The organism is Amycolatopsis sp. NPDC048633 (assembly GCF_040650695.1).
Lineage (GTDB): Bacteria > Actinomycetota > Actinomycetes > Mycobacteriales > Pseudonocardiaceae > Amycolatopsis.
The window spans coordinates 1-115,343 of sequence record NZ_JBEZHS010000005.1 but is presented as its reverse complement, the minus strand read 5'-3'; the positions used below and the strand labels follow the sequence as shown (position 1 = coordinate 115,343).

The following is a 115,343-nucleotide window of genomic DNA, read 5'->3' as shown; positions in this document are numbered from 1 at the left end:
CTCGCGGTCGCCGCCGTCCCGGTCGTCGTGCCGGAGAAAGGCACCACGCCGGCCTCCATCGCGCTGTCGGTGGTCGCCGCGGACCCGGACAAGGGCGTCAAGGCCTGGCAGGCCGACATCAAGGTGTCGGAGGACCAGTACGCCGACGCCGGCAACGCCGTCACCCAGGTCGTCGCCGTCACGGACAAGGCCGTCATCGCCCGCTACAGCCGCCAGGACGAGGAGCACGTGACGGTCGCGCTCGACCCCGCGAGCGGCAAGACCCTCTGGGAGCGCAAGGACTACGACGCCGGCAGCGTCCACGGCGACATCCTCGTCGGCACCGACCACAACGTGGCCGAGAACTCTTCGATGACCCAGGCCACCGCCGTGGACCTGGCCACCGGGCAGCAGAAGTGGGTGGGCGCCGCGAAGTCCTCGGAGCTCACCGCGATCCCGGCCGACCCGGCGCTGGTCGTGCTCACCCGGACCGACTACGGCAGCGGCGACTCGTCCCTGCTGTTCCTCGATCCCGCCACCGGCGCCGAGAAGCTGAAGCTCGACGGCGAGAAGTCCTTCGGCAGCTTGCCTTACGGCGACTGCTTTTACGACCAGCAGTCCGTGCTCGTGTGCCAGTCGGACGGCGTGCTCACCGGCTACGACGCCAAGACCGCGGGGAAGCTCTGGTCGCTGCCGGACCAGGCGGCCAACCGGGTGGCGCCCGGCCTCACCGTCGTGTGGCACGGCGCCCTCTACGGCGTCACGCAGGGAGGCCAGCCGATCGTGCTGGACGCCAAGACGGGCAAGGACCTGTCCGTCGACAATGTCGGCGCCGCCCCGGTCCTGGTCAGCAAGTACGCCGGGATCACCTTCGACAAGCAGCGCAACGCACCCGTGGCGTACCCGGTGGAGAAGTGATCGGGAGATGAACGACACCTGGCACGTGCCCGGGTACGCCGAAGTGGACGTGCTCGGCACCGGCGGTTTCGGGCGGGTCGTGCTGGCCAAGCACGAGGCCTCGGGGAAGATGGCGGCGATCAAGTACCTGCGCGCGGAGTTCCTCGCCGACGCGCGGATCGCGGACGGGTTCCGGCAGGAGGCGTGGCTGCTGTCCGGCGTGCGGAGCCCGCACGTGGTCCGGCTCTTCGACTTCGTCGAGACACCGCAGGGCGCCGCGCTGGTCATGGAGGCGGTGCCCGGCGTGTCGCTGCGCGCGCTGCTGGTGGCGGAGGACGTCCTGGCGCCCGAGGCGGCGCTGGCGATCCTGAAGGGCTCGCTGCTCGGCCTTGCCGCCGCGCACGCGGCCGGCGTGGTCCACCGGGACTACAAGCCGGGGAACGTGCTGGTGTCACGGGAGGGCGAGTCGAAGCTGGTCGACTTCGGACTGGCCACTTTGGACGGCCACAACGGACTGACCGCCGGTTCCCCGGCCTACATGGCGCCGGAGCAGTGGGCCGGTCACCCCGGCCGGCCCGCCACCGACGTGTACGCGGCCACGTGCGTGTTCTACCAGTGCATCACCGGGCGCCGGCCGTTCGAAGCGGAGACGAGCGAACAGCTGCGCACCCTGCACGGGGGAGCGCCGGTGCCGCTGGAATCGGTGCCCGAGGCGTTGCGCCCGCTGATCGCGCGGGGCATGGCGAAGGACCCGGCGTGGCGGCCGGCGACGGCGGAAGCCTTCGTGACCGAACTGGAAACCGTCGCCCGCAAGGCTTACGGGAAGAACTGGGAGAAGCGCGGCTGGAAGCGGCTGGCCACCTCGGCCGCGGCGCTGACGGCGCTGACGCCGTTGGCGCTCCTGACGGCCGCCGGCACCGCCGCCGCACCGGTCGCGGCGGCCGGAGCCGGGGCCGGCGTGACGGCCGCGGGCACCGGGACGGGCATGACCGCGGTGCTGGCGGGCAAGATCGCCATCGCGGTCGCGATCCTCGGCGGGCTCGTCGCCGGCGGGCTGGTGCTCTTCCCGCCCGGGGACGACGACCCGCCCGCCCCGCCGGCGGCGGCGCTGTCGGTCAACGTGCAGACCCTGTCCGGGCGGGACCCGGCGCTGCCGATCAGCCACGAGCTCCAGTACCCGCAGGTGTCCGGCGGCCCGGACGCCGCGGTCCGGCAACGGATCAACGACGCGTTGCGGGCGCCGGTCGACAAGCGGCTGAAAACCGTGCGGGACACCGTCGCGGACCCGAGCACGCTCGAGCGGATCCGGGAGGAGGGCGAAACGCCCGCGTTGCGCACGTCCGCGCGGGTCCTGCGGCAGACGCCGGACCTGCTTTCCGTGCGGTACGAGCACGATCTCGAATCGACGGTGCTGGGGCACACCACCTGGCGGTTCCCCGAAGCGTTGTCCGTCGACCTCGCCACGGGGCGGGTGCTGGGGCCGCAGGACGTGTTCCGGCCCGAGATCCTGACGGCCGCCGGCATGCGGACCCTGACCCAGCGGCTGACGCCGCACACGAAGAACGGTTTCTGCACCGTGCCCACGGTCGCCGGGGATCAGGAGAAGCAGGTCAGCATGGACGCGGCGGAGCGGCCCGGCGGCGGTGACCACGTGCCGGCGGCGACGTTCGGATTCACCGAGACCGGGGCCGAGTTCGAGATCCTGTGGTACGAGCTCGGCTGCGCGTCGGCGGACGGGAACGAGACCGTGGCGCTGCCGTACGAGGAGCTCGGCGACCTGCTGCAGCCGAAGTTCCTGACGATGCTGGGCAAGACGGCGCCGGCTGCTTCCTCGACACCACCGCCGACCTCGGGGCAGCCGGGTGCCGGGACCACGTACACGAACGCCCGTTTCGGGTTCACCACGCAGGTGCCGCCGGGCTACACCGCGTCGTCGTCGGTCCCGGAGAACGGCGACGGGATGATGTTCAGGAATGCCGCTCTCGGCGCGACGCTGACGGTGTGGGGAACCAACTCGGCAGGCCTCGGGCCGGCGGAGAAGCTGGCCCAGCTGGTCGCCGCGGTGGAAGGCAACGACGGCCGGGTGACCTTCCGCTCCGTCGACGCCGACGGCTACACGGCTTCCGGCTACCAGGGCGACGGCCGGATCTTCTACGAGCACGAGGCCAGCGGAGCCGGTTCGGCGGCCGGGCTGCGCTGGCTCTACCCGGCCGCCCACAAGGCGGAGCTCGACAAGCCGGTCACGGACACGGTGAAGGCCTTCAAGCCCGGCGACCTCTCCCAGCCGCACTGACCGCGCGGGCGCGTCGGCGAACGGCGGCGCGAATCGAGTAACGAGGCAATTGATCGAAACGACCACCTTCCTGTCGTTGCCTCTGTGAACGAAGGTGGTTGCCCGTGCACGACCAAGCGTCACTGGTGGTACCGGCGTGGCTGGGTCCGGACAAGATCTTCTTCTGGGACAAGGCGAACGCTTTCGACTTCGGGGTGTTCGCGCTGGATCGGACGTCTTTTGCCTTCGCGGACTCGGGTGGCCTTCGCCTCAGTGGGGCGATTGCCGGGGCCGCGTTCGACTGGCCCAAGATCTTCACCGGGGCCGCGATCCGGATCAAGCTCGATGGCGTGAAAAAGGTCGTCGCGTTCTCGCGCCCTTTTCCGGAGTCTCCCGGACCGGATCCGACGAGTGCCGAGCAGGCCGTGGAGGTGCTGGAAAAGATCGGAGAACTGCCGATGGGGGAGGTGGCTCAAGGTGTCACGGGAATCCTGTCGGGAGTCGTCAACGCGATCAACTCGGTCAACGAGCTGAAAGCCGGAAGGGTGGTGGGAACGAGGGTGCGAGGAATTCTCGAAGGCCAGATGCCGCCGCGGCGGTGAGGGGCTCGTACCCGACGTGACCGACGCCGTACCGACCGGATGGTATGTTGACGCCGTGATCGAAGCGGCGCGCCGGACCTGGCGATTCCTCGAGCCCTACCACGGAATGATCTACTTCGCCCCGGAAGCCGCGGCCGCCTACAAGGCGCTCGGGCTCACCGGCCGCGCCGGCTACTTCGCGTCGCGGTCGGCGGCGCTCGGTGCCGTCCCGGCGCCGGTCGTGGTCGCGACCTTCTACAACTTCAACCCCGTTCTCGTGGGGGAGTCGATCACCACCGCCTGGGCCACCACCGACCCGGCCGCTGTCCTCACCGCCCGCTACACCGCGGCCGACCAGGCCCTGCGCGGCGTCCTGGGCGACGCGATCAGCTCGCCCGGGATGCACCGGGCCGCCGCTCTCCTCCGTGCGGCCGCCGAGACGGTCACCGGCGACGTCACCGGCCGCCCGCTCTTCGCCGCCCACGCCGCCCTGCCGTGGCCCGCCGAGCCCCATCTGGTGCTGTGGCACGCGCAGACCCTGCTCCGGGAGTACCGCGGCGACGCGCACGTCGCCGCGCTGCTGACGGCCGGCCTGAGCGGCATCGAAGCCCTCGTCACCCACGCGGCCGCCGGGGCCGTGCCCGCCGAGACCCTGCGCACGTCCCGGGCCTGGTCCGAGGACGACTGGACCGGGGCCATCACCGGCCTCCGCGAGCGCGACTGGCTCACCGACGACTCCGCCCCGACGTTCACGCCCTCCGGCGCGGCCCGCCGAGCGGAGATCGAGAAGGCGACCGACGAGAACAGCGTCACCCCCTACGCCCACATCGGCGAGGCCGCCTGCGACGAACTGCAGACACTCGTGCGGCCGTTCAGCCGGGCGCTCGCGGAGAAGCTCATGCCGTGGGCGGTCGCGCGGCAGTAGCGGGGCTCTTGCTCAGGCTTTCGGCTCGTCCTCGATCACGCCGACCTGCTCCGGGTCCTCCGGAGCGGGCATGTGCCGGATGCTGTCGCTGCCCTTGTGGTCGTGGGCGCGGGTGTACCGGGAATCCAGTACCCGTCCCAGTTTGTGCGCCGCCCCGGCGTACGCGTCGTCCACAGTGGTCGCGTGGTGGGTGACCGCGACCGGTTGCTTGCCGCCGGGCCGCGCCTCGATCACGCACTTCTTGTCGTCCGGCTTGCCGCCGCCGTCCTCGCTGAGGTGCACCTCCACCCGGGTCAACCAGCCGCCGAACCGGGAGAGGCTGGTCTCCAGGTCGGTGGTCACAAAGGTGGCCAGTCGTTCGCCACCGTGGATGTTGTGGTCGGTGTTGACCTGGATCTGCACGAGCACCCTCCAAAGCGGGACAGCGATGAACTCGGTCAGTACCACGGGGGCGGCCGGCTCAAACCGGGGCGAGTCCGGCCAGCAGCAGGTCGATCAGCCGGCTCGCCAGGTCGCGCTGGTGCTCGTGGCCGCTGATGAGGGTGATGCCGCCGAGTGCCATCAGCGCGTCGGACGGGGAGACGTCCGCGCGGAAACGCCCGGCGGAGATGCCGGCGGTCAGCAGTTCGGTGACCGCGCCCGCGAGTGCTTCGCGGCTGTGCAGGCGAAGTCCCTCGCGGGTCGCGAGGATCGCCGGCAGCGCGTCGGCCATGCCCTGCTTGGTGAGCATGTAGTCGACGAACCGTTCCATCCACGTGCGCAGGGCCTCCACCGGCGGGAGCTCCTGGAGGAGGCTTGACGCCGAGTCGCACAGGAGATCGGTCCGGCTTCGGTAGGTGGCCTCGATCAGGTCCTCCCGGGTGGGGAACCGGCGGTAGAGCGTGCCGATGCCGACCCCCGCCTCGCGGGCGATCGCCTTCATCGAGGTGTCGGCGCCCTCGCGGGCGAACACCTGCGCGGACACCTCCAGCAGTCGCTCGTAGTTGGCCTGGGCATCGGCGCGAAGTGAGCGCGACATCAGTCCTCCTCCTTGCAAGCGGACGCGCATCCGCTTATGCTGAGGAGGTAAGCGGACGCGACTCCACTTACATCCTAGGGGAAGATTTCCGAGTGAAGGACAGGGTCATGACAGAACGCATCACCACGCCGTTCGGCGCCCAGTCGACCGCCGATGAGGTGATCGCGGGCGTCGACCTCACCGGACGTCGGGCGATCGTCACGGGCGGAGCGAGCGGCCTGGGTCGTGAGACCGCGCGCGTGCTGGCGTCGGCGGGGGCGGACGTCACCATCGCGGCGCGCAACCTCGACGCGGCCACGCAGGCCGTGCAAGAGATCGGCAACCCGAACGTCCACGCGGCCCGGCTGGACCTCGCCGACCTCGCGTCGGTCGCCGGGTTCGTCGAGAGCTGGACCGGTCCGCTGCACATCCTGGTCGACAACGCGGGCGTCATGGCGAGTCCCGAGCAGCGCACGCCCGAGGGCCGCGAACTCCAGTTCGCCACGAACCACCTCGGGCACTTCGCGCTCACCGTGGGCCTCCACGACGCGCTCGCGGCTGCCGGAGACGCCCGGGTCGTGGTGCTGAGCTCGGTCGGGCACGTCAACGGACCCGTCCGCTTCGACGACCTCGACTTCGTCAAGGAGCCCTACGACCCGTGGTTGGCCTACGCGCAGTCGAAGACGGCCAACATCCTCTTCGCGGTCGAGGCGGCCAAGCGGTGGGCCGGTGACGGCATCACGGTGAACGCGCTCAACCCCGGCCGGATCTGGGAGACCAACCTGGGCCGTCACATCGACGCCCCGCCGCCGACCTTCGATCCCTCGGGCCAGACCGGCGTGTCGGAGAAGAACATCGCGCAGGGGGCCGCGACCTCGGTACTGCTGGCCGCGTCCCCGCTCGTCAAAGGCGTCACGGGCACCTACTTCGAGGATTGTCAGGAGGCTGAGCCGTTCACGCCCGGCGTCCGCCGGGGCGTCGCGGACTACGCTCTCGACCCCGGCAACGCGCGCCGGCTGTGGGACCTCTCGGTCAAGCTGACCGGCGTCGGCGGGTGAGCGGAGACCTTGCGGGCGCGTCCGTATGCTCCACGGCGATGAACGCGCCACGCCGGGGGAAGCCGATGTTCGTGCGCACGGCCACGATCGAAACCGTGCCGCAGGCGGAGGTGACCGTCTCCACCTACCGGGACGCCGCACTCGGGCCGATCACCATCGGCGAGGTCGCGTTCCAGGACGAGCTGCGGCTCGAGACCGACGACGTCGGCACCGGGTTCTACGTCCACCTGCCGATCACCGGCCGGTTCGAGTCCCGGCACCGCGGCGTCGACCTGATCGTCACCAACCAGTCCTCGGCCGTGTACGTGCCCGGCGGCGGGGAGTTCGCCGCGCGGTGGCCGGCCGGCTACCGCGCCCTGTGCGTGCGGATCGACCTGCCGGCCGTGGAGTCCGCGCTGGCTCGGCTGGTCGGCGACCGCACCTCGGGCCGCGTCACCTTCGACCCGGTGATGAACACCCGGGACGGCTACGGCCGCGGCTGGGCCGACCTGCTGTTCTCCGTCAACCGGCAGCTGTCGGTCGCGGGCGGGCTGCTTTCCCAGCCCCTCGTCGCGGCGCCGCTCGCCGAGAGCATGCTCAACGGCTTCGTGCTCGCCGCGTCCCATTCCCACGCCGAGGCGCTCGCGGGCCCGGTCGTCGCCGCGCGGCCGGCGTCGGTCCGCGCCGCCATCGATCTCATCGAATCGGATCCGCGGGCGCCGCTCACGCTGACCGTGCTGGCGACGCGGTGCGGGGTCGGCCCGCGCACCCTGCAGAAAGGGTTCCAGCAGCACCTCGGGATGTCGCCGATGGAGTACGTCCGCGACGTCCGGCTGCGCCGGGCGCACGAGGAGCTGCGCGCCGCGGACCCGTCCGCCGAGTCGGTCGCCGGCGTGGCCCGCCGCTGGGGCTTCACCCACCTCGGCCGGTTCGCCGCCGCGCACGAGGCCAAGTACGGCCAGAAACCGCTGCGTACGCTTCGCGGATAGCCGGCTGCGCATCCTGGACAGTTTCCTTGTGTGCGAGCGTTTCCCTGCTAGCTTCCGCGGCACGGAAGTGATCCGGAACCATTCGGGAAAGCGAGCCATGAGCAACGAACCCCTTGCCGACGTGCGCGACATGTATATGGCGCACACCATGTTCCGCCGGGAGATCGGCCTCGCCTCGGCGTTGATCCGCGGCGTGGCCGACGGAGACGTCGAGCGCGCCGCGATCGTCGCCGACCACATGCAGCTCGTGGACACCGTCCTGCACCACCACCACGAAGGTGAGGACGAGCACCTGTGGCACCGCCTGCTCGACCGGGCCGGTGCCGACGCCGAGCCCGTCGTGCAGGTGATGGCGGAGCAGCACGGAGCCATCGACAAGCTGCTGGACGAGGTGCGCACCGAACTCGCGCTGTGGCGCGACAGCGCCGACCCGGTGCAGGGCGAAGCGCTCGCCGAATCGGTGACCCGGCTGCACGAGCGGCTCGTCGAACACCTCGCCGTCGAGGAAGAGAAAGCGCTTCCTCTCATCGGGAAGCACATCACGGCCGCCGAGTGGGGGCAGATGATCGCCGCCAGTGCGGCCGACGTCGCGCCGGAGCGGATGCCGCTGATATTCGGGCTGATGGCCTACGAGGCCGACCCCGGCACCGTCCGGGACATCGTCGCGTCGATGCCGCCCGAGGTCGGTTCGGTCATCGGGGACCTGGCCGCCGAAGCCTTCGTGGCGCACGCGCAGCGGGTGCACGGCACCGCCACGCCCGAGCGCGTCGGGGGAGCACAGTGACCGCGCACGAGGTGAAGTTCGGTGCCCTGCTCGAGCCGCCCGCGGAGCGCCCGCAGGACGTCGTCGGACTGGCCGAGCTGATGGAGGAACTGGGGTACGACGTCGTCACCCTGTCCGACCACCCGTACTGGCCCGAGCGGCTGGACACCATCGCGCTGCTGGCGGCGATCGTGGCCCGGACGACGCGGATCACGGTGCTGCCCAACCTCCTCAACCTCCCGCTGCGCCCGCCCGCCGTGCTGGCCCGCACCGCGGCGACACTCGACATCCTCAGCGGCGGCCGCTTCGAACTCGGCCTCGGCACCGGCGCCCAGCAGATGTGGGACGGCATCGTCGCGGAAGGCGGCCCGCGCCGCACCGCCGGCGAGTCGATCGAGGCCCTCGAAGAAGCCGTCCACGTCATCCGTGCACTGTGGACCTCGAAGGCGGACGTCGAGTTCGCGGGCAAGCACTACCAGCTTTCCGGCGCCAAGCCCGGCCCGGCGCCCCGGCACGAGATGAGCATCTGGTTCGGCGCCTACCAGCCGCGGTTGCTGCGCCTGACCGGCGCCATCGGCGACGGCTGGATCCCGAGCTCGCCGTACTTCCCGCCGGAAGCACTGCCCGCGGCCAACAAGGTCATCGACGAGGCCGCGCTGGCCGCCGGCCGCGCACCCGCGAGCATCCGCCGCGGGTACAACATCGAAGGCCGGTTCGACGCCGGCCCCGGGTTCCTGCAGGGGACGCCGTCGGTGTGGGCCGAACAGCTGGCCGAGGTGGCGCTGAACCACCGGATCGACACGTTCTTCCTCTACCGCGCCGATTCGGCGGACGTCCTCCGCCGGTTCGCCGCCGAGGTCGTGCCGGCCGTCCGCGAGCTGGTGGCCCAGGCCTGATTCGAAGCAGAGGCCCGGTCCGGTGCTGTCGGCACCGGACCGGGCCCTGCGGATTCCGGCCGAAGGGGTCAGCCGAAGTTCACGTCACTGCACCACATGTAGGTCTGGTCCTGGTGGGACGCCTGCCAGATGGTGAACACGACGTGGTGTCCCGTGTAGGCGCCCGACGTCTGGACGGTGAACGTGATGTCCTTGGCCGGGGCGTACTTGCCGGTCTGGGTGATGAAGTCGAGGTTGCCCCAGCCGAGTTGCTGGGTGGTGGGGTCGAACCCGTTCTTGCTGATGTAGACCCGGAGATAGTCGGCCCCGTGGCTGGCCTGGTCGTAGAGGTGCATCGAGAAGCTGCTGCCCAGGCTGGTGGTCCGCCACGGGCCGGTGGTGTTCAGGGAGTTGTTGCGCGACAGGGCGTTGCTGCAGAGCTGGCCATCGGGCGTCGCGCCCTGGAAGTTGCCGCCGAGCCCGTCCCGCAGCGCGCTCATCCAGTTCCACATCGTGTCGGCGTTGGCCTGGAAAGCCTGCCAGCACATGGGGTCCTGCTGCTGCATGGCCGGGTTGGTGTGCTGGCTGCCCCAGTCCTGCCAGCACTGGTAGGCGCGGGTGGCGGGGCCGACGATGGTGCCGTGTGCCGAGGCCGCCGGCACCCAGAGGAACAACCCGGCTAGAGCGGCGACGAGCACGGCGATGACGCTCCGCCGGCGGGTGGTGGTCCGTGTACGCATGAATGGGCCTCCAGTCGTGGGGTGAGTGGTGGTGACCATTGGGAGCGCTCCCAGCGTGCGTCACAGGGTATCCGTGATCCGGAAAAACTTCAACGAACCGGACATCGGTGATGGTTGGTCTGTTCCCCACGGGAAGATGGCACTTGACCGGACATTTGCTCAATTGTACGGTCAAATCATGCCTGACGCCTTGCACCTGCGGATCAAGCGGGTGATCGAAGAGCAGATCCACTCCGGGGCGCTGCCCGCCGGAGCGCGGCTGCCGACCGAGAAGGACCTGTGCGAGCAGTACGGCGTCAGCCGCGCCACCGCCCAGCGCGTGCTCAACGACCTCGCGAAAGCGGGCTTGGCCGTGCGCCGGCGGCGGCACGGCACCTTCGTCGCCGACGGCGTGCGCCAGGTCAACCTGCTCAACTTCGTCGTGCCCGGGACCGCCGAGAAGGGGGCTCCGGGCCGCCACGAGATCGTGTCCGCGCGGATCACCACGGCCGGCGACGCCGTGCTCGCCCTGCCCGGCGCGGAGCCGGACACCGCGGTGGTGGAACTGGTCCGCCGCAAGCTGGACCTGCGCGAACGGCCGCAGTCGATCGAGCGGCACGTCGTGCTCTTCTCGGTGGCTCCCGACCTGCTGGACGAGGACCTCGAGCACCTCGTGAGCCTGGCGTACCTGCGGCGCCGGGGCGTGCCGGTCGACACGATCCGGCTCTACCTCGACCCGGTGAGCCTCGACGAGCACGACGCGGAGCTGCTGGACAGCGAGCCGGGCACGGCCACCATGCGGCGACGCCGGGAGCTGCGCGTCACCGACGGGACCGTCGTCGAGGTGGTCACGGCGACCGTCCGCCCGGGCACCGCGGAGTTCTTCGTCGAGCTGCCCGCCTCGGCCGTGTGAGCACCCTCGGAAAGGAAGGTTCGAAGATGAAGGTCGTCGTGGTCGGAGCCGGCGTGCTGGGCACCGGTGTCGCCCGGGCGCTCGCGGTCGCCGGCGCGGAAGTGCTGCTGCTGGACCGGCGGGGAGCGGGCGCCGGGACGACGTCGACGACGTTCGCGTGGACCAACGCGAACCGGAAGCTCGACCCGGCCTACCACCGGCTGAACGTCGCGGGGATGACCGAGCACGCGGAGCTCGCCCGGCAGCTCCCCGGCCCGCCCTCGTACTTCCCCAGCGGCGCCTTGCACTGGGCGAACTCCGCGAGCGCGCCCTGGCTCGCGGACAACGTCGACCGGTTGTCGGCCCTCGGATATCCGGTGCGCTGGGTCGAGCGCGACGAAGCGACGCGGATCGCCGGCGCCCTCCGGATCCCGGCGGACGCGGTGTCGTTCGCGCACTTCCCCACCGAGGGGTACGTCCTGCCGGACCGGCTGCCGGCGAACCTGCTCACGGACGCCGAGCGGCACGGCGCGACCTTCGCGATCGGCGAGGTCGTCGCCGTCGGCGACGGTCCGGCCGGAGTGTCCGTCACGCTGGCCGGCGGCGAAGTGCACGAGGCCGACCGGGTCGTCCTGGCGACCGGCCGCTGGAGCGAGCGGCTCGCCGCGGGCGCCGGGATCGACCTGCCCATGCTGACGGACGTCGAGCCGGGATCGCCGAGCATCGGGCTGCTCGGCTACGTGCGGGCGCCCGGGATCGACCTGCGCTGCGTGGTCCACTCGCCGATGCTCAACCTGCGCCCCGCCGCCGACGGGCACACCGTCGTGCAGGCGCTCGACCTGAACGCCGCCGTGGACCCCGCCGACCCGCCGGCCCCGGACGGGCCGATCGCGCGCACGATCGCCCGGCGGCTGTCGGCGCTGCTGCCCGACCATGCGCCGGCCCCGGAAATCGACCTGCGGGTCGGGTTTCGTTCTTTGCCCGCGGACGGCCACACGATCGCCGGCTACGCCTCGCCGAGGGTCTACTGCCTCGTCTCGCACAGCGGCGTCACCCTGGGGCCGCTCCTGGGCCGCCTGGTCGCGACCGAGCTCGTGACCGGCCGCGGCGAAGACCTCCTCGACGCGTTCCGCCCCACCCGGTTCGCCGGCCGGCGGCGCGCGGACTTCGAGGCCGACCAGCACGCCACCCGGCTGGGTGAGCAATAAGTCCCCACCACGGAAGGCCGATCGGGATGACGGAAACGCAGCGAAGCACCACCGGTCCCAAAACCGGGATGACCCTCCTCTTCCGCGTCATCGGCGCGATCGAACGCGCGGGGAACAAGCTCCCGCACCCGTTCTGGCTGTTCTGGATCCTGGCCGCGGTGCTGGCGGTCACCAGCCTCGTGCTGGCCCTGGCCGGCGTCCACGTCACCCTGCCGAAGACCGGCGAGGTCGTCGAGGTCAAGAACCTCCTTTCGCTGGACGGGATCGGCTTCGCCGCGAAGTCCGCATTGGACAACCTCGCGAAGTTCCCGCCGCTGGCGGTCATCCTCGTCATGCTGCTCGGGGTGAGCGTCGCCGAGAAGAGCGGCCTGCTCGAGGCCCTCCTGCGGATCACGGTGGTCCGCCTCCCGGCGCGCTGGGTGACGTTCGCGATCGCGTTCAGCGGGATGATCGCGCACATCATGAGCGACTCCGCGTACCTCGTGATGATCCCGTTGGGGGCGCTCGCTTTCCGCGCGGCCGGCCGCAGCCCCGTGCTCGGCGTGATGGTCGCCTACGTCGCGGTGTCGGCGGGGTTCAACGCGAGCCCGCTGGTCACCCCGTCCGACGCCATCCGGTCGTCGCTGACCGCCGCGGCGGCGAAGACCGTCGACCCGGGCTACGTGGTGACGCCCGTCGCCACGTACTTCTTCTCCGCGGTGTCGTCGGTGGTCCTGGCGGGGCTCATCACCCTGGTGGTCGAGCTCGTCCTGGCCAAGCGGCCCGAGTTCGCGCCGTCGGAAGAGGACGGCGACCCGGCCGCGGACGCCCCGGCCATCAAGCTCACCGCCGTGGAACGCCGGGCGATGAAGGTGACCGCCGGCGTGTTCGTGCTGTTCGTGGCGGTGGTCTCGGTGCTGCTGGTGCTGCCGGGCTCGCCGCTGATGGGCGGCGGCGGCATCGTGCAGTCGGTGGTGGTGGTGAACATCAGCGTGTTCATCGCCCTGCTGTTCGCGGTCCTGGGCTTCGGCTACGGCCGGATCACCGGGACCATCCCGTCACTGTCGGACATCCCGGTGATCATGGCCGGGGGAGTGGCCAAGATCGCTCCGGTGATCGTGCTGTTCTTCGCCGTCTCGCAGTTCCTGGCCTACTTCACGTGGACCGGCATCGGGTCGGTCGTGGCGGTCGGGGGCGCGGACCTCCTGCGCTCGCTGAACGCGCCGCACCTGGTGGTGCTGCTCGCCATCGTGCTGGCCGTCGCCCTGCTCAACATGCTCGTGACCAGCGGGTCGGCGATGTGGGCGATCCTCGCGCCGATCCTGGTGCCGATGATGATGTACCTGCAGGTGCGCCCGGAAGCGGCGATGGGCGCGTTCATGATCGGCGACTCGGTCACCAACGCGGTGACGCCGATGAGCCCGTACTTCGTGCTGGCCCTGGGATTCGTGCAGCAGTACCGGAAGAACGCGGGGATCGGGACCCTGATGTCCTTCACCGTGCCGATCGCGTTCGTCTTCCTGATCGCCTGGTCGGCGTTGTTCGCGCTCTGGTACGGCCTGGGGATTCCGCTGGGTCCCGGGGTTTCCCTCCGGTAGGACACGCCGCTCACCGACCGCCCGCCGAGGCGCCTTCACGGGGCCGGGCACTTCCACTACGCTGGGTGCGATCTTCGTCACCGGAGCAAGGAGATGGTCGTGTCAGCCGAGGCGGGGGCCGGTGCGAACACGCCGGTCGGAGTGGATCCGGGCCGGGCCAGCATCGCGCGGATGTACGACTACGTGCTGGGCGGCAAGGACCACTACCAGGTCGACCGGGACGAGCTGGACCGGCTGCGGCAGGTGATGCCCGAGGTCGCGGACCTGGCGCTGGAGAACCGCCGGTACCTGGTCCGGGTCTGCCGCTTCCTCGCCGAGCGGGCGGGCGTCGACCAGTACCTCGACTGCGGGTCCGGCCTGCCGACGACGGAGAACGTGCACCAGGTCGTGCAGCGCGTCGAGAAGCTGTCCAAGGTCGTCTACGTCGACAACGACCCGGTCGTCGTCGCGCACGGCCGGGCGCTGCTCGAGGAGAACGACCGGACCCGGTTCATCGCCGGTGACATCTTCGAGCCCAAGACGATCCTCGGCCACGACGTCGTGCGGGACCACCTCGACTGGTCGCGGCCGATCGCGTTGATGTTCGTGGCGACGCTGCACCACTTCAAGGGCGACCGGGGCCGTCCGGCCGAGATCATGCGCGAGTACGTCGAGGCGCTCCCGCCGGGTTCGTACGTCGCCCTTTCGCACTTGTTCGACCCGGGTGACGGCGCCGACCACGAGACGATGGCGACGTTCCAGGAGGCCGTCGCCCGCGGGTCGCTCGGCGGGGCGACCGCGCGGACCGAGGCCGAGATCAAGGAGCTGCTGCCCGGCCTGGAGCTGGTGCCGCCCGGCATCGTGCTGCTGGCGAACTGGTGGTCGGACGGGCCGAACCTGCAGCCGCTGAACTCCGCCCAGCGGTTGATCGCCGGGGTCGTCGCCCGCAAGCCCTGACCGGCCGCGCGCTGGTCACGGGCGGGCTGACAGACTCGGGTCGTGATCCTGGGATACATCCTCGCCGTGCTGGCTGCCGTCGCCTCGGGCAGTGGCTCGATCCTGGAGTCGGCCGGGGTCCGGCGGGCCGGTGCCTACGGTGGCTCGCCCCAGGACCTGGTCGCGCTGCGCCGTCAGCCGCTCTACTTCCTCGGGGTGGGCGTCGACCTGCTCGGGTTCGTCTTCGCCGCCGCCGCGCTGCACCGCCTGCCGCTGTTCCTGGTCCAGTCGGTGCTCGCGTTCAGCGTCGGCGTGACCGCGACGATCTCCGCGATCCTCGGCGTCCGGCTGGTGGGCGCCGGGTGGGCCGCGCTCGGGGTCGGTGCGACGGGCCTGGTCCTGCTCGGCCTGTCGGCGGATCCGACCGCCGCGCAGCCGCTCTCGACCGGGTGGAAGCTGGTGCTGGTGGGCGTGGCGGTGGTGATCGCGGCGATCGCGTTCATCGCCCAGCGCAGTGTCGGGCGGCGCTGGGCGCCGATCGTGCTCGGGTTCTGCGGTGGGCTGGGGTTCAGCTGCGTCGGGATCGCGGCGCGGACGCTCGACGCGTCCGGGCCGATCTGGCGCCTCGCCCTGGAGCCGGCGCTCTGGGCGATGATCGCCAACGGGCTCGTCGCGGCGGTGGCGTTCGCGATGGCCCTGCAACGCGGCCGGGCGACGGCGGTCACCGCCATCGTGTTCACCACCAACACGGCGGTGTCCTCGCTCATCGGCGTGGTGGTGCTGGACGACCGGGTCCGGGAGGGCTTCACGGCCGCGGCGGCGGTGGGCTTCGTCCTGGCCGTCGCCGGGGCGATCGGCACCGCGCACTACGCGGCCGCCCACCGGACGACCACCGCCTGAGGTCGCGCTTCACGGCTCTCGCGTTTCGCCGGCTCCGGCGCCCCCGGAGGTCATGCGGCGGAGCCCACCGGCGGTCGGCGTGTCGGGTGCACCGTGCTCCGGCCGGGGTGCCCGCGCGTGTCAGACTCCGCTTCGATGGACACCCCAGCCGATCTCGCCGACCTGCTCGAATGCGAGCACCGCAGCGTGCTCAACCAGGCGCTCGCCGCGGGCCTGCCCGGGGCGCCGCGGCCTGGTCCCGGGCCCGATCAGCCCGAGGTGCGGCGGGGCCGCGCGGCCGTGGCGGCGCTGCTCGCCCGGTTCCGGGGCGAGGGGCGCACCGTCGTCGAGATCGACGTCCGGGACCCGGTGGCGGCCGCGAAAGCGACCGAAGAGGCCGTGCGGGCGGGGGTGCCGGTGATCCACCGGGCCGTCGTCGGGGACGGCGAGTTCTCGGGGCGCGCGGACTTCCTGGTCCGGGACGGCGAAGGCCGCTACGAGGTCTACGGCGCGAAGCCGGCTCGGCAGGCGAAGCCCGCCGCGGTGGTGGAGCTGACCGCGTGCGCCGACGCCGTGCGGCGGGCCGGCTGGCCGGCCGGGCCCCACCTGCACCTGGGCCTCGGCGACGGCAGCACCCGGACGTTGCGGGTCGAGGACTTCCTGCCGCTGGTGAACCGCCTGCGGACCCGGCTGCGCGGCCGGGCGCCGGAGCTGCCGGCCCGGCTCTGGGCCGACGAACGCCCGGCCTGTGCCGGCTGCGTCTTCGACCGCCACTGCGCGTCGGGCCGTGAAGCCGACCGCGACCTGTCGCTCGTGGCCGGGATGCGCGGCGACCAGCGCCGCAAGCTGGTGGCCGCCGGGCTGGGCTCGGTCGACGCGCTGGCCGCGGCCGCGCCGGGCGACCGGCCGCGCGACCTGTCCGTCACGGCGTTCGAGACGCTGCGCGCCCAGGCCGCGCTCCAGGTCCGGCAGGACGCCACCGGCGAGGTCGCCTACGAGATCGTCGACCCCGGCGCGCTGGCCGTCCTGCCCGCCCCCGCGCCGGGGGACGTGTTCCTCGACTTGGCGGGGGATCCGCACGCGTTGTCGGGCGAAGGGCTCGAGTACCTCTTCGGCGCGCTCACCGCGGAGGGCGACCGGCGGTTCACCCCGTTCTGGGCGCACAGCCGGGCCGAGGAGAAACGGGCGTTCGAGGAGTTCGTGGACTTCGCCGCGGCGCGGGTCGCCGAGCACCCCGGTTCGCACGTCTACCACTACGCGCCCTACGAGGTCACCGCGATCAAGCGGCTCGCGGCGGTGCACGGCACCCGTGAGGAGACCGTCGACCACCTGCTGCGCAGCGGGGCGGTCGTGGACCTGCACGCGGTGGTGCGCAAGGCGATGCGCGTGTCGCAGCGGTCGTACTCGATCCGGCACCTCGAGCCGCTCTTCCTGCCCGGCGCCCGCGACGGCAGCACGAAGGCCGCGATGTCGGACGTCGAGGCGTACGAGGAGTACCTGGCGTTCGCGCGCTCGGGCGAGCCGGAGCGGGCGGGCGAGGTCCTGCGCGGCATCGGCGAAAACACCGAGTACGACTGCGTTTCGGCCCTGCGGCTGTTCGAGTTCCTGCACCAGGTCCGCGCCGAAGCCGGGATCGACGTGCCGGTGCCGGAAGAAGAATCCGCCGAGGACGCGCTGCTGCGCGCGGCCGAGGAGGACGTCGCCGCCGAACGCCGCGCCGAACGCGCCGCGCAGCTGGCCGCGCTGGTCGACCCGCTGCTCGACGGGCTGCCGGACGACCCGGGCGACTTCACCGCCGACGAGCGGGCCCGCGCGCTGCTCGCCGCGTCGGTCGGCTACCACCGCCGTGAGACGAACCCCGCGTGGTGGGAGTACTTCCGGCGGCTGGCCGCCCCGCTCGGTGACCTCGAGATCGACACCGCGTGCGCCGTGCCGGTGTCGCTCGAAGCGGGGGAGTGGGTGCCCCCCGCCGGGCGCGTCCGCCTGGCGAAGAGGACCCTGCTCGTCGCGTGCGACCCGGACCGGCCGCACCCGTTCACCCCGGGCGACGAGGTGCGGCTGCGCTACGGCGCCACCGCGCGGGACGCCAAGGTCGTCGCCGCGTCGGCCGTGGAGCTGACGCTCGAGGAGAGCAGCCCGCCGGACGCCACCACCGCGGACCGGCCGGTCGCGGTGCTGCCCGGCAGCCCGGTGCGGCCCTCGCCGAAGGACGAGGCGGTCGCCGACCTCGCCCGCCTGGTCGTCGACGCGCTCCCGGAGCTGCCGCGGCACCCCGGCGTGGACCTGCTCCGCCGGACCCCGCCGCGGCTGCGCATGGGTGCCGCGCTGCCGGAACCGGGGGACGACCTGGTCGCCGCGGTGCTCGACGCCGTCGAGGAGCTCGACGGTTCGGCGCTCGCGGTGCAGGGACCGCCGGGGGCGGGCAAGACGTACCTCGCGGGCAAGCTGATCGCGCGGCTCGTGCGCGCCGGGCGGACCGTCGCGGTCACCTCCACGAGCCACAAAGCCGTCGAAAACGTGTTGAGCGCGGCGAAGAAGAGCGCACCGGACCTGCCGTGCGCCAAGCGGGCGAAGAAGACCCCGGACCCGGCCGCGCCGTGGGAGCAGCCGAAGAGCAACCCGGCGCTGGTGAAGTGGCGCGAAGAGCACGACGACGGGCACCTGGTCGGCGGGACGGCGTGGACGTTCGCCAACGCCGCGATCCGGGAGGAGCCCTTCGACCTGCTGATCATCGACGAGGCGGGCCAGTTCGCCCTCGCCGACGCGCTCGCGGTGTCGATGTGCGCGAAGAACGTCCTGCTGCTGGGCGATCCGCAGCAGCTGCCCCAGGTCGTGCAGGGCACGCACCCGGCGGGCGCGGAGGCGTCGGCGCTGGGCCACGTGATCGGCGAGGCCGACATCATGCCGGCGTCGCTCGGCTACTTCCTCGACGAGACCCGGCGCATGCACCCGGCCGTGTGCGAGCCGGTGTCGAACCTGTCCTACGCCGGCCGGCTGCACGCCCACCCCACGGCCGCCGGCCGCGGGCTGGACGGCATCGCCGCGGGGCTGTACCTGGCCGAGGTCGACCACCACGGCAACACGACCCGCTCGGTGGAGGAAGCCGCCGCCGTCACCGGGATCGTGGCCGGCCTGCACGGTCGCCCGTGGACGGACCACGGCACGACCCGGCCGCTCGGTGACGCCGACATCGTCGTCGTGGCGCCCTACAACCTGCAGGCGCGGACGGTGACGCGGGCACTGGAGGAGGCCGGGTTCCCGGGGGTCCGGGTGGGCACGGTCGACCGGTTCCAGGGCCAGGAAGCGCCGGTGGTGATCACGACGATGACGTCGTCGTCGGCGATCGACCTGCCCCGCGGGCTCGACTTCCTGTTGTCCCGCAACCGGCTCAACGTGGCCCTTTCGCGGGCGCAGGCGCTGGCGGTCCTGGTGTGCTCGCCCCGGCTCGTCGAGGCCGACATCCGGACGGTGGAGGAGATGCGGCTCGTGGCGGGCATGATCGGCCTGATGACCGGCGCACAGCCGTTCCCCGGTCGCGGGTGACCTGAGGCAGCGTCAGCCGCCGCCGGGAGAAGGGGCGCCGAGCATCCGGGCCGCGAGCTCCGCGTAGGACTCGCCGAGGGCCTCGGGCGAGTCCGCGCCGTCGAGGCGGTACCAGCGCACGAGGTCGACACCCAGCGACAGGATCGCGCGCACCGCCCGGTCGATGTCGGGCACGTCGAAGACGCCTTCCCGGGCTCCGCGCTCCACGGCGATCTGCACCATCGCGGAAAACTGTTGCCGGAGCTGGAGAACCTCGTCGAAGTGCGCGGGTTCGAGCGCCGCCAGTTCGTACTGGCAGACCCTGGCCACGGTGTGGTGGCGGGCGTGCCACGACACGTGCGCGGCCACCAGCCGCCGGACGTGGCGGCGGGTGTCGCCGTCGTCGTGCTGGGCCGTCAGGGCCGCGAGGGCGCGCTCGTGACCCGTCCGGGTGATGTGGAACAGCACGGCCTCCTTCGAGGCGAAGTGCACGTACAGCGAACCGGGACTGAGGCCGACGACGGCGGTGATGTCGCGGGTGGTGGTGGCGTGGAAACCCTTGCGGGCGAAGCATTGCACGGCTGAGGACAGGAGAGCGCGAGCCACCGGGGAGGTGTGCTCCCCCCAGAACTCGCCCGGGACGGTCTCCGGCCCGAGGTTGGTCGTCAGTTCCATCGCGGCCGCCGCCGGGTGTCTCCCGCCGCCGCGACGGCGCTCGTTCGCCGGCATCGCCGCCCTCCCCTCCTCGGGTGCCGCACTTGACACGTCCGCGCGTCGCAGTCATGGTAACTGTGCGCTCAGTTAGTGGGCGCGAAGACCTCACGGAACTGTCGACGATGACACGAAGGAGCGGTCGCGATGGGACAAGCCGCGTCCAGGCAGCCGGCCGTCGTGGCCGACGGCTTCTCCTACCTCGAGTGCCCGCGGTGGCACGACGGCAGGCTGTGGGTGTCGGACTTCTACACCGAAAAAGTCGTGGCGATCGACAGCCGCGGCGGCACCGAAGTCATCGCCGAGGTTCCCCAGCAGCCGTCCGGACTCGGGTTCCTGCCCGACGGGCGCCTGCTCATCGTGTCGATGCGCGACCACCGCCTCCTCGTGCGCGACGAGTCCGGAAAGCTGGCGGAGCACGCCGACCTGTCCGGCGTGGTGTCCGGGGTGCTCAACGACATGGTCGTCGACGACCGCGGACGTGCGTGGGTGGGCAACTTCGGCTTCGACCTCATGGGCGGCGCTTCGTTGCGCTACACCACGCTCACCCGCGTCGACGCGGACGGGAGTGTTTCCGTCGCCGCCGAGGATCTCGGCTTCCCCAACGGCATGGTGATCCTGCCCAGCAACGTGCTGGTCGTCGCCGAGACCTTCGCCGGGCGGCTGACCGCCTTCGACATCGGCGAGGACGGCGAGCTGAGCGGGCGGCGCGTGTGGGCGCAGTTCGGGCAGACGCCGCAGACCGACGACGTCGGAGAGGCCGTGCAGCGTCTCGAAGTGGCCCCCGACGGCATCTGCGCCGACGCCGAAGGCGCGATCTGGGTGGCCGACGCCGTCCACAACCGCGTCCTACGGGTGCAAGAAGGCGGCCGGATCCTCGACGAGATCGACGCCGGCACCGGCGTCTTCGCCTGCATGCTCGGCGGCGACGACGGGCGGACGCTGTTCCTCTGCGCGGCGCCGTCCTTCCCCGAGCACGAACGCCGCCCGGTCCGGGAGGCCCAGCTGCTCGCGGTCGGCGTCGACGTCCCGCACGCCGGCCTGCCCTGATCCGACGAACCACCCTGGAGGGCCGTCATGGACGTCTCCTGCGCTTTCCCGACCGCACTGGACACTCCGGACCACATCGCCCTGGCCGAAGAGCTGGGCTACCGGCGGGCGTGGGTCTACGACACCCCTCAGCAGAGCCCCGACGTGTGGATGACCCTCGCGCTGGCCGCCGAACGGACCGAGCGGATCGGCATCGCCCCCGGCGTGCTGGTGCCCAGCCTGCGGCACCCGATGGTCAACGCCGCGGCGACCGCCACCCTCGCCGCGCTGGCACCCGGCCGCGTCGCGGTCTCCTTCGGCACCGGGTTCACCGGCCGCCGGGCCATGGGGTACCGCGCGATCACCTGGTCGTACATGGAGTCCTACATCCGCGCCTTCCGCGGTCTCCTGCGCGGTGAGGTCGTCGAGTGGGAAGGGGCGCAGATGCAGATGCTGCACCCCGACGGGCACGCTCCCGCGCGGCCCGTCGACGTCCCCGTCCTGATCGGGGCGCTGGGGCCGAAGGGACACCAGGTGGCCAAGGAGCTCGGCGACGGGCTGTACGTCACGCTGCAGCTGCCCGAGTTCATGAGCGAGTACTCGTGGGTGCCCTACCTCGTGTGGGGCACGGTGCTCGACGACGAAGAGCGCACCGACACCGAGCACGCGCGCCAGGCCGCCGGGCCCGGCTGGGCGTTGGCGTACCACGGCGCGTACGAGTTCGGGGGCCCGGCCGCCGTGCGCGAGCTCCCGGGTGGCCCGGAGTGGCTGGAGGTGGTGGAGCGGACTTCGCCCGAGCGGCGGCACCTCGCGGTCCACGCCGGTCACTGTGTGGAGCTGGGGGAGGCCGACCAGGCGGCGTGGAAGGCCGGCGGTCACTCGATGGTGCGGGACGTGACGATGAGCGGTACGCGCGAAGAGATCCGGCAGCGGCTGGCCGAGGCCGCGGCCCGGGGAGTCACCGAGATCGTGTTCCAGCCCTGTGGGCCCGACGTCCGGGTCGAGCTCGAAAGGTTCCTCGACGCCGCGATCGGCTGACCGCCGCCCACTAGGCCATTCGGATGGATGTCCGCCGGCGGTGGGCATTGGTGCTCCTTCGATGACCGCGGTGGGGAATTGCTCCGAACCTGCGAGAATCCGGCGACCCGGCCGTTTCCCCGGGAAGTCGCCAATGCGCATTGGCCGCCTCGAGTCTTGCGGACCCGGCCGAATTCGAGTAAGAGCGGGCGGTTACCCGAAAACGGGACCCGCGCTGTCCGGGCTCCGGCGGCGGCGTTACTGTCGCCGCCGTTGCCGGCGCACCGAAACCGACCCGTGATCTCGGTCGGCGAACGGAGTACTGTTCGGACACCAATCGGACTCGAGGAAGTGGAGCGATGTCGGAACGACCGCCCGCACAGCATCGGGAAGAACGCGAGTCAGTCGGCCGGGCCGTAATCGGGGTACTCGTCACCGCGGTCGTCGTCGCGGGGATCTGGACCGGGATATCCCTGTCGGTTTCCGGTGGTCAGGGGATTGTCGTCGCCATCGCGGGCGCGTTCACCGGGATCATCGCGTGTGTCGCCGTGTTCTTCGCGCTGCGCCGCACCGATCAGGTCGCGCACGCGACCGGGCAGACCCAGGCCGCGCTCGACGAGGCCAGGCAGGCCCTCGAATTCGTCCGGTTCAGCGGCGGTGAACTGGCTCAGCTGCTCGACCGGACGGTGCCGGACGCGGTCCGCCGGCTGCGCGGCGGCGCGCCCGCGGACAGCGTGCTCGCCGAAGTTCCGCGCCCCGCCGACGAACTCCACCAGCGCGTCCTGCGGCTGCTGGTCGACGAGATCGCCATCGGGGAACGGCGGCGCGCGGCCGCGACCGCCGCCTGCGCGAACGCCGCGGGCCGGCTGCAGGCGCTGGCGACCAGCACCCTCGGCGACCTGCGGGAAATGGAAAACCGATCGTCCGACGCGATGCTCGGGGATCTGCTGAAAGTGGATCACAGCACCGCACAGGCGGGCCGGCTGGCCGACAGCATCGCGGTGCTCACCGGCGCGCGCTCGGGCCGCCGCTGGACGAAACCGATCCGGATGGAGAGCATCCTGCGTGGCGCGCTCGGCCGCATCGGTGCTTATCAGCGGGTCCGGGTGCATTCCGCGAGCGGGGTGGCGGTCGTCGGCTACGCGGCGGAAGACGTCATGCACGCGCTCGCCGAACTCATGGACAACGCGACGAAGTTCTCGGCGCCGTCCGAAGAAGTGCACGTTTATGTCGAAGATCTGCACAATGGGGCAGTCATCACCATCGAGGACGGCGGCCTCGGGATGAAGGCGCAGGCCCTCGTCCGCGCCGAGCGTGCGGTGTCGCTCGACCACCCGCTCGACCTGACGTCGATGTCGGGGACGCGGCTCGGCCTCGCGGTGGTGGGCAGCTTGGCCCGCAAGCACCAGCTGCACGTCTTCTTCCGGCCGTCTTCCCGTGGGGGGATCGGGGTCGTCATGCGCATTCCGACCCAGCTGATCACGCAGCCCCGGCCCGAGGCGCTGCCGGAATCCGACGAGCAGCCCGCGGCCGTCGCGTGGCCCGGCCCCGCCGACGACACGAGCCACGAGATCGCCGGCGACCTGGCCGAGCCGTCGGAACTGCCGAAGCGCTCGCGCGGGCAGACGCTGACCGCCGCGTCGCGCCGGCCGCCGTCGCCCACGCCGAGCACCGCCCGGGCCGAGCGGGACACCGGGTCCCGGTTCGGGGCCTTCCAGCAGCGGCGCAGCGGCAGTGCCGCGCCGTCGCGCCACGCCGCCTCCCCGGCGGACCCCGGCGAAGACGCGTGACCCGTCGCTTTCCCCCCACACCCGCACCCCGCCAGATTGGAGCGAGGGGACCCGCCAGACCGGTCCCCGGATTCGATGACTGATTCGGACAAGAGCCTCGAATGGCTCCTCGAGAACCTCGTCGGCAACACGGCCGGTGCCTGCCACGCCCTCGTGTTGTCCCGTGACGGCTTGAAGCTCTGTCACACGCAGGGCCTCACCGTCGACCGCGCCGACCAGCTGGCCGCGATCGCGGCCGGCGTCCAGGCGCTGGCGCACGGCGCGTCGGTCGAGTTCGGCGACGGCACCGGCGGCGTGCGGAACTCGATGACCGAGTTCCACGGCGGGATCCTCTTCATCGTGGAGGCGGGGGTCGGCTCGCACCTGGCCGTGATCGCCACGGAAGACGCCGACGTGGGCCTGATCGGGCACAACATGGACGAGCTGGTGGAGCAGATCGGCTCGGTCTTCACCGCCCCGCCGCGCTTCGCGGCGGCCGACAACCCGGCTTCGTGACCCGTTCGGCGCTCGACGGGGAAGACCCGGACCGGCTCTACACGGTCACGGGCGGGCGCAGCAGTGCGGACGACATCGACCTCGACCTCGTGACGCTGATCGTCCGGGAGTCGGATCCGTCGGCGGGCATGCAGTCCGAGCACGTCCGGATTCTCGAGATCGCCGCGAAACCGACGTCCGTCGTCGAGCTGTCGTCCTATCTGTCGCTCCCGGTGAGTGTGATCAAGATTCTGCTCGCGGACCTGCTGGCCACGGGCAAGGTTTCCGCCCGACACCCGTCGTCGGCCCAGGCCGGGGGACGGACCTCCGACTCGGAATTCCTCAAGAAGGTGCTCGTTGGACTCCGCAATCTCTGAAACAGACGAACGGCTGCCCCTGGCCGACACCGCGACCGACGGCCTGAAGATCGTCATCGTCGGCGGCTTCGGCGTCGGGAAGACGACCATGGTCCGGTCGGTCAGCGAGATCCGGCCGCTGAGCACCGAAGAAACCATGACCCAGGCCGGGGTCGGCGTCGACAGCACCCGGGGCGTGCAGGGCAAGACGACGACCACCGTGGCGTTCGACTTCGGCCGGATCAGCCTCGACGAACAGCTGGTGCTCTACCTGTTCGGCGCTCCCGGGCAGGAACGGTTCTGGTTCCTCTGGGACAGCCTCTTCGCCGGCACCCTCGGCGCCGTCGTCCTGGTGGACGCCCGGCGGCTGGCCGACTCCTGGTACGCGATCGACCGGCTCGAACACCACGGGACGCCGTTCATCGTGGCGCGCAACAACTTCGGCCCGCCGAAGCACAGCCTCGACGACGTCCGCGCCGCGCTCGACCTGGCCGACGAGGTGCCGCTCGTCGACTGCGACGCCCGCGACCGCGACTCGTCCAAGCAGGTGCTGATCTCGCTCGTCGACCACCTCTACACCCTGTCCAAAGTCCGGGAGGGCGCATCGTGACCGGTTTCCAGACCAGCACTCCGGCGACGGAGACGAGTGCCGCCGCGGACCGGGTCCGGTTGTACGGGCCCGAGTTCCAGAAGGACCCCGCCGCGTTGTACGCCCGGATCCGGCAGCAGTACGGCGGGGTCGTCCCGGCGCTGCTCGACGGCGACATCCCGGCCTGGCTGCTGACCGGCTACCGCGAGATCCACCAGGTGTGCCAGGACTCGCAGCTGTTCGCCCGCGACAGCCGCCGGTGGAACCAGTGGGACAACGTCCCCGACGACTGGCCGCTGCTGCCGTACGTGATGCACAACCCGTCGGTGATGTTCACCGAGGCCGCCGAACACCGGCGCCGGGCGGGCGCGATCGGCGACGCGCTCGCCGCCGTCGACCAGTTCGACCTCAGCGCGCACTGCGAACGCATCGCGGACCGGCTGGTCGACCAGTTCGCCGGCACCGGCGAAGCCGACCTGATCGCCCAGTTCGCCCAGCAGGCGCCGCTGCTGGCGATCGCGAAGATGTACGGCATGCCCGACTCGGAGGCACCCGCGCTGGTGCGCGACGTCGCGCTGTCGCTGGACGTCGGCCCCGAGGCGCTGCCCGCCTACGTCCGGGTGCAGGAGGCGATGGCGCGGCTGGTGGCGGTCAAGCACGAGCGCCCGGGCGCGGACGTGCCCACGGCCATGATGCAGGACCCGGCGAACCTGACCGACGACGAGGTCGTCCAGGACCTGCTGGTGGTGACCGCCGCGGCGCAGCAGCCGACGGCGAACTGGATCGGCAACACCATCCGGCTGATGCTGACCGACAGCCGGTTCGCGATGACGCTCTCGGGCGGCCGCGGCAGTGTCGGCCAGGCCCTCAACGAGGTGCTGTGGCACGACACGCCCACGCAGAACTTCATCGGCCGCTTCGCGAGCCGCGACACCGTGCTCAGCGGCGTCCGCGTGCGGCAGGGTGACCTGGTGGTGCTCGGGCTGGCGGCCGGGAACGCCGACCCGCACGCCCGCCCCGACGCGGCGTCGGGCGCGCTGGGCAACCACGCGCACATGTCGTTCGGCCACGGCGAGCACGGTTGTCCTTACCCGGCACCGGAAGTGGCCGAGGTCATCGCCCGCACCACCGTCGAAGTCCTGCTGGACCGCCTCCCGGACCTCGAGCTCGCGGTCCCGGTCGAGGAACTGGTGTGGCGGCCGTCGGTGTGGATGCGGGGGCTGGAGAGCCTGCCGGTGGTCTTCACCCCGGTCCACGTGGCGGGACCGGGGGTGTGGTGACCGCTCGGTGACTACGCCGGGGTGAACGTCACCGGCAGCGACGCCGGTCCGCGCGTGAACACGCCTCGCTCGGCCGGTTCCGTGCCCTCGGCGAGCCGCAGGTCCGGCATCGCGTCCAGCAGCTGGTTGACGCCGACCTCGATCTCGGTCTTCGCCAGCAGCGCGCCGACGCAGAAGTGGCGGCCCAGTGCGAAGGACAGGTGGCTGGCCGCCGCCGAAAACGCGGTCTCGGTCGGGAGATCGGTGCGGAAGATGTCGAACGCGCCGGGGTTCGCGAACCGGCGCGGGTCGCGGTTCGCCGCGCCGATCAGGCAGGTCACCGTACTGCCGGCGGGAATCTTCTCCCCGCCGATTTCGATGGCCTCCGCCGGCTGCCGCATGATCATGTGCACCGGCGGGGTGTGGCGCAGGGTTTCGGCGAACGCCTTCGGCACCAGGGTGCGGTCGGCGCGCACGGCGTCGAGCTGGTCGGGGTGTTCGAGGAGGTTCCGGAACAGGCTCGCGATCGCCTTGTCGGTGGTCTCGCCACCGGCGGCCAGCAGCAGGCTGCAGAAGGCTTTGATGTCCTCGTCGCTCATGCTGGTGCCGTCCACCTCGGCGGCGCAGAGCGCCGAAAGGAGGTCGTCGCCGGGGTTTTCGCGGCGGTCCCGGATGATCGGGATCATGTACGCGGCGAGCTCGTCGTGCGTCCGGAGCCCGGCCGCGGTGACGTCCTCGTCCTGGCTGAGGTTGCCGAGGAAGGCGATGATCGCGCTGTACCAGCGCTGGAACCGGGCGTGGTCGTTCTGGTCCAGCCCCAGCATGTCGACGATGACGTTGATCGGGAAGTGGCGGGCGTAGTCGGTGACGATGTCGGCCGAGCCGCGGCCGCGGAAGACGTCGATGAGCTGCGCGGAGTTCCGTTCGATCACCGGGCGGAACTTCTGCTCCAGCTCGTTGCCCCGGAACGCCGGCGCCACCAGGGCCCGGCGGACCGAGTGCTCCCGGCCGCTCATCTGCAGGATCGTCCGGCCGTGCACGGGTTCCAGCTGCCAGCCGTAGTTTTCGGTGGTGAACACGCCTTCCTTGAAGGCGCGCGATACGTCCTCGTAGCGCGAAATGACGTAGCTCTGCATTCCTTCGTGCCAGATCACCGGCGAATGCTCGAGCATGAGGTCGTAGGCGGCGTACGGATCGGCGGCGAACTCCGGAGACAGAAGGTCCGGCGCGTGCCCTGCTGAAGTCACGAGGCTCCTTTTCTCGACGGTCGTTCAGCAGGTTATCGGGGATAGTTGCGAGTGCGAAAGAGTTTCGCCCGGCCATTCCGCCAAGGCGACGGGGCGGATCTTCTCGTTGCCGTTGCCGGGAATTGTTCTCTTCTCGCAGCTCAGCGACTTGTGTGGCGCGTGTACTCGGTGAGGAGCGTTTCGAGCTGTTCGGTCATGAACACGTAGTAGTCACGCATCTGCCGTAGCCGCCGGCGCTGCTCGGCGGGGAGGTGCTCGCCGCGGACCTGCGCGTTTTCGGCCAGCTCCAGCAGTTCGCGGTTCACCGTCACCTGGTGCTGCAGGCAGCCGACCCAGGCGTCGTCGCGCCAGCGGTAGACGAACTGGCGGCTGCCGGGCTCCTTGAACCGCTCGACGACGCCGTTGTCGATGAGCAGCCGGGTCATCTCCGACGCCGACCCCTTGCTCGCGTCGAGCGCCTCCTGCAACTCCGCGAGGGTGCGGGGTTTCTCGCTGAGCATCAGCACTCCGCTGGTGCGCCCGGCCATCGGCGGCCACCCCATGGCGCGGCCGATGTGCAGGCCGAAGTCCTCGATGAGCGCGCCCTCGTCAGCTGCCCAGGTCATCGATACCCTCACTCTAGCTCAGAAAAAACTGAACATTCACTCTTGACTGAACACTACTCCCGGGCACATCCTAGCCGCGACGACGTCCGGCGAAGGAGAAGACACGTGGCGAACACTGGCTGGGACCTCATCGTGGTCGGCGCGGGGTCTTCGGGAGCGGCGCTCGCGGTGCGGTCGGCGGAGCAGGGCAAGCGGGTCCTGCTGCTCGAGGCCGGGCGCGACTACCGGTCGGCCGAGATGCACGAAGCGTGGCGCTCGCCAAACCCGATCGTCGCGTTGCTGCACCCGACGGCGGCCGAGGGCATGATGTGGCCGGGCCTGGACTCCACCCGGACGGAGAAGCAGCAGCCGGCGCCGTACTGGCGCGGCCGCGGCGTGGGTGGCAGTTCGGCGATCAACGGCCAGATCGCGATCCGCCCGCCGATGGCCGACTTCACGGACTGGGCGGTGCCCGGCTGGGCACCGGAAGACGTGCTCCCGTACTTCGCGAAGCTGGAGGACGACGAGGACTTCGGCGACCAGCCCCACCACGGCCGCGGCGGTCCGACCCCGATCCACCGCACGCCGCGGGCGGACTGGGGTGCGGTGGACGCCGCCCTGCACCGCGCGGCGATCGCCGCGGGCCACGGCTGGGCTCCCGACGTGAACGCCCCGGGCGCCACCGGCGTCTCGCCCTACCCGATCAACTCCCGCGGCGGACGGCGGGTGTCGGTCAACGACGCCTACCTCGAACCGGGCCGGGGCTTGGCGAACCTGACGATCCGCGGGGACGCGCTGGTGGACCGGGTGCTCTTCGAAGGCGACCGGGCCGTCGGCGTCCGCGTCGTCACCGCCGGAACGGTGACCACGGAACTCGCCGACACCGTCGTGCTCAGCGCGGGTGCGATCCACTCCCCGGCGATCCTGCTGCGCTCCGGCGTCGGCCCGGCCGGTCACCTGCGTTCGCTCGGCATCGACGTGCGCGCCGACCTTCCCGTCGGACGCGGCCTGCAGGACCACCCGATCGCCATGATCCAGCTGCCGCTGACCGAGGCGTCGGCGATCAAGAAGCACGACGACCGGCACACGAACGTCTGCGTCCGCTTCACCAGCGGCCCCGGCGCGCCGGACGGCGACCTGATGTTCGTCTCGATGAACCAGAGCGTGCTCGCCATGGCCTTCGCGAACACCGGAGCCGGTGCCGGCGCGTACGGAGTTTGGCTCAACCACGACCATTCCCGCGGCGAGCTCACCCTGACCTCGGCCGACCCGGCCGAACAACCGTTGGTGCACCAGCGAATGCTCTCGGACGAGCGCGACCTCCCGCGGCTGCGTCACGGGGTGCGGGCGTTGGTCGAGCTGGCGCGCGGCGAGGAGACCGCGCCGATCATCGGCGGCTCGATCGAACGCGAGAACGCGGCGCTGTTCGCCGTACTGGACAACGACAGTGAGCTCGACGACCACCTCCTGGCGACGGTCGGCGACTCGCAGCACGCGACGAGCACGTGCCGGATGGGCGAGCCCGGGCACGCCGGCACGGTGGTCGACCCGGACTGCCGCGTACTCGGCTTCGCCGGCCTCCGCGTGGTCGACGCGTCGATCTTCCCGTCCGTTCCCCGGGCCAACACCAACCTGGCCGCCATCATGGCCGGCGAGCTCATGGCCGACCGGCTCGACTGAATCCGAGGAAACCCTGTGCAGACCTTGCAGAACCTGATCGACGGCGGATGGGCGGACTCGCGCGGCGACGTCGTCCTGGACCTGGTGAACCCGGCGACCGAGGAGGTCATCGCCCGCCATCCCGCGGGCTCGCCCGAGGATGTCGAGCGCGCGGTGACCGCGGCGGTCGCGGCGCAGCCGGCGTGGGCGACGGTGCCGGTGGCCGAGCGTGCCGCCCGGATCTCCGCCTGGGCCGACGCCGTCGCCGCGCACGCCGGCCAGTTGGTTGAACGGGAATGCCGGGAGATGGGCAAGCCGCTGGGGATCGGGCGGACGTTCCTCGACGGCGCGGTCGCGGGGTTGCGCGCGGTCGCCGAGGAAGCGCTTTCCTACGACTTCGAGAAGGTCGTCGTCCGTCCCGACGGCGGCCGGACGCGGATCCTGCGTCACCCGCTGGGTGCCACGGCGGTCATCACGCCCTGGAACTTCCCCGTCACGGCGGTGCTCGGGGCGATCGGACCGCTGCTCGCGGCGGGGAACACGGTGGTGGTCAAGCCGTCGGAGCGGGCGCCGCTGTCCATCGTGCGGTTGCTGGAGCTGGCCGAGCTGCCGCCCGGCGTGGTGAACCTGGTGCTCGGTGATGCCCGGGCCGGGGTGCCGCTGGCCGGGCACGAGGATATCCAGCTGGTGCACTTCACCGGCTCGGTCGCCTCGGGCAGGCGCGTGGGCGCGGCGGCGGGGGAGCGGCTGCACCGCACGGTGCTCGAACTGGGCGGCAAGGACCCGGTCGTGGTCGACGCCGGGGTCGACCCGGTCGCCACCGCCGGCGCCGTCGCGTTCGGCGCGTTCATCAACACCGGGCAGATCTGCACGTCGATGGAGCGGATCTACGTGCACCGCGACGTCGCCGGGAGGTTCGTCGACGCGCTGGTCGCCGCGGCCGAGGCCCTCCCGGTCGGCAACGGCCTGGACGCGGGCGTGGTGCTCGGCCCGCTGGTCGACGAGCGGCAGCGGGACACCGTCGCCCGGCACGTCGAGGACGCCGTGGCGAAGGGCGCGAAGATCCGCACGGGCGGCACAGTCCCTGAGGGGAAGGGCTTCTTCTACCCGCCCACGGTGCTCACCGACGTCGACGACTCGATGCTGGTCATGACCGAGGAGACGTTCGGGCCGGTCGCCCCGGTCGTGGTCGTGGACTCGTTCGAGGAGGGGCTGGAGCGGGCTTCCCGGTCGCGGTACGGCCTCGCGGCCACCGTCTACACCGCCGATCCCGGCCACATCGAGGCCGCCGCACGCATCCCGGCCGGCGTGACCTGGGTCAACCAGTGGCAGGGCGGCGGCCCCGAGCGGCTGTACGAGCCGGCCGGCGACAGCGGCATGGGCGCCACCGGGGCGCGCGCCGCCTTCGACGCCGCCACCCGGCCGGCGTCGGTGCACATCCCGGCGGCTTCGTGACCGCCAAGGAGACGATCGAGCGGCGGGTCCGGGCGACGGGTGACGACCTCGTCGCGCTGTCGCACCGGATCCACGCCCACCCGGAACTCGCCTTCGAGGAGGTGCAGGCCAGCGCTTGGGTGGCCGGCGCGCTGAGCGACGCCGGGTTCGCCGTGCAGCACGGCTGTTACGACCTGGCCACCGCCGTCCGGGCCACGGTGGGCACGGGTCCGGTGCACGTCGTGCTCTGCGCTGAATACGACGCGCTGCCCGGCATCGGGCACGCGTGCGGGCACAACGTCATCGCCGCCGCGGCGGTGGGTGCCGGGCTCGGTTTGGCCGGCCTGGCCGACGATCTCGGCCTCACCGTCACCGTGCTCGGCACCCCGGCCGAGGAGGGCGGGGGCGGCAAGGTGCTGATGCTCGACCGCGGCGCGTTCGACGGTGTGGACGCGGCCATGATGGTGCACCCGGCGGCCGTCGAGATGGCGGCGATGCCGGGTTCGGCCGTCGCCCAGTTCGAGGTGGCCTACCGCGGGAAGCCGGCGCACGCGGGCGCCTACCCGCAGCTCGGGGTCAACGCCGCCGACGCGATGACCGTCGCCCAGGTGGCCATCGGCCTGCTGCGCCAGCAGACCGGCGACGGCGACCGGATCCAGGGCATCGTCACCGAGGCCGGTTCCGCGGCCAACGTCATCCCCGACGCCGGCCGGGGAAACTGGATCGTCCGGACCGACCGGCTGGCGGAGCTGGCCGCGCTGAAGGGCCGGGTCGCGCGGTGCTTCGAGGCCGGGGCGCTGGCCACCGGCTGCAACCTGACGCTGACCCCGGCGTCGCCGGACTACGCGGACCTGCGCCCCGATCCCGCGCTGCTGGCCCTTTACCGCGCGAACGCCGAGGCCCTCGGCCGCGTCTTCCCCGACCTGCCGCGGGGCGTAGCCGGTGCCGCCACGGACATGGGCAACGTCTCCCACGCGGTGCGGGCCATCCACCCCATGCTCGGCCTCGACTGCGCGCCGGCGGTCAACCACCAGCCGGAGTTCACCGCGGCCTGCGTCACCGCGACCGCCGACCGGGCCGTGCTCGACGGCGCGATCGCGATGGCCTGGACCGCCGCCGATCTCGCGACGCCGTGAGCGGGATCAGGGCTCGGCGGGGCCGGCGACCGCCGTGCCGAGTTCGTCCCGCTCGTGGACGTGCCGGGAGGGGCGCCGGTCGATGGTCAGGCTGAGGAGCTCCGGGCGGGCGTAGTGGCCGCGCAGGTCCATCTGGAGCTTGCGCTTGTCGATCAACGCGAAGTCGAGGTCGGCGATCACCTCGCCCTCGCCTTCGCGCAGCGGCTCTCCGAGGATCTCGCCCGACGGCGAGACGATCGCGGTGAAGCACCCGCCGGAGATCGGCCCGATCGGGGAGCCGGTGTCCCGCATGATCCGGTCCTGCTGGTCGGCGTCGAGCCAAGCCGTGGCGTTGACGACGAAACACGCCGATTCGAGCGCGTGCTGGCGGATGCTCACCTCCATCTGCTCGGCGAACAGGTCGCCGGAGAACGAGCCGGGGTACATCGCCGAGTGGATCTGCTCGGCGTCGGCGATCAGGGCGTAGCGGGCGAGGGGGTTGTAGTGCTCCCAGCACGCGAGCTGCCCGACGCGCCCGGCAGCACTGTCGACGGCGCGCAGGCCGGACCCGTCGCCCTGGCCCCAGACGATCCGCTCGTGGTAGGTCGGAGAGATCTTGCGGCGGTGCTGGATCAGGGTTCCGTCGGCGTCGAACAGGAGCTGGGCGTTGTAGATGGTGCCGCCGTGGCGCTCGTTGACGCCGATCGAGACGACCACGCCGGCTTGCCGGCACGCCTCGCCGATGGCCTCGGTGGTGGCCGACGGCACGGTGACCGACTGCTCCAGCAGGCGCTGGTGCTCCGCGCCCATCCGGTACGGCGGCTGAACGAACGAGAAGTACGGGTAGTACGGGATCACCGCCTCGGGGAAGGTGGCGAACCGCACCCCCTGGGCGCCGAGGTCGGCGATCTTCCGGACGACCTTGGCCACGGTGCCTTCGCGGCTGTGGAGAACCGGGCTGAGCTGCACGGCGGCCGCGGTGACGATGGTCATGCGTTCTCCTTCCCTCTGACTATCACTGATGGTAGCCAGGCTGGCTATGTAAGATAGTAGCCAGATGGAGTGAGATCTGGAGGTGCGATGCCGGTCACGTTCGAAGGTCCGCTCGCCGATCGCGGCGCGTGGCAGCTGGCGAACGACCACTGCTCGATCGCGCGGGCGGTCGACGTCCTCGGCACGCGCTCGACGATGCTGGTGCTGCGGGAAGCGCTCTACGGCACGACCCGGTTCGACGACTTCGTGCGGCGCACCCACAGCACCGACGCGATCGTCTCGGCCCGGCTCAAGCTGCTCACCGAGCTCGGGGTGCTCGTCAAGGAGCCCTACCGCGAGCCGGGGGTGCGCACGCGGTTCGAGTACCACCTCAGCGACCGCGGCAAGGAGCTGCTCCCGGTCGTCTTCGGGCTGATGCAGTGGGGCAACGCGCACCTGCAGCCGGACGACGGGCCGTTCCGCCTGTCCGACCGCGCCACCGGGGAGCCGGTGACGATCACGGCGTCGACCCCGTCGGGCCGGGTCGTGGAGCTGGACGACCTGGTGGTCACGGCCAACGGCGACCGGGCGGACGACCCCGGGCGCTGACTCCCTATCCCTGATGGCCAGAACTGCTTGCCGCCAGGCACATTGTGGACCATCGAAGTCCCACAGCCCGTCGTTGCACACCGTCGTCGGCGATCATCGCCGGCTCGGATCCGTGCGACTCGGGAGTTCCTTCATGTCCTCAGCGTTGTCCCAGCCCGCAACCACTGCCGCGGCAGACCGGCGACGATGGTGGGGCCTGATCGTCCTGGCCGTGGCCCAGCTGATGTTGCTGCTCGACGCCACGGTGGTCAACGTCGCCCTCGCGCCGATCCAGCAGGACCTGCCGTTTTCCCACGTCGGTCTTTCGTGGGTGGTCAACGGGTACACGCTGCCGTTCGGCGGGCTGCTGTTGCTGGGCGGGCGGATCGCGGACACCGTCGGCCGCCGGCGGGTGTTCCTGATCGGCCTCGCGCTGTTCGCGGTCGCGTCCGCGATCGGCGGGCTGGCCGTCACGCCGGCGATGCTGGTGCTGAGCCGGGTCCTCCAGGGCGTCGGCGGTGCCCTGGTGGCGCCGGCCGCGCTGTCGCTGGTCACCGTGCTGTTCACCGAACCCGGCGAGCGGGCCCGCGCGCTCTCGACGTGGGGTGTGCTGCGCGGCCTGGGTGCCATGGCGGGCGCCGTGCTGGGCGGGATCCTCGTCACCTACCTGTCCTGGCGGTGGGTGTTCTTCGTCAACCTGCCCATCGCGGCCTTGGCGTGCGCGTTCGCGCCCGGCCTCGTGCCCGAGAGCCGGAGCCCCCGGTCCGGCCGGCTCGACGTCACGGGAGCCGTGCTCGTGACCCTGGGGCTGACGCTGGTCGTGTACGGACTGCTGGCCTCGTCCGAGCGGTCGTGGGCTTCCCCGCTGGTGGTGGGCACGCTCGCGGCGGGTGTCTTCCTGCTCGCCGCGTTCGGGTGGTGGCAGCGGCGGGCAGCGAACCCGTTGGTGCCCCTGAGTTTCCTGCGCTCGAGGCGCCGCGCGGTCGGCAACTTCGTGCTGCTGGCGTTCAGCGCGGCGCTGGCGGTGCTGTTCTTCAGCCTGGCCTTGTACCTGCAGCAGGTCGTCCACCTGGACGCGCTGTACGCCGGGCTGTCGTTCCTGCCGATCGGCCCGCTGTTCATGTTCACCGGCTGGTTGACGGCGCGGCTCATCCCGCGGATCGGCCAGCGCGCGGTGATGGTTCTCGGTGCGTCGCTGCTCACCGCCGCGTTCGTGCTGTTCGCCGACGTCCACGTGGGCGGCTCCTACGTGCGGGACGTCCTCATCGGCGTGCTGCTGTTCGCGCTGGGCGCCGGATTCACCGTCGTCTCGGGGATGATCGCCAGCGTCGACGGCGCCACCGGGAGCGACGCGGGACTGGCCAGCGGGATCAACAACACGGCCCAGCAGATCGGCCTGGCACTGGGGCTGGCGACCCTCGTCGCGGTCGGGGACGCCCGGACCCGCACGCTTTCGCTCGCGGGAACGGACGATCTCCACGCCGCCGCGGCCGGCTACTCGCTCAGCTTCGCGATCACCGCCGGTCTGATGGCCGTCACCGCGCTCGTCGCCGCCGTCGGCCTGCCTGCCCGGAGGAACTGAGGTTTCGGCAGGGCGGGCTGAACCGTCCGAAGTGGACGGTTCAGCCCGCCTGTTCGTGCTGCACCGTGAGCTGTCCCATCAGGGGCTCGCCGCAGTCGGGGCACAGCACGCTGGGCGCCACCGGGGTTCCGCAGCTGTGCACGATCACCGGCGTCGCCGGCGGGTCCGGCAGGTGCCGGGAACCCCAGTCGCGCAAGGTCACCAGCACCGGTTCGAGATCGTGGCCGGCGCGCGTCAGGTGGTACTCGAACCGCGGCGGCCGCTCGCTGTACCGGTGCCGCACGAGCAGCCCGGCGTCCTCGAGCTTGCGCAGCCGCCGGGTCATCACGTCGCGCGCGACCCCGGTGTTCGCGACGATCCCCTCGAACCGGTGCACGCCCATGAACAGCTCGCGCAGGGCGAGCAGGGACCACCGGTCTCCCACCGTTTCCAGGGTGCCGGCAATCGGGCAGTCGCGGGTCATGGGGTCACCGTACCTCGTTCCGGCGGGTAAGTTGTCCAGCCAAACTGACTCGGGTTAGCATCGCCGGGTGAGTCTGTCGAAGGGTGCGCGCCGGGTCGTGCTGCTGGCCTACGACGGCGCCCGGCTGCTGGACCTCACCGGTCCGCTCGAGGTGCTGGCCACCGCGAACGGCTTCGGCGCGTGCTACGACGTGACGATCGTGTCGCGCGACGGCGCGCCCGTCGTCACCGACGCCGGGGCCGGGACCGTGGCCGACGGCCGGATCGCCGACCTGACCGGTGACCTCGACGTGGTGATCGTGCCGGGCGGGCCGAACTGGCCGCGGGTGATCCACGACCGGGGAATCCTCGACGCGGTGCGGGATCTTTCCGCGCGGTCCGGGTGCGTCACCGCCATCTGCGCCGGGGCGTTCCTGCTCGGCGCCGCCGGCCTGCTCGACGGCCGGCGGGCCACGACCCACTGGCGGTTCACCGGGGAGCTGGCGTCGCGGTTCCCGAAGACGACCGTCGACTCCGACGCCCTGTTCGTCCGGGACGGGAAGGTGGTCACCTCGGCCGGCGTGAGCGCCGGCATCGACCTGACCCTCGCGCTGGTGGAGGAGCACTTCGGCGCCGACGTCGCGCGCAGCACGGCCAAGGACATGGTCGTGTTCCTCCAGCGCCCCGGCGGGCAGTCGCAGTTCAGCGTCCGGACGCACCACACCCACGCGCGGCACGAGAGCCTGCGCAAGGTCCTCGACACCGTGGTCGAGAACCCGGCAGCGCCGCATTCGCTCACCGCCATGGCGCGGTCCGCGGGGGTGAGCGTCCGCCACCTCAACCGCCTGTTCCGCGAGGAGCTGGACATGACCCCGGCCCGCTACGTCGAGCAGGTGCGGATCGAAGCGGCGAAGTCCCGGCTGGAGGCGTGCGACGAACCCATCACGACCATCGCGCGCCGCGCCGGGTTCGGTTCGCCCGACTCCTTGCGGCGTGCCTTCGCGCGCGAGTTCGGCGTCACGCCGGCCGCGTACCGGGAACGGTTCACGACCGCCGCGGAACGTTGACGCGAGGACTCCTGGTTCCTAAGCTGCAGCAGTGAGAACGTACGTTCTCACGGTCGGTGGGAACGGAGCTGGTGGAAGTGGCGGCGCAGCAGGTTCAGGTCGAGTGGCTCGCGGAGCACGATTTCCTGGTCAGTGTCCCGAGCGGTGAGGACGACGTCCTGATCCGCCTGCGGTCCGACGCCGGGACGATGTCCCGGCTGGAGTTCGGCGATCTCGACGAGCAGCGGCTGGTGGGCGCGATCATGGCGTACTTGCTGGCCCGCCAGGACGTCGACGACCTGCCGCAGGATCTCGACCTGGAAGAAATCGCGGCGGCGTACGAAGACTTCGCGGAATCCGTGCGCGCCGCGCTGGACGCCGGCGGCGCCGGGTAGCGCCGCCGACGACGGGCTACGGCGTGATCACCCAGCGGCCACGCTGACCGCCGGCCCTGAGCTTCGCGTACGCCGCGACCGCGTTGCTCAGCGGAACGGTGCCGGCCGTGCGCGGTTCGAGGGTGCCGTCCGCCGTGAGTCCGAGCAGCCTCGTGAGGGCCGCGCCGTCCGGGCGCACCACGGCGGAGGTGACGGTGATGCCGCGTTCGGCGGGCGGCTCCTTGCCGGGGAAGATCCCGGCGTAGGCACCACCGTCCCGGATCGGCCCGAGGGCGGCTTCGTTCAGCAGGGCCGTGTCGAACACGGCGTCGACGTCGGACACCTCGGCCAGGTCGGTGACGACCTGCTCCGCGCCGGCCCGGGTCAGGAACCCGAGGTCCCGCCGGCGCGCCAGCCCGACCACGGACCAGCCGTCCAGCGCGGCGAGTGCGACCGCGTAACCGCCGACCGCACCGGCCGCGCCGGTGACGAGCAGGCGCCGCCCGGCGGGCGGGCCCAGCAGGGCGAGCAGCTGGAGGGCGGTCAGCGCGTTGGTCGGGACGGTGGCGGCGTCCACGAGATCGACGCCGGCCGGAACGACGGCCGCGTCCTCCGCCGCGACGATCACGTACTCGGCGGCGGCACCGGCCACCGCGTGGGGAGCGTGGGGGAACTGGAGGGCGGCGACCCGGGTGCCCACGACCAGGCCGGGAACTCCGGAGCCCGCTTCGTCGATGACGCCCGCGACGTCCAGCCCGAGCCCGAGGCCGGTCTGCCCGCTGTCGAGAACGTGCAGATCGGCCGGGTTGACCGCCGCGCCGGCTGTCCTGATCCGGATCTGGCCCGCTCCCGGGTGCGGGTCGGGAAGTTCCACGACCTCCGGGGTGCCGGGAGCGGTGAGGATGAGTGCTCGCAAGGGGTTCGTCCTTCCTGTGGGAGGGTGGCCGCGACTGAGAACGACCATTCTCAGAGTGTTGTAGACTTCGGCCGAACTGGCAAGCGGCTCCGCCTGGCGACGAAAGCGACGTGATCGAAGCATGGGTTCCCTGCTCGAAGGCATCAGCGGCCCCCAGGACGTCCGGCGCCTCAGTGCCGCGGACCGGGTGGCGCTGTGCGAAGAGATCCGAGACTTCCTCGTCCGGTCCGTGTCGGCGACCGGTGGGCACCTCGGCCCGAACCTGGGCGTGGTCGAGCTCACCACGGCACTCCACCTCGTGTTCGACTCCCCGGCGGAGCCGATCCTGTTCGACGTAGGGCACCAGGCGTACGTCCACAAGATCCTCACGGGCCGCGCGGCGGAGTTCCCCGGTCTGCGCCAGACGAACGGGCTTTCGGGCTATCCCAGCCGCGCGGAGAGTCCCCACGACTGGGTCGAGCACTCCCACGCGTCGGCGGCGTTGTCCCATGCGGACGGTATGGCGAAGGGTCTGGCGCTGCGCGGTGAACGCCGCTGCGTGGTCGCGGTGGTGGGCGACGGCGCGCTCACCGGCGGAATGAGCTGGGAAGCGTTGAACAACATCGCGTGCGCCCGGCGGCCGGTCGTCATCGTGGTCAACGACAACGGCCGGTCGTACTCGCCGACGACGGGTGCGCTGGCCGGGCGGCTGGCCGAGCTGCGGCTGCGGCCGGGGTACGAACGCGTGCTGCGCAGCGTGAAGGACGCGCTCGGGCGTGTTCCGGTCGTCGGGGCGCCGGTTTACGCCGCGCTGCACGGCTTGAAGCGCGGCATCAAGGATCTGCTCGCGCCGCAAGGGATGTTCGAGGACCTGGGGCTGAAGTACGTCGGTCCGGTCGACGGCCACGACCTCGGCGCGCTGGAGCAGGCGTTGACGCTCGCCAAGGACTTCGGCGGCCCGGTGCTCGTGCACGTGGTCACGCGCAAGGGAAACGGGTACGCGCCCGCGGAAGCCGACGAGGTCGAGCAGATGCACGCTCCCGGCGCCTTCGACCCGGCGACCGGCGCGGCCCGGGCGAAGAAGGGCCGCACGTGGACGTCGGTGTTCTCCGAGGAGCTGACCGCGCTGGGCGCCGAACGGGAGAACCTCGTCGCGATCACCGCGGCGATGCGGGAGCCGACCGGGCTCGGGCGGTTCGCCCGGGCGTTCCCGGATCGCTTCCACGACGTCGGCATCGCCGAACCGCACGCGGTCGCGTCCGCCGCCGGGCTCGCGGCCATGGGCGCGCACCCGGTGGTGGCGCTGTATTCGACGTTCCTCAACCGGGCGTTCGACCAGCTCCTCTTCGACGTGGCCCTGCACCGCCTGCCGGTCACGGTCGTGCTGGACCGGGCGGGCATCACCGGTGCGGACGGGCCGTCGCACCACGGGGTGTGGGACTACGCGCTGCTGGGGATGGTGCCCGGGCTGGTGCAGGCCGCACCGCGCGACGAGGCGACGCTGCGGGCCGCGCTGCGTGCGGCGGTCGAGCACCAGGGTGGGCCGAGTGTGGTCCGCTTCCCCAAGTCGCCGCTCGTCGAGAGCGTGCTGACGCTGCGGCGGGCCGGCAGCGTCGACGTCCTGTACGAGACCGGCACGGGCGACGTCGACGTGCTCATCGCCGCGATCGGGCACACGGCGGCGGACGTCGTGGCGGCGGCGAACGAACTCGTGGCGTCGGGGCTCAGTCTCCGTGTCGTGGATCCGCGGTGGGTGAAGCCGCTGCCCGACGAGCTCGTCGATTTGGCGCGTGGCGCGGGACTCGTGGTCACGGTGGAGGACGGGGTGCTCGCCGGGGGCGTCGGCTCGCGGATCGGTCAGCAGCTGCACGCGGCCGGTGTGGACACTCCGTTGCGCGAGATCGGGGTACCGGACGAGTTCCTGGACCACGGCTCGATCGCGGACCTCCGGGCCAGGGTCGGCCTGGACGCAAGCGGTATCGCCCGGCGGATCACCGGTTGGGCGGGGGAGAGGATCCCCGCGGAGGCCGGGACCGCGGGGAGGGTGAGGTGATTCTCAGCGGGCCGAGCTGCGGCATTGTCGGCCGCGGTGGGAGTACCTCGGGTCGGTGGGAAAGATGCGCGCGGGCGGCCGGGACTGCGCGGCGGGTGAGCCGACCTCAGCGGGCCGAGCCGCTGCGTTTCTTACCCGGCTTCTCCGCCGCGATCAGGATTTCAGCCGCGCGGCGAGCCTCGGTCGCCGGGGCCGCGGTGCGCTGGACCGCCGCCGTCGAGACCGCTCCCTCGGCCAGCAGGTGGATGACGTTCCCGGTCTCTCGCGAGTAGCCGGCGTCCACCGTGATACCCGAGAGCAGCTTGCGGAACTCGCGCTGGTGGTGGTGCACCTCGGCCGCCACGGCCGGGTTGGTCGCGCCGAGCTCGCCGAACACGTTCATCCACGGGCAGCCGCGGAAGTCCGGCTCGCAGAACCACTTGTGCAGCCACGTGAAGATCGCCGACACCTGGGCGGCGCCCTCGTCGGCCTTTCCGGCGAACTCCGTGATGCTCGCCATCATGCGCAGGTGGCGGCGGCGGAGAAACGCGACCACGAGCTCGTCCTTGCTGGGGAACAGCTGGTAGATCCGCCGCAGCGGCAGGTTCGCCGCCGTCCGCAGCCGGTCCATGCCCACGGCCTGGACGCCCCGCGAGTAGAACACCTGCTCGGCGGCGTCCAGCAGGTGCTCGCGGATGGGGTCGGGGGCTTCCTCGACGCTGGTCACGGTACCTCGAAACGTTGACGGTCACAGCAACGCCGCTTAGGCTACCACCACCAGTGAGAATGACCGTTCTCATCATCGGGGTGACGCCATGGAGCTCGAAGCCGGCCGGGAGATCCGCGACGCGCTGACGCGTGCCCGCGACACCGTGCTGGCGCTCAGCGCGAACGGCGAGGTGGTACGCACGGGCGCGGATCTGCTGCGCCGCGCGCAACAGCTCGCGGGCCGGCTCGTCGAACGCGGGCTCGAGCGCGCGACGGTCGGGGTGTGCTTCCGGAACAGCGCGGCCGCGCTCGAAGCGTTCATCGCGACCGAGCTGGTCGGGGCGACGCGCCTGCCCGTCGAGCCGTCGGCGGCCACGGCCGAGGCCCGGGCGATCTTCGCCGCCGGTGGGGCGAAAGCGGTGCTGACCGACGGCCACCACGACGACGTCGCGGAGGACGCCGAAGGGTGGACGAAGACCGCCTTGGGCGCCGCGACCCTCGTGCACCACGACGCCTCGCCGGAATCGGCGCCGCGATGGCGGGACCGGGTGACCGTCCATCCCGGACACCCGCTGGTCGTCTACCCCCGTGCGGTGCGCGGTGGCGAGCTCTTCGGCATCCCGACGAGCTACGCGAACTGGCGCGCGATCATCGACGTCAACGTCGACCTCTACCGGAGCGGGCACTACGGTCCCGCGCCCGCCGGTGACGACTGCTACCTGACCGTCGTGCAGCTGATGCACGCCACCGGGATGGTCGGCAGCTTCCCGTTCCTGCACCTGGGCCTGCCGCAGGTGTTCCTGCCGAGGTTCCGCGCGGACGCGATGGTGGAGGCCGTCGAACGCCACCGCGTCACCACGCTGTTCGCGGTGCCCGGGATGCTCAGCCGGGTGGCCGACGTGCTGGGCGACGGCCGCCGGCTCCGTTCGCTGCGGCGGGTGCTCTACGGCGGCGCTCCGGTGGAACCGGCGGAGATCGCCCGCTTGCACCAGGTCTTCGGTGACACGCTCTGCCAGCTGTACGGACGCTATGAGGCGGGCTGGCCGCTCACGGTGCTCACGGCCGAGGACCACCGGCGGCCGATCGGCGAGCGGGTCACCGGGCGGCCGATCGACGCGATCGAACTGGGCATCCGGGACGGCGAGGTCGTCACCCGCAGTCCGATGGTGTCGGCCACCTTCGCCGACGCCGACGGGTGGTGCGGGCTCGGGGACACCGCGGTGTTCACCGAGGACGGCTACCTGAAACTGACCGGGCGGCTCGACGGGATGATCAACACCGGGTCGTTCCACGTCTATCCGGACGAGGTCGAAGCGGCGGTTCTCGGGCATCCGGACGTGTCGGCCGTGCGGGTCGCCGGAGTCGCCGACGCCCGGTGGGGTGAGACCATCGTGGCCTTCGTGGTTTCGTCGAATCCCCTGCTGGACAAGACATTGCGGGACTGGCTGCGTGCGCGCCTCGCGCCCTACAAGGTTCCGGCTGTGGTGCACGTCGTCGACCGGTTGCCCGGGGCGTAGACTCGTGCCGAGCGGTGAGAACGATCGTTCTCACACCGAGTGGAGAGGAACCAGGCGAGTCGAGATGGCTGGAACAGACGTCGACGAGGAAACTCCGGCGGCCTTCGGGGCCAACGAATGGATGGTCGAGGAGCTCTACGAGCGGTACCTGCGGGACCGGGACTCGGTGGACCGGGCCTGGTGGCCGGTCTTCGAGAACTACCGTCCCGGCCCCGGCGCCGCCCCGAAGCGGACGGTTTCCCGGCCCCAGGGCGACGTCACCGTGCTCCGCGGACCGGCGAAGACGCTCGCCTCGAACATGGACGCCAGCCTGGCGGTGCCGACCGCGACCAGCGTCCGCGCCGTGCCGGCGAAGCTCATGGTCGACAACCGCATCGTCATCAACAACCACCTGCGCCGCACGCGGGGCGGCAAGGTCAGCTACACCCACCTGCTCGGCTGGGCGCTGGTGCAGGCCGTGAAGCGGTTCCCCGGCCAGAACGTCCACTACGACCTGGTGGACGGCAAGCCGGTCGTCGTCGCGCCGAAGCACCTGGGTCTGGGGATCGCGATCGACCTGCCCCGGAAGGACGGGCAGCGATCCCTGCTCGTGCCGGTGGTCAAGGACGCCGACACCCTGACCTTCGCGGAGTTCCTGGCGACCTACGAGGACCTGGTCGGCCGCGCCCGGAAGAACGCGCTGACGGCGGGCGACTTCGCCGGCGCCACGATGACGCTGACCAACCCCGGCGGGATCGGGACGGAGCACTCCGTGCCGCGCCTGACCCGCGGGCAGGGGTGCATCATCGGCGCGGGGGCGCTCGAGTACCCGGCGGCGTTCCAGGGCGCGAGCGACGCGTGGCTGGGAGAGCACGGCGTCGGCCGGACCATGACGCTGACGAGCACGTACGACCACCGGGTGATCCAGGGCGCGGGGAGCGGGGAGTTCCTCCGCCTGGTCCACGGGCTGCTGACCGGCGAGCACGGCTTCTACGAGGACATCTTCACCGCGCTGAGGATCCCGTACGAGCCGATCCGCTGGGCGGTGGACACCCACGTGGACGAGGGCGTCGAGCCGGGCAAGGAGACCCGGGTGCACGAGCTCGTCAACGCCTACCGCGTCCGCGGCCACCTGATGGCCGACACCGATCCGCTGGTGTACCGGCAGCGGTCGCACCCCGATCTCGACGTGGCGAACCACGGGCTCACCCTGTGGGACCTCGACCGCGAGTTCGTCACCGGTGACTTCGGCGGTGCTCGCCGCCGGCTGCCGCTGCGCGAGATCCTCGGCGTGCTGCGCGACGCCTACTGCCGCACCACCGGCATCGAGTACATGCACCTGGAGGACCCGGAGCAGCGCCGCTGGATCCAGGACCGGGTCGAACGGCCGTACGAGAAGCCGACCCACACCGAGCAGATGCGCGTCCTCGGCAAGCTCACCGAAGCCGAAGCGTTCGAGACCTTCCTGCAGACGAAGTACGTCGGGCAGACGCGGTTCAGCCTCGAAGGCGGGGAGTCCGCGATCGCGCTCCTCGACGCGATCCTGCGGCGCGCGGCGGAGGAAGGGCTGGCCGGCGCGACGATCGCGATGGCGCACCGCGGGCGGCTCAACGTCCTGGCCAACATCGCCGGCAAGACCTACCGCCAGATCTTCGCCGAGTTCGAGGACACCCGGGACTGGGAGACGGCGGACGGGTCCGGGGACGTCAAGTACCACCTCGGGACGGAAGGCGTCTTCGCCGGCCTCCACGGGTCCGAGCTGCCGGTCCACCTCGCGGCCAACCCCTCGCACCTTGACGCGGTCGACGGGGTCCTGCTCGGCGTGACCCGCGCGCGGCAGGACCGGGCCGGGGACGGGCGCTTCTCGACGTTGCCGATCATCGTCCACGGGGACGCCGCGCTCGCCGGTGAGGGTGTGGTGAGCGAGACGATGCAGATGTCGCAGCTGCGCGGCTACCGCGTCGGCGGCACCATCCGCATCAACATCAACAACCAGGTCGGGTTCACGACCGCGCCGCGGGACGGCCGTTCGTCGGTGTACTCGACGGACGTCGCGAAGACGATCCAGGCGCCGGTCCTGCACGTCAACGGGGACGACCCCGAGGCGGTCGTGCGGGCCGGGCAGCTCGCGTTCGCCTACCGGCAGGAGTTCGGGCGCGACGTCGTGATCGACCTGATCTGCTACCGGCGCCGCGGGCACAACGAGGCCGACGACCCGTCGATGACGCAGCCGCAGATGTACGCCCTGATCGAGCACAAGCCCTCGGTCCGCGAGCTGTACACCGAAGCCCTCGTGGGGCGCGGTGACATCACGGCCGACGAGTACGAGCAGGCGCACCGTGACTTCCAGCGGACGCTGGAACGGTCTTTCACCGAGACCAGGGGCAGCACCGCGGGCGTCGACCCGGTGGACCGGCGCACTGCCGAACCTGCTGCCCCGGCCCGGCCGACCGCCGTCCCGGACGTCGTCGTGAAGAAGGTCGCCACCGTGTTCGGCGACGCACCGGCCGGCTTCACGGTGCACCCCAAGCTCGCGCCCCTGCTGGCGAAGCGGGCGGAGATGGCCGAGAAGGGCGGCATCGACTGGGCCTTCGCGGAGCTGCTGGCGTTCGGCTCGCTGCTGGTGGACGGGGTGCCGGTGCGGCTCGCCGGCCAGGACAGCCGCCGCGGGACCTTCGTGCAGCGCCACGCCGTCCTCCACGACCAGGTCACCGGGCAGGAGTGGACGCCGCTGGCGCACCTGGGGGAAGGGCAGGCGCCGTTCGGCGTCCACGACTCCCTGCTGAGCGAATACGCGGCGCTGGGCTTCGAGTACGGGTACTCCGTCGAACGTCCGGACGCGCTCGTCCTGTGGGAGGCCCAGTTCGGGGACTTCGTCAACGGCGCCCAGGTGATCGTCGACGAGTTCATCAGCTCGGCGGAGCAGAAGTGGGGCCAGTCCTCCTCGCTCGTCCTCCTGCTGCCGCACGGGTACGAAGGCCGTGGCCCGGACCATTCGTCGGCGCGGATCGAACGGTTCCTCCAGCTGTGCGCCGAAGACAACCTGGTCGTGGCCCGCCCCTCGACGCCCGCCTCGTACTTCCACCTGCTGCGCCGCCAGGCGCTCGCGCCGGAGCGCCGGCCGCTGGTCGTGTTCACCCCGAAGAGCATGCTCCGGCTGAAGGCCGCCACCAGCTCCGTCGCGGACTTCACCGACGGCGCGTTCGCCCCGGTGCTCGACGAGCACCGCCCGCTGGACCGGGATCGGGTCGGCCGCGTGGTGCTCACCGCCGGCAAGCTGTACTACGACCTCCTCGCGCAGCTGGAAAAGACCGGCCGGACGGACGTCGCGCTGGTGCGCCTCGAGCAGTTCTACCCGCTGCCGCGGGCCGAGCTGGCGAAGACCTTCTCGGCCTACCCGGACGCGGAGTTCGTGTGGGCGCAGGAGGAGCCGAAGAACCAGGGCGCATGGACGTTCCTGCACAGCGAGCTCGAGCTCCCGGGCGGCAAGCGGCTGTCGGTGGCGTCCCGGCCCGCGTCGGCGTCGCCCGCCACCGGGTCGCACCACCGGCACCAGAAGGAGCAGAGCGAACTGGTCCGGCGGGTGCTCGGTGCCTGAGCTGCCCGAGGTCGAATTCGCTCGCTCGGTGATCGAGCGCGCGGCGCTGGGCCGGCTGATCACCGGCGTCGACGACTCCGACGGCTACGTGTGCCGGCCGCACCGGCCCGGGCATATCCGCGACGCGCTCGCCGGACGGCGGCTCGTGGCCGCGTACCGGCGGGGCAAGTCGATGTGGTGCGAAACCGGCGGCGGGCCGCTGCTCGGAGTCCACTTGGGAATGTCCGGGAAGATCGTGGTGGCGGATCCGGACGGCACCGAGGTCGACGGCGGCGACTACTGGGAGGGCCGGCGCGCGCCGGGGGACTACCGGTGGGCGCGCTTCACGGTGACGTTCGAAGACGGCGGCCGCCTGATGCTGGTCGACCCGCGGCGGCTGGGCCGGATCGTGCTCGATCCCGCGCTCGACGAGCTCGGCCCGGACGCCGCGACCATCAGCGCCGGTGCCTTTCGCGCCGCGGTCACCAAGGGAACCGCGACCGTCAAAGCCCGGCTGCTGGACCAGCGCGCCATCGCCGGGATCGGCAACCTGCTCGCGGACGAAATCCTGTGGCGAGCCCGCCTCCACCCGGCTCGCCCGGTCGACGAGCTCGACCGCGCGGACGTCGAGCGGCTCCTGCGCGCCACCCGGGGTGCGGTGTCCGCCGCGCTGGAGCACGGGGGAGTGCACACGCTCGACGTCATCCCGTTCCGCAAGCCCGGTGCGCGGTGCCCGCGCGACCACGCGCCGATGGTGCGGGGGAAGGCCGGCGGCCGCACCAGCTGGTGGTGCGGTGCCGAGCAACGGCTTTCCGGGTAGGCGGACCGGATCAGCGTGGCTGGTGCTTCATCGAAGCCGATTGAGCACTACAGTCGCTGAATGGAGCTGAGACAGGTCGAACACTTCCTCGCGGTGGCGCGGTGCGGGAGCTTCACCGCGGCGGCGCAGGAGGTGCACGTGGTGCAGTCGGCGCTGAGCGCGTCGATCCGCAAGCTCGAGGCCGAGCTGGGACTGCCGCTGTTCGAGCGCACGACGCGCCGGGTGGCGCTGACCGAGGCGGGCCGGGCGCTGCTGCCCATGGCGCACCGGATCCTCGCGGACGTCGTCGCCGCCCGGGGCGAGGTCGCGGCGCTGGCCGGGCTGGCGAGCGGACGCGTGTCGATCGGGACGATCCAGGCGCTGAGCGTGGTGGACCTGCCGGCCAAGCTCGGCGAATTCCGGGACCGCTACCCGGGTATCCGCATCCACGTTCGCGACGGCAAGGTCCCCGGGCTGGCGGCCGCCGTCGCGAGCGGTGAGCTCGACCTGGCGTTCCTCGCCGGCGACCAGCCCCTGTCCGCCGAGCTGACGGGGTTCCGGGAGTGGAGCCAGCAGCTCGTGCTGCTGAGCCACCCGGGCCACCGCCTCGCCCGCCGGCGGCGCGTCCGGCTCACCGAACTCGACGGCGAGCCGTTCGTCGAGTTCAGCGGCAGCGGCATCCAGACAATGGTCGCGCACCGCTTCGCCGACGCGGGAGTGCGCCAGAACCGGGTCTGCGAGGCCACGTACATGCCGCTGCTGGTCGAGCTGGTGGCGGCCGGCCTGGGGGTGTCGATCGTGCCGCAGCCCGTGGCGGACCGGTCCGGCCTGCCGTTCGCGCGCTTCGAACGGCCCGCCATCAGCCGCGCGATCCACCTCGCGGGCCGCGGCCCGCGGCCGGCGAACCCCGCGGCCCGGGCGTTGCTGGCGCACCTGCTGGCCTGAGGGGTCACCGGCCGTCGGAGGCGAACAGCAACCCACCTCCGACGAGCCCCAAGGCCACCGCCACGACGAGGAACCCGCCGAGCGCGGCGAACGCCGCCAGCACGAGCGCGCGGATGCCGAACTGGCGCTGCAGCCTGATGCGGTCGAAGGTTTCGGTGTCTGTCATGGATCGAGTCTGGGCGCGGGAAGGCAGCGAGTCCAACGCACAGTTCCGCTCGGATTCAGCTCCGGAACCGCTGAATGGTCAGTCTCCGGCCGGGTCAGGCGCCCGCTTCTTCGAGCCGGGCGACAAGGGCGTCCACCGGTACGGTGGCCAGTGCCACCCGGGTGTCGCTGCTGCCGTAGGGCAGCCAGAGCGTGCCGTCGTGGATCATTCCGCCGCACGAATACACCACGTTCGGGACGTAGCCTTCACGCTCGTCCTCGTCCGGCAGGAGCAGCGGCTCGGGCAACGTGCCCACGATCCGGGCCGGGTCGGCGAGGTCGAGCAGGAGCGCGCCGATCGCGTAGGTCCGCATCGGCCCGACGCCGTGGGTGAGCACCAGCCAGCCCGCCGGCGTTTCGAGCGGGGAGCCGCAGTTGCCGACCTGCAGCAGCTCCCAGGCCGCCGCCGGCCCGTGCAGCGGCACCTCGCCGGACCAGGAACGGCCGTCGGCCGAGGTCGCCAGGCTCATCGTTTCCCCGTCCCCGCGGCACAACGCGAGGTGCTTGCCGCCGACGAGGCGGGGGAACAGGGCCATTCCCTTGTTGCGGGCCGCCGGCCCGGTGAGGGCGAACGCGCTGAACGACGTCAGGTCGGCGCTTTCCAGCAGCCGTGGTGTCACGGTGGCGCCGTTGTACGCGGTGTAGGTGGCCCGATAGCCGCTCACGCCCGTGTCGTCGGTGAAGCGGACGAAGCGGGCGTCTTCCATGCCGTGGCTTTCGGACGCGCCGACCGGCCACAGCAGCCGTTGCGCGAGATCGGTTCCGGCGGGAAAGCGCACCGTGTAGCCGGCGGCGGCGAGCTCGCGGATGTGCTGGGTCGTGCCGGCCGCCCCGGCGCGTTCGAGCAGCCGCGGGTCGAGCGTCGCGAGCGCGTGGTCGAGGTCCTGCTGGCCGAAGGGATCGGGGAGGGTCGCGGTCACCGTGGCCGTGATCTCGTTGTCGCAGCCGTCGTGTTCCAGGGCGGCGCGCAGCCACGCGCGGCTCCAGGAGTCCGGTTCGCGCTCGCCCTTGCCCACCGGTCCGGTCCGCGGGTGCCACTCGGCGCGGGTCCCCGGCCCCAGGACACCGGTGGCGAAACCGATCGAGGAGATGTGCCCTTCGCCGATCCCGCGCAGGCTGAGGACCACCCGCACCTGCCCGGGCGACAGCCCGTCCTGCCGGGGGTGCGCCACCAGGGACGGGTTGCACAGCGCGGCCGCCTCGACCGCGTACTCGTGCGTGAAGTACGCGCCGAGGAGCAGCCGGCGCCGGGGGTCGAGAGAGCGGGGGTCGACGAGCCGGTGGCTCATGATCGACGCGTTGTGCTCGAGGACCGCGTGCAGATCCCGGTGGCGGCCGGAGAAACCGGCCAGTACCCGGTCCAATGTGGAACCGACCGAGCTGTCCGGGAGGCCGAGGACCCGCGTGATCAGCGCGCCCGCCCGCGACCGGGTCTCCGGTGCTTCCTCGCCCGGCACGAACAGCTTCGTCACGACCCGCGTGGGGTCGGGCCGGAACCCGGTCGCGTGCCGGGTCACCAGCCCCGCGCTCTCGCCGGTCACGCCGCACCGGCGCCGGTCAGCGCGCCGGCCCGCAGCCGCGGGAGCTGGAACGTCGCGAGCATCGCCAGCATCGATTCGGCACCCTGGTTGCGGTTGACGCCGTCGGCGCGGAGCCCGTCGCCGCAGCCACCGGTGTCCCGGTCCAGGAGCGGCGCGCCGGCGTCGTTGGCGCCCAGGAACCAGGCGCGGGCCAGCTCCACGGCGGCCGCCCAGCGGGGGTCGCCGGTGACGGCGTGGGCCCGCGCGCAGGCCGTCGCGAGCGCGGCCACCTCGATCGGCTGCTGGTCGAACCCCGGCGCCGACTGGTGGCGGGCCCGGCCGCCGGCGGGTACCACCGACAGCTTGCCGTCCAGGGTCTGCCGGTCCACCAGCCAGTCCAGGACCCGCAGGCCGTCGGCGAGCGCGCCCGGATCGGGCAGCAGCGCGCCGGCCGCGACCAGGACCTCGCCGACCGCGGCGTTGGCGTACTCCAGCCGGGGCTCGGGCCAAGGCCAGTCCTCGCCGGGCGGCACCGGCCCGATCGCCGTGACGGCGCCGCCGAGCAGCGCCCGCGCCGGCTCGTCCGCCGGGAACCGGGTCAGCACCTCGGCGGCGCCCAGCGCGGCGAACACCATCGCGCGCAGGTCCGGGGACCGGCGGCGGGCTCCCGCGTCGAACAGCAGCCGGGCTTCGGCGCGCAGCCACGCGCGGCCGGCGTGCGCGGCCGTGCTGCCGAGGCCCCAGAGCGCGCGGCCCCACCAGTCGCCGAGGCCGGGGGAGTCCTGCCAGCCGCGGTCGTAGCCGAGCCGGTTGCGGAAGCGGCCGTCTTCGTGGGCGTGCGCGGTGAAGGCGAAGAGCGTTTCCTGCACCCGGGACAGCCGGGGGGTCAGGTCCTGTTCGCGGCTCAGCAGCACCAGGCCGCGAGCGGCGTCGTCGAGGCAGTACCCGTGCTCGCGCCGCGGGATGGCCCCGCAGGCGTGCTCGAAGAGCCCGACGTCGTCGGACATGCGCAGCAGGTGACGGTCGTCCAGCATCACGCCACGACCCGCGTCCCGGCGGACACGAGCTCGGCGCCGAGCCGGCTGTACTGCGTGGCCACCGACGCCCAGCCGAGGCTGCGGGCGGCGATCCCGGCGGCCGCGGCCATCCGGCCCGCCGCGGCCCGGTCGGTGAGGATCTCCTGGAGCGCGTCCGCGATGGCCGCCGGGTCCCGGTGGTCCACGAGCAGTCCCGCACCCCCGGAGAGCAGCTCGACGGCGTGCGGGAAGCGGGTCGCCACGACCGGCGTCCGCGAGGTGACGGCTTCGATGAGCACCCCGGAGGTGACCTGGTCGCGGGAGTCGTAGGGCAGGAGGACCACTTCCGCGTGGGTCACCAGGCGCCGCAGCGACGCGGCGGCGAGGTAGCGGGAGTCGAACCGGACCCGGTCCTGCACGCCGAGCCGCTCGGTCCGCAGCTGCAGCGACCGGCGGTAGCTTTCCCCTTGCTGCGCTTGGACTTTCGGGTGGGTGCGGCCGGCGACCAGGTAGCGCGGCTCCGGCCACTGCGCGGGGAGCAGGGCCATCGCGTCGATGCCCCATTCGATGCCCTTGCCGGGGCCGAGCAGGCCCCACGTCAGGATCTGGCGGTGCTGGCTGTGGTGCGGCACCGCCGCCGCGCCGCCGTTGTCGGGGGCGCCGTGCGGGATCACCACGAGCCGGCCGGCGGGGACGTCGTAGCCGGCGACGAGCCGGGCGCGCGCGGCCTCGCTCATCACGACGACCGCGGCCGCGGCGGCGAGCACGCCGTCGAGGACTTCGCGCTGGTGCGGGGTCGGCGTGGTGAGGACGGTGTGCAGCACGACGATCGCGGGCACGCTCAGCAGTTCCAGGACGCGCAGGACGTCTTCGCCGTCGGCGCCGCCGTAGATGCCGTATTCGTGCTGCACGATCGCCACGTCGTCCCGGTCGAGCAGGGCCGCCGCCGCGCGCCAGCTCTCCGGCGAGCCGGCGACCAGGTCCCCGACCACCTCGGGGCGGCCGCCGGGCTCCGTGGACTCGACCGCGCGGACCACCCCGCCCGCGGATCCCGGCGGCAGCGCGGCGCGCAGCGAGGCGGTGAACGACGCGAGGCCGCACAGCGTGGGCGGATAGGTACTCAGGGAACCGAACGTGATCACACGGGCCCTTCGGATCGGCGGTGTTCTCGTCGAGGCCGACTGTGTTCCCCGGCGGCGGCCCGGGCCTAGAGTCGTGCGACCTCACTTCCGAGGGCCTTCGGCGGGTGGGAAGGCGGCGTTGCCTCGCACGCCAACGCCAACGCCGCCGCCGCGCGACGGCAGAGGTCCGGCGCTTCAGTCCGCGGCCGGCGCCTCCGGCCGGACCACGAGCACCGGGCAGCCGGCGTGCTGCACGAGCGCCTGGCCGGTCGAGCCGAGCAGCATCCCGGCGAACCCGCCGCGCCCGCGGCTGCCCACCACGACCAGCTGGGCCTTCTCCGCGGCTTCGAGCAAAGCGAGCCGGGGGCGGTCGCGGCGCAGGACCCGGCGGATTTCGACGTCCGGGTACTTCTCCTGCCAGCCCGCCAGCCGCTGCGCGAGCAGCCGTTCCTCGTCGTCGGCCATCGACTCCCACTGCGGGATGAGCCGGACGGTGCCGTAGAAGTCTTCGTAGGTGACGTCCGTCCAGGCGTGTACCGCGACGAGGGGCACACCGCGCGCCGACGCTTCCTCGAACGCCGCGGCGTTCGCCGCTTCGCTCGCCGGGCTCCCGTCGAGCCCGACCACCACCGGGCCCGACTCCGGGACGTGGGCCGCGCCGTGCCGGCCCCGGATCACCGCCACCGGCGAGTGCGCGTGGCTCACGAGGGTGGCCGGGGTGGTGCCGAGGAGCATCCCGGCGAAGCCGCCCGAGCCGGTCGCGCCGACGACGACCATCCGGGCCCGCCGCGAACGCTCGATGAGCAGCGGCGCCGGAGTTCCGGTCAGCGTCTCCGTCGTGACCACCAGGTCTTCGTCGATCGACGTCGCCACCTTCCGGGAGACGGCGACGACCCGGTCGCCTTCCTGGCGGACCGCGTCGATCAGGACGTCGATGCCCGCCATGCCTTCGCCGTAGCCGAGCGCGGCGATCTGCAGGCCGTGCACGATGTCGAGGCCGAGGCGACGGGAGGAGGCCAGCCGGGCCGCCCACGACACCGCCGTCACCGACGCGGCCGAGCCATCGACGCCCACCACGATCGTCCGGTTCCGGTCGGTCATCGTGTCTCCCCGTTTCCCGTGGTCCGCGACCGGACCACCGCGACCGGGCACGGCGAGTGCACGATCAGCGCCTGGCTGGTCGAGCCGAGCAACATTCCGGTGAAGCCGCCGCGGCCCCGGCAGCCGACCACGATCAGCTGCGCGTGCTCCGCGCGTTCGAGCAACGTCCGGACCGGGCGCCCGCGGGTCACGTCGAGGTCGATCGGCAGGTCCGGGAACTTGTCCCGCCACGGCCTGAGCTGGTCGGTGAGCTTCGCGCGTTCGGCCTGGTCGATTTCGGTGGCGTCGTCCTGCAACGGATGGGGCCGGAGCACTCCGTCGGCGACGAGGTCGCTCCAGGTGTGCACCACGGTCAGCCCGACGCCTCTCAGCCGCGCGCCTTCACAGGCGAACGCCAGTGCGCCGTCGCTGTCGGACGATCCGTCCGTGCCGACGAGCACGGGGCCCGCGACCGGCGGCGGATCCTGGGGGCGCCGGCCGCGCACCACCACGACCGGGCACTGCGCGTGGGCGACCACGGAAACGGCCGTCGAGCCGACGAGCATCCCGGTGAAGCCGCCGAGCCCGCGGGACCCGAGCACCACCAGGTCCGCGTGCCGAGACTCCTGGATGAGGGCGGTGACCGGGCTCCACTCCCGTGCGGCCACGTCGATTTCGAGGCCGGGAGACTCCGCGAGCGCCGCCGTCCGCGCTTCGGCCAGCCAGCCTTCGGCGCACTCGGCCAGCCCGGCGCGCACCTGTTCGCGGGTTCCGACGGCGATCGGGGCGCGCACCTGCGGCAACGCGTAGACCTGCACCAGCCGCAGCGGACGGCCGCGCCGGAGCGCCTCGGTGCCGGCCCAGACCGCCGCGCGCACCGCCGACGACGAGCCGTCGACCCCGGCGACGACGGCACCGTTGCCGTGGGATGCCTCCCGGTCGTCGAGAGGTGCCGGCCAGACCCGGCCCGGATTCCCGGGTGGCGCCGTCACGACGCGCTCCCGGCGACGGCCGCGGCGGCCAGGGTCACGCCGATCTCGTGGCCCCAGGCCCGGATCAGCGGCCGGTCGGTCGTCCCCTCGAACACCCGGTGGTCGCGGGCCGCCAGCTGCCGGACGAGCTCACGGGCCGGCTCGTTCCGCTCGTCCAGCGGACCGTGGGAGAACAGCCAGACCGGAAGCCACCGCAGACCGTCCGAAAAGGACTCGGCGAACGTCCGTGCCGGGTCGAGCCACTGCCCCCGGTGCACGGAGCTGCCGAGGACGACCGCATCGAACCCCTCGAGCGAGTGGATGAGCCCGACGTCGCGCACCTCGACCTCGGGCGCCACTCCGGCGCCGGTCAGCGCGGAGCCGAGCGACGTGGCGAGGTGTTCGGCGATTTCCCGGGTGGCGCCGTGCCGGGTGGCCACCGCGACGAGGATTCTCATGGGGCCAGCCTCGCGCGGCCGCGGCTTCGGGAGCAGAGGCCAACGACCTCGACGCACCGGCGAAAGTCCCCGCCACCCCGCTCAGTGGACGACGGCGACCGGGCAGGTGGCGTGCGCGAGCAGGTCGTTGCCCGTCGACCCCAGCAGCGCGCCGGCGACCGGGCCGCGGCCGCGGCTGCCGACCACGATCAGCTGGGCGCCGGGCGTGACCCCCATGAGCGCGCGAGCCGGCTCGCGGTCTTCGACGACGAGCGTCGTGATCTCCAGCTCCGGGTGCTTCCGTGACCGGCCGGCGACCAGCTCCTCGAGGTCGCGCCGGTCCTCGGCCTGCTGGTCGGCGAAGGAGGGTTCGATGCTGGGTGCCCGCCGGCGGCCGGCGTGCGCCACGACCAGCGGTACGCCGCGCGAGGCCGCCTCGCCGGCCGCGAAGTTCAGCGCTTCCTCGCTCACCGGTGCGGAGTCCACGCCGACCACGACCGGGCCCCTCGGGTCGGCGTGGCCGCGGAACACGACCACCGGGCACTTCGCGGCCGCGGCGACCCGGAGGGCGACCGAACCGGCCAGGGCGCCCCGCAGGCCGCCGAGGCCGTGCGAACCGAGCACGATCAGGGGCGCGGTCACGGAGTCGGCGAGCAGCAGGTCGACGGCGAGCCCGAGCCGCACGTCGGTGGTGACCTCGAGGCCCGGTGCCGCGGTGCGGGCGATCTTCTCCGCGTGGCGCATCCGCCGGGTCACGTGGTCGGGCAGGAACTCGGACCCGTCGCCCGGATCGACCACGCAGGCGTGGAGCAACCGCAGGTCCGTGCCGCGCCGGGCCGCTTCGTGCGCGGCCCACCGGACCGCGCGCAGCGACTCCTCCGAGGTGTCCACCCCGACGATCACCGCGGCCTTCGCCTGTTCGGCCATCGCCGCCTCCTGCCCTCCGCCGCCGCCCGGACGGCGACCCCTTCCAGCATGTCCTCCGGCGCGCCCGCGCGGCAGGGTAGGAAGACCTCTCGGCGCGGGACCAAATCGGGGAGGGCGAATCGAGGTGTGGGAGTCGGGCTGAACGATCACGGGCAGCGGTATGCTCGCGAGGACAGCGCCGAAGTGCCCAGTCCCCGCTCTTGCGACGACCGACAGCCGATGACCGGACGTCCATGAAGCTCAGCGCGCTGACCATCCGCCTTGGCCCCGGCTTCGCACCGGAACCGGTGGTACCGCTCATGTTCGGCCCCCACGGGACACCGCCGCTGCCGTCGGGCCTGAAGTTGTCGGAGGAGCTGATCGGGCGCACCGCGATCCTGGCGCTGGAGGGCGAGTTCGACCTCTACACCGCACCCGAGGTCGACCGGGCCGTCGACCTGACCCTGCGCCGGTTCCCGCGGCGGCTCGTGGTGGACCTTTCGCAGGTCGGCTTCCTGAATTCCGCGGGACTCGAAGTGCTGGCCGCCTGCCACCGGCAGACCGATCTGCGCGTCGTGGCGACGACGCGGTCCACGTGGCGGCCGTTGCGGATCGCCGGGCTGCACGAGGTCCTGGCCATCCACACCTCGCGCGCGGCCGCCATCGCGGCGCCCGAGCCGGGCGAGCCGACCCCTCAGACGGGGTTGTCCGCGGAAGACAAAGCGGTGTAGGCGACGTCCTGCCCCGCGCGCTCCCAGATCAGGTCGGGGCAGTGCAGGCCCTCGGCGGAAAGCCGCCGCTTGAGGACCTTGAACGTCGACGTCCGCGGCAGTTCGCGGACCGTGCGCACGTACTGGGGCACCTGCTTGGGCCCGAGATCGGGCTGGGCAGCGAGGAAGTGGCCGAAGTCGGCGGGGTCCAGGGGGGTGCCGCCGGTGACGATGGCGGCCATCACCCGGTCTCCGGTCACCGGGTCCGGCACCGCGTAGACGGCCGTGTCGGTGATCGCGGGGTGGCGCAGCAGGATCCGCTCGATCGGCGCCGTGCCCAGGTTCTCCCCGTCGACGCGGAGCCAGTCGCCGAGCCGCCCGGCGAAGTAGCAGAATCCGTCGGTGTCGGCGTAGGCGAGGTCACCGGTGTGGAACCGGCCGTCGCGCAGCCGTTCCGCGTCGGCTTCGGGGTCGCGGTAGTACCCGGCGAACCAGCCGGCGCCCGCGGTGTTGACCAGTTCGCCGACGGCTTCCTCGGCGTTGACCAGCCGGCCGTCGGGGTCGAACTCGGCCGGGGGGCACGGACGGCCGGTGAGCGGGTGCAGGATGGCGACGTCTTCGGTCGGCCTGCCGAGTGAGCCGGGCGGCGTGTCCTCGGTGCGGGCGAAACCCACTCCGCCCTCGGTGGAGCCGAACGCGTCGATGACCTTGCAGCCGAAGCGGGTCTCGAACGCGGTCAGGTCGGCGCTCGCTCCTTCGTTCCCGTAGACGAGACGCAGGGAGTTGTCCGCGTCGTCCGGCCGCGGGGGAGAGGCGAGGACGTAGGACAGGGGCTTGCCGACGTAGTTCGCGTAGGTCGCGCCGAACTTCCGCACGTCGGGCAAGAACCCGGAAGCGGAGAACCGGCGGCGCAGGGCGATGCCCGCGCCGGCCGCGAGCCCGACCGCCCAGCCGGCCATGATGGCGTTGGAGTGGAACATCGGCATCGTGACGTAGACCGTGTCCGATGTGGACAGCCCGAAGCGCTGGGCGAGCATCGCGCCCGGGAACGCGATCTTGCCGTGGGTGCAGCGCACGGCCTTCGGGTCGCCGCTGGTGCCGGAGGTGAAGATCAGCATGAGCAGGTCGTCCGCCGACGCGGGGACGGGATCGATCGGCTCGGTCGCCGGCGCCCACGACTCCAGGTCCCGCACGCCGATCCCGCCGAGGTCCAGTCCGTCCAGCAGGGGCCGGTACTTCCGCTCGGTGAGGACGAACTGGCAGTCGGCGAGCCGGATGTCCCGCGCTAGTGCTTCACCACGCCGGGTGGGGTTGAGCCCGACCAGCACCGCCCCGGCGAACGCGCAGGCGCCCAAGAGGACGGAGAACGCCGGCACGTTGTCGGCCAGGATGCCGACGTGCGGGGGATCGCCGCGGCGCAACGTCGCCCGCAGGTCGGCCGCGCCGCGGGCCGACGCCTCGACGTGCTCGGCCCAGGTGTACGTCTCGTCCTCGAACCGCAGGCCCGGACGCTCGTCCCCGGCACGGGCCAGCAGCAGCTCGGTCACCGTCGGGACGCTCATCCGCGCACCTCCCGGCACCGGCGGTCAGAAGTGGAACAGGTTCTACTTCTACCACGGTGCCGGTCGCGGAGTCCACCGCGCGCTGTGCGGTTCGGTCAGCGGCGGCCGGTGGCCAGGATGACGAGGAACTGCCCGGCGCCCGGCTCGACGTCGGCCGTCACCGGCAGCCCCGGTACCAGCCGGGAGAACCGGTCCACGAGCCAGTCCGCCGCGTCCTGGGCATCCTGTTCAGTAGGACAGCGGGCCACCATCTCGCGGCCCCCCTTGCGCTCGAGCCGGCCGGCCACGGTGATGAGCGGTGCGGGTTCCGCCACGTGCAGGCGGTCCGGCCAGGCGATGACCACCTTGACCGCGCCCTTGCGGGTGTTGCACCCGCGGTGCGCGAGCCGCTCGGCGACCTTGGCCTTGCGGTCGGCGGTCCGGCTGTCGACGCTGGGCCCCCGCGAGTCGTTCACCGACATGCCGGGGTCGACCGGTTCGTCGCACACCCAGCACCGCCAGCCGTCGCGCTCGGCCACGTCATCGAGGAGGCTCATCCGAGCAAACTAGCCTGCGCGGCCGCCGCCCCGCGCACCGCACCGGAACACCCGCGCCCCTCCGCGAGTTGAGGGGGGCATGAGTCAACTCGTGGACCGCACGATCACCGCCCTTCGCGCCGAGCACGACGGGCTCGCCGGCCTCGTCCGCACCCTCACCGACGATCAGCTGGCCGCTCCCAGCGGTGCCTCGGAATGGACCGTCGCGCAGGCACTTTCCCACCTCGGCAGCGGCGCCGAGATCGGTCGCGCACCGATCGCCCGGGCCGCCGGAGAGACCGTGGAAGCCGAAGACAACCCGACGATCTGGGCCCGCTGGGACGGGTCCACGCCGCGAGCGCAGGCCGAAGGCTTCCTCGAGCACAACGGCCGGTGGCTCGAACTGGTCGAAGCGCTCACGCCCGAGCAGCGGTCCTCGCTGACCGTCGACCTCGGCTTCCTGCCGGAGCCGGTCCCGCTGCTGACCGCCCTGGGCATGCGGCTCAGCGAGGTGGCCAACCACTCGTGGGACGTGCGGGTGGCCTTCGACCCGGACACCGGGGTGGACGCCGGCTCGGCCGAGGTCCTGCTCGACCTCCTGGCCGGGCCCGTGGGCTTCATGCTGAGCTTCCTGGCGAAGCCGGCCGAGCTCGCGAACCCGGTGTCGGTCGCGGTCCCCGGCGGCGGACTGGTGATCGACGACGCGGTGACCGTGGTGGACCACCTCGAGTCGCCGTCGGCGACGTTCGACGGGCCGGCGGAGGCGTTCGTGCGGCTGGTCAGCGGCCGGCTGAAGGCGCCGTACGACAAGAGCGTCATCGTCGAGGGCAGCGTCACGCTCGACGACCTGCGCCGGGTGTTCCCCGGCTTCTGACGGGTCCGGCGGGAAGGGTTTTCCTCGGCAGCAAGGCGAAAAGTCGCCACCGGCCGCCGGGGCGGGGACGCGCTGCCCCGCCCCGGCGCGCCACCCCTAAGGGGCTCGTGAACCGGCCACGGCGGCCGGTAGACATATCGGACGAACCCGTCCCGAGCCCCGAACGAGGAGAACACCATGGCCCCACGTCGGCCGGCCGCCCGCGGCCTGCTCCTCGCTTTGGTCGTACTCCTCCTGGGGCCGGTTCCGGGCGTCCAAGCGGCGACGGGCCAGCGGTACACCGCAGCCGGTCTGCACCGGCCGGTCGAGATGCTCGTCGACACCTGGGGCGTGCCGCACATCTACGCGGCCGACACCAGTGACCTCTTCTTCGCCCAGGGCTTCAACATCGCCCGGGACCGGCTGTTCCAGGTCGACACCTGGCGCCGCCGCGGCCTCGGGCAGCTCAGCGAGGTGCTCGGCTCGTCCTACGTGGAGCAGGACCGGGCCGCCCGGCTGTTCCTCTACCGCGGCGACATGGACGCCGAGTGGGCGTCCTACGGCCCGGAGGGCAGGCTCGCCGCCACCCGGTTCGCCGAGGGCATCAACTCCTACGTCGACTGGCTGGCCCGCAACCCCGCCGCGGTCCCGCCGGAGTTCGTCAAGCTCGGCTACCAGCCCGCGCACTGGAGCCCGCAGGACGTGGTGCGGATCCGCACGCACGCCATCGGGGAGAACCTGATGTGGGAGGTCGCCCGCGCGAAGCTGGTCTGCCTGGCCGGCCCCGGCGCGAGCCGCTACCTGCGCTCCCTCCACCCGGACCACGAAGCGGCGGTCCCCGCCGGGCTCGACCCCTGCGCGGTGCCGGACGACGTGCTCAAGGTGTACGACCTGGCGACCGCCGCGGTGAACTTCACCGGTAGCGGGTTCCGGACCGAGACCAAGGACATCGCCGACGCCACCGCGGGCAGCAACGCCTGGGCGATCGGGCCGGGCCGGACGGCGTCGGGCCGGCCGATCCTGGCCAACGACCCGCACCGCGGCGCGGACGCCCTGCCCTCGGGCCGGTACGTCGCGCAGCTGTCGGCGCCCGGGCTGAACCTCGCCGGCGCGGGTGAGCCGTGGAACCCGGGGATCGCCATCGGGCACAACGAGAACATCGCGTTCGGCCTGACCAACCTGCCGATCGACCAGACCGACCTCTACGTCTACGACCTCGACCCGAACGACCCCACGCGCTACCGCTACGGCACCGGCTGGGAGCGGATGACCACGGTCACCGAGCCCATCCCGGTCCGCGGGGGCACGTCGGCCGCCGGGAAGCTGTCCTTCACCCGGCACGGCCCGGTCGTCAAGGTCGACGAGGCGGCGCACCGGGCGTACGCGGTCCGCACGGCGTGGACGCAGCCGGGCGCCAGCGCGTACCTGGGCAGCCTGAACTACCAGCGGGCCGCGAACTTCCGCGAGTTCACCGCGGGCATGCGCACCTGGGGCACGCCGGGCTCGAACCTCGCCTACGCCGACGTGCGCGGCAACATCGGCTACGTCCCGGCGGGGCTGACGCCGCGCCGCACCGGCGCCGGCTACGACGGCCTGCTGCCCGTCCCCGGTGACGGGCGCTACGACTGGAACGGCTTCTACGCCAACAGCGAGCTGCCGGGCCAGTACAACCCGCCGTCGGGGTACTTCGCCTCGGCCAACGACTTCAACATCCCGCCGGGCCACCCGGTGGTGTCCAACTACGAATGGCAGCTGCCCTACCGCAAGCAGCGCATCGACGAGCTGATCGAGTCCCACCCGGGCGCAACCGTCGCCGATTCGCTCGCGCTGCAGAAGGACGAGAAGTCGCTGGCGGCCACGCAGCTCGTCGAGTTCGTGCGGGGACTGTCCTCGACGGACCCGGACACGGCGAAGGCACTGGAGCTGCTTCGCGGCTGGGACGGCGTCGCGTCGGCGGATTCGCCGGCGGCCGCGCTGTACGAGACGTGGATCATGAAGTACCTGCACTACGTGTGGGCGCACGCGGTGCTGCCGCAGGCCGCGGCGGACGCGCTGGTGCGCACCATCAACCCCGACTTCAGCCTGATCATCGCGTCCTTCCGGGACCCGGTGGGGTGGCTCGGGCCGGACGGCGCGGCGGTGCGCGACAAGCTGATCCTGGACTCGCTGCCGGTGGCGTTCCGCGACGTCGCGGCCCAGCTCGGCGCCGACCCGTCGACGTGGCACTGGGGCACGTTGCACCACAACGAGTTCAAGCACCCGCTGGGCGGCCCGAACGTCGGCCCGACCCCGATCGGCGGCGACTACCACACGATCCACCCGTCGTTCTTCCACCCGCTGACCTACGCCCAGATCATCGGGGCGACGTTCAAGATGGCCCTGGACGTCGGCAACTGGAACGGTTCGGCCGCGATCAACGCGCCCGGGCAGTCCGGCGACCCGCGCAGCCCGCACTACCGCGACCTCAACGGTCTCTGGGCCTCGGGCGGTTCGTTCCCGCTGCTCTACAGCCGCAGCGAGGTCGAACGGAACCTCGACGTCCGGATCCGGCTGGAGCCGGCCGGGTGGTGAGGCTCAGAAAAGGCGGGCCGCGACGTCGTGGAACCGCCGCCGCACCTCGGTGATGGCTGTCGAGGTGCGGGCCGGGTGGACGCGGTTGGTCAGCAGGACGTAGTACCGGCCGCGGCCCGGCTCCACCCAGAGGCTCGTGCCGGTGAACCCGGTGTGCCCGTACGAGTCCGGCTCGAGCGCGACGCCCACCGGGGAGCCGGGCACGTCGAGCCCCTGCCACGCGAGGCCGCGGTGCAGGCCGGTCGTGTGGTTGGCGATCATCTCGGCGTGCGTGGCCGGTTTCAGCAGCGGTGCCGCGCCGCCGGCCAGGACCCGGCCCAGGCGTTCGACGTCGGCCAGCGGGGCGAACAGCCCGGCGTGGCCGCAGATCCCGCCCAGCACCACCGCGTTCTCGTCGTGCACCTGCCCGGTCACCACGTGGCCGCGCCAGCCGCAGTCTTCGGTCGCCACCGCGTCGGGCACCGGGCCGAACCCGGTGGCGGGCAGGCCCGCCGGGGTCGTCACGTACTCGGCGACCAGGGCGTCCAGCGGCGTTCCGGTGGCCGCCGACGCGATGAGGCCCAGCAGGATGAAGCCCTGGGACGAGTACTCCACCCGGCTGCCGGGCGCGACGGGCAGGGGCGTCGTCCGGATCGCTTCGAGGAGTGACTCGGCTGTGCCGTGCGTGCGCCACAGCGGCGTGCCGCCCGGCAGGCCCGAGGTGTGGGTGAGCAGCTGCCGCACCGTGATCGACGCCTTGTCGGTGCCCGCGTAGGACGGCAGGTGGCGGGGGAGCGGGTCGTCGAGGGACAGCGCGCCGCGCTCGGCCAGGGCCGCCACCACGATGCCCACCACCGGCTTGGTCACCGACGCGAGGTCCCAGCGGCTCGCCTCGACGGCGGGCGGACCGTCCCACCAGCGCGTGCCCAGGACACCCCGGGAGAGGGCACCGTCCGCGGTGCCGACCGACCACGCGGCCGCCGAGAACACCCGCTCTTCGCGGGCCTGCGCGAGGAGTTCAGCGAGCATCGACGGCTCGCAGGGTCGTCCCGGCGAGCACCGCCGAGAGCCGGTTGGCCGCCTCGGCGACGAGCGGGCCCAGGACGTCGAAACTCGACGGCTGCAGCGTGAACGTCAGCCCCGACACGCTCACCGCGCCGACGACCGCGCCCTCGGCGTCCAGCACCGGGGCGCCGAGGCAGCGCACGTGCGCTTCGAACTGCTCGTCGTCGACGACGTAGCCCGCACTGTCCACAGTGGTCAATTCCTGCCGGATCGCGGCCGGGTCGGTCAGGGTCTTGGCCGTGCGCGCGGCGAGCGGCGCGGTCAGCACTTCGTCGACCTCGGCCTCGGGCAGGCGCGAGAGGATCGCGCGGCCCACCGCGGTGCAGTACAGCGGCACCTCGCCGCCCGGCCGGGTGTTGAGCCGGTACGCCTGGTCCGGCTCGAGCTTCTCGACGTACACCGCGCGGTCCGCGTGGCGGATGGCGTAGTGCACCGTGTGCCCGCTGCGCCGCTGCAGGTCCGCCAGCACGGGCCGCAACGGCCGCGTGCTGGTCAGCGCCGCCGCCGAAAGACCCAGCAGCCGCGGTCCGACGGTGTAGCGCCCGCTGCCCGCGCCCACCGCGTACCCGGCCTCCGTGAACGTCTGCAGCATCCGGTGCGCGGTCGGTTTCGGCAGGTCACAGGCCTGTGCGAGGTCCGCGAGCCGGTGCGGTCCACCTGGGCCCGCCAGAGTCGCGAGCACCTCGAGGGCCTTCTCGACCGCACCGCGGGAGCTTGCGGGCGAAGTGTTGACAGCGTTGTTCACGCGGCCTAGCTTAGCGCAACAACGTTCCGTCTGATGGAACGTTGTTTCACAGGACGGAAGAAAGGTGGTGACCGTGGCCCGTCCCCGCCTGTCGCGCCGCGACGCCCTCCGGCTCGGCGGCCTCGCGCTCCCGGCGCTGGCCCTGCCCGGCCTGCTGTCCGCGTGCGGCAGCGCCTCGGGCGCCACCGGCGCCGTGCTGCGCGTCGCCCAGTCGTCGGACCCCAAGACGCTCGACCCGCAGAAGCAGGGCGACCTGACCTCGATGAACGTGCTGACGAACCTGTTCGACACGCTCACCACGCGCGGCCCGGACAACCAGCTCGCGCCCGGTCTCGCGCTGTCGTGGTCCTCGCCCGACCCGCTGACCTGGCGGTTCAAGCTCCGGCCCGGCGTGAAGTTCCACAACGGGGAGCCGTGCGACGCCAACGCCGTCGCGTTCAGCATCAACCGGCTGCTCGACCCCGCCACCAAATCGCCGATCGTCGAGCTGCGCTACGTGAAGCAGGCCGTCGTGGTCGACGCGGCCACCGTGGACCTGCGCTGCAGCGCCCCGGACCCGATCATCCCGGCCAAGGTTTCGCTGTTCGGTGGGGTCGCCGTGCCGCCGAACTACCTCAAGCAGGTCGGTTCGGCCGGCTTCGCGAAGCACCCGGTCGGCACCGGGCCGTTCACCTTCGGGGAGTTCCAGCGCGACCACCAGCTGCGGATGCGCGCGAACCTCGCGTACTGGGGTGGCAAACCGGCCTACGACGAGCTGGTGTTCCTGCCGATGCCCGACCCGTCCTCGGCGCTGGCCTCGCTGCAGAGCGACGAGGTCGACATCGTCGCCGGGCTCACCCCCGACGCCGCGCTGCAGCTCAAGGGCTACACCGGCGTCTCCATCCGGAACTACCCGGGCATCCGCACTTCGTACCTCTCGCTCGACACCACCGCCGGCCCGCTGCGCGACGTCCGGGTCCGGCGGGCGCTCAACCACGCCGTGGACGTGCCGCTGCTGATCAAGGCCGTGCTCGACGGCAAGGCGCGCGAGGTGCCGACCATGTTCCCGCGCGAGTCGTTCGGGTTCGATCCGGCGATCGCGCCCTTCACCCGCGACGTCGGGCTGGCGAAACAGCTGCTCGCCGAGGCCGGTTTCCCGGACGGGTTCGACACCTCGATCACCGCGCGGACCGACGACTCGAACCTCGCCGAAGCCATCTCCGGGCTGCTGGCCCGCGCCGGGGTCCGGGCCCGGGTGGACCTGGTCGACCCGGGCACCTACACGACCCGGCTCACGTCGTCGAACCGCAGCGCGCTCGGCCCGATCTACCTCGCCGCCAGCACCGGCTGGACGCTCGACGCCGAAAGCCTCGTGCAGTCCAACGTCCGCCACGACCGGCGGCAGAGCCGGTGGACCGACCCCGAAGCCGACCGGCTCGTCGACGCCGAAGAGCAGTCGCTCGTGCCCGCCGACCGGCAACGGGCCTTCACCGGGCTCCAGCAACTTCTCAAGCAGGAGGCGCCGTTCGTGTTCCTCTTCCAGATCGACAACGTCTACGCCGTCAACACACGTCCACAGTGGACTCCCGGTGTGGTGGGCGTGCTCGGCATGGCGAAGGCGACGGTGACCCCGTGACCGCGCCCACCGTCGCCGTGGCCCGCCCGGCCGCCCCGGGCAGCGGGGTGGCGCGCGTGGTCGTCACCAAGGTGCTGACCGCGATCGTGGTGCTGTTCTTCGTGGCCACGGCGGCGTTCCTGCTGGTCCGGCTCTCCGGCGACCCCGTGAAGCTCATCCTGCCGCCCGACGCCACCGCGCAGCAGGAGGCCACGCTGCGCGCGAGCCTCGGGCTGGACCGGCCGCTGCTCACGCAGTACCTCGACTACCTCGGCGGCCTGCCCCGCCTGCACCTCGGCACCTCGCTCGTCTACGACCAGCCGGTCTCGGAAGTCCTGTTCTCCCGCGTCCCCGCGACGCTGGAGCTGGCCGGCGCCGCGCTCCTCGTGGCCCTGGTGATCGCCGTCCCGGCCGGCACGTTCGCGGCGATGCGCCGTGGCCGCGCGGGGGACACCGGCGTGATGACGGGGGTCCTCGTCGGGCAGTCGACCCCCGCGTTCTGGGTCGGGATCCTGCTGATCCTCATCTTCGCCGTGCAGCTGCAGGTGCTGCCCGCGTCCGGCTACGGCGGGTTCGCCCACCTCGTGCTGCCGGCCATCACGCTGGCGGTGTACTCGGTGGCGGTGATCGCCCGGCTGCTGCGCAGTTCCCTGGTGGACGTGCTCGGCTCCGACTACATCCGCACCGCGCGCGCCAAGGGGCTCAGCACCGCCGGCGTCGTGCTGGGCCACGGCCTGCGCAACGCCGCGCTGCCCGTCGTCACGGTCGTCGGCCTGGAGGTCGGCAGCCTGCTCGGCGGCGCGATCCTCACCGAGCAGGTGTTCTCCTGGCCCGGTCTCGGCCGGCTCACCGTCGAGGCGATCCAGAACCGCGACTTCCCCGTGGTGCAGGCCGCGGTGCTGTTCTTCGCGGCGACGTTCGTCGTGGTGAACCTGCTCGTCGACCTGTCCTACACGATTCTCGACCCGAGGGTGCGGGTGACCGCGTGACCGCCATCGCTGTTTCCCCGGCCCGCCCCAGCGTGGTGCGCGCCGTGCTGCGCAACAAGCTCGGCGTCGTCGCCGTGACCGTGCTGGGGCTGATGATCCTCGTCGCCCTGCTCGCCCCGCTGATCGCGCCGTATGACCCGGGCGCGCAGGACCTGCTGGTGCGGCTGCACCCGCCCGCGTGGGCGACCGGAGGCGACTCGGCGCACCTGCTCGGCACCGACCAGCTGGGCCGCGACATCCTCTCCCGGCTCTGTTACGGCGCCCGCGTCTCGCTGCTCGTCGGCGCGTGCGCGGCGCTGCTGGCCGGCGTGGTCGGCGCGGTGATCGGCCTGGTCGCCGGGTTCCTCGGCGGCTGGTTCGACCGGATCCTGATGCGGATCGCCGACATCCAGCTCGCGTTCCCGTCGATCCTGCTCGCGCTCGCCATCGTCGGGTTCCTCGGCTCCGGCCTCTGGTACGTCGTGCTCGTGCTCGGCTTCACCGGCTGGGTCTCCTACGCCCGCGTGATCCGCTCCGAAGTGCTTTCGTTGCGCACCAGGGAGTACGTCACCGAGGCACGCGCCATCGGTGTCACGGACTTCACGATCATGCGCCGGCACCTGCTGCCCAACGTGATGGCACCGCTGGCGACCATCGGCACCCTGCACGTCGCCGCGGCGATCGTCGCCGAGGCGTCGCTGAGCTACCTCGGCCTCGGCGTGCCGAAGCGGACCGTGACCTGGGGCGGGATGCTCGCCGACGGCCAGCTCTACCTCGGCACGTCGTGGTGGGTGGCCGTGTTCCCCGGCGTCGCGCTGATGCTCACCGCGCTGGCCGTCAACATCACCGGCGACGTCCTGCGCGACGTCGCGGACCCGAAGGCGTACCGCTCATGAGCCTGCTGGAGATCAAGGACCTGAGCATCGAGTTCCGGGTGGACACCGGCACGGTCGCCGCGGCCGACGGCGTGAGCCTGTCCGTGGCCGAGGGCGAGACCGTCGCCCTGGTGGGGGAGTCGGGCAGCGGCAAGACGGCGACCGCGCTGTCGGTGCTGCGGCTCAACCCCGAGCCGCCGTGCGTCTACGCGGGCGGCGAGATCCTCCTGGACGGCCGGGATGTCCTCCGGCTGCCCGAAAAGGACCTGCGCGCGATCCGCGGCAACGACGTCGCCATGGTCTTCCAGGACCCGATGACCAGTCTCAACCCCGTCAAGCGCATCGGCGCCCAAGTGGCCGAGGTCGTCCGGAAGCACCAGGGCGCGTCCCGGTCGTCCGCGCGGACGGCGGCCGTGGAAGCGTTGCGGGAGGCCGGGATCCCCGACCCCGAACGGCGTGCTTCGCAGTACCCGCACCAGCTTTCGGGCGGCCTGCGGCAACGCGCGATGATCGCGATGGCGCTGGTCGGCCGGCCGCGGGTGCTCATCGCCGACGAGCCGACCACCGCCCTCGACGTCACCGTGCAGGCCCAGATCCTCGAGCTGCTGGTGGACCTGCAGCGGCGGCACGGCATGGCGATCCTGCTCATCACCCATGACCTCGGGGTGGTCGCGGAGGTCGCCGACCGGGTCGTGGTGCTCAAGTCGGGCCGGGTGGTCGAGACCGGGGACGTGGTGCCGCTGTTCGAGGCGCCGCGCGAGGACTACACGCGGGAGCTGCTGCGTGCGACACCGAAGCTGGAGCGGGTATGACGAACCTGGTCGAGATCCGCGGGCTGCGCAAGGACTACGGCGCACTGTCCGCTGTGGACGGTGTCGACCTCGACGTCGTCTCGGGCGAGACGCTGGCCGTGGTCGGTGAGTCGGGCAGCGGCAAGACGACGCTGACCCGGCTGCTGCTGCGGCTGATCGAGCCGACGGCGGGGACCGTGCGCTTCGACGGCGCGGACCTGTACTCGCTGGGCGCGGCGAGCCTGCGCAAGGTGCGGCGCGAGATGCAGGTGGTGCTGCAGGACCCGTACTCGAGCATGAACCCGCGCCTGCGCGTGACGGAGATCGTCAGCGAGCCGCTGGTGACGCACGACCCTTCGCTGCGCGGCCGTCGGGGCCGGGCGGAGGTACGCGAGCGAGTGGCGGGCCTGTTGACGGCGGTCGGGTTGCCGCCGCAGGTCCAGGACCGGTACCCGCACGAGTTCTCCGGCGGACAACGGCAGCGGATCTCCATCGCGCGGGCCCTGTCCCTGGAGCCGCGGCTGGTGGTGCTCGACGAGCCGACGAGCGCGCTCGACGTGTCGGTGCAGGCGCAGGTCCTGGATCTCCTGGGTGAGCTGCAGGAACGGCTCAAGCTGACCTACGTGTTCGTGTCGCACAACCTGGCGGTGGTGCAGCGGATCTCGGACCGGGTCGCGGTGATGCGCGCGGGGAAGATCGTGGAGCTCGCCGGCTCGAAGCAGCTGTTCTCGGCGCCGTCGCACGAGTACACGCGGAGCCTGCTCGACGCGGTGCCGAACCCCGACCCGCGGCTGGCCCGCCGCCGGGTGACGGCGTGACGGCGTCAGCGGTGGGACAGGACCAAACCCGCGCCGCCGAGCAGCGCGACGTCGTCGGCCGGTCCTTCGTTCACCACGACTCGCGGCGGCTCCGCGGTGCGCGCCCACGACGAGTCCTCCCGCAGCCGCTGCTCGATCCGGGCCCGGAAGCGTTCCCCGCCCTCGGCGGCCTCGCCGTGGAGGACGAACAGGCCGGGGGCGAAGAGCTGCTGGATGTTCACCAGGCCGAGCGCGATGTTGGCGGCGTACTCGTCCAGCAGCGGGTGGCCGGCCAGCTCGCGCACCGTGCTCGCGCCGAGGCCACGCCGCTCGGCCTCGGCGCGCAGCCACGGCGTCGTCGCGACGGTCTTCCAGCAGCCACGGGCCCCGCACGTGCAGCGGCGGCCGCTGGCGGCCACCGTCATGTGCGCGCCGCTGCGGCCACCCGGCGGGGCCAGCACCTCGCCGTCGTAGAGCAGGCCGACGCCGAGCACCTCGCCGGTCGACACCGACGCGAACGTCGTGCGGCCGCGGCCCGGGCCGAACCAGCGGTCGCCCAGGACCTGCAGGCGCGCCCGGTGCTCGATGTGGACGGGGGCGTGCACCAGTTCGCCGAGCACGGCCGCCACGGGGTAGCCGTGCAGCGCGGGCACCTCGTTGACCTCGATGATCACGCCCGCGTCGGCGTCCACCAGGCCCGCGGCGGCCACCCCGACGCCCACCGGCGACGTGGGGAACTTCGCGACCTGCGCCAGGGCGGTGTCGACGTCGGCCCGGTCGGCGGTGCCGCGCGGGTAGGTCGCCTCGGCACGCCACAGCACGGTGCCGGCCAGGTCGAGCAGCGCGGCCCGGACCCGGCCGGGCAGCAGCTCGACGGCGCCCAGCACCGGACCGGCGTCGGCCGCGGGGGTGGCCGGCGCCGGGACCAGCCGCAGGGCCGGGCGTTCGCCGGTGCTCATGCGGTCACGATGCCACGCCGCGACCCGGGAGGGGAGGCCACGTGCCCGAACTGACGCGGATGACCTGGCAGGAGGTGCGCGACGCGGCCGGCTCGGCGATCGCGCTGCTGCCGATCGGCTCGCAGGAGCAACACGCCGCCCACCTGCCGATGGGCACCGACACGATGCTCGCCGAGGCCGTCGCCGACCGCGCGTTGCGGCGGCTCGACGGCGCACCGGCGATCGTGCGGCTGCCCGCGCTGCCGTTCGGGCACAGCCCGCACCACCTGTTCGCCGCCGCGGTGTCGCTGCGGGCCTCGACGCTGCAGGCCGTGCTCGCCGACGTCCTGGACTCGCTCGCGACCAGCGGGTTCCGGCGCGTCCTCGTGGTCAACGGCCACGGCGGCAACGACGAGATCATGCGGCTCGCCGTCAAGGAGTACGCGCTGCGGGCCGACGTCGCGCTCGCGGCGTGCTCCTACTTCTCGCTCGGCGACGGCTCCTCGCCGGGCCACGCCGGGAAGTTCGAGACGTCGCTGATGCTCGCGGCCCACGGCGACCTGGTGCGGCCGCGCGAACCTCGTCCCGACGTCACGCCACCGCCGCTGTTCGCGTACCCGCCGTACCCGGGCCTGACCGTGGAACGCCACGGCGAATGGGCCCGCGCGGGCGGCAGCACCGACGACGCCACCACCGCGACCGCCCAGGACGGGGCGGACCTGCTCGAAGACCGGGTGACCGCGTTGGCGGACGCGATCCGCGCGTTCGACGCGGCCACCCGCACAACCCACGCCGAAGGGGAGGCATGAAGATCACCGAAGTCGACGTGCGGGTCGTGAACCTGCCGTTGACCAACCCGTTCACCAGCTCGTTCGAGACGAAGACGGGCGAGACCCGCACCATCGTGCGGCTGCGCACCGACACCGGGGCCGAGGGCTGGGGCGAGACCATGTGGGGCCGCCCGGTCGCGGAGCTGACCCGCAAGCTCGGCGCGGAGCTGGTGGGCACGAGCCCGTTCGCGCTGGAGGCGTTCCACCGGCGGCACCACATGGTGCCGTTCTTCCACGGCTACCTCGGGTACGCGGCGCTGGCCGCGCTCGACGTCGCGTGCTGGGACCTGATCGGCAAGATCACCGGCCAGTCGGTGACCGACCTGCTCGGCGGCCCGGTGCGCGACGAGGTCCCGATCACGGCGCTGATCACCCGCGCCGACGCGCCCGGCGCGTCCGGCCGCGAGCTGGCTCAAGGGCTGGGGGAGCACGCGGCGAAGGTGGTCGCGGAAGGCGGCTTCACGGCGGTGAAGCTGAAGGGCACCAAGGACGTCCGCGGCGACGTCGAGATCATGCGCGAGCTGCGGCGGGCGCTGCCGGACGTCGAGCTGCGGGTGGACCCGAACGCGGCGTGGTCGGTGCCCGACTCGATCCGCGCGGGGTTGTCGCTGGAGGAGCTGGACCTGGAGTACCTCGAGGACCCGTGCGTCGGCATCGAGGGCATGGCCCAGGTGCGGGCGAGGGTGCGGATCCCGTTGTGCACCAACATGTGTGTGGTCCGCTTCGAGGAGTTCGCCCCGGCGGTCCGGCTCGGCGCGGTGGACGTCATCCACGGCGACGTCTACAAGTGGGGCGGGATCGCGGCGACGAAGGCGCTGGCCGCGCACTGCGAGACGTTCGGCCTCGGGATGAACCTCCACAGCGGCGGCGAACTGGGCATCGCGACGGCCGCGCACCTCGCGGTGGTGGCGAGCACACCGGTGCTCTCCCGCGCGATCGACAGCATGTACTACCTGCACGAGGACGACATCGTCGAGCCGCTGGAACTTTCGGGCGGCCGGCTGCGGGTCCCGGCCGGGCCGGGGCTGGGCGTGACGGTGGACGAGGAGAAGGTGGCGTACTACGCGAAGCGCAACGAGGAGGAGGGAGACCTCACCGGGTGAACCCACCGCCGCCGGCCGGGTATGAGCGCGAGGCTCTCCGATCCGCAGGGTGCCGGGTGGTCCGGGCCGCCCGGCACCGCGGGGTCAGCAGGTTTCGCCCGGCCTCGTCCGGGCCGGCGCGAACTCCAGGCGCAGCGAGTCCGAGCGGGGAACGACGAACGACACGCCACTCGACACCTGCCAGTTCGCGGGGACGAACACGTACTGCCCACCGGACTGGAGCAGCAGTTTCAGCCCTGAATACCGGTACTTGTACGCGGCGTCCGGCTCCCGGCACACGACTTGCCGCACGCCACCCGCCTCGAGGTTGAGGCTGCGCGCGCTGTAGAGCGTCACGGCCGGCATTGCGGGGATCCGGGCCGCGGTGGTGAACGCCTCCCGGACCCCGGTCTGGGCCGAGTAGTCGGACACCGCCCAGAAAAGCCCGAACGCCACGAGGACATACGTGACGATCCATTCCGCGACCCGGAACGCCGCGACGTGCTTGCCGGGAAACAGCCGGCGCCAGCCGGCCACCGCGAGCACCACGCCGACCGCGACCGCGAGCCCGGGACGTCCGGAGTGGTCCCGGAATGGTGCCGGACCGAGCACCACGGGAATGGCGGTGCCGATGAGCACGAGACCCGCGACCGTCGCGATAGGAGTGCCGACGCGAAGCAGGGTTGCCCGGATTCGTTCCGGTAGCAGGAAATGCGCGAGCCGGACCAGGCCGAACAAGGCGAGTCCCAGCCCCGCCGCGGCACCGATGGGCAGGTGTAGCCCGAAGGCGCCGCGAGCGAGAATCTCCTCCGTGGTCTGGCCGAGCACGGTGTAGTGCACCTGGAAATAGTCGAAGAACTTTTGCGTGTAGATGAGCCCGAAGAAGTACAGCAGCGCTGTCGACAGCGCCAGGTTCGCCGCCACGGACGCGATCACCTTGAGCGCCTGCGACGCCCCGGAGCCGGCCTCCTTTTCGGCACCGCCGTCGCCGGGCTCCGGCCGCCGCAGGCCGTGGCGAGCCACCCCGCGGCGTGGCGAGGACCCGGCGGTGACGAGGGTTCGGCGACCGGTCATTCTAGGGAGCCGGCGTGGTGGAGGTGTCTTCGTCCGGTGCAGGCGGTTCCTCACCGGGCGGGCAATCGCCGGTGTGGATGTGGACGACCCCACCGCGCGGGACTTTCAGGGGAGGGGTGATCGACTTGGCGCAGGCCTTTCCACTACCGTCGATCTTGACGGTGACCCCGCATCGCGGTCGCGGGCACCCCAGGCCTTGGGTCTTTTCGTCCAGGTCTCGCAGAACATCGCTTCGGACCTCGGCAGCCGGACGGTCGCCCGGACCGATTTGGGTGCTGTCGTAGTCGATCGGACTGCCCAGTGCTCCGGGCGGGTTCGGATCCGGTGGCCGGGGAGCGGAGGTGCCTTCCGGACGTGGCTGCGCGGGGGAGGGGCCCCCGGAAGAGTCAGCCGGTGCCGAAGCCGATTCGCCCGGCGTGTCCGGCGGGTTGCCGGGAGCGGATGTCCCATTGCAACCCGCCGCGAAAATCACGACCACTGCCGCCGCGCTCCAGAGTGACTTCATCCGAGCTTGCCCCCTCACGTGGTTCCGTTGCCTGGAGGAGGCGTGGGCCGGCCCGGAAAATACACCTACCGATCCGGTCGCCGGGTCATCTGCCGACCTGCGGCCCGATCATCGAGTTCACGTCGATCGGAGACGGGATGGCGCCGAGCTGCAGCAGGAGGTCCGGTACCCGTTGCAGGCGCCGCGAGTCCAGGATCGAGCCGTAGCCCGGCAAGGTGAGCAGCTTGGCCGTGTCCTCGTCGATCTTGGCGAACCGGACCAGCAGCGGCTCGACCTTGGCGCGGTCGTTCAGGGCCGCGTGGGTGGCCTTCTGCATCGCGCGCTGGAACGCGGCCAGGGTCTTCGGGTTCTCGCGCACCCACTTCTTCGTCGCGCCGAAGCCCGTCAGCGGGAAGTCCTGGGTCGCGCCGGTGTTGATGTCGATCACCGGAATCGCGCCGGCCGTCTTGGCGGCCTGCGTGATGTACGGCTCCGGCAGGTACGCGGCGTCGGCCTGCCCCTGCTGCAGCGCCGCCGCGATGTTGGGCAGTGGGATCAGGACCCATTTGACCTTGCTGAAATCGACGCCGTGGTCCTGCATCACCGAGCGGGTGAGCAGATCCGACGCGGTGTTCTTCGCCGTGATGGCGATCTTCTTGTCCTTCAGGTCGAAGATTGTTTTCACCGGTGAATTCGGCACCGTGACGATCGCGTTGGACTTCGCGTTGACCGACGTCGCGTCGGCGACCAGCTGCATGTCGGCGGCGCCGGTGCTCTTCGCGGTGAAGAACGGGGGGTAGGTCGAGAACGCGATGTCGGCTTCGCCCGAGATCGACTTGGTCAACGAGGCTTGACCGCTGGCGGCGACGACGGAGTCGACGGTGAGGCCCTCGTTCTTGAAGTAGCCTTCGTCCTGGGCCAGCCAAAACGGCGCGAGGTCCGTGGTGGGCAGGATCGAGATCTTCAGCGTAGGTTTTTCCAGTCCGCCGCTGTTCGACGCGGCGTTCGAGCTGTCCATGCCGAGTGCGCCGCAGCCGGTGACGACCATGACGGCCGCGAGGGCGAGCGCGCAGTGACCAGCGCGAACCCGGCTACTGCTCCTGGCGATTCCAAACAAGGCCTGCTCCTCGAAGGAGGTGTCGGTTGATGTACCGAATCCGAGGAAGTTCAGTGAATCATTCCCCGGTGTCAGGCAGGCCACTGTAGGCACCCTGAGATCCCTTGACAATGCGTGGTGTACGCCGAGCCGGGTATTTCATCACAATGGCGGCGTGAATGCTTGATCAATGATCTTGCCGAGACCGCCGAGTGTCGGAGGATTCTACGGATCTTTGCGGCGGAAAGGGGGCACACCACTGATTTCCGGGACGGATGGGCGCCGAGATCGCGGATTCGGGCGGCGTGGATTCGGGCGGTGATGTTCACTCTCGGTGTGGATGGTGCTCGCTTGGCCTAATGGACATGATCGGCGGGCCGGCATTCGTCGCTCTCCGTCGCCGCCGGTCGCCGCGCCGCCGTCGCCACGCTCGTGGAGTGCGGAAAACGTGGTCCGAGGGCACCGGTCAATACGGAAAACCACGATTCGATCGTGATAATCCTGCGGCGACAGACCTGGCGAGTTCCGCTATCGGACCGAACGCCTTTCGTGGCGGGGCACGCCGGCGCGGTGTCGTCGTCACGGAGTGATCGGCAAACCGACGGTCGCCGAAGTGTCGAAATCTTCGAACGGATCATTTCTTCTGACGAGGCCCGATCGCGTCCACTCCGTCCGGCCTGTCCGCGCCGTCGGGCCCAGGATGGTTGCGGTGAACGGGTTCGAGGGCGCCGACGGCCGCCTGGTGAATCGGATTAATCTTGCGGCGGCCGGTCGGGCGCGGCCGGCCGTGCGGGCGCGGCGGATCTTTGCCGAGGCAGGGCGGCCGGCGTCCGGCCGACGGTTGATGATCCGGCAACGGGAATGTGGCGGAATCACGCTTGGATCACGGTTCGGATCAATTGTCGAAATACATGTTTCCCGGAGGAGGTTTTGGGTAGCAGCCGATGATCCGGGCGATCAGTATACATCTTGTTCGCGCTCGGATTTCCTTCTATTATCGCCGTGTGCGACCGCTCACGGACGGTACCGAGCTGCTGATCGGTCGGGATGGCGAGCTGTCCCGGCTGGTCGCCTGGATCCGTGAGGTGGCCGCGGGCCGCGGTCGTGCCGTGTTGGTGGACGGCGAGCCGGGCATCGGCAAGTCCGCGCTGGTCCGGGCCGGCTGTGCCGCCGCCACCCGGGCGGGCTGCCAGGTGTACTGGGGAGCCGGCGACGAGCTCGGGCAGGCGCTTCCGCTGCTCCCGCTCCTGGATGCCTTGCGGGTCACGCCCGCCGCGCGGGATCCCCGCCGGGGCGCCATCTCCGAGCTGCTGCACGGCGGAGCCGTCGCGAGCAAGGGTGCCGACCTCGCCGCCGCGGCCGCCGAGCAGCTGCTCGCGCTGGTGGACGAGATCTGCCAGGACGGACCGGCGGTGCTGGTGGTCGACGAGCTGCAGTGGGCCGACCGCACCACGGTGGCCGTGTGGAGCCGGCTCGCCCGCTCGGTCCGGCAGCTTCCCCTGCTCCTGATCGGGGTGCTGCGCCCGGTGCCGCGCCGCGACGACCTGCGGTCGCTCTTCCGGATCGTGGGGCAGGCCGAGCGGCTGCGGCTGGGCCGGCTGGCGGAACCGGCGGTGCTCGAGCTGGTCGCCGAGCTGGCCGGCGGCACCCCGGGTGCCGAGCTGGGGAAGCTGGCCGACGGCGCCGCCGGGAACCCGTTGTACCTCACCGAACTCCTCGACGCGCTGACCAGGAGCTCCTGCCTGGAGGTCGACGCCGCGGGCGTCGCGGAGCTGACCGGCGCGGCCACGCCGGACTCCCTGCCCGAGGCGATCGCCGACCGGCTCGGCTTCCTGCCGGAGCCGGTGCGGGGCGTGCTGCGGGCGGCGGCGCTGCTCGGGGACGGCTTCTCGGTCGGGGAGCTCGTCACCGTGACGAAGACGGCGCTCGCGGACCTGCTGCCCGCCCTCGACGAGGCCCGCGCCGCCGGGGTGCTGGTCGCCGACGGTGACGACCTGGCGTTCCGGCACCAGCTGATCCGCAAGGCGTTGTATGACGAGATGCCGACGGCGGTCCGGGTCGCCTGGCACCAGGCCGCCGCGTGGGCGCTGGCCGAGGCGAGCGCGCCGGTCGAACGGGTCGCGCGGCAGCTGCTGCCCATGGTGTCCACAACGGACAGTCGCGTGCCGGTGCCGCCCTGGGCCGTGCGGTGGCTGCTGGACGTGGCCGCGCCGCTGACCGGCCAGGCGCCCGTGGTCGCCGTCGCGCTCCTGAGACGGGCGGTGCGGGACGCACCGCTCGACGACGCGGTGACCGGCGCGCTGGCCGGCCGGCTGGCCGACGCCTACTACCGGGTGGGCAACGTGGCCCAGGCCGAGCGGATCGCCTGCCGCGCCCTGGACCGCGTCCGTGATCCCGACGTGCACGTCGACCTGCACACGACGGTCGTCCAGTGCCGCGGGACGACCGGCCGCGCCGCCGAGTCCCTCACCGCGCTGAAGGAGGCCTTGACCCGGCCGGGGTTGGAGGCCCGGCACCGGGCCCGGTTGCTGGTGCTCATCGCGCGTACGCACCGCGACATCGGTGATGTCGACACCGCGGGCCAGGTCGCCGGCGAGGCGCTGGTGGAGCTCGGCTCGGCCGAAGATCGCTGGGCGACCGGCTGGGCGCTGCACGTGCTGAGCCTGGTCGCGATGAAGCGCGGGGACTGGGCCGGCGCGCTGCCGCTGTTCGAGCGCGCGCTGGCGATCGTGCGGGGCGACCCCGAGCTGTTCGACCTCACCCTGTTGCTGCGCATCAACCAGTCGGTCACCTACGGCGCGCTCGACCGTCACACCGACGCGCTCGCCGCCGCCGAGCAGGCGCGGGAACTGGCCGACCGCACCGGCAGCGTGATGCGGCTGACCCAGGCCCAGAGCGCACTCGGGCGGGTGATGCTGCGCGCCGGCCGATGGGACGACGCGCTGGCCGAAGTCGACGTCGTCGCGGACGATCGCAAGGACCCGAGCGTGGTGTGCTGCGACCACGGCGTCGCCGCGATCATCCACTTCCACCGCGGCGAGGCGGCCGCGGGACGCCGGCACCTCGACGTCGCGGCGCCGTACTCGGAACGCCTCGGCGACCGGATCGTGGAGTCGATGGTGCGAGCCCGCAGCCTCGCCCTCGAGCACGCCGGCGCGCCGGAGCGGGCGCTCGCCGTGCTGACCGACGTGCTGGCCGGCGAGGACGCGGCGGAGGACCTGCTGGGCGACGCCGCCCGGCTGGCCGCGATGATCGGCGACGCGCGGACCGTGGCGGAGGTCGAGACCCGGGTGCGGGCGCTCGCCGCCTCGTCCACGGTGCCGCACCACGCCGCGCTGGCCCTGTTCTGCCGCGGCCTGCTCGAAGGGGACGGGACGCTGTTGCTGCGGGCCGCCGACGGCTACCACGGCGCGGGCCGGCCGCTCGCCCGGGCCAAAGCGCTGGAAGCCGCCGCGATCGTGTTCGCCGAAGCCCGGTCCGACGACCGCGGTTCGGCGCGGGCCGCCTTCACCCACGCCCTCGACCTCTACACGGAGCTGGGCGCGCACTGGGACGTGGCGCGGCTGCGCGCCCTGTTCCGGGCGTTCGGCATCCGGCGTGGCCCGACGGTGAAGCACCGCCAGATCACGCACGGCTGGGACAGCCTCACCCCGACCGAGGGCAAGATCGCCGCGCTCGTCGTCGAAGGCCTGTCGAACCCGCAGATCGCCGCCCGGCTGTACCTGTCCCCGCGCACGGTCGGCACGCACGTCTCCCACATCCTGAGCAAGCTCGACGTGCACTCGCGCATCGACATCGCGCGGGAGGCCGCGCGCCACCAGTCGGCCTCGGGCTGAGCCGCGAGGCCGACCGGGTGTGCGGGCGGTGGAATTCAGACCCCGACCTCCGGAGTGTCCCCCTGGCGGATGGCGAGCGGGAGCGAAACCGGCGTGGCCGGGGTAGCCGGGGTCCGCCGCGTCACCGCGAGGTGCCCGCTGCCGACCTGGCCGAGCAGGATCGCCAGCACCAGCAGCAGCGGAGTCTGCCAGCTGCCGGTGTAGGTGTGCAGCCAGCCGCAGGCCAGCACGCCGAAGCCGGCGATGAGGTACCCCACGCCCTGCACCATGGCCGACAGCGAAAGCGAGCTCTCCCGGCTGCGCAACGAGATCGTCGTCAGGACGAACGCGAGCGAGCCCATGCCCGTGCCGGTCGCCGCGGCCCACACCCAGGGCGCGGCCGCGGGGGCGACGAGCAGGCCGGTCACGCCGATGACGTTGGGTACGGCCAGGGTGATGACGAGCAGGGTCTGGTTGCGCCACCGGCGTGTCCAGCCCGGGACCAGCCACATCATGGGCAGCCCCATGGCCATCGACAACGCCAGGCACGCGCCGGCGGTCGTCGGCGGAACCCCCGCGTCACGCAGGATGCCGGGCAGCCAGCCCATGACCAGGAACGTCACGGTCGAGATGAGTCCGAAGTGGATGGTCAGCGCGGAGGCCGGCGCCGACGCGGAGACGGCCGGCGGCGCGATGAGCTCGACCCGGGTGCGCTGCCACACCAGCTGGGCCAGCAGCGCCGCGATCGCCCACACGCCGAGGCCGACTTGCCACGACGACGACATCACCGCGGTGGGCGTGATCAGCGCACCGGCCGTGCTGCCGAGCCCGAGCCCGAGGGTGAAGGCGGCGGACCCGTTGGCCAGCAGGGGCAACATGGTGCCGAGCACGGCGATGGACAGGCAGGCCAGTGTCGTCCCGACCAGAAGGTGCGCCGAGCCCCCCAGTACCCGCCCGGCCAGCGACAGGACCAGCCCGACGAGGGCCACGGTGACGGTCCGGTGGGTCCCCACGCGGCCGCACAGCCAAGGTGTCGCCCAGCCGCCCAGCCCGATCGCCCACAGCGGCAACGCGACGAGGACCGCGGCGACCAGGTCGTCGGCGACGGAGATGTCCGGCAGGGCCGCGCCGAGGCTCGTGACGGCCGGCCGCAGGTTGATGGCCAGTACGAAGATCACAACGGTGGAGACGGTGGTGGTAGCACGCGTCATCGCTCCTCCTCGGCGTCGAGGTTCGGAGCGTGGGGCCCCGTAGAGCAATGCTTCGCGCTACGGCCATGTCAGACATCCGTCAGGTGACGGATGCACGAAGTTCCACTGCCGCGCAACGGTTGTGACGTGCCGGAAGCCCTGCGGATGGGCGTGCATCGGCACGGCCGGACGGGCCTTTCGCGGGCCGTCCGGAGGCGGCGCGGCCCGCTTGCACGCGCCGAAGCGGGGCCCGGCATGCGGACCCCGCTTCGGTGAAACCCGGGGTCAGCCCCGGTGCCACTTCTGGTTCGCGCCGCCGACGCAGTCCCACAGGACCAGGGGTGCGCCGTCGTTGCCGTTCCAGCCTTGGATGTCGACGCACTTGTTGGCCTGCGGGTTGACCAGGTCACCCGCCGCGCCGAGGACGAACTGCTGGGCCGCGTTGCCGCTGCACGTGGCGATCTGGATGACCGCCCCGTTCGTCGTGGAGCCCCAGGCGACGTCCATGCACTTGTTGTTCTGCGTGCGCAGCGTGCCGCCGGTGAAGGTCCAGTCCTGGGCGATGGTGTTGTTGCAGCCGTAGGTCTGCAGGGGGACGCCGTCGGCGAAGTTCTGGCTCGGCACGTCGATGCACTTGCCGTTCCAGTCGCTGATGACCCGGTTGCCCGAGGTCGGCGGCGGGGTCGTGCCGCCACCGCCGGTGAAGCTGGTCAGCGTGATGCCCGCGGACCGGGGGCTGCCGTCGTTGACCAGCGACTCGAAGTTGCCGACGTCGTCGAAGGCGAACGCGTAGGCCTTGCCGTCGGCCATGTTCGCGTGGATCAGCTTCGCGTACTGGTTGGTCGGGCTGTTCCTGTAGAAGTCGCCGGCGTTGGTGCTCGGCTGGGTGTCGATCGTGCCCAGCGTGCCGCGGTTGAGGGCGGCGCACAGCGTGCGGGAGATCGGGCCGACGACCTGGTCGTTCGGGGCGGCCAGCGCGCCGTCACAGCCCCAGACGTTGGCCGAGCTGGGCTTGCTGAACGAGGCCACCTGCTGCCCGGCGGTGTTGGTGAAGTTCATGACGTTGCCCGATGTCCGGCCGAAGTACTTCGTGTTCGGCTGGTCGCCGAAGGGCACGACGGTCAGCGTCTTGCCGGTGTAGGCGTTCCAGGCGGAGGTGATGTAGGGGTCGAGGTAGGTGGTGCTGAGCTGGCCCGCGTCGGCCGCCTTGCCCGGCGCCAGCACGCGCAGCACCGTGCCGTCCGAGCGGGTGTAGACGGAGCCGCCCCAGCCGGACTGGGCCTTGATGCCGTTGATGACGTTGTCGCGGCCGTTCGCCACCGGGGTGCCGGTGGAGTTCACGGCGCCGGAGCCGGTCGTGACGCTCACGGTGTGCGGGATGGCGAACATGTCGACCTGCGAGCTGTTCAGCCAGAGGCCGGCGTCGTTGTAGGTGAACTCGCTCCAGTCGAAGAGGATGTCGCGGTTCGAGTCGCCGCCCGCCCACGGCGCCGGCTGGACCAGGCCGTCCGGGGTGAGGAAGAAGTTCAGGCGCTGACCGACGGAGAAGTAGACCCGCCCGGAGATGAAGCGGGGCACCTGGATCGTCGTGGTGCCGCCGTTGCCGGGGCCGGCGATGGAGACGTCCGGCGCCGGCGTCGGGGGGTTGCCGCCGCCGCTCCACGGGGTGAAGGTGCCGCCGGCGTTGACGTAGCCGAGCCTGCCCGTGTTCAGGTTGACCCCGAGGACGTACAGGTAGACGGCGCCGGCGCGGCCGGTGTTGTTGGTGATCGAGAGGGGGAGGAGGGCGGGGCCGGAGGCGGCGGCGGGCGTGGCGCCGCCCCACACGGCCGTCGACGCGACCGCCGCGAGAGCGGCGATGATCGCGGTCAGCTTTCTTCGAGTGCGCACCGGCGACTCCTTTGTCAGGGTGGATGGCTCCGGATCGAATTTCGCAGGCTGGACGCGACAACGTCGCCGGCGCGCGAGGCGTCACGAGGGAGGCGGGGCACCTCGGAACTCTGGAGCGGGCCGAACCGGTTGCGCGGGCCGAAGATCGTCGAGGGAGCGAAAGCCGACGGTAAGCCGGTACCGCTCAGTGGGTCAATGGTCTAGACGTATATGAGGGTCGCTCGTGCAGCCGCGTTGCCCCGGCGGCCGTGCTCAGCCGCTGGTGTCGCGCGTCGCAAGGTGGTTGACGCTGGAACGGGCGGCTGCCGGATCCCGGTCGACGAACCTCGGCCGTGCTCAGCCGCGCGACCACCGCTGGTTCGCGGCTCCGGTGCAGGTCCAGATGACGAACGGGGTGCCGTTGGCGGTCCCGTGGCCGGTCACGTCGAGGCACTTGCCGGACCCGGCGTTGACGACCGCGCCGCCGCTCTGGACCCGCCACTGCTGGGTGGCGGCGCCGGTGCAGCCGTGGATCTGGACCTGGGTGCCGTCCGCGGCGCCGCCGCCCGCGGTTTCGAGGCACTTGGTGTCGAAGACCTCGAGCTGGTTGCTCGTGGTGGACGTCCAGGCCTGGTTGCTGCCGTTGTTGCAGTCCCAGAGCGCCGGGACAGTGCCGTCGGCCTGGTTCGCGGCGGGGACGTCGGCGCACTTGCCCGACTCCTGGGCCTTGAGGATGCCGGCGGTTTCGGCGCGCGCCCACTTCTGGTTGGCGCCGCCGTTGCAGCCCCAGAGCGCCAGCGCGGTGCCGTTCACCGTGCCGTGGCCGGTGGCGTCGAGGCACTTGCCCGACCCGGTGCCGACGACCGAACCGTCGGCGTTGACGGTCCACTGCTGGGCGGCGCTGCCGGTGCAGCCGGAGATCCGGACCGGCGTCCCGTCGGTGGTGCCGCCGGCGTCCAGGCACTTGGTGCCGTAGACCATCAGCCGGCCGGCCGGGGTCGCCGTCCAGCTCTGGTTGGCGCCGCCGGTGCAGTCCCACAGCGCGACGGCGGTGCCGTCGGCCTGGCTCGCGGCCGGGACGTCGGCACACAGCCCCGACTCCTGGCCCTTGAGGATGCCGCCGAAGTTCCCGCCCGCGTTCGGCGTGACGCTGAAGTTGTCGAAGAGGTTCGTCTGGTAGCCCACGACGCCCACCCCGGCGAGACCGGTGGTGAACGAGGTGTCGGTGACGGTGCCGAGCGTGGCGCCGTCGAGGCTCGCGGTGATCTGGTTGCCGCTGAAGCCCAGCTTGACGTTGTGCCAGGTGTTCAGGCCCAGCGCCGCGTGGGAGCCGGACGTGAGCGTGGTGAGCACGCCGCCGCTGCTGTTCTTCGCGATCGACCAGGCGCCGGTGTCGGCGATGCGCAGCTGGTAGGCGGCCTGGTGGCTCTGCGGCCGGTTCTGCGTGTTGGCCCGGCCGAGCAGGGTCACCGTGCCGGCCTGCTGCAGGTCGACGTCGGTGCTGACGGTGTAGTTGCTCCACCGCGGGTCGCCGACCAGGGTGAAGGCGTCGCTGTCGTCCTGCCAGTTGATCGGCCGGACCGGGGCGACCTGCTGCAGGCACTGCCCGCCGCGGCCCGCGGCGCACGGCCGGACTTCGTACGAACCCTGCATGTCGGAGAAGTACTTCGCGGCGCTGTGCGAGCTGTAGCCGTCGAAGTTGTCCGAGTACGGCAGGCTCAGGTTGCCGGCCGGGGGACTGGTCGCGGTGCCCTTGCCCTGGCCGGTGGTCGTGGTCACGGTGTAGATCCGGTTGGGCTGCAGGGTCAGGGAGTACGTCCCCGACGCCGGAGTGACGTCAGCCTGCTTCACGAAGTAGTCGGCGGGGTTCGACGAGCCCAGGTCGGTGGACCAGATGTGCACGGTGCCGGTTTTCAGTCCGCCCGACGCGGTGACGTTCACGGTCTGGGCGGCCGTCGCGCCGGTGGTCTCGTAGATCGTCGAGTAGTCGGTGCCGTTGGCGGGCTTCAGGGAGATGTAGCTGCCGTTCGCGCGGTTCCCGCCGAGGTAGCCGCTGGCCGAGCCGGTGAGGAACTTCCAGCCGGGCTGGGTGAACTGGGCGACCTGCGCGTTGGCCCACAGGTTCTTCCCGAGCGCGTAGGTGCCGGACCACGGGGTGTTCGCGGTCGCCAGCGCCACCGTGCTGTAGGGCAGGTTCGAGTACAACGCGGCCACGAGCGGCCAGTTCATGAACCCGGTCATCTGCCCGTCGAGGTAGCCCCGGGTGATGGTCCGGATGTAGGCGGCCGAGCCGGTGTTGAAGTCCTGCGAGCCGAACTCGCTGGCCCACAGGGGTTTCCCGGTCGCGACGGCGTTCGCGGACGACGCGCACGTCGTCGCGTCCGAGAGGTAGCCACACGGGTAGTGCGAGCCGACCACACCGACCGCCGCGTTGAACCCGCTGTCGGAGAGCATGTCGTCGGCGGTGTTCCAGCTGCTGTCGTCGCCGACGATCTGCACCGAGCCGTAGCCGCGGGAGTTCAGCGCCGAACGCAGGTTCTTGTACCAGGTCTTGTCGTGGCCGCGTTCGTTCCAGCCGCCGAGGTAGCCGATCGTCAGGCCGTGCTGCTTCGCGCAGTCCAGCCAGGAAATGTCGTAGTCGATCATGTCCTGCGACCAGAAGTTCCCGCCGCCGATCCAGCCCGGCGCGGCCCAGGGCAGCGCGACCAGCTTGATCCCCGGGTTGCGGGCGACGGCCTGCTCGCCGAGCCAGAACTCGTAGCCGGCGTCGCAGTTGATCTCGCCACGCACGTGCTGGTGACTGGGTTCGGCGCCGTCGGTGGAGTTCGCGTCCCCGCCGATCTCCAGTTTCAGCAGCTGCACGGCGGCGCCGTAGCCCGGCTTGAACAGGTAGTCGAGGAGCTGCGCCCGTTGCGCGGGCGGGTAGTCGATCAGGAGGCGGGAGTTGCCGCCCCCGCCGCTGATGGCGCCGACGCCGTCGAAGGTGCGGCCGGTGCTGCCGCCGTCGAGGGCGATGGTGGTCGCCGCACCGGCGGGCGCCGCGGTCACGACCAGGGCCGTGGTGGCGAGCAGGGCGGACGAGAACAGGAGGCAGAGCCGGCGGAGCATAGGGTCTCCTTCGGTGACAACGTTGTCGAGCACCGTTATGACAGCGAAGTCCCGAACCGCCGTGAAGTCAAGATGATCCCGCGATGATGTCCGGTGATCGGTCCGGTCCCGGTTCTAGACCGAGTCGCGGAGGACGTGCTTCTTGATCTTCCCGGAGCCGGTCAACGGGAACTCGGTGACGAAGCGCCAGACCCGGGGTGCCTTGTGGGGTGCGAGGTGCTCGCGCACGTGGGCGAAGAGCTCGGCTTCCCCGGCGGTCTCCCCGGGTGCGAGCCGGACGAACGCCGCCACCTGCTCGCCCCATTCGGGGTCGGGGACCCCGACGACCGCGACGTCTTCCACCGCCGGATGGTCGAGCAGGGCGTGTTCGATCTCCCGGGGGTAGATGTTCTCGCCGCCGCGGATGATCAGCTCCTTGACGCGGCCCTCGATGCGGAGGTAGCCGCGCTCGTCCATGCTCGCGAGGTCGCCGGTGTGCAGCCAGCCCTCCGGGTCGATCGCTTCGGCCGTTTGGTCGTGCCGGTCGAAGTAGCCGGTCATGACGTGGTAGCCGCGGGTGCACACCTCGCCGACCTCGCCGCGGGCGAGCACGTCGCCGGTGGCGGGGGCGGTGATCTTGACCGCGCAGCCGGGCAACGGCTTCCCGAGCGTTTCCGCCCGGTCTTCGGGGGCGTCGTCCAGCCGGGTCATCGTGATGCCGGGGGAGGCCTCCGTCTGCGCGTAGACGATGCTCATCGGCACCCCCAGCGCGGCCTCGACGCGCCGGACCACCTCCGGCGGGACCGTCGCGCCGCCGGCGAGGGCGTAGCGGACGGACGAGAAGTCGGTCCGGGCGAACCGCGGGTGGTTCAGCAGGGCCAGCAGCATGGTGGGGACCCCGCCGAACACCGCGCCGCGTTCGGATTCGATCAGCTCGAGCTGCAGCCCGGGGTCGAACCACGGCTGCAGGACCTGGGTGCCCAGCGAGGCGATCGGCGCCAGGGTGGCCAGGACGCAGCCCGCGGTGTGGAACAGCGGCATCGGGTTGACGAAGGCTTCGCCGGGCCGCATGTCCAGGGTCCGCACGTAGGACAGCACCGCGTTGTTGGTGATGCCGCGGTGGTGCAGGACCGCACCCTTGGGTGTGCCGGTTGTGCCGGAGGTGTACTGGATCTGCGCCGGGTCGTCCGGGCTCACCACCGGCAGGACCTCGGTGGGGGAGCCGGATCCGCGAAACGCTTGCCAGTCCTCGAAAAGGACCGTTTCGCGCAGGTGCGGGAGGTCGGGACGCACCCGGTCGAGCAGCTCCGCCATCAGGTTCCCGCGGTAGTCCCTCACCAGGAAGATCCCGGCGGCCCGCGACTGGCCGAGGACGTGCCGGAGCTCGGCTTCGCGCAGGGCGGGACTCACCGTCACCAGCGTCGTCCCGGCGAGCGCCGCCGCCATCTCCAGCAGCACCCATTCGGGGATGTTGTGGGCCCACACGGCGATCCGGTCGCCCGGCCGGAACCGGCCGAGCAGGGCCCTGGCCACCTCTTCGGCTTCCGCCAGCAGGTCCGAGTACGTCCAGCGGCGCCGGGCCCCGGGGTCGGGGACGCCTTCGACGAGCGCGGGGGCGGCGGGAGCCCGCTCCGCCGCGTCGCGCAGGAGGGCGCCGACCGTCAGCTCGCGCACCGATTCCGGGTCCACCGCTGGTGCGTGAGCCAGGTCGGGCATGGCCGCCTCTTCTCGGGTCGGTTCACCGGTCGCCGAAAGCCAGGCTGTGATGAGTCGTCGTTGATCTCGCAACAGTTACAGCCACTTCGTCCGCCGCAATCACTGGATCGAGTGGAGCTGGTGCTGTCCGCTGTCACGGTCGGTTGCCCGGCCGTAGTGTTGACCGTTCTGAGGCGATCCGGGCTCGACCAACCAGAGGCGGGCTACGGCATGGATCCGGACAGACAGCTGAGCTGTGCGCTGTCCGAACTGCAAGGCACGACGATCGTCCGCCCATCGGGCGTGCTGGACGTCCGTACCTACCCGGTGTTGCGTGACCTGCTGCTCAAGTGCGCGGCCGACCAGCCGCTCGCGGTGGTCGTCGACCTCGCCGAGCTCGAGCTCGCCCACGACCACCTGACCAGCGTGTTCGTCACCGTGTGGCTGCGCGTCTCGCAGTGGTCGGCGGTGCGGCTGGTGGTGGTTCCCGGCCCGGCGCACGCGGACCTGTCGTGGCACGGCCCGATGCGGCGCTTCCTTTCGGTGCGGCCCACCGTGCCGGCCGCGCTCGCCGAGCTGGGCGAGCCGCCGCCTCGCCGCCGCACCGAGCTGTGGCTGCCGCCTTCGCCGCTGAGCGTGCGTGCGGCGCGGCGGTTCGTCACCGACACCTGCGACAACTGGACCATCGGACCCCTGGCCGGCTCGGCCGTCACCGTAGCGGGCGAGCTCGTGGAAAACGCCGCCGAGCACGCCCGTTCGCCGGCCCGCCTGCGCCTGGAGCTGCGGCTGGGCCGGCTCACCGTCGCCGTCGCCGATGACGACTCGCGCCCGGTCTCGCTGCCCCCGCCCGGCCGCAAGGCGCCGGAACCGGGCAGCGGGCTCCCGCTCGTCGCCCACCTCGCGCACGCCGCGGGCTGGTCGCCGAGGCAGTCCGGCGGCAAGGTCGTCTGGGCCGTGCTCAGGGCGCCGGGGACTCCGCCGGGGCGGTGACGGCTGACGGCTTGAAGCCCTTGACGATCAGCCAGCTGCCCAGCGACAGCTCCCACAGCGCGATCGGGAGCGCGGCCGCCGCCGCCCACGCCGAGCTCCGTTCGATGAAGCCCGCCATCGTCGCGATCGTGGCCGCCGCGAGCAGCGGTGCGCCGAAGAAGCCGAGTACCGGAAGGGCCCGCGGGACCAGGCGTGACCGGTACAGCAGCGAACCCAGCAGCAGCGCGTTGACGACGGGCATGAGGCTTTGCCCGAGCAGGAACAGCCGGTCGTGGAGCGCGACCAGCGCCTGGCCGGTGCCCACCGCGTCGATGCCGGCCCCGGCCCGCCGCAGGGACACGACGGCGAGCAGGCACGCGACGCCGGCGATGATGGCGGCGGCTTCCAGGACCCGGGCGCCGACGAAGCCCAGCGCGGTCGCTTCGTTCTGCCGCTTCACCACCGGGAACAGCACGACCGCGGTCCCCACGCAGGCGAACGCGACGATCACCTCCAGGACGCCACCCACGACGGCGGCCGTGTCCGGGCCGGCGCCGGTGACGTAGGTCCGGTCGCGCACGGGGCCGTAGAGCGCGAGCGTCGGGATCGAGACGAAGGTGAGCAGGTACAGCGCGCCCGCGACGAGCGCGGTCTTCCTCGGTGAGTCCATCTGCCGCTCCGGCCTGGGACTGGAAAGGGATCCGGAGGTGTCACAGTACGCCCGCTCCGGGCCGATTTCGTCCTCTGTGGACGATCATGGCCGCGCTACCCGCCTGTGAGTGAAGGCACAGCGGACCACCCGCCTGGTCGACTACTCCGCCGGCCGGTGGGGCTACGCTGTGGACTTCGTGCCCCGGGCCCCGGCGACGGTTTCTCCGGCCGGGTCGGGGCGATCGGGCGCCGCGGCCCGGCCGAATCCGTGCCGATCCGAGGAGCTGCGCTCATGTCCACCACGTCCACCGGCCTCGAGCCGGCCGAGATCGACCGGCTGGGCAAGGAACTGGACGCCCTCCGCCTGCGGGTGGTGGACGACCTCGGCGCGACCGACGCCGACTACATCCACAACGTCGTTGCGGCGCAACGGGTGTGCGAGGTGTCCGGCCGGGTGCTCCTGTTCGCCGGGTGGTTCCCGCCCGCCTGGCTGGGCGGGGTCGCGGCGCTGGCGGTGTCGAAGATCCTCGACAACATGGAGATCGGCCACAACGTCATGCACGGCCAGTACGACTGGATGAAGGACCCCGCGCTGAACTCGCGGACGTTCGAGTGGGACATGGTCTGCCCGGGCGAGCAGTGGCGCCGCTCGCACAACTTCATGCACCACACCTACACCAACATCCTCGACAAGGACCGGGACGTCGGGTACGGGATCCTCCGCATCACCGAGGACCAGGAGTGGCACCCGTACTACCTGGGCAACCCGGTCTATGCCGCCGCGCAGGCGTTGTTCTTCGAATACGGGATCATGCTGCACGACCTGGAGGTGGACCGGATCGTGCAGGGGCGGCGCGGCTGGGCGGACGTCCGGCCGCTGCTGGCGCCGATGCTGCGCAAGACCGCCCGGCAGGCCGGCCGCGACTACGTCCTGTACCCGCTGCTTACCGGGCCGCTCGCGCCGCTGACGCTGTCGGCGAACATCACCGCCAACGTGGTCCGCAACCTCTGGGCGTTCTCGATCATCTTCTGCGGTCACTTCCCCGACGGCGCCGAGGTGTTCACCGAAGAGGAGAGCGAAGACGAGAGCCGCGGGCAGTGGTACCTGCGGCAGATGCTCGGCTCGGCGAACATCACCGGCAGCGCGCTGTTCCACGTGCTGTCGGGCAACCTGAGCCACCAGATCGAGCACCACCTGTTCCCGGACCTGCCCAGCCACCGCTACCCGCGGATGGCCACCGAGGTGCGCGAGATCTGCGAGCGCTACGGCCTGCCGTACAACACGGGGTCCCTGTCGCGCCAGCTCGGGTCGGTCGTCCGGAAGATCTTCCGCTTGGCCGTGCCCTGGCGGTGAAACGGCTCGTTCGCGAAGCGCACGCTTCGCGAACGAGCCGAGCCGCGGCTCAGGAACTGCTGCAGCTGACGCTGGGCCAGTTCCGGTTTCCGTTGTGCTGGATGGTGACGCCCCAGTTGTTGCCGCTCCCGTTGGGTTTGGCGACGAGGACCTGACTGCTGGGCCAAGTGGCGTTGACGTTCCAGGTGGCGATGACCTTCGCGGGACTCGGCACGGTCATCGTGACCGTCCACGAGCTGGAGCCGCTGACCGAGACGCTCAGGTTGTATCGGTCACTCCAGGACTGTCCGGCCGAAAGCGAGGCGGTGCAACTGCCCCCGCCCGGTGTCGTGGGAGTCGTGGTCGGGGTGGTGGTGCCGGTCGGGGTCGTCGTCGGTGTGGTGGTCGTGCCTCCGCCGGAGTTGAGGACGTTCAGCACCGAGTTGTACGCGGCTTTCTTGTTCCCGTTGCCGTCGAACAGCAGGGGACTCTCGCCGGAGCGCCACGAGTCGCTGTCCCGCACGCCCCACACGGTGATGCCGACGCAGCGCGCGACGTTCATGCACGCCTGGGTCAGGGCCGCGTACTGCGAGGTGGACGCGTTCGTGACGTCGACCTCGGTCAGCGCGACGTCGACGCCGAGCGCCGCGAAACTGGAGATCGTGGTCTGGAGGTTGCCCGGGACCGAGCTGCCGCCGGTGAAGTGGGCCTGCAGGCCCACGCAGTCGATCGGCACGCCACGGGACTTGAAGTCCCGCACCATGTTGTAGACACCCTGGGTCTTGCCGTAGCTCCAGTTGTCGATGTTGTAGTCGTTGTAGCAGAGCTTGGTCGACGGGTCGGCGGCGCGCGCGGTCTTGAACGCGACCTCGATCCAGTCGTTGCCGGTGCTCTGCAGGTTCGACGAACGACGGCTGCCGTCTTCGTTGAACGCCTCGTTGACGACGTCCCAGTACGCGAGCTTGCCCTGGTAGTGGGCCATCACCTTCTGGATGTGGTTGATCATCGCGTTGCGCAGCGAGCTGCCGCCCATGTTCTGCATCCAGCCGGGCTGCTGGGCGTGCCAGGCCAGTGTGTGGCCGCGGACCTTGGCGCCGTGGCTGACCGCCCAGTTGTAGATCTGGTCGCCCGAGGAGAAGTTGAACTGGTTCTGGTTGGGCTCGGTCGCGTCCGGCTTCATCTCGTTCTCGGCCGTGACCATGTTGAACTCACTCGCCGCGATCGTCGTGTAGGCCGAGTTGCCGAGCTTGCTCGCGGCGATCGCCGTACCGAAGTACCGGCCGGACTGGGCGGCCGCGGCTCCCAGGGTGCTGGCCGCGGCATCGGCGCCCGGAGCCGTCACGAGGACGGCGGCCGTCGCGGCCACGGTGGCCACTCCCGCCAGTGCTCGCGTGGCCGGGGACCGCCACCACCTTCTGCCGCGCGGGCCCGAAGAACTTCCTGCCATCCGTGGTCTCCTCACAGGCGCACGCCCAGGGAAAGCCCACCTCCGGACGAGTCCCCGCCGACGATGACCGGCCCGCGGAACCCAGTCGTCGGTGACTGGACGAATCGATGATGTTCACCTTCTGCGAGCAGGAGAACACGCTGCTTCCCCATCGGGCAAAGAGTTTCGACCGAGTTTCGGGAGCACGTGCCTGGCACGTGCGGCTCGGGAAGTGCCGCTCTTACTGGTGGCGGGCCTCGTCCAGCCGCCGCGCCTCGGCGGCCTGCTCGAACGGCGTGTCGCCCGCCGGGTGCCGGTCGCCCAGGCCGGCGAACAGCGCGGCCACCTTGGCGGAGTCGTGGTGCGAGGCGAACTCGGCCAGCGCGGGGTCGGTGGCGGCCAGCAGCTGCCGGAACCGGAGCTCGGCGAGCGGGCCGAGCCGGTCGTAGATCTGCAGGAAGACCTTCTGGGCCCGGTCGCGCGCCCAGCCGGCCGGCAGCAGCTCGCCGGGCAGGTCGGGGTCGGTCTCCGGGAACCGGCGCCAGTCCACGCGCAGCCCGGTGCGGGTCCGCAACGCCTGCGCCGGGCTGATCAGGCCGGCGTCGAGGCCGGTGAGCACCTGTTCGTACTGGTCGACGAACTGCTCGTACTCCCGGGCGAGGGGCTCGAGGTCGAACGCCGCGACGGGACTGCCGGCGTCGCCGGGGACCTCGGTGGCGCGGAAGACCGTCGCGCTGCGGAGATCGAGCTCGCGCAGGGTGGCGAGCGCCAGGTCGGTCAGGTCGTGCGGGCTGACCCAGACGCCGTCGTAGAGGGCGGCGAAGCGCAGGACCCGCAGCCGTGACCGCAGTGCCGTGCGCACGCCGCGGTCCTGTTCCGGCACGGAGAAGGTCACGACGGTCCACTGCCCGTCCCACTCGGGCGCGGTCGTGCCGAACGTGAGCATCCGGTGCGTGCGCTCGATGATCACCTCGGACGTGCGGGCGGGGATGCCGTAGGCCGTCGTCCGCCCGCTGCGCGACACGGTGAGCAGCCCGCGCGCGGCGAGGCGGCGGATCGCGGCCCGCGCGCTCGCCGGGCTGATGTCGAACTCGCCGAGCAGCTCCACCAGCGCGGCCGAGGGGATGTGCTCGTCGCGCCAGTACCAGAAGTCGCCGAGCAGGGACGTCAGCAGGAGCTGCGGTTCGGCTCCCTGCTGTGAGCGGGGCAGCGGTCCCGAGGACGTCGCTGTCATCGCGCGCCTGCCTCTTCCGGGGTCGGTCCGGGCGGCCGGCCGGTGTCCGCCGCGGGTGTCCATGGTGGCAGTGCCGGCCGGGTGGCCGCACCGAGGGGTTGAATCACGCGACACATCATGCGACGATCGGCGCCCGGATAGCAACCAATTGATCCTTCAGGTTCCCGCGCCGCCTGCTGAGGGCGGCCTTCCGCAGGAAGAAAACGACATGGGTTCCTCACTTCGTCAATGGCGTCGAAGCTCGCTCGCCGTGGCCGCCGCCGGGCTCGTCCTGGCCGGGTGCACGGTCGACGACGGCGCGGCCACGGCGCCCACGGCCGCCGCCGCCCTGACCGCCGATCAGGCGCTGCACGACCAGCTGCCGCAGGCGGTCAAGGACTCCGGTGTGCTCCGGTTCGCCGGGGACTCGCACCCGCCGTACCGCACCGTCGGCCCGGACGGCAAGACGGTGACCGGCATCGACCCCGACTTCCAGCAGGCGCTCGGCCAGCTCCTGGGCGTGCGCACGGAAACCACCATCGTCGCCGGGCTCCCGGCCGCGTTGCAGGGCATGCTCAGCGGCCGTTACGAGGCCTTCAACGGGCCCGTCAAGGCCACCGCCGAACGCGAGCAGCAGTTCGACACCGTCACGTGGATGACCACGCGCACCGCCTACGTGATCCCCGAAGGCTCGGCCGCCGGGATCAAGCAGACCGCCGACCTGTGCGGCAAGCGGGTCGCGGTGGTCACCGCCAGCGTGGTGGAGGGCCAGCTCGCCAAGCTGTCCACCTTCTGCCAGGGCAAGCAGCGCCCGGCCGTGCAGGTGGTGGGGCTCGACGACACGAACGCCACCCTGCTGGCCGCGAAGTCCGGCCGGGCCGACGCCGCCGGGATGACCCAGGCCGCCGCGATCGACGTGACCACCCAGCAGAAGGGGCAGTACGAGTACGTGACGCAGACCGAGGAACAGGGCGCCACCAAGGACAACCTCGCGCTCTACACCCCGAAGGCCGGGAAGCTCGGCCCCGTGCTGCAGAAGGCCTTCGAGGAGCTGTTCCGCAACGGCACGTACGCCCGGATCATGAAGCAGTGGGGCCTCGAGGACGTGACTGTCCCGCAGCCGCTGTTCGACGTGGCCTCGGCGAAATGACCGCGATGTCCACAGTGGAGGAGACGGCGACCGCCCCCGACGACGTCGCGTCGGCGCGCGGCCGCTTCCGCCCCCTGCGCTGGCTGTTCGTGCTCGTGCTGGCTGTGCTGCTCGCCCAGCTGATCGTCTTCCTGGTCGGCAACGACCGGTTCCAGTGGGACGTCGTGGCGAAGTACCTCTTCGAGAAGAGCGTCCTGGCCGGCCTGGGCACGACGGTGCTGCTCGCGGTCGCGGCGATGGCGCTCGGTTCGCTGGCCGGCGGCGTGGTCGCGGCCATGCAGCTGAGCGGGTTCGGCCCGGCCCGGTGGGTGGCGACGCTGTGGGTGGGCCTGTTCCGCGGCATCCCGCCGCTGGTGCAGCTCATCTTCTGGTTCAACCTCGCCTACCTGCTCCCGAAGCTGTCGCTCGGCATCCCGTTCGGCCCGGTCTTCGGGACGTGGGACGCCAACAGCGTCATCACGCCGCTGACCGCCGCGGTGATCGGCCTGTCGCTCGTGGAGTCGGCGTACCTGGCGGAGATCTTCCGCGCCGGGGTGTCGTCGGTCGACGCCGGCCAGCGCGACGCGGCCCGCGCGATGGGGTACCCGCCGGGGCAGACGCTGGTGCGGATCGTGCTGCCGCAGGCGATGCGCGTCATCATCCCGCCGGCGGGCAGCCAGTTCATCAACGTGCTGAAGGGCACCGCGCTCGTGTCGGTCATCGCGATGTCGGACCTGCTGCACGCGGTGCAGGTGATCTACAACCGCACCTACGAGATCGTGCCGATGCTGCTGGTCGCGTGCTTCTGGTACCTGGTCGTCGTCACCCTCCTGACGGCCGGGCAACGCCGGCTGGAGCGCCGGTTCTCCCGCGGCCACCGGGGTGCCCGATGAGCGCGCCGGTGCTGCGGATCAGCGATGTCCGCAAGGATTTCGGGCCGGTGACCGCGCTGGCGGGGGTCAGCCTCGACGTCCACGAAGGCGAGACGGTCGTCGTGATCGGCCCTTCCGGTTCCGGCAAGTCGACGCTCGTCCGCTGCGCTCACCAGCTGGAGTCGATCGACGGCGGGGCGATGTACCTCGACGGCGAGCTGCTGGGCCACCGGCGGTCGCCGGGCGGCTTGCGTGCGCTGACCGAGCGGCGGATCGCCGCCCAGCGGCGCCGGATGAGCATGGTCTTCCAGCAGTTCAACCTGTTCCCGCAGTTCACCGTGCTGCGCAACGTGACCGACGCGGCGATCCGCGTCCACCGGCGCGATCGGTCCACTGTGGAGGCCGAGGCGCGCGAGCTGCTCGAGCGCATCGGCCTGGCCGGCCGCGAGGACCACTACCCGCGGCAGCTCTCCGGCGGGCAGCAGCAGCGGGTCGCCATCGCCCGGGCCGTGCTGGTCCGGCCGCGGGTCATGCTGTTCGACGAGCCCACCAGCGCGCTCGACCCGGAGCTGGTCGACGAGGTCCTGGCCGTGCTGCGGGACCTCGCCGCGGCGGGCACCACGATGGTCGTCGTCACGCACGAAATGGCGTTCGCGCGCGAAGCCGCCGACCGGTGCGTGTTCATGGAGGCGGGCCGGATCGTCGAGGAGGGCCCGCCGGGGGAGCTGTTCGCGCGCCCCGGGACCGACCGGCTGCGGGCCTTCCTGTCCCGTCATCTGTCCGAAAAGGAGGGTGTTTCGTGATCACCGTCGGCGCCGTGGGCGACCTCATCCTGGACGAGCCGGATCCGGAGTTCTTCCTCGCCCCGGCCGCGCCGGTGCTGCGGGGGATGGACCTGGCCATCGGGCACGTCGAAGTGCCGCACTCGACCACGGCGGTCCAGCGCAGCACCGACGTCCCCGCCCCGCCGGCGGACCCGGCCGCGCTGAAAGCGGTGGCCGACGCCGGGTTCGCGGTTGTCACCCTGGCGGGCAACCACGTCTACGACGCCGGCGACGGAGGCCTGGCTGACACCATCGCCTATTCCCGCGAGGCGGGGATGGTGACGGCCGGGGCCGGGCCGGACCTCGCGCAGGCGCGGCGGCCGGCGGTCGTCGAACGCGGCGGGCGGCGGATCGGGGTGCTGTCGTACAACTGCGTCGGCCCGCGCGACTCCTGGGCGACGTCCCGCAAGCCCGGCTGCGCGTACGTCCACGTGCTCACCCACTACGAGCTCGACCACGCGAGCCCGGGCGGCCCGCCGAAGATCTACACCTTCGCCGACCCGGACAGCCTGGAGGCGATGGCCGACGACGTGCGCCGCCTGCGCGCCGAGGTCGACGTCGTGCTCGTGTCGCTGCACAAGGGCGTCGGGCACACGCCGATGGTCGTCGCCATGTACGAAAGCCCGGTCGCCCGCGCGGCGGTCGACGCCGGCGCCGACGCGGTGTTCTCCCACCACCCGCACATCATGCGTGGCATCGAAGTCTACAAAGGACGGCCGATCTTCCACGGCCTCGGCAACTTCGCCACCGTCACCCACGCCTTGACACCGGGAGCGGGAGTGGGAGCCGACGAACTCCGCGCGTGGGCCGAACGGCGGACGAAGCTCTACGGCTTCGCGCCCGACCCGGACATGCCGTTCTTCCCGTTCCACCCCGAAAGCCGCAACACCGCCATCGCCTTCTGCCGCTTCGACGAAGCCGGGCTGCACGAAGCCGGCTTCGTGCCCTGCTGGATCGACGACCAAGGCCGTCCGGTGCCGGTCGGGGGCACTCCGGAAGGCGAGGCCGTGGCGAAGTACGTCGACGACATCACCCGCGGGGCGGGCCTCAACGGCCGGTTCACCACCCGCGGCACCGAAGTGCTCGTCGATCTCTCCGAAGGAGCTTCCGCATGACCGACCAGCCACTGGCCGGCCGCACCGTGATCGACCTGACCACCGCGCTCGCCGGGCCGTACGCGACCCTGCTGCTCGCCGGGCTCGGGGCGACCGTGATCAAGGTCGAGAACCCCGCCACCGGCGGGGACTCGTCCCGCAACAACGCGCCCTACGTCGGGCGCGACGGCCTGAACCTCGCCCGCCGCCATGACGACGACCTGTCGGTGTCGATGCTGCTGCGCGGCCGCAACAAGCTCAGTGTCACCCTCGACCTGAAGAACCCGCGGTCGCGGGCCGTGTTCACCGATCTCGTCCGCGACGCCGACGTGCTGGTGGAGAACTACAGCCCGGGGGTCACCGAGCGGCTCGGCATCGCCTACGAGCAGGTCCGCGAGATCAACCCGCGGCTCGTCTACACCTCGATCAGCGGGTTCGGCGCCCAGGGCGGCCCGGGCTCGGGCAAGGCGATGGACTCGATCATCCAGGCGCTGAGCGGGGTGATGATGACCGCCGGCGAGCCCGACGAGGGCCCGGTCCGGTTCGGCCTGCCGATCGGCGACCTGCTGGCGCCGCTGTTCGCCGTGGTCGGCACCGTCTCCGCGCTGCTGCAGGCCGAACACACCGGGGAAGGCCAGCGTGTCGACGTGTCGATGCTCGGCGCCCTGACCTCGCTGGTCGCGTGCGAGCCGTTCGACGCCTTCGACGCGGTCGGCCTGCCCCAGCGCACCGGGTCGATGGTGCCGCGGCTGGCACCGTTCGGGATCCTGCCCGCCGCCGACGGCTACCTCGCGCTCTGCGCGCCGACCGACGCGTTCGCGCACGGCGTGCTCCGCGCGATCGGTCGTCCGGAGCTGGCCGAGGACGACCGCTACCGCACGCGGGACCAGCGGGTGCGGGCCGCCGACGAGCTGCACGACCTCATCCGCGACTGGTGCCGGGTGCGGCCCCTGGCCGAGATCATCGCCGCTTTCACGGCCGAAGGCGTGCCCGCGGCCGAGGTCCGCGAGCCGCGTGAAGCCGTCCGCGACCCGCTGGTGCTGGCCCGTGAAGAGGTCGTGCCGCTGACGCACCCGCGGCACGGCGCGGTGGCCGACCTGGCCGGGACCGGGGTGCCGATCCGGTTCTCCGGCGCCCGCGTGTCCCTCGAACGGCCGGCGCCGGGGCTGGGGGAGCACAACGAGCACGTCTACCGGGAGCTGCTCGGCTACACCGAAGAGGAGCTGGCGGAACTCGTGGCGGAGGCCGTGATTTGAGCTCCGTCGGGTACGTCGGCGCGGACGTGCCGGTCGAACTGATCACCGCGGCGGGCCTGCGACCCCTGCGGCTGACCGGGAAGCCCGGCCGGGACAGCGCGCTCGGCGACCGCTACCTCGGCCGCGGGGTGGACCCGGTCGCCCGGTCGATCCTGACGCGGATCCTCACCGACGACTACGGCCCGCTCGAGGCCATCGTCGTCTCGCGCGACTGCGAGGCGTCCTTGCGCCTGTTCTACGCCTTGCGGGAGCTGCACCGCGTCGAACCGGCGCTGGGGCTGCCGCCGGTGCGGCTGGTGGACGTCCTGCACCTGCCGCACCACATGACCACCCGGTACGTCCACGCGAAGCTCGCCCAGCTGCGCGAATGGCTGGGACGCTGGCGGCCCATCGGCGACGACGACCTCGCCGCGGCCATCACCGCGCACGACACCCTGCGCCGGTCGCTCGCCCGGCTCGCCGCCCTGCGCCGCGCGAACCGGCTGAGCGGCACGCGGTTCCTCGAAACCGTCGCCGCGACCACCGGGGTGCCGATCACGGAGGCCATCGCGCTCGTCGAACGGCTGCTCGCGGAAGACCTCCCCGGGGTCGAAGGGACCCGGCTGTTCCTCACCGGGAGTTCCCACGACCACCCGGCGGTGTACGAAACGTTGGAGCACAACGGTTTTCTCGTCGTGGGGGAGGACCACGACTGGGGCGAGCTGCTCTTCGCCCGCACCTGCGCGGCGCCGACGGAACTCGCGCTCGCCGAGCGCTACCAGCACAACGGCCCGGCCGCCCCGCGCGCGTCCATCCGGCAGCGGGCGGCGCACACCGCCGCGGCCGCGCGGGCCTGCGACGCGGAAGTCCTGTTCTCCTACGCGCGAGTCCACGACGACCCGCCGCCGTGGGACTTCCCGGAGCAGCGGGCCGCGACCGGGCTGCCGGCAGTCCTGGCCGAGCGGCAGCCGTACGGCGAGCTGACGCCCGAAGCGCTGGCGGCGCTGGTCCCGGCCGGAGCGGCGGCATGACGGCCCGGCTGGCGTCGGCCACCACCGCGACCGCCTACCAGCGCGAATGGTTCGCCAGGGTGCGTGACGAGGGCGGCCCGCTGGCGCTGGTCAACGCCGACGCGCCCCAGGAGATCTTCCGGACGATGGGCATCCCGTACGTCGTCAACCAGTGGTGGGCGTCGATCGTCGCGGCGAAACGCCAGACCCAGCGCTACCTCGGCCTGCTGCGCGAGCGCGGTTACCCCGACTACATCGAGCAGTACAGCGCCACCTCGCTCGCGTCGGTGTTCGAGGACGATCCCGAGCAGGCACCGTGGGGCGGGCTGCCGAAGCCGTCGATCGTGCTCGGCGAGACCACCGGCGACGCGTCCCGGAAGATCTTCGACGTCTGGGACGCCCAGCCCGGCGTCACCTACTACCCGCTGGAGAGCGCGGCCGAGAACGCCGTGCCCGAGCGGTGGTGGGAGCTCATGCCGCACCGCTGGGAAGAGGCGATCGGGAGCGACCGGCTCGACCTGATGACCGGCGAGCTGACCGGGCTCATCCGGTTCCTCGAGCTCACCACCGGCCGGGTGTTCTCCGAGACCCGGTTCCGCGAGGTGATGGCACTGGTCAACGAGCAGCAGGAGTGGAACCGGCGCACCCGCGACCTGATCGCCGCGGCCCGGCCGTGCCCGATCGCCGTCACCGACGGCATCCCGAGCGTGATGGTGCCCCAGTGGCACCGCGGCACGGAGTGGGCGCGCGATGCCGCACGCGCGTTCCACGACGAGGTGCGCGACCGGGTCGACGCCGGCGTCGCGGTCTGCCCGGACGAGCGCCTGCGGCTGATGTGGGTCGGCCGCGGCCTGTGGTTCGACCTCGAGTTCTACCAACGGTTCCAGCGCTCGCACGGCGCGGTCTTCGTCTGGTCGATGTACCTCGCCATCGCCGCGGACGGCTACCTGCGCTACGGCGACGACCCGCTGCGCGCCCTCGCCGCCCGCTTCGCCGCCTTCAGCGACCAGCTCTACACACCGCCGTGGTCGGCCGAGTGGTACGTCAAGGAGGCGCGGCACCACGGCGTCGACGGCGTCGTCCACCTCGTATCCGACGACGCCCGCGGCAGCTACTTCACCACCCGTGCCCTGCGCGCGGCGGGGATCCCCGTGCTGGAGCTGCACGCGGACAACGTCGACGCCCGCACCGGGGACGACCTGACCGCGCGGATGAGCGCGTGGCTCGACGAACTGACCTGAGAGGACTCCCGATGGGAAAAGCGTTCCTCAAGCCCGCCCTCGTCGCCGCGGTGACAGCTGTCGTCGCGCTCACCGCGGCGGTGGCGACCCGCCCTTCCGACACCGAAATCGCCGTGGCGGCCGCGCCCGAGCCGCCCGCCGCCGCGGTGTTCCACCCGGTGGTCCGCGAAGCCGCGGCCAGGACGGGGAACTACGCCGCCGAATACACCGTCTACCGGCCTGCCGACCTGGACCGGGTGCGGGGCCGCCTGCCGGTCGTGGTGTTCGGCAACGGCGCGTGCCGGCACGTGAGCAACGACGAGCTGCTGACCGTCGAGACGCTGCTCGCCGCGCACGGGTTCGTCGTCGTGGCCGTCGGCGGGTTCGACAAGCCTGCCCTGACCGAGAACGGCAGCCCGGACCCGAAGGTGATCACCGACGCGATCACCTGGGCCGGGCGCGAGAACGACCGCCGGGGGAGCGACCTGCGCGACCGGCTCGACCCGCGGCGCATCGGCGTCACCGGCCACTCGTGCGGCGGCATCGAAGCGCTCGTCGCGGGCGCGGACCCGCGGGTGAAGTCCGTGCTGTCGCTGGACAGCGGGTTCTTCGAAGACGGCACCCTCGGCTACGGCCGGGAGAACCTGCGGAAGCTGCACACGCCCACGCTGTTCGTCGACGGCGGCCCGAACGACGTCGCCTACCCCAACAGCGGGGCCAACTACGACCTGGTCACCGTCCCCGCGGTCCGGGCGACCAACCCGGCCGCGGGCCACACCGGGTTCGTGTACGGCCAGCGTGACGGCAACCCCGACCCGAGCGTCCGCGAGGAAGCCGTCCGGGTTCTGGTCGCCTGGTTCGACTTCACCCTCAACGGCAACCGCACCGCGCGCGGCTACTTCCTCGGCGCGGGCTGCGGTCTGTGCGCCACGCCGGGCTGGACCGTCAGCAGCAAGAACTTCTGACAGGAGCGTTCATGGGTACCGGAATCACCTTGGCGGCCGCGGCCGTGGTCGTCGCCGCTGCCTTTCCTGCCACCGCCCAGGCGGCGGAAGCCGGAACGCCGTGTCCGGGCGTCTCGGCGCGGTGCGTCGACGGGCAGCTGACCGACGGCACGCCGTACACGTTCGCCAAGCCCGCCCGGTGGAACGGCGCCGTGCTGGTGGACCTCGACTTCGCCGCGGGCGGCCTGGCGAGCCCGCTCACCGCGAGCCTCCTGCAACGCGGCTACGCGGTGGGCGGCACCACCCGCACGATCACCAGCTGGACCATCGCGCGCGCCATCGACAACCAGGCGGCCGCGCTCGGCCGCTTCGAAACCGCGTTCGGCCGGGCCCGGTACGCGATCGCCGAAGGCCGCTCGATGGGCGGCATGGTCGCCGCCGGGGTGGCGCAGGTGTACCCCGGCCGGTTCGACGCGGCGATCCCGATGTGCGGCGGCCTCGGCGGCTCGGTCGGGCAGTGGAACCAGAAGCTCGACACCGTCTTCACGCTGAAGACCCTGCTGTTCCGCGATACCGCGCTCCCGGTGACCGGCATCCCCGCCGACATCCCCGGAACGCAGCAGCAGTGGATTTCGGCCGTGACGTCGGCCCAGGCGACCGCCGCGGGCCAGGCGCGCATCGCGTTGGCGGCGGCGATCGGCCAGCTGCCGGGCTGGGGCCTGGCCGCGGACGGTACGCCGACCCCCGTCCCCGACGACCGCGACGTGACCGGCGTCGAACAGGGCATGTTCCTGGCGCTGGCCGGCGGTCCGCTGCCGTACCTCGGGCAGGCGGTCAGCAGCCGCCGGACGATCGAGCAGCTGTCGGGCGGGAATCCGTCCTGGAACACGGGTGTCGACTACGCGCGCCAGCTCACGATGGCGGCGCCGAGCCAGCAGAACGCGGTGCGGCGGCTGTACGAGCGGGCGGGGCTCGACCTGCGCGCAGACCTCGGCCGGCTCGCCGCCGAGCCGCGCGTATCCGCCGATCCCGCCGCCGCGGCGTACCTGAAGCGGGGCATCGTCTTCACCGGTGACCTGCGGATCCCGGTGCTCACGGTCAACGGCACCGGCGACCAGATCTCGACCGTCGCCCAGCAGCAGTCCTACGGCGCGTTGGCCCGCGAGGCCGGCAACGCGTCCCTGCTCCGGCAGACCTACGTGCGGACGGCCGGGCACTGCACCTACACGACCGGCGAACAGCAGGCCGCCGTCGACCGGATGCTGACCCGGCTGCGGACCGGGCACTGGCCCGACACCGCGCCGGGCACGATGAACCGGCTGGCGGCCGCCGCGGACGGCACGGCGGGACGCTACCTGAGCTACGCACTTCCGCACTTCAACCGGCGGTACCCTGCCGCTCACTGAACCGAGGGGAGGTGCCGGGGCCCGGTGTGCGGTGCCGGGCCCCGGCGGTGGAGCGGATCAGCTTGCCGCGCAGGCCGCCGTGATGCCGTCGGCACTGCCCGTGCCCTGGAAGCCGAACTCGGTGGACTGCCCGGCCGCGACGCTGCCGTTGTAGCCGACGTTGGTCCAGGCCACGGCGCCGCTGGTGCCACTGTTGGTGGCGCTCCAGCCGTTGGTGACCGCCGCGCCGGAGGGCAGGTTCGTCGTCACCGACCAGCCGTTGAGCGCGGTGGAGCCGGCCGTGACCTTCACCGTCGCCACGAACCCGCCGTTCCACGAGTTCAAGGAGACCGCGGCACTGCATCCGCCCGGCTGAGGTGTGGTCGTCGTAGTCGGAGTGGTGGGGGTGGTGGGTGTCGTCGTCGTGGTGGGCGTGGTCGGGGTCGTGGTCGCGCCGCCGGCGTTCAGCGCGTCGAGGACGCTCGTGTAAGCGGCCTTCTTGTTGCCGTTGTTGTCGAACAGGAGCGGGTTCTCACCGGTGCGCCAGGAGTCGCTGTCGCGGATGCCCCACACGGTGATGCCGGCGCAGCGGGCGACGGCCATGCAGGCGCGCGTGACCGTGCCGTAGACACTGGCCTGGTTGGAGCCCGAGATGTCCAGCTCGGTGATCTGGACTTCGACGCCGAGGTCGGCGAACCGCTGCAGGTTGGCCTGGTAGTCGCTCGGCGCGGAGTTGGTCAGGTGGGACTGGAAGCCGACGCAGTCGATCGGGACGCCGCGGGACTTGAAGTCCTGCACCATGGTGTAGATTCCGGTGCTCTTGGCGTTCACGCCGTCGGTGTTGTAGTCGTTGTAGCAGAGCTTCGCGCCGGGGTCGGCGGCCCGCGCCGCGCGGAAGGCGGCTTCGATCCAGTCGTTGCCGGTGCGCTGGAGGTTGGAGTCACGCCGGCCGCCGCCCCCGCCGTCGGCGAAGGCCTCGTTGACGACGTCCCAGGCGTAGACCTTGTCCTTGTAGTGCGTGGCTACCTGGGTGACGTGGTTGATCGCGGCTTGCCGCAGGGCGGAGCCGCTCAGGCTCTGGGCCCAGCCCGGTTGCTGCTGGTGCCACAGCAACGCGTGCCCGCGGACCCGCTGGCCGTTGCTCACCGCCTGGTTGAGGATGCGGTCCCCGTTGGTGTAGCTGAACTGGTTCTGGTTGGGCTCGGTGGCGTCCCACTTCATCTCGTTCTCGGCCGTGACCATAGTGAACTCGCGGCTCAGGATGCCCGCGTAGGTCGAGTCGCCGAGCTTCCCGGCCGAGACGGCGGTGCCGAAGTAGCGGCCGGTCTGGGCGGCCGACGCACCGAGGGTCGTGGCGGCGCCGGCGGAGGTGGCCAGCACCAGCGTCACCCCGAGCGAGGCCGCCAAGAGCGTCGAAGCGAGCGCGGCTCGTGACCACGACCGCGAGGTGATCTTCATGTTCGTCCCTTTCCGCACACGGGGTTTTCAGCTGACGGTGGCCGAGAACGAGTTGACCGCCAGGCCGACGCCGCCGCTCCACGGCTCGAACCCGGCCTGGATGCTGGTCAGGTACCAGGACCGATCGACGCGGGTGCGGGCGTCGACGTCGTTGACGAAGTCCAGGACGCTGAACGACCAGCTCGAGATCGGCGACTGGGCGACGTAGGAGACCACGTCGTTGCCGCCGTTGTTGCCCTGCCACACCTCCCAGCTCCGGCCGCCGATGCTGGTGGTGCCCACCCGGCCGCCGACCGGCTGCACCGATCCGGTGCGGTTGAACCAGATCATCAGCTCCATCTGGTTGACCCCGTTGGTCTTCGCGGTCGGGTCCAGCCAGATGTCGTAGGAGGCGTCGAAGGTGCCACTGGTGTAGGTGTAGGAGATCGACGACGACACGCTGCCGATCCGGCTCAGCTGCCGCGGCAGGTTCGTGCCGGGGGAGCAGTTCCCGTAGTGGCACCCGGCGTAGACCGCCGGGTACGACAAGGGGGCGCCGCCGCTGGTGGAGCCCTGCTGGGTCTGGATCCGGAACCCGCTGCCGGTGACGTTGATGCACTGCTGTGCGCTGCTGCCCCACCGGTTGTTCATGACGACGTAGCGGCCGCCGATCGTGGTGGTGCCGTACTGGTCGCAGATGAGGGTGTCCGCGTGGGCGGCCGGAGCCGCGCCGACGGCCGGAGCGACGAGGCCGGCCGTGATCAGTGCTACCGCGGACAGGGCGTGCTTCAGTTTCACGTGCCGCCTCCACTTCGTTGTGGGGAGCGCTCTGGGAGCGCTCTCAGTTCGGGCAGGTTCTGATGAAACCACAAGGGAACCGGCGAGCAAAGACCTCGGCCGTGATCAATTTTCCGTTTCACCCTTCGAAAGTTTCGCTGACGATTGCCAAGGGCGCGGGGGCCGGTTACCGTCGGCTGGGAGCGCTCTCAGTCCGGATCACCATCAGCACGCCGACGAAGACGAGGAGCTGGCGTATGCGGGCAAAGAAGGTGCTGGCCTTGCTGGCCGCGGTGGCGCTCGGGCTGACGGCGACCGCCGTGCCCGCGTCGGCCGCGGAGTACGAGCGCCTGCTCAACGGCACCTTTTCCGGCGGCACCCCCGATCCGTGGTGGGCGGGGTCGGGCACGACAGGTCGTGTCACCGGCGGGGAGTTCTGCACCGACGTCCCCGGCGGCACGGCCAACGGCTACGACGCGCTGTCCGGCCAGAACGGCGTCCCGTTCGAGGCGGGCCAGCTCTACACCCTGACCTTCGACGCGCACGCGACGACCACTCAGCAGATCTCCGCCGTCGCGGGCGAAGCCGTGTCCCCTTACCGGCAGATCTCGCGGACCGACCTGACGGTGACACCGTCGACGCAGCACTTCACGGTCACCTTCACGTCCACTTTGGACTTCCCGGCCGCCGGCAACGGCCAGCTGGCCTTCTGGTTCGGCGGGCAGGCCGCCGCCAACACCGTCTGCCTGGACAACATCTCCCTGGTCGGCGGCGTCGTCCCGCCCGGTGGCCTGCCGCCGACGAGCGGCATCCGGGTGAACCAGGAGAGCTACGTGCCGGGCCTGCCCAAGCGGGCCACCCTGATCAGCGACTCGGCCACGGCGCAGACGTGGACGTTGAAGAACTCCGCCGGGACCGCCGTGGCCACCGGGCAGACCACGCCCCGGGGTGCGGACGCGCCGTCCGGCGAGAACGTGCACGAGATCGACTTCTCCGCCTACGACACCGCGGGCACCGGCTACACGCTGACCGTCGGGTCCGAAACCAGCTTCCCGTTCGCCATCTCCGCCGACGAGCTGCAGAAGCTGCGCCAGGACTCCCTGGCGTTCTTCTACCACCAGCGCAGCGGGATCGCGATCGAGGCCCAGTACGCCGGCGCGGCCTACGCGCGCCCGGCGGGGCACGTGAACGTCGCGCCGAACCAGGGTGACGACAACGTCCCCTGCCGGTCGGACCTGACCTGCGGCTACACCCTCGACGTGCGCGGCGGCTGGTACGACGCGGGCGACCACGGCAAGTACGTCGTCAACGGTGGAATCGCGGCCTGGGAGCTGCTCGACGAGTACGAGCGGGCGCTGAAGCTGGGCGACGCGAGTGCGCTGGGCGACGGGAAACTGGCGATCCCGGAGCGCGCCAACGGCGTGCCCGACATCCTCGACGAAGCCCGCTGGGAGGTCGACTTCCTGCTGGAAATGCAGGTGCCGGACGGAAAACCGGGCGCGGGCATGGTGCACCACAAGATCCACGACGCGCAGTGGACGTCCCTGCCCACCCGGCCCGACCAGGACAGCCAGCCACGCCGGTTGTCGCCGCCGAGCACGGCCGCGACGCTGAACACGGCCGCCGTCGCGGCGCAGGCGTCCCGGCTGTGGCGGACCATCGACCCGGCGTACTCGGCGAAGCTGCTTGCGGCGGCCGAGAAGGCGTACGCGGCGGCGAAGGCCAACCCGAACGTCCTGGCCGACCCGAACGACGGCACCGGCGGTGGTACCTACAGCGACAACACCGTGACCGACGAGTTCTACTGGGCCGCCGCGGAACTGTTCGCCACCACGGGAAAGAGCGCCTACCGCGGCGACGTCACGGGGTCGTCGCTGTACCGCGGCGTCAGCTTCTCCACCCACGGCTTCGACTGGGCCTCGACGGGCGCGCTCGGGGACATCACCCTCGCCCTGGTGGCCACCGACCTGCCCGCGGCGGACGTCGCCGCGATCAAGACCGCCGTCACCACGACCGCCGACAGCCACCTGGCGCAGATGCGCGCCATGGGGTACCCGGCGCCCTACCGCACGGCCGACGGCTCGTACGAATGGGGATCCAACGGCCTGGTGGCCAACAACGGCGTGGTGCTCGCCCTGGCCTACGACTTCACGAAGCAGGACAAGTACCGCGACGGCGCGTTCGCGGCGCTGGACTACCTGCTGGGCCGCAACCCGGCGAACTACTCCTACGTCTCCGGCCACGGGGACCAGCCGGTGTCGAACGTGCACCACCGGTTCTGGGCGCACCAGCTGGACGCGTCGCTGCCGACCGCCCCGCCCGGCGCGCTGTCGGGCGGCCCCAACAGCGGCCTGCAGGACCCGACCGCGGCGCGGCTGCTGGCCGGCTGCGCGCCCCAGCGGTGCTTCGTCGACGACATCCAGGCGTACTCGGTCAACGAGGTCGCGATCAACTGGAACGCGGCGCTGGCCTGGCTGACCGGCTGGACCGCCGAGAAGTCGTCGTCCACTGTGGACACGACGGCGCCGGCCGCGGCGGGCACCCCCGCCGTGTCCGCGGTCTCCAGCGGCGGCGCGACGCTGACGTGGACGGCGGCCGCGGACGCGGAGAGCGGCGTCGCGAGTTACGACGTGGTCCGCGTGACCGGCTCGGCCCGCACGGTCCTCACCACCGTCACCGGCACGACGGCGACCTTGACGGGGCTCGCGCCGTCGACCGCGTACACCGTACTCGTGGTGGCGCGCAACGGCGCGGGCCTGACGAGCCCGGACTCGGCCACCGCGCAGTTCACGACGCAGCCGGCCACCCCGGCGGGCGGCTGCGAGGTGACGTACGCGGCGAACACGTGGAACGGCGGCTTCACGGCCGCCGTCACGGTCAAGAACACGGGCACGACGGCGTGGACCGGCTGGAAGCTGGGCTTCACCTTCCCGGGCGACCAGAAGGTGACGCAGGGCTGGTCGGCGACGTGGGCCCAGTCCGGCACGGACGTGACCGCGACCGCCATGTCCTGGAACAGCGCGCTGGCCCCGGGCCAGTCGGCGTCGATCGGCTTCAACGGCAGCTACACGGGGAGCAACGCCCGTCCGCAGTCGTTCACGGTGAACGGGAGGACGTGCGGCTGAACCGGGCGGTCACCACAGCCGTGTGTGCGGTGGCTGTGGTGACGAGTGCCGGAGGGTCTATGGCGGACGAGGGAGACCTGGTCGCCGGACGCTACCGGCTCCGGGCGAAGGCCGGGCTTGACGACCGCGGCGAGGTGTGGCGGGCGCGCGACGAACAGCTGGATCGTGACGTCGCGGTGAAACAGCTCGTTCCCGCCGGCGAAGCGTCGCTGCGTGAGGCTCGCGTCGCCGCGAAGCTGTCGCATCCCCATGCGGTCACCGTGTACGACGTGATCGAACACCAGGGAAAACCGTTCCTGGTCATGGAGTTGCTGCCGACCTGCCTGGCGGAGGTACTGGCCGAACGCGGGCGGCTGCCGCGGGGCATGGTCGCCGGCATCGGCCGGCAGGTCGCGGCGGCGCTCGCCGCCGCCCACCGGGACGGGATCCTGCATCGCGATGTCAACCCGGGCACCGTGCTCCTGACCCACGACGGTACGGCCAAGATCGCCGATTTCGGCGTCGCCCGGGCGAAGGGGGAGGCCATTGCTTATCTGGCGCCCGAGGTTGCCGGTGGCGCCGACGCGACCGCCCGGTCCGACGTCTATTCCCTCGGCGCGACCCTGTACACGGCGCTCGAGGGGCACCCGCCCAGCGGAGCGGCCGAGGGTGACCGGGAGGACGTCATCGCGCCGGTCCGGACCGGCCCGCTCGCGGATGTCCTGCTGCGGATGCTCCGGCGGGACCCCGATCGGCGGCCGGGTATGGCCGAAGCCGCGGAAATGTTCGCCAAAGTGGCCGCGGGACCCCGGAAACCGTTCGAACCGGCACCGGTCGCGCGCCCGCGGCCCCTGAAGCGCCGGACCGGGAAGCGCCGGACCGTGCTCGTGGCCGCCGCTGTCGTCGTCATCGCGGGGGCCACGGTGATCGGAGTGGCGGTGACCGGTGCGGCGAACCGGCCGGTCATCGCTTCGCCGGGGATCGTCCGCCCGCCCACGCCGGCGCCCGGCGCGGCGGGCTGCGCGGCGACGGCGCAGGTGACCGAGTCCTGGTCCGGCGGCTACAAGATGCTCGTCACCGTGCGGAACGCGGGACCGGTGGGGATCACCGGCTGGGCCGTCACCTGGCAACCCGCCGCCGGTCGCCGGGTGGACGACCTCTGGGACGCGAAGGTCGAGCGTTCGGGTGTCTCGGTCACGGTCGTCAACGAGATCTGGAACGGCAGGGTGACCGTCGACGGCACGACCACGTTCGGGCTGGTCGCCGTAACCGGCGGAGCCGGCCGCACTCCCGAGTCCCTCAGCTGCTCGACGCGCTGAGGCGGCGTACGTCCGACTGCGTATCCCGGTGTCGCTTCTGTGCCGACGCGGACCACCGTGCCGCTGCGGCATGGTCGGGAAGTCGTTTTTGCCGGACTTCCCGACCAAGAAGGGACATCGTCGTGTCCACATCCCTATCCGGAACACCCACGCGGGCCGCGTTCGGCGGCCGCGCGATCACCGGGGCGGCCGTCTTCCTCGTCGCCTACCTCGCGGTGAGTTTCACCGGCGGGCTCAGCGATCGCAGCCTGCCGCTGCCCGGCGCGCCGGCGGCCGACGTCGCCGCCTACTACGCCGCCAACCCCGCTGCCGCGGTGACTGTCGCCGCGCTGCAGGCCGTCTCCGTCCTCGGGTTCGCCGTCTTCGCTCGCGCCGTCCGCCGGTTCACCGGCATCGCGGTGGTGTCCGTGCTGGCGATGCTGGTTTCGTGCGCTCTCACGGTCGCCTTGACGGTCGTCGCCGCATCGGCGTCCTTCGAGACCATCGAGGTGCTGAGGCAGGGGAGCTTCTACACCGGTGGCGTCGCGAACGTCGCCACCTTGGGGCTCTTCGTCTTCGTCGCCGCGAAAGCACTCGGCCGCGCGGGGCTCGCCGGCTCGCCGACCCGGTGGTTCGGCTACGTCGCCGGCACGCTGGCGATGCTTTCGGTGCTGTCGCTGGTGTTCTACTACGCGAGCGCGTTCCTGCCGGTCGGCCGGGTCCTGTGCATGGTCTGGACGGTGGTCGCCGCGGTGGTGGCGTCCCGGACCCGCCGGGCGTAGCCGGGCCGTGGGTGCGGGGACTGGCCCGGCGCACCCACGGCCGGCGCGCGGTCCCGGCACCATCGCGCAGAGGGGAGAGCGCGGTGGGATCCGGGACCTGGACCTGACCGCGAGGGGGGAGTTCCGATCAGGCCCGTATGGGAGTAATTCCCTGCGGCCGCAGGGCGAAACCTGGCATTCCGGTGAACGGTCACGGCCGGCGGTGCCCGGGCCGCGTCGTCGCAGGTGACTGGGGTTCCGTGCGGGGAGAAGTCGCCCGCCTACTGCCGGTTTTCCTCCCGCTGCCGATCGGCGGTGCTCGCGGTCAGGTCCGGGGTCAGGTCGCGGCGGTTCGTCTCCTTCAGCGCGAGGACGCAGACCGCGGACAGGACGCAGAACGCGGCGATCGTCCAGGACACCGGCGTCGTCGAGCCGCCGCCGTTGGCGCGTTGGAGCTGCGCGAAGATCAGCGGCGCGAAGCCGGCGCCGAGCCCGGCGAGCTGGTAGCCGAGCGACGCGCCGGTGTAGCGGTTTTCGGTGGCGAAGAGCTCGGAGTAGAGGGCGGCCAGCGGGCCGTACATCATCGGGTGGATCACGCCCTGGCCGATCACCAGCGCGAGGACGAGCAGGAAGCCGCTGCCGCTGCGGACCATCGGGAACAGCAGGAACCCGAACACCGCCATGACGACCACCCCGGCCAGGACGACCGGGCGGCGGCCGACGCGGTCGGACAGCGCGGACCACAGCAGGATCCCCACCACCGCGCAGGCGGAGGACACGGTGAGCGCGTTGAGCACCTCCTGCCTCGGATGTCCTTGCTGGACGCCGTAAGCGAGCACGAACGTGGTCAGCGTGGCCTGGACGACGAACGCGGCGAGGCCGACGCCGATGCCCAGCAGGAGCACGCGCGGGTGGTCGCGCAGGACGGCGACCACCGGCAGCCGGCGGCGTTCCTCCTTCTTCGCGGCGGCCAGGAACGCGGGCGTCTCGTCGACGCGGGAGCGCACGAACAGGCCGATCCCGAGCAGGACGATGCTGAGCAGGAACGGGATCCGCCAGCCCCAGGCGAGGAAGTCCGCCTCGGAGGTGAGCGCGGCGGTGCCGGACATCGCGAGCGTCGACACGACCATGCCGCTCGGCGCGCCGGCGTTGGTGAAGCCGGCCCACAGGCCGCGGCGGGACCGGGCGTGTTCGGCGGACATCAGCACGGCGCCGCCCCACTCGCCGCCGACGGCGATGCCCTGGACCACGCGGAGCACGACCAGGCCGACGGGAGCGACCGAGCCGATCTTGTCGTAGCCGGGGAGCAGGCCGATGAGGAAGCTCGACACGCCCATCAGGGTCATGGTCAGCACGAGCATCCGCTTGCGGCCCAGCCGGTCGCCGAAGTGGCCGAAGATGAGGCCGCCGAGCGGGCGGGCGAGGTAGCCGGTGGCGAACGTGCCGAAGCTGGCGACCGTGGCCAGCGCCGGATCGAGGTCGGCGAAGAAGACCTTGCCGAAGACCACCGCGCTGGCCGTGGCGTAGAGGAGGAAGTCGTAGTACTCGATCAGGCTGCCGAGGAAGCTGGACGCGACCGCTCTGCGGAGCTGCGTGCTCATGGAGGTCACCCTCGTCGTTGGGGGCCGTTGCGACGGGAGGCAGGTTCGTCCGGGAGCGGACGACGGTGACGCGAGTCACAAACGTTAGTCATCGCCATGACGGCCGTCAACGTTCTGCACAACATCAGGTGGCGGTCTCGCCGGGTTAAAGTGGCGATCGTGGTGCACCTCGACGAAACCGGCTCCGGGCCCCGCCCGAAGTCCGTCATGCTGACCTTCCTGGGCATCCACCTGCTCGACCGGGCGACGGCCATCTACTCGGGCAGCGTGATCGACGTGTTCGGCCGCGTCCGCGTCTCGGAGGAGGCGGTGCGCTCGACGCTGACCCGGATGGCGGGCAGCGGGCTGCTGACGCGCCACCGGCAGGGCCGCAAGGTCTACTTCGGACTCAGCGAGCGGCTCGCCGCGGTCCTCGAGGACGGCAGGCGGCGGATCTGGGAGACCGGCGCGGTCAACCGGTCCGGCGACGGCGGCTGGACGCTGGTCGGCTTCTCGCTGCCGGACACCCGCCGCGGCGACCGGCACGACCTGCGCCGGCAGCTGACCTGGGCGGGGTTCGGCCCGGTGCAGAACGGTTTGTGGGTCGCGCCGGGCGTCCGGGACGTGACGGCGATCGTCGAGCAGCTCGGCCTCGACGGGCACGTCACGGTCTTCACGGCGCATCCCGCGCGGCCGACGGAAGCGGCCGAGCTCGTCCGCAAGGCCTTCGACACCGAGACGATCGCCTTGCGGTACCACGACTTCCTGGCGAAGTGGGACACCGGCCGGGCACCGTGGCCGGACGACCTCACGCGGCAGCTGATGCTGCACGCGGACTGGCTGCACGTCGTCCGGCAGGATCCCCACCTCCCGGCCGAGCACCTGCCCCGCGACTGGCCCGCGATCCCGGCCGAGCAGCTGTTCCGCAAGCTCGACGAAGACCTCCGCGACGGCGCGGCCCGGCTGGCCCACGAGACGCTCGAACTGACGACGCCGTCCGATCCGGTCGCGCCCGGGGCCGGCTGAGCGGGCCGTCGCTCAGTCGAGGTCCATCGCGTTGGGGTCCTTCTTCGCCTTGAAGTCCGCGATGTCCTGGTCCGTGATGTTCTTGAGCTGCGGTGGGTCGAGGTCGCCGCGGTCGAGGGCGGCCCAGTCGTCGGCCGTCGGGTTCTTGTAGAAGCCGCCGTAGCCCGGCCATTCTCCGGTCCGGCCCGCGTCGCGCGCGCCGTGCATCTCGGCCGCGTCCCACTTGTCGATCGGCTTGGTGGTCACGTGGCCGCCGTCCACCGTGTGCCCGCCCGCCGGGGTGGCGGCGCCGGCCTGCGGGTTGTACCGCATGCCCTCGCCGCTGGAGTGCATGTCGTCGATCATCTTGTGGTACGAGTCGTCGGCGACGGCCATCCGCTTCTGCTCGGCGTCGTAGGTGGCGTGGCCCGGGTGGTTCGGGTCGGCCTTGATGGCGTCCCGCCGGTCCTGTTCGGCCTTCGCCGCGTCGGCCGTGTCCTTGTCGTACAGCGGGTGATCTTCGTGGTGGACGTGGTTCTTGTCGTTGCCGTGGTAGACGTTGTCGGAGAAGCTGACGGGGTCGGGGTGCCCCGCCTTCCCGATCTCCTGCGTGTGGAAGCCCTGCTGGTGGCTGTAGCCGAGCTGGTTGAGCTGGACCGCGGTGCTCGGGTCGTTGGCCTCGATGGCGTTGCGCTGCGCGTTCCGGTACGAACCGAGGCGGTCGTTGTAACCGAGGTTGTCGTCCGGGGTCGTATTGGGCTCCTTCCGGACGTCGCCCTTGGTGAACCCGGATTCGTGGCTGGCGCTGCCGGCGCCCGTGCCCGGGTGGTACCGGTGGTTGGGCAGGTCCTCGTAGTACGCGTAGGCGTTGTTCTCCAGTGGACCTTGGTCCTTGCGAGCCGCCTTCGCGCCGCCGTTGTCGCTCAGGATGTCGAAGCCGCCGGCGTGCTCGGACTGGTGCGTCTTGTTGCCGTTGATCTTGTAGTCGTACTTGTCGTCGAGGCGCTTGCGCTCGACCTTCTTGTCGCCGTAGGTGCTTTCCGGATACGTGCGGGTGCTCGTCGACGGCCCGGAGTTCCCCCTGGCGTAGGGGTGGGCCTGGGCGCGGGCGGCCGCGCAGGGCGTGGTCCGGGTCGGCGCCAGGCCGAGCGGGTCGATCATGGCGGTCGGGTTGCCGACGTAGGCCAGCGAGTCCGGCGCCGGGGTCAGGCCCAGCGGGTCGTGGGAGAGGTAGCGCCCGGTCTCGGGATCGTAGTAGCGGTACCGGTTGTAGTGCAGCCCGGTCTCGGGGTCGTGGTACTGGCCCGGGAACCGCAGCGGGGTGCTCGCCGTTCCGCCGGCCGAGGCGGCCGGGCCCCACAACGCCGTGTGCAGGTGGCCGGCCAGCGTGCCGGTGTCGTCGACCAGCTCCGCGGGCGCGCCGACCAGGTCGGCGACGATCGCGTGGAACCGGTCCGCGCCGCCGGTGCCGAGGACGCGTTCGGTCTGGGTGAGCGGAAGCCGCGCGCCGGGCGCGTACTCCCACACCGTGGCGACCAGCGGCCGGCCCGGTCCACTGTGGACCTGCTCGGCGGGCAGCTGCCCGTCCCAGGCGAACTCGACCTGCTCGGCGACCATGCCGGTGGCGGTGTCCAGGCGCTGCTTGGCGATCCGCCGGCCGAACGGGTCGTAGCGGTAGTGCCACACCACGCCCTCCGGCGTGCGCACGCCGATCAGCCGGTTCTCCGCGCTCCACTCATACGTCCAGCGCTTCCCGCCGCGCTCGCGGGCGACGACGCGCCCGTCCGCGTCGTGGGTGTAGCCGGTGGGGCCGGCGGCGGTGAGCAGGGTGCCGGTGTAGGCGCGGGGACCGCTGGCTTCGGGCGCGCCGGACCAGCCGGCTCCGGTGACGGCACCGGTCACGTCGTAGTCGTAGTTCTCCTGCCAGCGCGGGCCGCGCACGGCGCGGACCCGTCCGCTCGCGTCGACGTCGAGGGTGCGCGGGCCGGAGATCAGGTCGCTGACCCCGGCGAGGTAGCCGTCGGGCAGGTAGCCGTATTCGCGCCGCTGCACGGTGTCCGCGCCGCGGAGCACCGTCTGCGCCGACAGCTGCCCGGTCGGGGTCCAGTCCTGGCGCAGTTCCGCCACCGGCGAGGTGCCGTTGAGCAGGCTGCGCACCGTCTCCCGGCCCACGGCGTCGTAACCGAACCGCAGGGTGCGTCCGGCGGTGGTCAGCACGACCGGGCGGGCGCCGGTGTCGTAGCCGACCACCGACTCCGCTCCCGACGGCGTCCGGCGGCCGACGCGGCGGCCGAGGGCGTCGTAGCGGAAGTGCACGACCCGGCCGTTGATCGACTCGGACAGCACGCGGCCGAGCCCGTCGTAGGTGAACCGGACCTCGCTGTGCGCGTTGGCCGCCGAGACCATCCGGTCGGCCCCGTCGTAGGTGAACACGGCGACCTCGTCGGCGCTGCTGCGCCGCACGACGCGGCCCACGCTGTCGCGCTCGAGGGTGATGGTCTGCCCGGCGCCGTTGGTGCGGAGCACGAGCCGCCCCGCGGCGTCGTAGCCGTAGCGCAGAACGCGCCCGTTGTAGTCGGTCTCGCCCACCTTCCGGCCCGCGGCGTCGTACTCGTAGTGCCACACCAGGCCGCGTTCGTTGGTGACCGAGGTGAGCCGCAGCTCGGTGTCGTAGCCGTACTTCAGCGTGCCCCCGTCGGGACCCCGCTCGCTGACCGGCAGGTCGAACTGGGCGTACTCGATGCGGCTGACCCCGCCGCGCGCGTCCGTCCGCTCCTCGAAGCTGCCCCGCGCCGTCGACGCGAACCGCTCGACCGCGCCGTCGGCGTCGCGCGCCTGCACGACGTGGCCGGCGGCGTCCCTGACCGTGGTGGTGGTGTTGCCCAGCGGGTCGGTCTCGCTGCTGGTGTTGCCGAGCGCGTCGTAGCCGTACCGCCACACGGCGCCGTCCGGCTCGGTGACGAGCACAGGCAGGCCCGCCGCGTTGGCCTGGATCCGGGTGACCCCGCCGAGGGCGTCGGTCACCGAGTCCACGGTGCCGGTGAAGGGGTCGTAGGTGTAGGAGGTCGCCGCGCCGGCCGGGTCGACGACGCGGGCGAGGCTGCCGCGCGGGTCGTATTCGTAGCGCCACCGGGCGCCGTCCGGTCCGGTCACCGCGGCGGGCCGGTGCCGCTCGTCGTAGGCGATGACCACGAGGCCGCCGTCCGGACGCGTCACCGCGGCGAGGTTGCCGACCTCGTCGTAGTCCCAGCGCGTGACGTGGCCGAGCTCGTCGGTCTCGGCGAGCACGCGCCCGAAGCGGTCCCGCTCGGCGCTGGTGCTGTTGCCGAGCGGGTCGGTCTGCCCGATCACCCGCAGCCGCTCGTCGAGCCGGTAGCGGGTGACGGCGCCGAGGGAGTCGGTGACGGTCGTGACGCCGGGCTCGTAGGCCAGCGTCGTGTCCAGGTAGCCGCCGGTGCCCTGGGCCCGCACGCAGCGACCCTGGGCGTCGTAGCCGTAGCCGTACCAGCGTCCGTTGACGTCGTCCCAGCGCACCAGCCGGCCGTCGGCGTCGTAGGTGAACTTCTGCGGGGTGCCGACGGCGTCGACGACCTGGACCAGCCGGCGCGCGGCGTCGTAGCCGTACTCGGCAAGGGGGACCGGCGAACCCGCCGTGCGCAACGCCGTGACCAGGCCGTCGGCGCTGTCGATCTCGACGCGGTAGCCGCCGGAGTGCTCGATCGCCACGGGCACGCCGTCGCGGTAGCGCAGCACGATCCGGTTCCCCGCGCCGTCGACGACCGCGCGCAGCGGCAGCGTGGTGTCGCCGCGCTGACCCGCGAAGTAGCGCATGCGGTCGGACTGCGGGTCGCCGACGATGTAGCCGTGCCGGACCCGGCGCAGCGCCAGGTATGGGCCGCTCTCCGGGACGACCGCCTCCACCCCGCGCGGGACCGGGTAGCGGAGCAGCGTGCCGTCGGCCAGCGCCAGGTGCAGCCCGTCCGGCTCCACTTCGAGGCGCTCGTCCAGGGTCGAGGCCCAGGTCGGGCCGAAGAGCCGGCCCGCCCGGTAGGTCGACAGGTGCGTGCGCTCGATGACGAGCGGCAGCGCGCCGGGCAGCGAGACGTCCTCCTGCACCAGCATCACGGCGCCGGTCGCGACGTCGATCGGGTCGCCGCAGTCGGTCTTGTCCTTCGTCTGCGTGGTGTGTTCGTCCGGCTTGGGGTTGTTGTCCTTGATCCGCGACCCGTCGCCCTTGGGGTCGCCCTTCGGCGTACTCGACGGGGTCGTGTTCGCGTCCGGACCCTTCGACGCCGGCGGAGGCGTCGGGTCCGGGCTCTTCGGGGTGTCGTCGGGGCCCTTCGACGCGGGTGGCGGGTCGGTCTTCGGCGGCGCGTCCGCCCCCGAGGAGTGGGTGCCGTCGCCGTCGCCCTTCGCGCCGGACGGCGTGGTGGAGTCCCCGCCCTTGCCCTTCGGCCCGTCCAGGCCCTTCGGGTTGCCCTTGATGTCGATGTTCTTCGGTGTCGGGGCGGCCTTGCCCGGCTTGATGTTCTTCAGCGCCTTGGCCGCGTCCCCGAACAGGTCACCGGCCCGCTTGAGCAGCGGGACCAGCGCCTTCAGGGCCGTGACGAGCCGCTTGACCAGGTCCGCGATCTTCGACGCCGTCTTCGCCACCGCGCCGATCACCTGCGGGACCACCCAGGTCAGGCCGATGCCGAGGGTGAACACCACCTGCAACGCCCAGCTGATCAGGTGCCCGATCAGCTCGGCGATGATGTCGCGCACCAGCGCCCGCACCGCCGCGACGACCTCGCCCGCGGTCTTGACACCGCTGGACGCGCCTTCGCAGCCCTTCTGAGCGGTTTCCAGCAGCGTCACGGTGTCCTGCGCGCGCTGCCGGTAGCCGTCCGC

95 protein-coding genes (1 of these 95 running past the window's edge) are annotated in these 115,343 nt (G+C 72.0%); 59 read left to right on the top strand and 36 right to left on the bottom strand.

Annotated elements, in window-relative coordinates; genetic code table 11:
* The 4 genes from AB0C38_RS13075 to AB0C38_RS13060 all read left to right on the top strand — a co-directional run.
* On the top strand, window positions 1-897 hold the 3' portion of the coding sequence (locus AB0C38_RS13075; RefSeq protein WP_360671275.1) for a PQQ-binding-like beta-propeller repeat protein. The gene continues 420 nt to the left of window position 1, outside the view; the window shows 897 of its 1,317 coding nt (coding positions 421-1,317); its start codon lies beyond the left edge, outside the window; it ends in the stop codon at window positions 895-897.
* 7 nt (window positions 898-904) lie between these two features.
* Complete coding sequence (locus AB0C38_RS13070; protein WP_360671272.1) at window positions 905-3,169, top strand: protein kinase; 2,265 nt, start codon at window positions 905-907, stop codon at window positions 3,167-3,169.
* 104 nt (window positions 3,170-3,273) lie between these two features.
* Window positions 3,274-3,750 (top strand): hypothetical protein, encoded by a 477-nt coding sequence (locus AB0C38_RS13065; protein WP_360671269.1) that lies wholly within the window; start codon window positions 3,274-3,276, stop codon window positions 3,748-3,750.
* Between the two features lie 55 nt (window positions 3,751-3,805).
* A complete protein-coding gene (locus tag AB0C38_RS13060) occupies window positions 3,806-4,654 on the top strand; it encodes a hypothetical protein (protein WP_360671266.1) in 849 nt (282 codons plus the stop codon).
* Between the two features lie 12 nt (window positions 4,655-4,666).
* Here AB0C38_RS13060 and AB0C38_RS13055 read toward each other — a convergent pair whose 3' ends face one another.
* Together AB0C38_RS13055 and AB0C38_RS13050 are read right to left on the bottom strand one after the other, a co-directional pair.
* Window positions 4,667-5,056, bottom strand: a complete 390-nt coding sequence (locus AB0C38_RS13055) for an HPF/RaiA family ribosome-associated protein (protein WP_360671263.1) — start codon at window positions 5,054-5,056, stop codon at window positions 4,667-4,669.
* 58 nt (window positions 5,057-5,114) lie between these two features.
* Window positions 5,115-5,672 carry a TetR/AcrR family transcriptional regulator gene (locus AB0C38_RS13050; protein WP_360671260.1) on the bottom strand — a complete coding sequence of 186 codons (558 nt, stop codon included), beginning with the start codon at window positions 5,670-5,672 and terminating at the stop codon, window positions 5,115-5,117.
* A gap of 107 nt (window positions 5,673-5,779) precedes the next feature.
* Here AB0C38_RS13050 and AB0C38_RS13045 point away from each other — a divergent pair, with 107 nt between their 5' ends.
* The 4 genes from AB0C38_RS13045 to AB0C38_RS13030 all read left to right on the top strand — a co-directional run bounded on the left by AB0C38_RS13045 (window position 5,780) and on the right by AB0C38_RS13030 (window position 9,336).
* A complete protein-coding gene (locus AB0C38_RS13045; protein ID WP_360671257.1) occupies window positions 5,780-6,709 on the top strand; it encodes an SDR family NAD(P)-dependent oxidoreductase in 930 nt (309 codons plus the stop codon).
* Window positions 6,710-6,747: 38 nt separating this feature from the next.
* On the top strand, window positions 6,748-7,677 hold the full coding sequence (locus tag AB0C38_RS13040) for an AraC family transcriptional regulator (RefSeq protein ID WP_360671254.1): 930 nt from the start codon (window positions 6,748-6,750) through the stop codon (window positions 7,675-7,677).
* 97 nt (window positions 7,678-7,774) lie between these two features.
* Complete coding sequence (locus AB0C38_RS13035) at window positions 7,775-8,461, top strand: hemerythrin domain-containing protein (protein WP_360671252.1); 687 nt, start codon at window positions 7,775-7,777, stop codon at window positions 8,459-8,461.
* Window positions 8,458-9,336 (top strand): LLM class flavin-dependent oxidoreductase, encoded by an 879-nt coding sequence (locus AB0C38_RS13030; RefSeq protein WP_360671249.1) that lies wholly within the window; start codon window positions 8,458-8,460, stop codon window positions 9,334-9,336. Before AB0C38_RS13035 ends, AB0C38_RS13030 begins: the two co-directional genes overlap by 4 nt.
* A 68-nt stretch (window positions 9,337-9,404) precedes the next feature.
* On the opposite strand, the gene AB0C38_RS13025 is transcribed toward AB0C38_RS13030, so the two are convergent.
* A complete protein-coding gene (locus AB0C38_RS13025; RefSeq protein ID WP_360671246.1) occupies window positions 9,405-10,055 on the bottom strand; it encodes a lytic polysaccharide monooxygenase in 651 nt (216 codons plus the stop codon).
* Between the two features lie 178 nt (window positions 10,056-10,233).
* Here AB0C38_RS13025 and AB0C38_RS13020 point away from each other — a divergent pair, with 178 nt between their 5' ends.
* The 6 genes from AB0C38_RS13020 (at window position 10,234) to AB0C38_RS12995 (ending at window position 19,048) form a co-directional block, all read left to right on the top strand.
* Window positions 10,234-10,947: a GntR family transcriptional regulator gene (locus tag AB0C38_RS13020; protein WP_360671244.1), complete on the top strand. Its 714-nt coding sequence runs from the start codon at window positions 10,234-10,236 to the stop codon at window positions 10,945-10,947.
* A 26-nt stretch (window positions 10,948-10,973) separates the two neighbouring features.
* Complete coding sequence (locus AB0C38_RS13015) at window positions 10,974-12,134, top strand: FAD-binding oxidoreductase (RefSeq protein WP_360671241.1); 1,161 nt, start codon at window positions 10,974-10,976, stop codon at window positions 12,132-12,134.
* 68 nt (window positions 12,135-12,202) lie between these two features.
* Complete coding sequence (locus tag AB0C38_RS13010; RefSeq protein ID WP_360671238.1) at window positions 12,203-13,711, top strand: AbgT family transporter; 1,509 nt, start codon at window positions 12,203-12,205, stop codon at window positions 13,709-13,711.
* A 99-nt stretch (window positions 13,712-13,810) separates the two neighbouring features.
* Entirely contained in the window at window positions 13,811-14,647 is an 837-nt protein-coding gene (locus AB0C38_RS13005) for an SAM-dependent methyltransferase (RefSeq protein WP_360671236.1), read from the top strand.
* Window positions 14,648-14,689: 42 nt separating this feature from the next.
* Window positions 14,690-15,526, top strand: a complete 837-nt coding sequence (locus tag AB0C38_RS13000) for a hypothetical protein (protein WP_360671233.1) — start codon at window positions 14,690-14,692, stop codon at window positions 15,524-15,526.
* A 135-nt stretch (window positions 15,527-15,661) separates the two neighbouring features.
* A complete protein-coding gene (locus AB0C38_RS12995) occupies window positions 15,662-19,048 on the top strand; it encodes a TM0106 family RecB-like putative nuclease (protein WP_360671230.1) in 3,387 nt (1,128 codons plus the stop codon).
* A 12-nt stretch (window positions 19,049-19,060) separates the two neighbouring features.
* On the opposite strand, the gene AB0C38_RS12990 is transcribed toward AB0C38_RS12995, so the two are convergent.
* On the bottom strand, window positions 19,061-19,756 hold the full coding sequence (locus AB0C38_RS12990) for a TetR/AcrR family transcriptional regulator (RefSeq protein WP_360671227.1): 696 nt from the start codon (window positions 19,754-19,756) through the stop codon (window positions 19,061-19,063).
* Window positions 19,757-19,885: 129 nt separating this feature from the next.
* Here AB0C38_RS12990 and AB0C38_RS12985 point away from each other — a divergent pair, with 129 nt between their 5' ends.
* From AB0C38_RS12985 to AB0C38_RS12955, 7 genes are all read left to right on the top strand, one after another.
* Complete coding sequence (locus AB0C38_RS12985) at window positions 19,886-20,788, top strand: SMP-30/gluconolactonase/LRE family protein (protein WP_360671224.1); 903 nt, start codon at window positions 19,886-19,888, stop codon at window positions 20,786-20,788.
* 27 nt (window positions 20,789-20,815) lie between these two features.
* Window positions 20,816-21,805, top strand: a complete 990-nt coding sequence (locus AB0C38_RS12980; RefSeq protein ID WP_360671221.1) for an LLM class flavin-dependent oxidoreductase — start codon at window positions 20,816-20,818, stop codon at window positions 21,803-21,805.
* A 338-nt stretch (window positions 21,806-22,143) separates the two neighbouring features.
* Window positions 22,144-23,574 (top strand): ATP-binding protein, encoded by a 1,431-nt coding sequence (locus AB0C38_RS12975; protein ID WP_360671219.1) that lies wholly within the window; start codon window positions 22,144-22,146, stop codon window positions 23,572-23,574.
* 75 nt (window positions 23,575-23,649) lie between these two features.
* Complete coding sequence (locus AB0C38_RS12970) at window positions 23,650-24,069, top strand: roadblock/LC7 domain-containing protein (protein ID WP_285479241.1); 420 nt, start codon at window positions 23,650-23,652, stop codon at window positions 24,067-24,069.
* Window positions 24,066-24,425, top strand: coding sequence for a DUF742 domain-containing protein (locus AB0C38_RS12965; RefSeq protein ID WP_360671216.1), 360 nt, complete (start codon window positions 24,066-24,068; stop codon window positions 24,423-24,425). Before AB0C38_RS12970 ends, AB0C38_RS12965 begins: the two co-directional genes overlap by 4 nt.
* Window positions 24,418-25,014 carry an ATP/GTP-binding protein gene (locus AB0C38_RS12960; protein ID WP_360671931.1) on the top strand — a complete coding sequence of 199 codons (597 nt, stop codon included), beginning with the start codon at window positions 24,418-24,420 and terminating at the stop codon, window positions 25,012-25,014. The genes AB0C38_RS12965 and AB0C38_RS12960 overlap by 8 nt, the downstream gene beginning before the upstream one ends.
* Before the next feature lie 59 nt (window positions 25,015-25,073).
* Window positions 25,074-26,273, top strand: a complete 1,200-nt coding sequence (locus AB0C38_RS12955) for a cytochrome P450 (protein WP_360671929.1) — start codon at window positions 25,074-25,076, stop codon at window positions 26,271-26,273.
* Between the two features lie 11 nt (window positions 26,274-26,284).
* Here AB0C38_RS12955 and AB0C38_RS12950 read toward each other — a convergent pair whose 3' ends face one another.
* Both AB0C38_RS12950 and AB0C38_RS12945 read right to left on the bottom strand, forming a co-directional pair.
* The gene (locus AB0C38_RS12950; protein ID WP_360671213.1) at window positions 26,285-27,499 is read right to left on the bottom strand and encodes a cytochrome P450; all 1,215 of its coding nucleotides are present in this window, start codon (window positions 27,497-27,499) and stop codon (window positions 26,285-26,287) included.
* A gap of 140 nt (window positions 27,500-27,639) precedes the next feature.
* On the bottom strand, window positions 27,640-28,104 hold the full coding sequence (locus AB0C38_RS12945; RefSeq protein ID WP_360671210.1) for a hypothetical protein: 465 nt from the start codon (window positions 28,102-28,104) through the stop codon (window positions 27,640-27,642).
* A 105-nt stretch (window positions 28,105-28,209) separates the two neighbouring features.
* On the opposite strand from AB0C38_RS12945, the gene AB0C38_RS12940 reads away from it, so the two are divergent.
* From AB0C38_RS12940 to AB0C38_RS12930, 3 genes are read left to right on the top strand one after another with little or no spacing between them, the layout of a single operon-like run.
* Window positions 28,210-29,763, top strand: a complete 1,554-nt coding sequence (locus AB0C38_RS12940; protein ID WP_360671207.1) for a GMC family oxidoreductase — start codon at window positions 28,210-28,212, stop codon at window positions 29,761-29,763.
* A gap of 15 nt (window positions 29,764-29,778) precedes the next feature.
* On the top strand, window positions 29,779-31,197 hold the full coding sequence (locus AB0C38_RS12935; RefSeq protein WP_360671203.1) for an aldehyde dehydrogenase family protein: 1,419 nt from the start codon (window positions 29,779-29,781) through the stop codon (window positions 31,195-31,197).
* The gene (locus AB0C38_RS12930; RefSeq protein ID WP_360671200.1) at window positions 31,194-32,312 is read left to right on the top strand and encodes an amidohydrolase; all 1,119 of its coding nucleotides are present in this window, start codon (window positions 31,194-31,196) and stop codon (window positions 32,310-32,312) included. Before AB0C38_RS12935 ends, AB0C38_RS12930 begins: the two co-directional genes overlap by 4 nt.
* A 6-nt stretch (window positions 32,313-32,318) precedes the next feature.
* Here AB0C38_RS12930 and AB0C38_RS12925 read toward each other — a convergent pair whose 3' ends face one another.
* On the bottom strand, window positions 32,319-33,284 hold the full coding sequence (locus AB0C38_RS12925) for a nitrilase-related carbon-nitrogen hydrolase (RefSeq protein ID WP_360671197.1): 966 nt from the start codon (window positions 33,282-33,284) through the stop codon (window positions 32,319-32,321).
* Between the two features lie 87 nt (window positions 33,285-33,371).
* Between AB0C38_RS12925 and AB0C38_RS12920 the strand changes: the two genes are divergently transcribed.
* Window positions 33,372-33,872 (top strand): helix-turn-helix domain-containing protein, encoded by a 501-nt coding sequence (locus tag AB0C38_RS12920; RefSeq protein WP_360671194.1) that lies wholly within the window; start codon window positions 33,372-33,374, stop codon window positions 33,870-33,872.
* 133 nt (window positions 33,873-34,005) lie between these two features.
* A complete protein-coding gene (locus AB0C38_RS12915) occupies window positions 34,006-35,433 on the top strand; it encodes an MFS transporter (RefSeq protein ID WP_360671192.1) in 1,428 nt (475 codons plus the stop codon).
* 40 nt (window positions 35,434-35,473) lie between these two features.
* Here AB0C38_RS12915 and AB0C38_RS12910 read toward each other — a convergent pair whose 3' ends face one another.
* Window positions 35,474-35,896, bottom strand: a complete 423-nt coding sequence (locus AB0C38_RS12910) for a helix-turn-helix domain-containing protein (protein WP_360671189.1) — start codon at window positions 35,894-35,896, stop codon at window positions 35,474-35,476.
* A gap of 67 nt (window positions 35,897-35,963) precedes the next feature.
* Between AB0C38_RS12910 and AB0C38_RS12905 the strand changes: the two genes are divergently transcribed.
* Together AB0C38_RS12905 and AB0C38_RS12900 are read left to right on the top strand one after the other, a co-directional pair.
* Window positions 35,964-36,941 (top strand): GlxA family transcriptional regulator, encoded by a 978-nt coding sequence (locus AB0C38_RS12905; RefSeq protein ID WP_360671186.1) that lies wholly within the window; start codon window positions 35,964-35,966, stop codon window positions 36,939-36,941.
* A gap of 56 nt (window positions 36,942-36,997) precedes the next feature.
* Entirely contained in the window at window positions 36,998-37,315 is a 318-nt protein-coding gene (locus AB0C38_RS12900) for a hypothetical protein (RefSeq protein WP_360671183.1), read from the top strand.
* Window positions 37,316-37,331: 16 nt separating this feature from the next.
* Here AB0C38_RS12900 and AB0C38_RS12895 read toward each other — a convergent pair whose 3' ends face one another.
* On the bottom strand, window positions 37,332-38,210 hold the full coding sequence (locus tag AB0C38_RS12895) for a zinc-binding dehydrogenase (protein WP_360671181.1): 879 nt from the start codon (window positions 38,208-38,210) through the stop codon (window positions 37,332-37,334).
* Between the two features lie 121 nt (window positions 38,211-38,331).
* Between AB0C38_RS12895 and dxs the strand changes: the two genes are divergently transcribed.
* Window positions 38,332-40,242 carry a 1-deoxy-D-xylulose-5-phosphate synthase gene (dxs, locus tag AB0C38_RS12890; RefSeq protein ID WP_360671178.1) on the top strand — a complete coding sequence of 637 codons (1,911 nt, stop codon included), beginning with the start codon at window positions 38,332-38,334 and terminating at the stop codon, window positions 40,240-40,242.
* A 106-nt stretch (window positions 40,243-40,348) separates the two neighbouring features.
* Here dxs and AB0C38_RS12885 read toward each other — a convergent pair whose 3' ends face one another.
* The gene (locus AB0C38_RS12885; protein ID WP_360671175.1) at window positions 40,349-40,948 is read right to left on the bottom strand and encodes a TetR/AcrR family transcriptional regulator; all 600 of its coding nucleotides are present in this window, start codon (window positions 40,946-40,948) and stop codon (window positions 40,349-40,351) included.
* An 88-nt stretch (window positions 40,949-41,036) separates the two neighbouring features.
* Here AB0C38_RS12885 and AB0C38_RS12880 point away from each other — a divergent pair, with 88 nt between their 5' ends.
* From AB0C38_RS12880 to AB0C38_RS12865, 4 genes are all read left to right on the top strand, one after another.
* Window positions 41,037-42,446 carry an AMP-binding protein gene (locus AB0C38_RS12880; RefSeq protein WP_360671173.1) on the top strand — a complete coding sequence of 470 codons (1,410 nt, stop codon included), beginning with the start codon at window positions 41,037-41,039 and terminating at the stop codon, window positions 42,444-42,446.
* Window positions 42,447-42,510: 64 nt separating this feature from the next.
* Entirely contained in the window at window positions 42,511-46,023 is a 3,513-nt protein-coding gene (locus AB0C38_RS12875) for a multifunctional oxoglutarate decarboxylase/oxoglutarate dehydrogenase thiamine pyrophosphate-binding subunit/dihydrolipoyllysine-residue succinyltransferase subunit (protein WP_360671170.1), read from the top strand.
* Window positions 46,016-46,822 (top strand): DNA-formamidopyrimidine glycosylase family protein, encoded by an 807-nt coding sequence (locus tag AB0C38_RS12870; RefSeq protein ID WP_360671167.1) that lies wholly within the window; start codon window positions 46,016-46,018, stop codon window positions 46,820-46,822. Before AB0C38_RS12875 ends, AB0C38_RS12870 begins: the two co-directional genes overlap by 8 nt.
* 60 nt (window positions 46,823-46,882) lie before the next feature.
* Complete coding sequence (locus AB0C38_RS12865) at window positions 46,883-47,746, top strand: LysR family transcriptional regulator (RefSeq protein ID WP_360671164.1); 864 nt, start codon at window positions 46,883-46,885, stop codon at window positions 47,744-47,746.
* A 4-nt stretch (window positions 47,747-47,750) separates the two neighbouring features.
* Here the strand turns inward: AB0C38_RS12865 and AB0C38_RS12860 are convergent, their stop codons facing one another.
* From AB0C38_RS12860 to AB0C38_RS12825, 8 genes are all read right to left on the bottom strand, one after another.
* Window positions 47,751-47,912, bottom strand: a complete 162-nt coding sequence (locus tag AB0C38_RS12860) for a hypothetical protein (protein WP_360671161.1) — start codon at window positions 47,910-47,912, stop codon at window positions 47,751-47,753.
* Window positions 47,913-48,006: 94 nt separating this feature from the next.
* Window positions 48,007-49,491 carry a glycoside hydrolase family 130 protein gene (locus AB0C38_RS12855; protein ID WP_360671158.1) on the bottom strand — a complete coding sequence of 495 codons (1,485 nt, stop codon included), beginning with the start codon at window positions 49,489-49,491 and terminating at the stop codon, window positions 48,007-48,009.
* A complete protein-coding gene (locus AB0C38_RS12850; protein WP_360671155.1) occupies window positions 49,488-50,504 on the bottom strand; it encodes a hypothetical protein in 1,017 nt (338 codons plus the stop codon). The genes AB0C38_RS12855 and AB0C38_RS12850 overlap by 4 nt, the downstream gene beginning before the upstream one ends.
* Entirely contained in the window at window positions 50,504-51,628 is a 1,125-nt protein-coding gene (locus AB0C38_RS12845) for a glycosyltransferase (protein ID WP_360671152.1), read from the bottom strand. Before AB0C38_RS12845 ends, AB0C38_RS12850 begins: the two co-directional genes overlap by 1 nt.
* Window positions 51,629-51,802: 174 nt before the next feature.
* Window positions 51,803-52,708, bottom strand: a complete 906-nt coding sequence (locus AB0C38_RS12840; RefSeq protein ID WP_360671149.1) for a universal stress protein — start codon at window positions 52,706-52,708, stop codon at window positions 51,803-51,805.
* Window positions 52,705-53,679 carry a universal stress protein gene (locus tag AB0C38_RS12835; RefSeq protein WP_360671147.1) on the bottom strand — a complete coding sequence of 325 codons (975 nt, stop codon included), beginning with the start codon at window positions 53,677-53,679 and terminating at the stop codon, window positions 52,705-52,707. Before AB0C38_RS12835 ends, AB0C38_RS12840 begins: the two co-directional genes overlap by 4 nt.
* Entirely contained in the window at window positions 53,676-54,116 is a 441-nt protein-coding gene (locus AB0C38_RS12830; protein ID WP_360671144.1) for a flavodoxin domain-containing protein, read from the bottom strand. Before AB0C38_RS12830 ends, AB0C38_RS12835 begins: the two co-directional genes overlap by 4 nt.
* A gap of 81 nt (window positions 54,117-54,197) precedes the next feature.
* Window positions 54,198-55,022, bottom strand: coding sequence for a universal stress protein (locus tag AB0C38_RS12825; RefSeq protein WP_360671141.1), 825 nt, complete (start codon window positions 55,020-55,022; stop codon window positions 54,198-54,200).
* A gap of 299 nt (window positions 55,023-55,321) precedes the next feature.
* Here AB0C38_RS12825 and AB0C38_RS12820 point away from each other — a divergent pair, with 299 nt between their 5' ends.
* A complete protein-coding gene (locus tag AB0C38_RS12820; protein ID WP_360671139.1) occupies window positions 55,322-55,732 on the top strand; it encodes an STAS domain-containing protein in 411 nt (136 codons plus the stop codon).
* Here the strand turns inward: AB0C38_RS12820 and AB0C38_RS12815 are convergent.
* Together AB0C38_RS12815 and AB0C38_RS12810 are read right to left on the bottom strand one after the other, a co-directional pair.
* Entirely contained in the window at window positions 55,696-57,273 is a 1,578-nt protein-coding gene (locus tag AB0C38_RS12815) for a long-chain-fatty-acid--CoA ligase (protein WP_360671136.1), read from the bottom strand. The two genes, AB0C38_RS12820 and AB0C38_RS12815, sit on opposite strands and share 37 nt — an antisense overlap.
* Before the next feature lie 95 nt (window positions 57,274-57,368).
* Window positions 57,369-57,809 (bottom strand): hypothetical protein, encoded by a 441-nt coding sequence (locus tag AB0C38_RS12810; protein WP_360671134.1) that lies wholly within the window; start codon window positions 57,807-57,809, stop codon window positions 57,369-57,371.
* 79 nt (window positions 57,810-57,888) lie between these two features.
* On the opposite strand from AB0C38_RS12810, the gene AB0C38_RS12805 reads away from it, so the two are divergent.
* Both AB0C38_RS12805 and AB0C38_RS12800 read left to right on the top strand, forming a co-directional pair.
* Window positions 57,889-58,662, top strand: a complete 774-nt coding sequence (locus tag AB0C38_RS12805; RefSeq protein WP_360671131.1) for a maleylpyruvate isomerase family mycothiol-dependent enzyme — start codon at window positions 57,889-57,891, stop codon at window positions 58,660-58,662.
* Window positions 58,663-58,839: 177 nt separating this feature from the next.
* Window positions 58,840-61,212, top strand: coding sequence for a penicillin acylase family protein (locus tag AB0C38_RS12800; RefSeq protein WP_360671128.1), 2,373 nt, complete (start codon window positions 58,840-58,842; stop codon window positions 61,210-61,212).
* A gap of 3 nt (window positions 61,213-61,215) precedes the next feature.
* On the opposite strand, the gene AB0C38_RS12795 is transcribed toward AB0C38_RS12800, so the two are convergent.
* Together AB0C38_RS12795 and AB0C38_RS12790 are read right to left on the bottom strand one after the other, a co-directional pair.
* Window positions 61,216-62,220 carry a serine hydrolase domain-containing protein gene (locus tag AB0C38_RS12795; protein ID WP_360671125.1) on the bottom strand — a complete coding sequence of 335 codons (1,005 nt, stop codon included), beginning with the start codon at window positions 62,218-62,220 and terminating at the stop codon, window positions 61,216-61,218.
* On the bottom strand, window positions 62,210-63,001 hold the full coding sequence (locus tag AB0C38_RS12790; RefSeq protein ID WP_360671122.1) for an IclR family transcriptional regulator: 792 nt from the start codon (window positions 62,999-63,001) through the stop codon (window positions 62,210-62,212). Before AB0C38_RS12790 ends, AB0C38_RS12795 begins: the two co-directional genes overlap by 11 nt.
* 73 nt (window positions 63,002-63,074) lie before the next feature.
* Here AB0C38_RS12790 and AB0C38_RS12785 point away from each other — a divergent pair, with 73 nt between their 5' ends.
* From AB0C38_RS12785 to AB0C38_RS12765, 5 genes are read left to right on the top strand one after another with little or no spacing between them, the layout of a single operon-like run.
* Window positions 63,075-64,616 carry an ABC transporter substrate-binding protein gene (locus AB0C38_RS12785; protein WP_360671119.1) on the top strand — a complete coding sequence of 514 codons (1,542 nt, stop codon included), beginning with the start codon at window positions 63,075-63,077 and terminating at the stop codon, window positions 64,614-64,616.
* The gene (locus tag AB0C38_RS12780; RefSeq protein ID WP_360671116.1) at window positions 64,613-65,584 is read left to right on the top strand and encodes an ABC transporter permease; all 972 of its coding nucleotides are present in this window, start codon (window positions 64,613-64,615) and stop codon (window positions 65,582-65,584) included. The genes AB0C38_RS12785 and AB0C38_RS12780 overlap by 4 nt, the downstream gene beginning before the upstream one ends.
* On the top strand, window positions 65,581-66,459 hold the full coding sequence (locus AB0C38_RS12775; protein WP_360671113.1) for an ABC transporter permease: 879 nt from the start codon (window positions 65,581-65,583) through the stop codon (window positions 66,457-66,459). The genes AB0C38_RS12780 and AB0C38_RS12775 overlap by 4 nt, the downstream gene beginning before the upstream one ends.
* Window positions 66,456-67,250: an ABC transporter ATP-binding protein gene (locus AB0C38_RS12770; RefSeq protein ID WP_360671110.1), complete on the top strand. Its 795-nt coding sequence runs from the start codon at window positions 66,456-66,458 to the stop codon at window positions 67,248-67,250. Before AB0C38_RS12775 ends, AB0C38_RS12770 begins: the two co-directional genes overlap by 4 nt.
* Window positions 67,247-68,047, top strand: coding sequence for an ATP-binding cassette domain-containing protein (locus tag AB0C38_RS12765; RefSeq protein ID WP_360671107.1), 801 nt, complete (start codon window positions 67,247-67,249; stop codon window positions 68,045-68,047). The genes AB0C38_RS12770 and AB0C38_RS12765 overlap by 4 nt, the downstream gene beginning before the upstream one ends.
* A gap of 5 nt (window positions 68,048-68,052) precedes the next feature.
* On the opposite strand, the gene AB0C38_RS12760 is transcribed toward AB0C38_RS12765, so the two are convergent.
* On the bottom strand, window positions 68,053-68,985 hold the full coding sequence (locus AB0C38_RS12760; RefSeq protein WP_360671104.1) for an ROK family protein: 933 nt from the start codon (window positions 68,983-68,985) through the stop codon (window positions 68,053-68,055).
* Window positions 68,986-69,026: 41 nt separating this feature from the next.
* Here AB0C38_RS12760 and AB0C38_RS12755 point away from each other — a divergent pair, with 41 nt between their 5' ends.
* Window positions 69,027-69,773 (top strand): creatininase family protein, encoded by a 747-nt coding sequence (locus AB0C38_RS12755; RefSeq protein WP_360671100.1) that lies wholly within the window; start codon window positions 69,027-69,029, stop codon window positions 69,771-69,773.
* A complete protein-coding gene (locus tag AB0C38_RS12750; protein ID WP_360671097.1) occupies window positions 69,770-70,897 on the top strand; it encodes an enolase C-terminal domain-like protein in 1,128 nt (375 codons plus the stop codon). The genes AB0C38_RS12755 and AB0C38_RS12750 overlap by 4 nt, the downstream gene beginning before the upstream one ends.
* An 84-nt stretch (window positions 70,898-70,981) precedes the next feature.
* On the opposite strand, the gene AB0C38_RS12745 is transcribed toward AB0C38_RS12750, so the two are convergent.
* Together AB0C38_RS12745 and AB0C38_RS12740 are read right to left on the bottom strand one after the other, a co-directional pair.
* Window positions 70,982-71,950 (bottom strand): hypothetical protein, encoded by a 969-nt coding sequence (locus AB0C38_RS12745; protein ID WP_360671094.1) that lies wholly within the window; start codon window positions 71,948-71,950, stop codon window positions 70,982-70,984.
* 590 nt (window positions 71,951-72,540) lie between these two features.
* Window positions 72,541-73,482 carry an ABC transporter substrate-binding protein gene (locus AB0C38_RS12740; RefSeq protein ID WP_360671926.1) on the bottom strand — a complete coding sequence of 314 codons (942 nt, stop codon included), beginning with the start codon at window positions 73,480-73,482 and terminating at the stop codon, window positions 72,541-72,543.
* Between the two features lie 1,052 nt (window positions 73,483-74,534).
* Between AB0C38_RS12740 and AB0C38_RS12735 the strand changes: the two genes are divergently transcribed.
* Entirely contained in the window at window positions 74,535-77,366 is a 2,832-nt protein-coding gene (locus tag AB0C38_RS12735) for an AAA family ATPase (protein ID WP_360671091.1), read from the top strand.
* A 35-nt stretch (window positions 77,367-77,401) separates the two neighbouring features.
* On the opposite strand, the gene AB0C38_RS12730 is transcribed toward AB0C38_RS12735, so the two are convergent.
* The 4 genes from AB0C38_RS12730 to AB0C38_RS12715 form a co-directional block, all read right to left on the bottom strand.
* On the bottom strand, window positions 77,402-78,556 hold the full coding sequence (locus tag AB0C38_RS12730) for an MFS transporter (protein WP_360671088.1): 1,155 nt from the start codon (window positions 78,554-78,556) through the stop codon (window positions 77,402-77,404).
* A 264-nt stretch (window positions 78,557-78,820) separates the two neighbouring features.
* Complete coding sequence (locus AB0C38_RS12725) at window positions 78,821-80,425, bottom strand: beta-1,3-glucanase family protein (protein ID WP_360671085.1); 1,605 nt, start codon at window positions 80,423-80,425, stop codon at window positions 78,821-78,823.
* Between the two features lie 336 nt (window positions 80,426-80,761).
* The gene (locus AB0C38_RS12720) at window positions 80,762-83,512 is read right to left on the bottom strand and encodes a ricin-type beta-trefoil lectin domain protein (protein ID WP_360671083.1); all 2,751 of its coding nucleotides are present in this window, start codon (window positions 83,510-83,512) and stop codon (window positions 80,762-80,764) included.
* Window positions 83,513-83,626: 114 nt separating this feature from the next.
* The gene (locus tag AB0C38_RS12715) at window positions 83,627-85,207 is read right to left on the bottom strand and encodes an AMP-binding protein (protein ID WP_360671080.1); all 1,581 of its coding nucleotides are present in this window, start codon (window positions 85,205-85,207) and stop codon (window positions 83,627-83,629) included.
* Between the two features lie 210 nt (window positions 85,208-85,417).
* Here AB0C38_RS12715 and AB0C38_RS12710 point away from each other — a divergent pair, with 210 nt between their 5' ends.
* Window positions 85,418-86,176, top strand: coding sequence for an ATP-binding protein (locus AB0C38_RS12710; protein WP_360671077.1), 759 nt, complete (start codon window positions 85,418-85,420; stop codon window positions 86,174-86,176).
* Here the strand turns inward: AB0C38_RS12710 and AB0C38_RS12705 are convergent.
* Entirely contained in the window at window positions 86,145-86,825 is a 681-nt protein-coding gene (locus AB0C38_RS12705) for a DUF4386 domain-containing protein (RefSeq protein WP_360671075.1), read from the bottom strand. The two genes, AB0C38_RS12710 and AB0C38_RS12705, sit on opposite strands and share 32 nt — an antisense overlap.
* A gap of 273 nt (window positions 86,826-87,098) precedes the next feature.
* On the opposite strand from AB0C38_RS12705, the gene AB0C38_RS12700 reads away from it, so the two are divergent.
* Window positions 87,099-88,160 carry an acyl-CoA desaturase gene (locus AB0C38_RS12700; RefSeq protein WP_360671072.1) on the top strand — a complete coding sequence of 354 codons (1,062 nt, stop codon included), beginning with the start codon at window positions 87,099-87,101 and terminating at the stop codon, window positions 88,158-88,160.
* Window positions 88,161-88,209: 49 nt separating this feature from the next.
* Here the strand turns inward: AB0C38_RS12700 and AB0C38_RS12695 are convergent, their stop codons facing one another.
* Entirely contained in the window at window positions 88,210-89,586 is a 1,377-nt protein-coding gene (locus tag AB0C38_RS12695) for an endo-1,4-beta-xylanase (RefSeq protein WP_360671069.1), read from the bottom strand.
* Between the two features lie 220 nt (window positions 89,587-89,806).
* Window positions 89,807-90,799 carry a PaaX family transcriptional regulator C-terminal domain-containing protein gene (locus AB0C38_RS12690; protein ID WP_360671066.1) on the bottom strand — a complete coding sequence of 331 codons (993 nt, stop codon included), beginning with the start codon at window positions 90,797-90,799 and terminating at the stop codon, window positions 89,807-89,809.
* Window positions 90,800-91,007: 208 nt separating this feature from the next.
* Here AB0C38_RS12690 and AB0C38_RS12685 point away from each other — a divergent pair, with 208 nt between their 5' ends.
* The 9 genes from AB0C38_RS12685 to AB0C38_RS12645 are packed head-to-tail and all read left to right on the top strand — an operon-like array spanning window position 91,008 to window position 100,512.
* Window positions 91,008-91,928, top strand: a complete 921-nt coding sequence (locus AB0C38_RS12685) for a transporter substrate-binding domain-containing protein (protein ID WP_360671064.1) — start codon at window positions 91,008-91,010, stop codon at window positions 91,926-91,928.
* Window positions 91,925-92,800 carry an amino acid ABC transporter permease gene (locus tag AB0C38_RS12680; protein WP_360671061.1) on the top strand — a complete coding sequence of 292 codons (876 nt, stop codon included), beginning with the start codon at window positions 91,925-91,927 and terminating at the stop codon, window positions 92,798-92,800. The genes AB0C38_RS12685 and AB0C38_RS12680 overlap by 4 nt, the downstream gene beginning before the upstream one ends.
* Window positions 92,797-93,582: an amino acid ABC transporter ATP-binding protein gene (locus tag AB0C38_RS12675; protein ID WP_360671057.1), complete on the top strand. Its 786-nt coding sequence runs from the start codon at window positions 92,797-92,799 to the stop codon at window positions 93,580-93,582. The genes AB0C38_RS12680 and AB0C38_RS12675 overlap by 4 nt, the downstream gene beginning before the upstream one ends.
* On the top strand, window positions 93,579-94,718 hold the full coding sequence (locus tag AB0C38_RS12670) for a CapA family protein (RefSeq protein WP_360671054.1): 1,140 nt from the start codon (window positions 93,579-93,581) through the stop codon (window positions 94,716-94,718). Before AB0C38_RS12675 ends, AB0C38_RS12670 begins: the two co-directional genes overlap by 4 nt.
* A complete protein-coding gene (locus AB0C38_RS12665; RefSeq protein WP_360671051.1) occupies window positions 94,715-95,953 on the top strand; it encodes a CoA transferase in 1,239 nt (412 codons plus the stop codon). Before AB0C38_RS12670 ends, AB0C38_RS12665 begins: the two co-directional genes overlap by 4 nt.
* Window positions 95,950-96,963, top strand: coding sequence for a 2-hydroxyacyl-CoA dehydratase family protein (locus AB0C38_RS12660; protein ID WP_360671048.1), 1,014 nt, complete (start codon window positions 95,950-95,952; stop codon window positions 96,961-96,963). Before AB0C38_RS12665 ends, AB0C38_RS12660 begins: the two co-directional genes overlap by 4 nt.
* On the top strand, window positions 96,960-98,183 hold the full coding sequence (locus AB0C38_RS12655; RefSeq protein WP_360671045.1) for a 2-hydroxyacyl-CoA dehydratase family protein: 1,224 nt from the start codon (window positions 96,960-96,962) through the stop codon (window positions 98,181-98,183). The genes AB0C38_RS12660 and AB0C38_RS12655 overlap by 4 nt, the downstream gene beginning before the upstream one ends.
* A gap of 11 nt (window positions 98,184-98,194) precedes the next feature.
* On the top strand, window positions 98,195-99,127 hold the full coding sequence (locus AB0C38_RS12650; RefSeq protein WP_360671042.1) for a hypothetical protein: 933 nt from the start codon (window positions 98,195-98,197) through the stop codon (window positions 99,125-99,127).
* Window positions 99,128-99,138: 11 nt separating this feature from the next.
* The gene (locus AB0C38_RS12645; RefSeq protein ID WP_360671039.1) at window positions 99,139-100,512 is read left to right on the top strand and encodes a DUF6351 family protein; all 1,374 of its coding nucleotides are present in this window, start codon (window positions 99,139-99,141) and stop codon (window positions 100,510-100,512) included.
* Between the two features lie 57 nt (window positions 100,513-100,569).
* On the opposite strand, the gene AB0C38_RS12640 is transcribed toward AB0C38_RS12645, so the two are convergent.
* Together AB0C38_RS12640 and AB0C38_RS12635 are read right to left on the bottom strand one after the other, a co-directional pair.
* A complete protein-coding gene (locus tag AB0C38_RS12640) occupies window positions 100,570-101,949 on the bottom strand; it encodes an endo-1,4-beta-xylanase (RefSeq protein ID WP_360671036.1) in 1,380 nt (459 codons plus the stop codon).
* 27 nt (window positions 101,950-101,976) lie between these two features.
* Entirely contained in the window at window positions 101,977-102,726 is a 750-nt protein-coding gene (locus AB0C38_RS12635) for a glycoside hydrolase (protein ID WP_360671033.1), read from the bottom strand.
* Window positions 102,727-102,962: 236 nt separating this feature from the next.
* Here AB0C38_RS12635 and AB0C38_RS12630 point away from each other — a divergent pair, with 236 nt between their 5' ends.
* The 3 genes from AB0C38_RS12630 (at window position 102,963) to AB0C38_RS12620 (ending at window position 107,889) form a co-directional block, all read left to right on the top strand.
* A complete protein-coding gene (locus tag AB0C38_RS12630; protein ID WP_360671030.1) occupies window positions 102,963-105,830 on the top strand; it encodes a glycoside hydrolase family 9 protein in 2,868 nt (955 codons plus the stop codon).
* 59 nt (window positions 105,831-105,889) lie between these two features.
* A complete protein-coding gene (locus tag AB0C38_RS12625; RefSeq protein WP_360671026.1) occupies window positions 105,890-107,128 on the top strand; it encodes a serine/threonine-protein kinase in 1,239 nt (412 codons plus the stop codon).
* A 122-nt stretch (window positions 107,129-107,250) separates the two neighbouring features.
* A complete protein-coding gene (locus AB0C38_RS12620; protein ID WP_360671023.1) occupies window positions 107,251-107,889 on the top strand; it encodes a hypothetical protein in 639 nt (212 codons plus the stop codon).
* Window positions 107,890-108,149: 260 nt separating this feature from the next.
* On the opposite strand, the gene AB0C38_RS12615 is transcribed toward AB0C38_RS12620, so the two are convergent.
* Window positions 108,150-109,469, bottom strand: coding sequence for an MFS transporter (locus AB0C38_RS12615; protein ID WP_360671020.1), 1,320 nt, complete (start codon window positions 109,467-109,469; stop codon window positions 108,150-108,152).
* A 159-nt stretch (window positions 109,470-109,628) separates the two neighbouring features.
* Between AB0C38_RS12615 and AB0C38_RS12610 the strand changes: the two genes are divergently transcribed.
* Complete coding sequence (locus AB0C38_RS12610; RefSeq protein ID WP_360671017.1) at window positions 109,629-110,474, top strand: PaaX family transcriptional regulator C-terminal domain-containing protein; 846 nt, start codon at window positions 109,629-109,631, stop codon at window positions 110,472-110,474.
* A gap of 12 nt (window positions 110,475-110,486) precedes the next feature.
* On the opposite strand, the gene AB0C38_RS12605 is transcribed toward AB0C38_RS12610, so the two are convergent.
* On the bottom strand, window positions 110,487-115,343 hold a 4,857-nt coding region (locus AB0C38_RS12605; protein ID WP_360671015.1), incomplete at its 5' end, for an RHS repeat-associated core domain-containing protein.

Bases quoted from the DNA above. Each gene is read 5' to 3' on its own strand.
- AB0C38_RS13070 (WP_360671272.1), top strand. From the start codon at position 905: ATGAACGACACCTGGCACGTGCCCGGGTACGCCGAAGTGGACGTGCTC.
- AB0C38_RS13050 (WP_360671260.1), bottom strand. From the start codon at position 5,672: ATGTCGCGCTCACTTCGCGCCGATGCCCAGGCCAACTACGAGCGACTG.
- AB0C38_RS13045 (WP_360671257.1), top strand. From the start codon at position 5,780: ATGACAGAACGCATCACCACGCCGTTCGGCGCCCAGTCGACCGCCGAT.
- AB0C38_RS13040 (WP_360671254.1), top strand. From the start codon at position 6,748: ATGAACGCGCCACGCCGGGGGAAGCCGATGTTCGTGCGCACGGCCACG.
- AB0C38_RS13035 (WP_360671252.1), top strand. From the start codon at position 7,775: ATGAGCAACGAACCCCTTGCCGACGTGCGCGACATGTATATGGCGCAC.
- AB0C38_RS13025 (WP_360671246.1), bottom strand. From the start codon at position 10,055: ATGCGTACACGGACCACCACCCGCCGGCGGAGCGTCATCGCCGTGCTC.
- AB0C38_RS13020 (WP_360671244.1), top strand. From the start codon at position 10,234: ATGCCTGACGCCTTGCACCTGCGGATCAAGCGGGTGATCGAAGAGCAG.
- AB0C38_RS13015 (WP_360671241.1), top strand. From the start codon at position 10,974: ATGAAGGTCGTCGTGGTCGGAGCCGGCGTGCTGGGCACCGGTGTCGCC.
- AB0C38_RS13010 (WP_360671238.1), top strand. From the start codon at position 12,203: ATGACCCTCCTCTTCCGCGTCATCGGCGCGATCGAACGCGCGGGGAAC.
- AB0C38_RS12995 (WP_360671230.1), top strand. From the start codon at position 15,662: ATGGACACCCCAGCCGATCTCGCCGACCTGCTCGAATGCGAGCACCGC.
- AB0C38_RS12990 (WP_360671227.1), bottom strand. From the start codon at position 19,756: ATGCCGGCGAACGAGCGCCGTCGCGGCGGCGGGAGACACCCGGCGGCG.
- AB0C38_RS12985 (WP_360671224.1), top strand. From the start codon at position 19,886: ATGGGACAAGCCGCGTCCAGGCAGCCGGCCGTCGTGGCCGACGGCTTC.
- AB0C38_RS12980 (WP_360671221.1), top strand. From the start codon at position 20,816: ATGGACGTCTCCTGCGCTTTCCCGACCGCACTGGACACTCCGGACCAC.
- AB0C38_RS12975 (WP_360671219.1), top strand. From the start codon at position 22,144: ATGTCGGAACGACCGCCCGCACAGCATCGGGAAGAACGCGAGTCAGTC.
- AB0C38_RS12970 (WP_285479241.1), top strand. From the start codon at position 23,650: ATGACTGATTCGGACAAGAGCCTCGAATGGCTCCTCGAGAACCTCGTC.
- AB0C38_RS12945 (WP_360671210.1), bottom strand. From the start codon at position 28,104: ATGACCTGGGCAGCTGACGAGGGCGCGCTCATCGAGGACTTCGGCCTG.
- AB0C38_RS12925 (WP_360671197.1), bottom strand. From the start codon at position 33,284: ATGACCATCGTCACCGCGGCCGCCGTGCAGCTCAGCCCGGTTCTCCAC.
- AB0C38_RS12920 (WP_360671194.1), top strand. From the start codon at position 33,372: ATGCCGGTCACGTTCGAAGGTCCGCTCGCCGATCGCGGCGCGTGGCAG.
- AB0C38_RS12915 (WP_360671192.1), top strand. From the start codon at position 34,006: ATGTCCTCAGCGTTGTCCCAGCCCGCAACCACTGCCGCGGCAGACCGG.
- AB0C38_RS12910 (WP_360671189.1), bottom strand. From the start codon at position 35,896: ATGACCCGCGACTGCCCGATTGCCGGCACCCTGGAAACGGTGGGAGAC.
- dxs (WP_360671178.1), top strand. From the start codon at position 38,332: ATGGGTTCCCTGCTCGAAGGCATCAGCGGCCCCCAGGACGTCCGGCGC.
- AB0C38_RS12880 (WP_360671173.1), top strand. From the start codon at position 41,037: ATGGAGCTCGAAGCCGGCCGGGAGATCCGCGACGCGCTGACGCGTGCC.
- AB0C38_RS12875 (WP_360671170.1), top strand. From the start codon at position 42,511: ATGGCTGGAACAGACGTCGACGAGGAAACTCCGGCGGCCTTCGGGGCC.
- AB0C38_RS12865 (WP_360671164.1), top strand. From the start codon at position 46,883: ATGGAGCTGAGACAGGTCGAACACTTCCTCGCGGTGGCGCGGTGCGGG.
- AB0C38_RS12860 (WP_360671161.1), bottom strand. From the start codon at position 47,912: ATGACAGACACCGAAACCTTCGACCGCATCAGGCTGCAGCGCCAGTTC.
- AB0C38_RS12850 (WP_360671155.1), bottom strand. From the start codon at position 50,504: ATGCTGGACGACCGTCACCTGCTGCGCATGTCCGACGACGTCGGGCTC.
- AB0C38_RS12840 (WP_360671149.1), bottom strand. From the start codon at position 52,708: ATGACCGACCGGAACCGGACGATCGTGGTGGGCGTCGATGGCTCGGCC.
- AB0C38_RS12830 (WP_360671144.1), bottom strand. From the start codon at position 54,116: ATGAGAATCCTCGTCGCGGTGGCCACCCGGCACGGCGCCACCCGGGAA.
- AB0C38_RS12825 (WP_360671141.1), bottom strand. From the start codon at position 55,022: ATGGCCGAACAGGCGAAGGCCGCGGTGATCGTCGGGGTGGACACCTCG.
- AB0C38_RS12820 (WP_360671139.1), top strand. From the start codon at position 55,322: ATGTTCGGCCCCCACGGGACACCGCCGCTGCCGTCGGGCCTGAAGTTG.
- AB0C38_RS12815 (WP_360671136.1), bottom strand. From the start codon at position 57,273: ATGAGCGTCCCGACGGTGACCGAGCTGCTGCTGGCCCGTGCCGGGGAC.
- AB0C38_RS12810 (WP_360671134.1), bottom strand. From the start codon at position 57,809: ATGAGCCTCCTCGATGACGTGGCCGAGCGCGACGGCTGGCGGTGCTGG.
- AB0C38_RS12805 (WP_360671131.1), top strand. From the start codon at position 57,889: ATGAGTCAACTCGTGGACCGCACGATCACCGCCCTTCGCGCCGAGCAC.
- AB0C38_RS12800 (WP_360671128.1), top strand. From the start codon at position 58,840: ATGGCCCCACGTCGGCCGGCCGCCCGCGGCCTGCTCCTCGCTTTGGTC.
- AB0C38_RS12795 (WP_360671125.1), bottom strand. From the start codon at position 62,220: ATGCTCGCTGAACTCCTCGCGCAGGCCCGCGAAGAGCGGGTGTTCTCG.
- AB0C38_RS12770 (WP_360671110.1), top strand. From the start codon at position 66,456: ATGAGCCTGCTGGAGATCAAGGACCTGAGCATCGAGTTCCGGGTGGAC.
- AB0C38_RS12765 (WP_360671107.1), top strand. From the start codon at position 67,247: ATGACGAACCTGGTCGAGATCCGCGGGCTGCGCAAGGACTACGGCGCA.
- AB0C38_RS12760 (WP_360671104.1), bottom strand. From the start codon at position 68,985: ATGAGCACCGGCGAACGCCCGGCCCTGCGGCTGGTCCCGGCGCCGGCC.
- AB0C38_RS12750 (WP_360671097.1), top strand. From the start codon at position 69,770: ATGAAGATCACCGAAGTCGACGTGCGGGTCGTGAACCTGCCGTTGACC.
- AB0C38_RS12745 (WP_360671094.1), bottom strand. From the start codon at position 71,950: ATGACCGGTCGCCGAACCCTCGTCACCGCCGGGTCCTCGCCACGCCGC.
- AB0C38_RS12740 (WP_360671926.1), bottom strand. From the start codon at position 73,482: ATGGTCGTCACCGGCTGCGGCGCACTCGGCATGGACAGCTCGAACGCC.
- AB0C38_RS12730 (WP_360671088.1), bottom strand. From the start codon at position 78,556: ATGACGCGTGCTACCACCACCGTCTCCACCGTTGTGATCTTCGTACTG.
- AB0C38_RS12720 (WP_360671083.1), bottom strand. From the start codon at position 83,512: ATGCTCCGCCGGCTCTGCCTCCTGTTCTCGTCCGCCCTGCTCGCCACC.
- AB0C38_RS12715 (WP_360671080.1), bottom strand. From the start codon at position 85,207: ATGCCCGACCTGGCTCACGCACCAGCGGTGGACCCGGAATCGGTGCGC.
- AB0C38_RS12710 (WP_360671077.1), top strand. From the start codon at position 85,418: ATGGATCCGGACAGACAGCTGAGCTGTGCGCTGTCCGAACTGCAAGGC.
- AB0C38_RS12705 (WP_360671075.1), bottom strand. From the start codon at position 86,825: ATGGACTCACCGAGGAAGACCGCGCTCGTCGCGGGCGCGCTGTACCTG.
- AB0C38_RS12700 (WP_360671072.1), top strand. From the start codon at position 87,099: ATGTCCACCACGTCCACCGGCCTCGAGCCGGCCGAGATCGACCGGCTG.
- AB0C38_RS12695 (WP_360671069.1), bottom strand. From the start codon at position 89,586: ATGGCAGGAAGTTCTTCGGGCCCGCGCGGCAGAAGGTGGTGGCGGTCC.
- AB0C38_RS12690 (WP_360671066.1), bottom strand. From the start codon at position 90,799: ATGACAGCGACGTCCTCGGGACCGCTGCCCCGCTCACAGCAGGGAGCC.
- AB0C38_RS12685 (WP_360671064.1), top strand. From the start codon at position 91,008: ATGGGTTCCTCACTTCGTCAATGGCGTCGAAGCTCGCTCGCCGTGGCC.
- AB0C38_RS12680 (WP_360671061.1), top strand. From the start codon at position 91,925: ATGACCGCGATGTCCACAGTGGAGGAGACGGCGACCGCCCCCGACGAC.
- AB0C38_RS12675 (WP_360671057.1), top strand. From the start codon at position 92,797: ATGAGCGCGCCGGTGCTGCGGATCAGCGATGTCCGCAAGGATTTCGGG.
- AB0C38_RS12665 (WP_360671051.1), top strand. From the start codon at position 94,715: ATGACCGACCAGCCACTGGCCGGCCGCACCGTGATCGACCTGACCACC.
- AB0C38_RS12655 (WP_360671045.1), top strand. From the start codon at position 96,960: ATGACGGCCCGGCTGGCGTCGGCCACCACCGCGACCGCCTACCAGCGC.
- AB0C38_RS12650 (WP_360671042.1), top strand. From the start codon at position 98,195: ATGGGAAAAGCGTTCCTCAAGCCCGCCCTCGTCGCCGCGGTGACAGCT.
- AB0C38_RS12645 (WP_360671039.1), top strand. From the start codon at position 99,139: ATGGGTACCGGAATCACCTTGGCGGCCGCGGCCGTGGTCGTCGCCGCT.
- AB0C38_RS12640 (WP_360671036.1), bottom strand. From the start codon at position 101,949: ATGAAGATCACCTCGCGGTCGTGGTCACGAGCCGCGCTCGCTTCGACG.
- AB0C38_RS12630 (WP_360671030.1), top strand. From the start codon at position 102,963: ATGCGGGCAAAGAAGGTGCTGGCCTTGCTGGCCGCGGTGGCGCTCGGG.
- AB0C38_RS12625 (WP_360671026.1), top strand. From the start codon at position 105,890: ATGGCGGACGAGGGAGACCTGGTCGCCGGACGCTACCGGCTCCGGGCG.
- AB0C38_RS12615 (WP_360671020.1), bottom strand. From the start codon at position 109,469: ATGAGCACGCAGCTCCGCAGAGCGGTCGCGTCCAGCTTCCTCGGCAGC.